Source organism: Ancylomarina sp. YFZ004 (assembly GCF_054254355.1).
Genome location: NZ_JBTCHQ010000012.1, coordinates 57,672 through 150,806 on the forward strand (window position 1 = coordinate 57,672; position 93,135 = coordinate 150,806).

Genomic DNA, 93,135 nt, shown 5'->3' on the forward strand with positions numbered 1-93,135 from the left:
AAGAAAAGTTCTAATGTCGGATTTAATGCTGCTTCATCTATATCGAAATCTGGTGTATGATGTTCTAAATTCTTACCATGTATTGAAGCACCTACACCTATAAAACTAGCCTTTCCTCCTCTAGCCTGTACGTCTTTCATAAGGGAAGTAAAATCCTCACTCCCTCTGTTTTGCTTATCTGATAATATCACATCCGTAAAGTCATTTATATTATTTGCTTCGTCTCTTATCTGTATTGCAAGAGAATTATCACCACAAGCTGCAGAAGCTTCCCCAACTTTTTTAATCTCAAATGAGCAGCCCTGTTTGTGAGCTGAAGCTTTCACAATGCCCTCTAGCTTATCAAGCAACTCCTTCTCCCCTGTTTGACTATCTGCTCTTAGCTCAATTTCCAATTTAGCCCTATCAGCTATAATATTACGAGCTGTTCCTCCTTCAATACGTCCGACATTCACTCGTCTCAATCCTTCTCCAATAAATTGAATCTCATTTAAAGCAACAATTGTATTGGAGGCAGCCAGAATCGCATTATTCCCTTTTTCAGGACAAATACCTGCATGTGCAGCTTTTCCATAAAAGGTCACATCCAATTTATCGGTAGCCACAGTTCCATTTTGCGAACAAACCACTTTACCCAAAGGCATATTACTCCACAAATGGGCTGCCAATAGGTAGTCAACATCCTTTAAAAAGCCAGATTTCACAATTGATGCTGCGCCTCGTACACCTTCTTCTGCTGGCTGAAATAAAAGGATATAGTTTCCCTTGAGCTGACTAGCATACTTAGCTAAATAATGGGCCAAGCCTAGACCAATAGCCATATGTGTATCATGCCCACAAGCATGCATAACACCCCTTGATTCTGACGCAAAACCTGCTTGATTGGGAAAATGATTTTTCGCATTAGATTCTAATATCGGTAAGGCATCCATATCAACACGAATAGCAACACAAGGCCCATCCCCACATTTAAAAATACCAGCAACAGCCGTCGCATTATTGGCAAATTTCCGCATTTTTTCGGAACCAAATATCTTCTCTGCCTTTTCAAAGGCAAGTTGACTATCTTGCTCAGAAGGCAGCCCCATTAGATTATCAACAGACATGACTTCAGCACCTCTTTTCACTTCGAAACCTAAATCTAATAACTCATCAGCAATAAATGCTGCAGTACAATATTCTAGCCAGCCTAATTCAGGATTTGCATGAAAACATCTTCGGTATGCTATGATTTTTTGCTCTATAGAATGATTCATTTCCTTATATATATGGAGGTATTACCTTATTGAAACTAAATACAAAGTAAAATAATCTATCAGAATTATAGGTCCAATTTTTCTTTTAATAAATAAAGCTGCATCCCTAAGACTACAGCTTTTATTAAATCATTTTGTATTTCTTTCTATTCCTTTCGGATAAACTTATTCTACTGAAATATTGTAAACACCCTTAAGCAGCACCTTACCCAAATCGTTTTCGTCTAAAATTTCGGTATAGCCCTTTGATATGGAGCCAATCTTCACTTTTTCCTTACGAAAATAGTAGTTATTCTTTTCGCTATTATCAACAACTAAGACAAAGTATTCATTGCCCGATTTGCTAATAGCATTACTAGGCAAAGCCCTGGCATCTTTCTCATTGGTCGTAATCTTAGCTTGAATATAGGAGCCATGAATCAATTTAGATTTGGTGCTTTTTTCGATTGAAGCCAAACAAAGGATGCTTTTCGAATCCATATCTACTCCCTTACCTATAGAAATCAGTTTAGCTTGATGGCTCATTTCGGTACCGCCTATGCTTTTAAAATGGATAGTCTGTCCAAGCTGCAATTGATTCACATCTCTTTCGAATATGGCTATTTCAAGCTGAAGCTGATTGATATCAACTTGTTCGATCAATTGCTGGTTCTGTTCAATAAATTGCCCAAGCATCAGATCCTGTTTGACTATATAACCACTGATAGGTGCTTTAAGGGGTAAACTAGCGTATAAATCTCCACCTCTAATCTTAGAGATATCCAATTTTAGAATATCGAGTTTTAAGTTTAGAGTTTGCAAGTTTGCAAGCATAAGCTTAAAATCACTCTCTATTTTTAAGAAATCTTTCTCAGCCATAATCTTCTCTTTAAATAAAGAAAAGGCTCTGTCGTAATTAACCTTTAACAATTTCAACTTGACTTCAGTTTCAATAAAATCCTGCTGAATATCTAACAGCTCATTGGTATTGATCTCACAAAGAATTTGTCCCTTCTTCACATAGTCACCCGATTTGAAATTAATCGATTTGATTATTCCCGATATGGGTGTACTAATTTTGGCAGATCCCTCAGGTGCAGCTTTGACAAAACCATTACAATCAATTTCATCTTCAAAACAATGCATGCTGATTGTTCCAATTTCCATCTTATCGGAATTGAATTGCTCTTGACTTATGGTAATAAGATTAGAAGCTTCCTGCCCAATATCATCTTGCTTAGTCGTTTTATTCTGACAAGCCAAAAGAAATAAAACAAGAAGGATATGTATAGTAATCTGATTCGCTTTCATAATAATTCTGACTTATATATTTGAATAATTAGATTCCAAGCTCAAGTGATATATGCTTATATCTTTATTGTCCTTATATGTTATTTGCTGGCTATTATTGGCTTTAAATTGTTGCTTATCTGAAAAGGCAGCCACAGAGAGAAGAATTAATACGAGCCCCGTTATAAGCGTATTCTTTCTTATCAATCGGAAAGGACGCCACTTAAAACCACTTACATTGTAAAATAACTCAAAAAGTAAGGGTAAAGCAATCATGGTGAGCATGGTTGACGTAATTAATCCTCCAATAACTACGGTAGCTAGTGGACGCTGTACCTCAGCGCCTGCTCCCGTTGAAATAGCCATTGGCAAAAAGCCCATAGCAGCTGCAGCAGCTGTTAGCATTACAGGACGCAGCCTATCCTTAGTTCCTTGCAAGATGAGATCTCTCATATTCATTCCTCCCTTTTCTTGCAAATCCTTTAAATGCTCAATCAAGACAATACCATTGAGCACTGCAATACCAAACAATGCAATAAAGCCAATACCAGCCGATACACTAAATGGCATCCCCCTCATCCAAAGAAAAAGTACGCCTCCAACCGTTGACAATGGCACTGCCGTAAAAATCATGATAGCATCCTTTAGGGATTTAAAGGCAAAGTGCAAAAAGATGAAGATGAGTAGTAAGGCCAAAGGGACGGCAAACATAAGGCGTCGACTTGCATTCTGTAGGTTTTCGAACTGGCCACCATAAATAATATAATTCCCTGGCTTAAGGGAGATATGTCCATTTATCTTATCCTGAATGTCTTCAACGACCGATTCCAGGTCTCTGTTACGAACATTAACACTCACCACCACACGACGATGGGTATTTTCACGTGATATTTTTGCTGGTCCCTCCGAGAATCTAATATCAGCAAGTTGCAACATAGGGATTTGACTCCCATTAGGCAAAGGAATCATGAGATTTTGGATGTTATCGATATCCATTCGGTATTGTTTCTGCAGACGAACCACCAAATCGAAACGTTTTTCACCTTCGAACACACTGCCTGAACTCTCACCCCCAAAGGCCATAGATAAATAGGTGTTCAAAGTTTCCATATTCAAACCATACTGAGCTACTTTGTTTCTGTGATAGCGGACACTCATTTGAGGCAAACCCTCAGTCTTTTCAAGAATTATATCAGCAGCACCAGGCACATCCTCAATTAACTTCTTTATCTCTGTAGCCTTTTCATTCAAATAAGCTAGATCTTCCCCAAACACCTTGATGGCAATATCAGCACGAACACCCGTTATCAGTTCGTTGAAACGCATCTCAATAGGCTGGGTAAATTCATATTCAATTCCAGGAATCACTGAAAGAGCATCCTTAAACATATCAGCTAATTCTTCCTTGTTATTAGCCGACGTCCAGTCGCCACGTGCTTTCATTTTAATTATCATATCAATCTCTTCCATCGACATAGGATCGGTGGGAACTTCAGCAGCACCTATGCGACAAACGATTTGCTCGATCTCAGGAAACTCATCCAACAAGATTTTTTCCATCTGAGTTGTTATTTCAACTGTTTTGGAAAGAGACGTTCCTGTTTTTAGAACAGGCTGAATCACAAAATCACCTTCATCGAGAGTCGGAACGAATTCGCCCCCCATTCGAGTGAACAAAAATCCCGTCATCACAAATCCAAGAAGAGCAGCACCCAAAACCAGCTTTTTATGCCCGCAAGCCCATTTCATTACAGGCATGTATGATCGGTAAGAAAAATCCATTATTTTTTGTGAAATACTATTCGTATTTTGCTTTGCAGGTTTCAGAAATAAGGAAGCAGCTACTGGAAGCCAAGTCAAACCCAATATCATAGCGCCGATGATGGCAAAACTAAAGGATAAGGCCATGGGTTGAAACATTTTGCCCTCAACCCCACGAAGTGAAAGAATGGGTATGAAAACGATAAGGATAATGACCTGTCCAAATATAGCTGAATTCATCATTTTTGAAGCACCTGAGAAGGTCACTTTATCAATTAATAGTTGTCTTTCTTCAGGCTTTGTTTGATCGAGAACTGCCTGCTGTGTGTTAATCCGGATGGCAATATATTCTACAATAATAACAGCGCCATCAATGATAATACCAAAGTCGAGAGCCCCCAAACTCATTAAATTCGCGTCGATTCCGAAGACATACATCAGCGAAAGGGTAAAGAGAAGCGCCAATGGTATCATAGAGGCAATCACCAATGCTGAGCGTACATTTCCCAATAAGAGAATCACAATCAGTAAAACAATGAGGCAACCCAAAACCAAATTCTCTACAATGGTAAAGGTCGTTTTTCCTATGAGTTCAGAACGTTCTAAAATAGGATTGATAAAAACACCTTCGGGTAAGCTTTCTTGAACTTCAGCAACTCGCTCTTTCACTTCTTTGATAACCACTTTAGAATTGGCATCTTTCAACATCATAATTTGTCCCAGCACTTTTTCACCCTGTCCATTGGCCGTGATGGCACCAAAACGATTGGCATACCCAAAATGAACCTTAGCCACATCCTTTATCAAAATAGGAATGCCTGCATTGTTTTTAACAACAATTTCTTCTATATCGCTTATGGATTTCACTTGTCCGTCCCCACGAATGAAATAGCTCTGATTGGTTTTTTCAATATAAGCTCCACCCGAAATACTATTATTGGATTTAAGAGCATTGAAAACGGCCATGAGCGTTAAATCCATATTTCTAAGACGAATTGGATCGATAGCCACCTCATATTGTTTCAGAAAACCACCCCAACTGTTAACTTCCACAACTCCCGGAATACCCGACAACTGACGTCTAACAATCCAATCTTGTACAGTTCTTAGATCCATGGCCGTGTAACGATCTTCATAGCCGGGCTTCACATCTAATATGTACTGATATATTTCGCCTAGGCCTGTTGTAATAGGACCCATCTCTGGCGTTCCAAATCCTTCGGGAATATTAGCAGAGGCTGTTTTAATCTTTTCAGCAATCAACTGCCGCGGCAGATAGGTTCCTATCTCATCATTAAAAACAATGGTAACTACCGATAAGCCAAACTTGGATATGGAACGAATTTCTTCAACACCAGGTAGATTTGCCATTTCTAACTCAACAGGAGCTGTAATGAATTGCTCGATTTCCTGAGTAGATAGATTTCCCGACGTCGTTATGACTTGAACTTGGTTGTTGGTAATATCGGGGACGGCACCAATAGGAATATTTAGAATGGCATAGACACCAAACAAGGCAATAGAAAGTGTGAAGAGAATTACAATTAGCTTATTTTTAATGCTAAAATCGATGATTTTTTCTAACATGAGTTTGAAGACTTAAGACCTGTAAATCGTAACGCATTGTTTTGACTCTTGTTTGAAAAAGCTATTCACAGACAGATAATTCATTCCCCACAACACATCTCACATTAGATCTATCAAATAGACATTCAATCAAACTGACCACTTCTTTCTAGTGTAATCCATAAAAGCTCTCTCTAAAGCCAACCTAAAGGAGACTTACACTGAAAACTAGAAAGTTGACTCTCGAATTTATACAATTCAAAAATGTTAAGCTAATTTATATGGATTTATTTAATATAAAAAAGGTGTAGGCTTTCGCCCACACCTTCAAAAAATCAGTTGCTAAACAACTAATTAAATTCTCTTATCAGCTTAGTTTTCTATTAAGTGATTAAAATATTTTGAGATTAAAGTCATCAATTTATCTCTAAAAATTGGTTTTGTAATATAGTCGTTACAACCAGATTCTATTGATTTATCTCTATCACCCATAAGACTATAGGCAGTTTGAGCTATAATAATAACATCTTTATTCATTCTACGTATTTGTCGAGTAGCCTCATACCCATCTATCTCTGGCATCTTTATATCCATCAAAATCAAATCAACATCCTGATTTTCACTATAAAGACTAACAGCTTCCTTCCCATTTTTTGCTAAAATGATTTGACTACTTATTGGTTCTAAAAGTAATTCAATAAAACTCATAGAGATTTTATCATCTTCGACAATTAACACCTTTAATTTCATCTCTTATTCCTTTAATTCGTAGTTTATGATCTCAGATCCATCTTTTTCCTCTATTTCAATATCACAAGGTAAGGTAAAATAAAATTTAGATCCAATATTAAGTTTACTTTTTAACCAAATTTCTCCACCTAACATATTTACATAGGCTTTTGAAATTGATAATCCGAGACCTGCTCCTTCGAAAGCTCTCTTATCACCCATATCAGCTTGGATAAAACGATCGAATATTACTTCTTGTCTTTCTTCTTTAATTCCAATACCATTATCCTTCACCTGAAATTCGATATAATCACCTCTTTTCTCAACATTAATTTCAATACGTCCCTTCTGACTAAACTTGATTGCATTTTTCACTAAGTTTTTAAGTATCGAATAGAGCTTCTCTTTATCAGTTCGTATAATAGAATCTGTTTCAGGCAATAAGTTTACTATATGGAGGTGAATATTTTTATTATTTGCTTCTTCTTGAAAGTCACTAAATACACATCCTACTTGTTCGTTTATATTAGTATTGGAAATCAACAACTCCATCTGCCCCGACTCTACTTTTGATATATCTATCAGATCATCCATAATATTCAGCATACGTCCCCCACTTTTCTCTATCAGTTCGATATACATACTATAATCAATCTCATCAAAACCAGGCTGCTTTAGAAGATCCGCAAAACCTAGTATTCCGTTCATTGGCGTTCGGATTTCATGACTCATATTAGCCAGAAAAGCAGATTTCAAACGATCACTCTCTTCAGCCTTTTCTTTAGCAATTAACAACTCCCTTTCAGCATGCTTCCTTATAGTAATATCCTCATTAGTAATAACCACATTAATAACCTTTCCATCATCATCCTTCAATGGATACATTCTCGACGATAACCAACGTGTTTCGAGCAATCCTGAATTAGGGTTTTTAATTTCTATTTCAAATTCGGGAACTCTTACAGTTTGTCCCTGAAAAGCTTTCTGAACATATTGCAGATTATTCGATTTCCTAACAGCCTCACCATCTTTAATATTGAATTTATTTAGGGTTTCGCTTGAAGGCACTCCCCAAAAATTATTGTGAGCTTTATTAACGTATCTTTGAATACCATCCTCAGAATAAATCTCAATAACATATGGAGATTCTTGCATCAATAATGATAATCGTTTTTCACTTTTTCTTAACTTCTCTTCGGCCCTCTCTCTTTTCTCGATCTCATTGGATTGAATCAATGTTTTACCCAAATGATGTGTTACATTCTGGAGTTCTTTAAGAAAAAAATAATCAAAGGCTTTCTTTCTGCCTAATATAAACAAGCCATAACCATTTAGGCATAAGCCATAATAATAAAAGTTATTATATATAAACTGAGGGCACTTCTGTCTACTATCGAGATCTAAAGAGGAAAAATAACTTTTAACGGCATCCCATTCTTCAGATTTTCCTGCAACAAAAGGCATTACCATTAATTCCTTGAGCTTTTCATCTTCTTGTTTTTTTAAAACTCCTGCAAAAAAACAATTCAATTTCCTTAAATACAAAGGCATGCTCTTTTTAAGAATTAGATGTTCATTCTTCTCAAGATTAATACTAAAAACGAGTTCTAATAAAATCTCTGCTTGTAAACATTTTTCTACCATACCCCTAAAACTATAGTTTTGTTAAAAATCTCCAAAAATGAATCTCCGTCATTGGCTATTTCTCCTATGGTAAGAAGTCCCGACACTTGTTTGTTTTTTGCAACAACCTCCAACTCTTTCGTATAGGACTCTTTCATAAATAGAACCCTGGAAATGCAATCAATACAAAAAAGAGAATCCTGATCCATATTCTCATCTAATTTAGCTAAAGCAAGATCTTTAGCTTTTGCTGCTCCTTCTATTAAAGATTCAATATCACCATGTAATATCCTAACGTATTCACCCTCTTGAATCGCATCTACAAAATGAAGTCCTTGTGAACATGATTTGAATGGATCTCTTACGACCATTTCAGCATCCAATTTCTCAATACCCATAGGATATGATTTTGCAAGTTCAGAAAAATTCCCTGAGGTCAGACTCATTCCTGAATGTTCTTCGACAATTTCTTTATAAACATCTAAAGCTGGACGCCAATTGATTGATGTCACTATATTCCCCTGCGTTTCAGTAACTTTCAACACATCCGAAAACGAATGCCAACCGTGAGCGAATCCTAAGCTCATGGGTTTATTTCCCCAGCCGATAACTGCTGAATTAGAATGTATCCCTCGATTATTAATAACACAAGGTATACTCTCGAAACTTAAAGAACCTGCTCCTCCTCCTATATAGCTGGTGTTCATTCCAAAAAAATTGAACAAAGCTTCCATAAAAGTCTCTTTATTTTGACTTAAAGCATCAATAAATACAAATAGTGAACCCAAGGGGTTCATTGAATTACACTGTATTTCTTCTAATTGATCCAATAAATCATCAGAATTACTCGATAAATTGAACGTTTGTGTATGTAATTCAAAAGAAAGAGGTAATAATATAACACCTGTTTTTTTCACCTGACCATTAAATATCAACTCAGGAAAGATTCCTCCTATTAGCGGTTTTTTAATCTTTCTAAGTAATGGAGATAATCGTTCATCATTAAATTGTTTTTCATCAGCCATCAGAAACAAAATTGATTTTGTTTCGTCTTCAATATTTAGTTGAGTGAGATGTTTTTCAAGAGAATTAATATCCTCAGCTTGAATGTAAAATGATCTCATATGCTTATGATATTTTAAATTGCTATTATATTGATCACAATAAATTATAATAAAACTAACAATAAATATTGATAAATGATGGATTTTAAATGACAAAAGCATCAAATTTAACGGATTAAAACATAATTAAGCTTTTTCTGAATTAAAAAAAAAGAGGTTTAATTGACTAAACAATAAAAAATAACCCACACAGATTATTGCATGATATATTGAGTTAAATGGCTTGATTAAACCTTATGCTCCATTTGGAGTCTTAGTAAAGTGATTTATAAATAACCAAACCCATTCAATATGAAAACGAAAATTCTTCTAATCTCTGGCATAATTCTATTCATGACTTCAAGCCTGTTTGCTCAAGGGTTTCAGGGCAGAGCCTACTACCAGAGTAAAACTACCGTTAATGTCGACCTTTCCGGAAGAAACATTCCTGAAGAACGGAAAAAGATGATTATGGAACGTATGAAAAAGGCCAATGAAAAAACCTTCATATTGAACTTCAATCAACTTGAATCAATATATAAAGAAGACGTGAAACTCGAACAACCAAGTACTGGCACTGGTAGAGGTCGCGGAATGCGATTCGGGATGATGGGTGGCAGTAGTGAAAACTACTATAAAAATGTAAAAAAAAGTACATATGCAGTTAAGAATGATCTCTTTGGAAAAATTTTTCTTGTAAGGGATAGTCTTCCCAAGTTGAATTGGCAAATGGGAAGTGAATCTAAAAAGATAGGAAAGTACACGGTGTTTAAAGCGACAGCTACTAAAGCCATTAAAAGACCGAATATGTCCGCTCTCTTTAATCGAAATTCTGAAAATAAGGGGCAAGAATATATTGAAAAAGAGATACAGGTTGTGGCATGGTATTCTCCTGAAATTCCAGTTAATCAAGGTCCTGCAGCCTATTGGGGTTTACCAGGTTTAATTCTTGAGGTGAGTGACGATATCACAACGATTCTTTGCTCAGAAATTATCATGAATCCCAAAGAAAAGCTTGAAATAAAAGCACCCACGAAGGGAAAGGTCGTTAATCAGGACAAATACGATAAAATAGCCAAAACCAAAATGCTGGAAATGCGTGAGAACTTCAAAGGTATGCGCGGACGTAGAGGTCAAGGTGGTAGACACTAAACTTTATTTTAATTGACGCAATCAAGTAAATACTCCATTCTCTTAACTCATTATATCATGAAGAAATTTATTTCCTCTACCCTACTCTTGTGTGCTGCTTTCACAGCATTTTCACAGAACATCAACCTAAGTGGTACCGTAAAGGACAGCATTGGAACAGGGCTTGAAATGGCCAATATTATAGCTTTAAATGCACAAACAAAGGCCTTGGAGTCCTATTGTGTAACTAACCATAAAGGCTACTACAAGCTGAGTCTGAAAGCCAATACAACTTATAATATTAAAGTGAGCTTTTTGGGCTGTACACCTGGTGAATTGACAATCTCAACAACAGAAACCAATCTTAGCAAAGATGTTACGTTAGTGGAAGAAAACAGTTTGCTTTCCGAAGTTGACGTCACTTATAAGATGCCAGTATCAGTTAGAGGCGATACCATTGTTTACGATACGGATTCTTTTACAACCGGAACCGAGAAAAAATTAAAGGATGTTCTGGTTGCTCTTCCTGGAGTTGAACTCAACGACGACGGGCAGATAGAGGTAGAAGGTAAGAAAGTGCAGAAGATCATGGTTGAAGGCAAAGATTTCTTTGATGGTGACACAAAGATTGCGACTGAAAATATTCCTGCCGATGCCATTGACAAGGTAGAAGTCCTGCGCAACTACAACGAAGTTAGTCAGATGAAAGGCTTGACAAACGACAATGATAATATTGCTATGAATATCAGGCTAAAAAAAGGCAAAAAGAATTTTTGGTTTGGAGAGCTCACTGCTGGAGCTGGTCCTGATGAGAAGTTTCTAGCACATCCTAAGCTCTTTTATTACTCACCTGAATTTAGCCTCAACCTTATTACTGATATGAATAATATTGGTGAGGTGCCTTTTACTCGTAGAGATTATATGAACTTTACGGGTGGCTTTAAAAACTTCAATCGTGGCGGTGGCAGTTCTTTTAGCACAGGTTCCAATAATTTGGGTATCTCAACGGCTCAAAACAATAAAGCGCAAGATATCGACACCAAATTTGCTGCTCTAAACTTCAGCTACTCTCCTAACAAGTCCCTAGATTTAAGTGGTTTCGGCATCTATTCCTACACCGGTACAGAAATGAGAACTGAAAGTTCAACCACATATAAGCTAGACGGTAATCGTTCACAAGTTGAGGAAGCGATCAAAGAAAACGATCAGGATGTTAATTTGGGTCTCATTAAGTTCAGCTCGGTTTATAAGCCCAATGCAAACTTTCAATTCGATTACGATATCATGTTAAAACAATCGGATGACGACGAAGAGGAATCTGTGACTTCTTTGGTGGACAATACCACTGATATTATTTTACAGAACAAAAAGCAGAAGCCTACTTCAGTAAACCAGAATGCGAATATCTATTACACGCTTAATGATAGAAACATCTTAACTTTCGAGGCTCAACACCTCTACCAAGATGAGGATCCATTTTACAATGCAGTCAGAAACGAATTCGCCTTCGTCGGTATCTTTCCTGTTAATCAATCTCAAGGTCTTTACAATCTGAATCAGAAAAAAAATATTCTAACCAATAAAGTGGATGCAAAAATCGATTACTACTATATCACTGGAGATAAAAGCAATATTCAATTGACTTTAGGAACAACTCAAAGTCATCAGAACTTTGATTCAGAAATCTTCCAAATCCTGGATAATAAATCGGAAGTAACTATGGAGGGTGAGTCATTCGATAATGATGTAGATTTCAATATCTCTGATCTGTTTCTTGGTTTCCACTATAAGCTACAAGCTGGTATCTTTACTTTTAATCCGGGTTTAAGTCTTCACCAATACAAGGCTGAAAATAAACAATTAGGAAGTTCTGTGACAGATGAATTGACTTCTGTATTACCTGATATGTATATCAATGTTCAATTGAAGAAATCAGAAAACCTGAGATTCAACTATAAGATTACAAGAGCATTTACCGATGTGAGCAAATTTGCACAATCCTACGTTCTAAACAACTACAATTCGGTATACAGCGGGAATAGAGAACTGGAGAGTTCATTGAATCACAATATCTCTTTGAATTTCTTCTCCTTCAACATGTTCAATTTTACGCATATGTTTGCTAATATCAATTACATGAAGCGAATAGATGCTCTTAAGAGTAATGTCATACCAATGGGGATCAATCAGATTACAAGCACAATTAATTCAAATTTAGAGGATGAATCCTTAAGTGCTAATGCACGTTATCAGCGTACCTTTAAAAACTTCAAACTTTCTACAAGAGCCAACCTTTCCTGGGCAAAAACCAATAATTTGATCAATTCTTTGCCTAGCACATCAGAGTCTTTCTCTCAAAATTATAGTGGATCGGTTTCAACCAACTTTAAGAAGGCTCCCAACTTAGAACTGGGCTATTCTTATTCCATAAGCAATTACGACAGAGGTCAAACATCGACCAGCTATTACACCAAGCGTCCCTATGTCAAGTTAGATGCTGTTATCCTGAAGGAACTGATTCTAACAGCTGATTATGACTTCTATTCATACACCAATAAGGAAAACACCATAGATAACGAGTATAGTTTTCTAGAAGCGAACCTGCTGTATCAGAAAAAGGATAGCAAGTGGGAATTCGGACTAAAAGGTAAAAACCTTTTAGATACCAAATCCTTAAATCAGTCTAACGAAACGGATTATGCCTATGCATCATCGACCTACTATGTGCAGCCTCGCTATTTCTTATTCACTGTAAAGTATAAGCTCTAAACAAGTCAAGCACAATACAAGCAAAAAGCACTTCCCTCAGTAGAGGGAAAGTGCTTTTTTACATTTTATGTTGATCTATTATTTAATTCACTTTCCATGTAAATGTAGCAACTCCACCTAATCCAACTCAAGAATAAAACAACAACTTACTCAATTAACAATCGTCTTGATTTTGGGTATTTCACAGAGTATCTTAATTCTAATTCCTTTTTCTTTGTTGGCTCCAGACTAAATTCCCATTTAATTTCGCCCTTCTCCTTATTGTGCTTGGCGCCACTCATCTTTTGAATTTCAACCTCAATTTCCTCTAGTTGAGAAACAGGAACCTGATCGAGTACGATCATATCAATCGCTTGATTCTTATTATTCTTAATAATCGTTCTCCATGCACGAGCTTCTTCTTTTTTTGAACCAATGAATTGTTTTGTTGTGAAATCTTTTAGCTTCTCACGCTTGATGCTAACATTCTTATCGCTTCCCATTGAGATTTGTAAGGTATCTGATGCGTTTTGAATATCTAAAAGTGTTTTTCCCACAAAAGTCCCTTCGAAAAAGATATTCGCTTCCCCTTCCAACAACTGGTATTTTTCCCAGTCATTAATCTTAGCCATCAAGAAAGCATCCTGATTAATTTTAGGAATACAAAAATACTGATAAGAAGCAGGCAGTTCATAAACAGCCATATCAACCGAATAGTTTTTGTTATCCGATTTCACAGAATAAGGTGTTTTAATCTCAAACTCTACGTTCGTTTGATTTTCCGTAGCCTGAAAAGGGATAGCAAGACTTGAGTTGCTTCGACTTTTAGCGCTTCCTTTTTTCTTTACAGATACACCCGCAACACGACCTTCAAGTGTTCTCATACTTCTCTTAGAAGCTCCATAGGCTGTAACAGCAACTTCATCCATACTAACAAATTCAGATTTTAAAGTCACATTCATCACAGAACGATTTACAGCTAATGTTTGAGCTTTCATACCGATAAAGGAATAATTGAGTTGACTCGAATTGGCAGGAATCGTGATGGAATACTTGCCATTCATATCCGTCGCAGCTCCAATGGTTGAACCAACAACACGAATACTGACGCCAGGGATAGCTAAACCATCATCAGCGGAAACAACTCGTCCACTTACCGAATTGATCGATCTATTGTAAACAGGAGGATGCGAATTATAATCTAAAAAGTAGGTTTTTAGCTCAGGAGCAACACCTGATGTTTTAGGATTGGATGAAGAAAACTTAAGTTTCACATTATTCCAAGCCACCTTGGTATCTTGACGAAGATTTGCTTTATAAATCAACTCGAGTGGTTCGTTTATGTTTTTAGCACGTATATCATAGGATGGAAACCAACCTGCATTCCCAACAAAGTAGGACAGTTCAAATTTTGGGTTCGTTTTAGATTTTGCTTCTACCCTTACAACAATTTCACCATTGGCATAGATCTTTTTACTACTAAGCGTTCTCAATTGGTTCTCAAGCTCTGAGCGTTTTCTTCTTAATTCCGGTTGGGTATTCTCTCTTTCAATCTTCTTCAATTTCAAGGCAGTCAACTTCATACTATAAAAATCAGAGGCCTCTTTCAAGTTGGCCATACTAATCTGATTGTACTTACCACTTATGGCACAGTTTTCTTTCAATAAACTCAACTCTTCGTTGATAATAGACAAGTAGGTTTCTTCCAGTTTCAGCTGCTTATTTAAGACCTTAAGCTTCGATTCTATAGCCTTAATCTCTTTAGGTTTATCAAGCTTATCAATGAAATTTTGCTGATGATTTACTGATAAAACCGTCACATCTCCAATAGCCTTTAACTGCACACTTTTTGCGTCGATAAAAGGTGAAAGGTTTACAAACTTTAAAAGGGTAATGCCAGGCATCAGTTCAACTGATTTTTCACGAGAAAGCTGAGCGCCCTCAATAAATACAGTCGCTGCTTTAACCTCTGTTTTTACTTCTTTCTCGTTCAATTCACTTGCATATGTATGACTAAATAGCAAGCACAAAACAATTAGATTTAATACTTTCATTTTCAATTAGCTTATATTTATAATTAATCTTTTTCTAAACTGAATGCTCATTCACACACCTTATATATCTGTATTTAACACGGTTGTTTGCAATGAATGAGATATCTCTTTTGAAGTGTTGATGATATATTCCTTTTCTCCTTCCATGAGTTCAATGCTCTTATTAGGCAAGATTAAAATCAGTCTATAGACCTCCTTTGTTTCAGTTCTGCGTATTGAAAGAACATTCATGTTTTGAGATTTTCTCACTCTAAGGATCTCAAGATTGCGTATTGACTTTATATCTTCCCACTCGCCTTTCTTTATCATGAATAGGCCAATGTATTTTTTCAATCTTCGAGTATCAGTATCAATTATCAATCCCGATTTTAGAAATAGGAATAGCAATGCAATTGGGAAAAACAAGATCCCTTTCCAATCTAGAACGATCATTCTCCAGATACTAACAACAAATAACATGATGCCTAAGGCAATGAAGTTGAATGGAAGTCTGCCCGTTTTGTAGTTCAATATCATTTTCAAGTCATTTTAAGATTTAACACGATTCTCACAATACTCATTACTATCTCATTATTGCTTGTTGGTTTTAAACTTTCGTAGCTTTAACCGAATACATATGAGGAATCTTATCTCCATATTTTTCAGAAACCCACTTCCCTTTTTCACTTTCAATAAGATTAGGGAAACAGTTATATACTTGATAGGGGAACTCATTAAGAAATTCTATTTTCAAGCCATTGAAAATTAAACTATTTAGAACTTCACTTAAGCTATGGTGCCATTCAATATGCTTTAGATTCTGATTCGAAATTTCAGATTTATCAGTGTAAGACTTTTCAACAACAGTTTCAAGTGCTTTTGATTTGAAATAACTATTCGATATCTCAGACTTATCATTTAGGGTGTATCTGAATGGATGAAATTCCACCATATAGAATATGCCATTGGGTTTCAAGAATCGACTAATAAGCTTGGCCCACTTATCAAGATCATCCAACCAATTAATAGCCCCATAAGAGGTGTAAACAATATCAAAGGTTTCGTTTAAAACATTCTCAATGTCATATACATTTGAACGAAAAAAGCGAACTGGAATTTCCAAATCATGAGATAATTCTCTAGCTTTTTGTATTGATGTATCAGATATATCAACACCAACGACTTCTGCGCCTTCCCTGGCTAATGATAAAGTATCCATCCCAAAGTGACACTGAAGATGAAGAAGTTTCTTCCCTTTTATATCTCCTAATTCTTCCACTTCAATATGATTCAAGGACGTTTTCCCTTTTTTAAAACCTTCAACATCATAAAAACTTGATTCTGTGTGTAAAGTTGTTAATTCGTTCCAACTTTCTCTATTGTGTTCAAAACTATTCATAGGTTATCTTCTATTGTATATAAGGGTCAATCAACGTTTCGAGGACTCCCTATTGTTGTGGGAAAGCTTTATGCGCTCAATACCACCCATTAAATTTAGTAATTCTTACTCCCCATAATTATTCGATTACAAGGCCAACGAAATACAAATCAAAGCCGCCTTTGCCTCCAGTTCTATTCGATGAAAATACCATCATGGTTTGATTTTCAGATACACCTTCATTAATTAAAATAGGTCTGTATTCGTTAAATTCAGTATTAATGTTTGATCCTAAGTTTACAGGTTTACTCCATACACCGTCTTTCAAAAAGCTAGAATACAAATCAAATCCACCAAAACCGCCATCTCTATTCGAAGCAAAAACGATTTTGTTTTCAAAGATAAAAGGGCATTTATCATCAGAGATACTTGACAAAGTATTGTCTTTAATTATTTCGTGGCTTGAATTATCTGATAATATTGATTCAATATCTATTTCTGGATCTGGATCTGGATCTACATGAACAGAATAAAAATCAAAATTGTCGTCATCTCTATTTGAGCAAAAATAAATCTGAGAATTATCAGAATTGAAGCATGGATAAAGATCATCAAATTCTGAATTTAAGAATGTTACTTCTTTGGGCGCTGAGAAATTCGTTTCAGTATGATTTGAAATATAATTTATTTGAAAATCCCCAGTTACATCAGATGCATACAGGAGTGTGAAATAAAGATCATTGAAATCGTATTCTGGAATTAGGTAGGGACCAAACTCATTCCCCGAAGTATTGATTTTATTAATATTATTCTGAATAACATGATATCTATCTGAAATAGAATTCCAATTCCCATATTCGTTTGTTACTGTCAAATTGCCACTACTTTTATCAAAATTAACATTCATGGGTTGATAGATCACATCAAACTCATTTCCATTGCTATTCCTGTTTGTTGAAAAACAGAATGGTATTAGATCACCAAAACTTGGAGCCGTAGAATTATAATCGTCATAAATGGTATTAAAATTCTCAAGATTTACGGGAAGATTAGGAAGGACACCTTGGTGATATTTATACCCAGTAGGATTTTTGTCACAGGAAATTAACAAAACAGAAATCGCGGTAATTAATAGAATTTTATTCATCTCCACTTATGTTTTTTTGATTGTAAGGGATGGTGCGCCGAGTAGGCAAAGGGAATCTTAGCCAACGCCTCTTACAGATTCGTAGATGAGAGGCTGCCATCATTGGGCTCTTGTCGCACATAAATAGAGATACAAGTTAAATAGAAAAATTCAATCTCCAATAATAAAATAGATATAGAAACGGTTTCTTTATTTTCTAAGCCACCCAATTAAGTATTATAAAGTCTAATGCATGACATAGCAGCATGCGTTCTTAATCCCAATATTTAAAATACTTAAGTATTTGTTCAACTTGATTTTCTTAAACTCTTTTTATCAATCTATGTATTATTGGCTAAAGCTCTTATTAGCATAAGCTCATCGTTAGTTTTTATTTTGTCACAGCATACACATCACATGCTTTCCCGGTGGAAAAATTATGGGTTTCAATTTTGATTTTAATACTGCTTATTGATTCAGCAATAGTTTAATTCATAAAAATGTTTTCGATTACAAAACATTCATTTTTCTCACATTTCTTATCAAATTTAATGTGCTCGTCTCCATGATTTCCAATACCACAAGAGTCAATTAAGATAAACTTTGGTTCTAAAGACAAAATATAGTCAAGAATGGGTTCGGATAAAAAAGTATTTGCTTCACCATATTTCTGTGTGCCATATCCATGTTTATTCAATACATCGGTATAAAGAATCAAAGCTTTACCTCTGATATTTGTTTTCCATTCAATTTTTCAGCATTAGGATTTAAACTAGCTTCTCACTCATTTCTTTGCTTGCGCATAACGGCTCGAATAAGGGGTCGTGGGCGATTTCAAAGAGTAATCTTATCTACCGACCAAAGGGAGATCACGAAACGAAGTGAGTAAACCGTTTTCCATATTTTTCTATTCATTTTCACAATCTGCTGAGAAATAGACATTAGGGCTATCGTCCTTTTTCAGGTAAAAATTTTCTGGTGGAAAGGATGACGTCCACACACAAACCTTATACAAGCTTGGTATATTTAGAATCCATAACCATTCTAGATCCGTCTGTTGGGACAAATCTAAACTTCCAAATGAGTTGGAAGAGCACTCAAGCGAATTCAAGAGCAGATTACTTGTCACATCTAAATTTAAAAGTTTAGTATCACTGCAGGATAAAGATGTAAGCTTGATATTTTTTGATAAATCTAAATTTTGCAACGAATTTAAAGAACAATTCAAATCATTAAGCTCTAAGTTTGTCGAAATATCTATTTCTGAAAGATTACAAATCATACAATTCAATTGATTTAAACTTGGATTATTTGATACATCCAAAGACGTTAATTGATTATCACCGCAAATTAAATCTATCAAATCAGGATTGTTTGAGACGTCAAGAGAACTTAATGAGTTTGAAAAACAAGACAATTTCCTTAAACCTAGGTTATTTGAAACATCAATCACACTTATTTCATTATGGTCACAATTTAATTTATATAAAGCTTTATGATTTGTTATATCTATAACCGATAAGCTGTTGTCATAACAAACTAAATGAGTCAATTTAATATTATTTGAAAAATTAAGAGATGATAGTTCATTAGTGCCACAATGTAATATTTCAAGAGAACGACATTTTGATATATCTAAAACCCCCAATAAATTTTGAAAACAATAAATTTCAATCAATAATTTGTTATTTGTGAAATATAAAACCCCAATTTTATTAACCCCACAATTGATTTTTTCTAGAAAAATACAATTGGTGACATCTAGCTTAATTAGTTTATTCTCGCTACAATTGATTTCTTTAAGCATTCCATTATTAGAAAAATTTAACTTTCCTAAATAATTATTCCGACAATTTATTTTTTCTAGAATAGGATTGCTTATTGTACTTAAATTTTGCAAATGATTATCCCTGCAATACAATTCCTCTAATAATTTGTTCCTTGAGATATCCAGAGTGCTTAACTGATTATACTGTACATCTATGATTTTCAAAGCTGTATTTCTCGACAAATCAATATTTGTTAATAAATTATCAGAACAATAAAGTGTGTCTAAATTGATAAACATCTCAATACCGGATAGTTCTGTTATGCTTTTTCCACTAATGTTCAAAGAAGTTACAACTTCTGCTTCAAAAGAACTGATTATATTATCATCATTGGTGTCAATTCCTAGTTCAATTAATGCATTTAGAAATTTATCATCATTAATAGCAACTGTAGGGTCATATTCTGTTTCATCCTGACAGGACCAACACAATATTCCAATTAAAATAAATAGTAATTCTTTAAGTTTCATGCTTATCTAATTTTGAGGTAATATGTTTGCTAACGATTTTGTGAAGGTACGTGGGCTCGAGATAGCTATCGGGATTAAAGAGTTGCCTTCTCTACCGACCAAAGTGAGTAAACCGCCAAGCAAGCTATATTTTAAAATCTTTGCCAGTCCCTAATTATCGGGAAACTCCTTATAAAATAGAGTAAGTGAGTCATTGAATTGAATTGGCTTGCTGGTCCCGACTCGTCGAGATTAATTGAACTAACTCACAAGCGACTAATCACCGCCGATGAAATTTAGCTTTTGTTGGCGGTAGTAATTAATCAGATAATGTTATTGATATTGCAGCATCGAACACTTTATTTTTTCTAATTATCGTTGGAACTGGTTGAATAAATTTTTCCCACTTCCCAGCCCAACACTTCCAAGTATTAGATAGATTACTGTAATTTGCCCCCAATGTTGGACCATAATTAATTTTCTTTATTTTTTTATTTAATTCATCATAAGATATGAATTCGAATTTATTTTCTGGGATTATTAACCATTCAATTCCGACAAAGACACCTTCCTTGGGAACTTTAATGTTATATTTCAATAAATTAATTGTATTAATTTTTCCATTCTTTAAAATCACAATCAATTCTTCTTTCAAAATATCTGAGGAAGGTTGATTTAAGACAGTATCCATTTTAAAAATTCTAATTTTAATTTTGGATTTACCTTTATTTTGCCATGATTTAGTCCCAATTTGAATAGAAGATATTGTATTTATATTTTCATAATCTTCTCTATTGGGGAAATATCTGGCATAGATATTTGGAATGTTATTACAAGCAATTCCACCAAGAATTTTTGATCTTTTAAGTTTATTAATTATTATTTCATCTTCTAATTTTAGTGGGATGACAATAATTTCTGAAATACCATAAACTAAAGGCTCCAGTTTTATTAAATTAAGATTTTCAAAGTCTAAATCTTTCAATGCAATAACAGTGTCTTTATAATTAATACAAGAAATATTCAAAGAATTTGAAATATCAGAGCCTTCTATTAGTAAGGAAAACTCACCATTTTGATATGATGTTGTACCATTTTGTAATTCAATAATTGCGATGTTGGCAAACGAAACAAACTCACCTGTTTGTGAATCTAATAATTTACCTTTAATATTAATTGACTCTCCAAAAGCTGAAGTTGTCAATATTAAACAGAGCAGAATTATTCCGTAAAATTTCATTTATAAAGAGTTTAAATATTTATGTTCGTTAAGGCACACAACGATGATAGTATGCATCGTCTCTGTGAGATACGAACAGGTATGATGTCATCACTTATTGTTATAGCTCCTTTTTCATTCGCTACCATTCTCGCCACTATTCCGTAATATCTTCGATTCGTGTATTATATCCTATTAACTCACTTTATATAATAATCAATTCTGATAATTGTTCCCTTTGATCAGTTTCATTAAGTGAAGATCCGCATTAGGTGTTAAATACGTTTAAATTAATAACAATATCTTAAACAACTAATATTCACAAAAAAGACTTCTAACTTTCTTGTTTAAAAATGATAGTTCTTTGCGCATTCTTCTTATACCTGTCCTTAGGAATAATCTCTCTTTTCGTACTTGGACGATAGCTTGTAATATTTGGGTTTAGAATATATTCGACTTGATACTCAATCATTTTTTCAAAAGGAATAAGAAAATCCTTCGTCTCGCATTCTTCTAAGTCACCTTCCTTAAGTAAATTTAAGACAGTATAGACTGACTCAATAGTACTAAGACAAAGAGGTTCTGGTTGTTGCTTGATAATAAATTTTGATTTTATTTCATTATCAAAACTCACTCTTTTTAGTTTTTGCAAGTTCTTACTTAGTTTAAGCATTTTACGGGCGCAGGGCCATGTACCATCAAGAAGGAAGATGTGTGGATTATTACCCATAACAGAATTTATTTCTGAACTTTTTCTTGTCGATAAGTTGAAATTATCTTTTCCCGGATAAAGTAAAAAAGAACTACTTTTTTCTTGAGTCAGTATTTCATTTACACGATTGTTATTGGTAAAATCGACACCAACTATAATTTCTGAATTTTCAAGTTGAAGCTTAGTCATATGTCCCGTTCCGTTTTTTTCTTTTTTGTACTCCTTCGGGTGCATAAGAATAATAAAACGAGTCTTAGTCTGGAAAGGACTTATGTATTTACAAATACATGTGCTTGAAGGCCTCATGCAATTGTAACATTTGATTCTTGGATTTTTTATTTCTACTTGCAAGGTGAATATCTCTTTATTTTTATAACTCTGACTAACGGTAAAAATTAGCCTTTGATTTTCAGTGATTTATATTTATATCGTTCGCTTCAAAAATCAATATATTTTTCCTTTATAGAGCGAATGTATGCTAACGGTAAATTGTATGAGTAGAGGCAGATTGCGTGGTACTTTCCTGGCAAACCGTGATGAAGTTTGAGCGGGCTACAAACCTTGATATTTAGCACTTCCTCTGCCATTACTTATACAAAATGTTGTACACAGTATTTATCTGTTTTTTAGTATTCTTGTATACAAAATCCTGTTCGATATGTCAGTTTCGAAAGTTAAAAATAATTCTAAATCTTCAATGAAAAATTCTGCCTCGGATAATGGAACTAATTTAAATTTATATGCGTAATGTAAATCTTCTATCATTAATCCGTTATTGGAGTATTTTATACTGAAATTCTGATTGATTTCTGAAATGCCTTTTTCAGCTAATTGAAAAGTCCCTGTATATTTCAATAATTGTTCTTTAGTCAAGTTAATTGGCTTAATAGTGTTTCCTTGGCTCTCAAATTTAGTTAAAGTTTTATTTTTGGAAGAATTTGACACCATTGCATCAAGAATCATTTTAATCAACGTTTTTCTATTTTTTTCAACAAAATAATGTCCAAAATAGCTATCAGCTCTAAGTATAATAATAATGTTTTCATCAGGGAATATCCCTAAATATTGTTCTCCCCAACCAAGGGCAAAATAGCGTTTTGATTCATTAGTTCTTTGCTGTAACCACCATAAATATCCATATCCAGTTGCTCCATTTCCCATATTGTCAGCAACTGTATAGGGGGTTAAACTTTGCTGTATCCAACTTGAATCTATAATCTGTTTCCCATCCCAATTCCCCATCTGGAGAAATAACTGTCCAAATTTTGCCAAATCACGGGACGACATTTTCAGTGGATAGCCAGGATGGATTGATACATCACTATATTCATAAGTGCCATCAAAAATTCTATAATCTTCCATTCCTAATGGAATGGCTATATCTGAATTAAAATCCTTGAAAATATCACTGTTTGTTTCTAAATTGTATATGGTTCCAAGAACATTAAAGTCCCAATTATTATAATATTGATATTCACCAGGATTAAGACTACCTCTTTTAGGACTACCTCCAACATCGGGCTGTAATGCAGCATTCAAATAAATCCCTGAACGAGTAGCTAATAAATGTTTTATTTTAGCACTCTTTTCCATATCTGTAAGTTCAACTTTCTCCTTTATACCAAGCTCACCAATAGTTTTGTTAATATCAATTACCCCTTTTTTTATTTGTATGCCATAAAGTGCATTTAATAAAGTTTTACGAACCGAATGAAGCTTATATCTTCGTTCAATATCTCCCCAAGCTTCAACTATGTGCCCGTCTTTTATCAGAAGCATAGCAACCGCATTTGTTGAGTCAAAATAATTCTTTGTTATTTTCAATTTCTCACTCGAAAATCCAGCCTCTTCAGGTAAACTATATTTCATCCATTGTTTTTGTGTATTTTGAGAGAACAACTGCAGATTGCTAAATAATACGATTAGGATAACATATATTATTATTTTCATTTTTTAATCTCTTTAATTCATTAAGTCTAATGACGAATAGAAATTTTAAGTGTTTACTTAATTCTGTGATGGTGTATCTTCCTGTCCGCCATTCACAGATAAATTCAATTTTCTGTTCCATAGTTGTTCGTTCTTTCCAAGGCATAGCAATTTGTTTTTTATTCCAAATTACAACCTAAAAAATGTAAACCATGTCCCTTTACCATACCTAATTGGTGGCAACGGGCTTGCTAAGTTGCGTGGGCGATTTAAAAGAACTGACCTTTCAAGTCGCACGAAAGCAAGCCGCATAGATTTGTTTATATTTTTAAGCAAACCAATTTTAATTGGCTTGCTGGTGTTTAGTAATTGTACTAAACCTTCAAACGACTCATCAGCGCCCATGAAATTTAGCTTTTGTTAGGTGCTGGCTTTATTATTTCTTCATCTCTCAGTTTTATAAACTCTATAAATCATGGACTTTCAGGCCATAGTGATTTAGTCATTAATTGAAGTAATTATAATCAAATTTGTTCACGGTGGACATTATAAATTCATTAGTAATTCAACATCCAATTTCCAACCATTCTCCGTTTTTGAAATTTTCGCAATATCGATATTATCAGGACTAACTTTGAAAAAATTTAAATACAGACTGTGCCCTATTTCGATTGAATTATCTAATTTGTCATGCCTATAAACTCTTGCAATGAAATAATCTGAAGCAGTTTTTATTTTATTAATTTCATTATCTGACATATAGATGAACTTATAAAAGCTTCCCAAGGAACTTTTAACATCTATAAAACATTCTCGTAATGTTTTGTTCTGTAGATTGTCAATGTATAAACGAAAATCAAATGGTAAATAACTTTCCTCTGATTTATTAGTCCAATCTACATTTATATGTTTGAAAGTTCGTAATAATTTAAAAATGAATATTTCTCCATAACGACCAAGTTCATAATCTTCAAATTCATTTACTCTTGTTGAATGGGTGCTGTTATTTAGTTTTAATGATGACGAAGTCAATTTATTTAGACATTCACTATAATAGCTGTAACGATTATCTATTTCCTTTTGGTCTATTTCGTTTTGTATTATTATTTCCTCTGCACGCTTACGCTTATTTTTTTCGGCAATAATCCGGTCCTTTTCATATTGAATTGATCTTGCTTTTTGCTCCTCGGTTTCTTTATTTTTTAAAAAAACAAAAAAAGCATCAACGGTTGGTAAAACAGGATTCTTAAGAATTAATACTGCATCCCACTTCGGAGAATATGTTTCTATAAAACTAAATGACCAAGGTAAAGCAGGGTTTTTTGATAATCGTGACCAACACCACCTATCTTTATATCTCTCTATAAGCTCTTCACTCCACGGAATTTTTTCATTTAATGATAATATTTGCCAATTCCACTTTCGTTCATATTTTAAAATTAAATCTGAAGTCCAAGGTAAATAGGTATTGGATGATAATTTTGACCAATCTAATTTGTCTTGATATTTCTCGAAAGCTAAACTAAACCAAGGAATACTTGGATTGGAAGACAAAACTGACCAATCCCACTCCTTGGAATAAACTGCAATATTAACTAGTGAAATACTAGCTGTACCAGATAAATAAGAAAAAAAATGTTCCCTACTCATGCTATTATCTTGGTTTATTCTGATAAGAATACTCTCTAAAACATTATAGCTCCATGATAAACGATATAGCATGGACTCATTACTTCCTCTTCCAGTAAAGTTGTCGCAACTTGCAATACTTGATGTGATTTCTGTGTAATATTTAGTAACAAAATGTTCAGTCACTTCAAATATTTCATTTGAAGTGAAAAATGATGTTAGTTTATTTGTAATCAGGTAATCTCTAAAAAAATCATCTCTTAACCTATAGTCAATCTCTATTGTAAAATCCTTTGAATTTGATCTCAATTTGTATTCATTTAAAAAGCATGCATATGAGTTAGTATCTAAAAACGATAATTTTCTTTTATCTTTTACACTAGATTTATACTTATTAATTAAATCCCATTTGATTCGTTGAGACAGGGAAGTATTCTTATAACCACGACTATCATCATTAGCATAAAAGATAGTTGAACCTAGCAATTCAAAACCTCCCGAAAAAGCTAGGTAAAAGTTCTGATTTAAACGAAAAGATCTTGTCAAACATGATCGGATTTCATGTTCAAACTCACCCATTAATATTTGAAGTTTTTTTGCACTAAAATCAAATCTTGCAATAAAAAAATGAGAAGTAATATATTTCAATAATCTATCACCAATTGCCTGAGAATTAAGATGAATCTTTCTTATAAGTAGTCGTAGTTCTTCATTGGATATTTCCTTATTGTGGAAACAAGTCTTAAAATTATTTACATCTATGAATTGCGAAAGATAATTAGAAATTTCTACATCCTTTAATACCTCATATTTAATATCTTTCACATTATAGGGTGCAATGTCCTTAAAATATTGCAATTCTTTACCGTACAGAATTAACGCTTCCTCCCAAAGGGATTTTGATGATATTTTCCTCCAGTACTTATCAGCTTCTTGTTGTTTTTCCTTTTCTTTGTTATGTAAGCTATGTGCAAGTTTGTATACATTTTCAAAACTGTAATCAGAAAGATTAACAGCATTAGTAGAATCACGTTTTCTCGAAATAGATTTACTAATTGGATAATTCGGATATCTTTTCTGTACAATGGTGCTGATATATTCACGTATGATTGAACTGATAATATCGGAGCCAGAATTAAATTCGCTATAAATAATATTTCTAGTATTACTGGTTGGAAATTTAATAGGGCGAGATCTAAAAACCAATTGAATATTTTCATTTTCGGAATCACCAAATCTCTCAATCAAGTATTTCCAATCCCAATCTGGAATATACTCAAGTAGCATCTTTGCATATTTTGTTTTCATTTTTTGCATATTAATTCAACAATAGGAACAATTAAATCAATATTTTTTTTTGTTGCTTCGTTGATAAACCTATTGTCTCCATTTATTTCATTTGTACAGTTGCAGTTTGCTTGCACCTAACGGTCTTGCTAAGTTGCGTGGGCGATTAAAAGAGTTATCCTTTCAAACCGCCAAGTAAGCAAGCCGATTAAATTTACCTATTTATATTTTTAACAAGACAAATTGAATTGGCTTGCTGGTGTTTATTAATTGAACCAAACTTCCTAACTGCATTTCGCCGCCCATGAAATTTAGCTTTTGTTAGGTGCTGGCATTGTTATTCTTAAAGTTCACGTTTGATATTGTCAATTAAAAAACTGGTTAAAAATTTAAAATCCTCATATCTTGAACTTATTGGAGAAAGCTGTTCTCCTATTTTTTTTTGAAAAGCTTCTTTTGCCTTTATCGGGTCAGTTATATTTATTTTTTTAAATGGCTTCATTATTTTTATTTGTAAATCAAGAATATCTTTAAAATTGTTATCCCTTAATGTAAGGTAAGGCAGCCAATAAATTAATGTATCTATGTCAAGTATTATCAAATCTTTAATATAATTTGGGTTATAGTTCTCTTTAAGGCGTTCTTTAATACTTTCTTTATACCAAGTATTCATTCTATAATTTAACCCTGGTGTTTCAAATATTCTATCATTCAGTAACAGTATTGGATATACTTTGAAATTCTTTTTTGAATTTACATATTGGTCATAATTGAACTTGTTCAACAGTATTTGTTCAATTGAAGTAATTAGTTGCCCAATACCAATTGGATTTTCATTTACTTCCAGAAATTTTAACTTTAGAGTTTTTTCTATTAATGATATATTGCCAGAGCTTTTGACATTTTTGGCAATTAATACATCCTTATTTTCAAATAGAAATATTGTATTACCATGTCTTATGTAATAATCAGGCTCATGTTTATTACCCTTATTTTGCTCTTTCTTTTTAAAATGCTTTTTGTGAAAAAGTTTGTCAAGCAATTTTACAACAAGAAATTTCTCTGTAAATTCTGTATTGTAGAATTCAAAAAAAGATCTGTCTTTTGCAGGCAGATTTAGGTGTTCGTGAAATGCTGATTTTAAAATAAACTTAGTGCTTTTAACAAATTTATCTACGGCAAAAAAGAAATCTATTATTGCATATGTAGATTTATCAATTTTATAAATTGGATAATTTTTCAAATTGGTGAAATCTTCATCTTCAGCAACTTCATAAGAAACCAATGATTCAACGAATGGTTTAGCGTCATCTTCCATTAGAAATCTGAAGCCGTTTTCCATTTTAATCTCTAATAGTTTTACAAAAAAAAGTTTTACCTGCCTTACGAGTTTTTTTGAATTATCTTGATTAAAATACTTACATAATTCATCACCCAGAAACTTGTATTTTTTAGACCCTTCAAGAAATTCAATTAAGTATTCAAAACGGATTATTGTTGCATGAACCAGTTTTACAAATTCTAAATTATTATCATTTCTAAATCCTAAATCCGAAGCAGGGAAACTAGAAGCTATAATAATATCTACCATAAGTTCAAAACTATCATCTCGTTCTTCTACAATTTGAGATGTATTCAAATCATGATTGATTATCAAAAATGCCTTTAGCATGTTAATTTCATCAATATCTATATCTTCTGGATTAGTATTATTTTCTATTAGTTCAACTCTATTGGATAAAACTATTTCGGCAAGCTTTAAACTACCCAGCCTAGTTACAATACCAGGCTTTTCTGTAATTTTACTCATTCGTAAATAAGTATTTACTCTACGAACTATGTCTTGCCGAATTTCAAGATTAGAATTGAAATTATCAAAATTTGGTTGTGGAATTGTATTACTAAAACCTATTACATTTAGTAAAGTATTTGATGAAATTTTATTTAAGTATACTTTTATATCTAGAGGTTCTTCTTCTGGAAATACACTTTTAAATTCTAACCTCGGTATAGGGTTCATAAAAATTATTGCTTTATAATTTGGTTGCTTGCACCTAACGTATGGATAACATCCATATTGATATTATTTCTCTTATATCTTTCAAAGAGGTGTTGTTACCACTCTAATATACTGTGCTAAGAACACCTTTAGTTTTAAGAAGCTTAAAATTAAGAATTATTCAAACTAAACAGTATATAGACGACAAGTAAAACTATAATTTCATGTAAAATAGAATTGCTCTTCATAATAAATGCTCTTTTGTAAAAAAAACAGGGAAACAAAATAAGCCCCACAGCAATTAAGATGTGGGGTTTATTAGTGTTCATTGTCTCGTTCTAGAATAAACTCGTCTTATTTTGCATCTTTCAGGTTAACCAAACCTAATTTTTTTACCAATTTTCCAATCGTTAATCCTTGTACAATAATGGAAAATAGGGTTACCGAATACATTAGGAAAACAAATAAATCACCAAAGTGCTCAGGTGGTATTGATAAAGCCAATGCGATACCCAAAGCCCCTCTCAAGCCACCCCATGTTAGCATGAGGATAGTTTTTCGGTTGACTTTTTTATTGGAATGTTTAATCAACTGAAAAGGGATAAGTACCGAAATATACCTTGAGATTAAAACAACAGCTATTGTAATAATTGCAAAAGGAATATGAACGACATTGGGGTTTATTAGTGTTATAAAGAATCCTAAAAGCACAAAGAGTACACCGTTTAAAATTTCATCCAAAACATCCCAGAATGTGACCAATTGCATCAGGTTATTCTTCGAATATTCTTTACTGTGTATCTTTTTACCCAGATACAAACCAGCTGCTACCATTGCCAGGGCCGGAGAAACATGAATATTCTCGGCTAGAGCATAACCACCCGATGCCATAACAATGGTCAGCATAACATGTGCCTTGGCATTAGCCTCAGTCCTTTTAAGAATTTGGAAACCTAAAAAGCCTATTAACAAACCAAAGCAAATACCGCCAAGTGCTTCTCTAAAGAATAGAAAAATGACTTCGTCGACATGAATATTCTCATAACCTCGATTGATAATCTGTAAGATGACAACGAATAGAACCATACCTACCCCATCGTTGAAAAGAGATTCGCCTTCGATATTCATCTGTAAGTCTTTCCTAACACTGTAGCTTTTTAATATACTGAGAACAGCTATAGGGTCGGTTGGTGATATTAAGGCCCCAAATAAAAGGGAATAAATATAAGGGATGTCTAATGATAAAAGGTGAGCAGCATAATAAGTAAGGGTTCCCACCAAAAAAGTGGATATTAATGTACCGAATATGGCAAAAACAAAAACCGCCTTTCTTTGCTTCTGCAATTCCTCAATATTAATATGCATGGCTCCTGCAAAGAGCAGAAAACTAAGAATAATCTCCAACAAAAATTCTCTAAAATGAATGTCTCTTTCGAAAGTCGGAATAAACTGGTAAACAGATGGGGCAAATTCTTTTAATATGAGGATAAACACAGACATTATGAGTGCTAAAACCATCATCCCAATGGTAGGGTTTAATTTCAGGTATTTTGTATTTACAAGACTAAAAAGAGCAGCAAAAGCCAGAACGATTACAAAAGAATCAAACATTTAATTTTTATTATTAGTTATGTGTCAGAAGCCAAGACTTGGGTTCAGATAATAAATGCAAACTATCATTCAGCTTTAGAGAAAGCTAATAGGGTATTAGATGGTTTTCCTAGGATATGAAAGCCTTATTGATTACAAAAAACATTAGGAGAATGGGACCCTCCTAGTCTTGTAAAAGGCTATCAAATATGATCTAAGACATTTGTAAATTAAACCAGCTTATTGCAGATTTAAAGTGGTGTTTAAATCAAGCCTAGCCTTACAAATTAAATTTAGATCTCTTAATCGGCCGCGAATTTATGAAAAACAAGATACCAAACAAAAAAAATGGCTCTTAGTTTATCAACAGGGGTAAAATAAGTTGATATGCAAAAATAATCCCAACTAAATATGATTAGTTGGGATTATTACTGTTAAATGATGTATTCATTACAAAGCGGTCATTGATTTTTCATTTTATCAATTCTGCTAAAAAGGTACGAACCGCACTTACAGATTCAACTTTATATTTAGCTGCTGTGTGTTTTAAGCCAACCTTAATGGTGTGGGCAGATTCAGGTAATTCTTTAAACATGTATTCATCGGTCCAATCATCACCCACTGCAAAAATAAAATCGAAGTCCTTATTTTTAAGGAATTGTAAAGCTGCAATCCCTTTGTTTATACCACCCGTCTTCACCTCTATCACTTTATTACCTTCCAATATTTCCAGGTTATGATTGGCTATCATAGTTGTTAATTCATCCTTCAACTCATTGGCTCTTAAATCAGCTTGTTCGGGCTCGGCTTTTCTAAAATGCCAAACCAGAGAGTAATTCTTTTCTTCTATAAAGGTACCTGGTGTTCTATCAACAAAAGTTTCGAGTATGGGTTGAATGCTCGATTTCCATGTATCCGTAGCATTGGAAAGCATTTTCCATTCTTTATCTATCTTTTTGCTCCAAACTCCATGTTCAACAATCAAATTTATTTTGTGTCCTTTTAACCAAGTTTCAAGACTAGCCCTATCGCGCCCACTTATAATAGTAATGACATTGCGAGGATCTTCTTCCAGTTTATATAGGAGTTGATGTAATTCCTCATTAGGTTTGGCATCATTCGGGTTCTTCTTAAAACCTGTAAGTGTGCCATCATAGTCCAAAAAGATAGCTCGCATCTTTGAATTTTGATAATCAGATCGGATCTTATCCATTATAATGACATTAACTCGCTTAGCATGCATCGAAGATTGAATTTTTTCTACTTTCGATAGTGATTTCACAAATTCACTGGACCATTTAAAAACATCATAACGCTTAATCCGATCTTGAAGAAAAATCATACGTTCTCGCTGCTCATCCAGTGGCATAGTCAAGGCTTGATTTATACTATCAGCAATTTCTTTGATATTATTTGGATTGATGATCAAGGCCTCTCCCATTTCTAAAGACACACCAGCCATTTCACTGAGGATTATAACCCCAGTGCGATTGGTTCTGGATGCCACATATTCCTTAGCAACCAAATTCATTCCATCGCGAACGGGCGTAACTAAACAAACATCGCAAGAACTGTACAACTCAATTAAATTCTCAAAAGGCATTGATCTGTAGAAATACCATACGGGTGTGTAATTAATATTCCCAAATTGCCCATTGACGGTTCCAACTAATTCATCAACTTCACTTTTGAGATTAATATAATGCTCTACCGTTCCTCGAGAAGGTACTGCAAGCATAATTAGTGTAACTTTCCCAACAAACTCAGGATACTCTTCTAAAAACTTAGCAAAGGCTCTTAATCGATTGGGTATTCCTTTCGAATAGTCCAAGCGATCTATAGAAAGAATTAGTTTTCGATCTGGAGAAAGCAAAAAGTACTTTTCTAATTCACGATGTAAATCAGATTTCTCTTGAAGTGGTTTTTGAAAGATTTCTGTCGCTGCATTCTTAAATTTGTCGTAATCAATCCCCATAGGGAAAGCATCAACTATAATAATTCGATCTTCTATTTGAATCTGATTAAAAGAAATCTCATAACCCATTAATCGACGAACAGAACTAAAAAAGTGACGTTGATAATCGTAAGTATGAAAACCAATTAAGTCTGCCCCTAGTATGCCTTGAATCAATTCTTTTCGCCAGGGCAGAATTCGAAATACCTCGAATGATGGAAAAGGTATATGAAGAAAAAAACCAACAGTCACACCAGGTTTCTTCGATTTGATCATTTCAGGCACCAACAACAATTGGTAATCATGTATCCAAATGGTATCGCCTTCCTCCAAGGTTTCAAGTGCCTTATCTGCAAATTTCTGATTCACACTCACAAATGCTTCCCAGAGCTCAGGATCATAATCGATATATTGTGCAAAATAGTGGAATAAAGGCCAAATCGTGCGGTTACTAAAACCATCGTAATACAAATCGATCTCCTTTTTCGAAAGGTGAACCGCAACACAATCTTCTTTTTGTAACGCCTTGTCTATCCTATCAGACAGTTTTTGATCTATGTCATCACTAGGTAAACCCGGCCAGCCTATCCACTTACCATTATATTCTTTATAAACCGATCGCATACCCGTAGCGAGACCTCCTACACTGGGTATGAGTTCTATTTGATCATCTTTTACGTTGATACTAACTGGAAGCCTGTTGGAAACAATGTGTATTCTATTCATAAAATCGAGTATGATATTCTATTAATAAATTATTCTAAAGTCATGGAAATTAGCTACATTATGACTTATATCTTGCTTATTCACTAAATTACTCTTTTTCTATGAAAGATTTAAATTACGGAGTCATTGGAAATTGTAGATCTGCAGCACTTATTTCAGAAAGGGGCTCTATCGATTGGCTGTGTTTGCCGAAGTTCGATTCATCATCAGCGTTTGCAAAGCTTCTTGATAGTGAAAAAGGGGGTAGTTTTGAAGTTCAACCAGAAAAGTTTATTCGCAGCATTCAATATTATCAAAAGAATACCAATATACTACATACATGTTTTATATGTGAAGATGGAATTTTTGAGCTTGTGGATTTTATGCCTCGCTATATTACTGAAAACAACAACTGCTTTGCGCCACCTGATATTATTAGGTATTTTAAACATGTCAAAGGAAGACCTACTTTTCGTATTATTTACAATCCAAAGTTGGATTATGCTCGGAATGACACTAAAAATAAGTTAGCTAAATTTGAATTCATAAAATCCTATACAACATCTAAAACCTATGATTCACTTTATTTATATACTAGTTTCGATTGTGAATCGATTTTAAATCAAGACATTATTTGTCTCTACAGGCATGAATTTTGCCTTCTAACCTACAATAAAAAATTACTAAAGCAGACTTACGATAGAATTGACCTGATCATGCAAAGAACCATAACGTATTGGTTGAATTGGTCAGAAAAAACAAAAGTTCACTCAAAGTATAGTGAAGAAATGGGGAGATCAGCTTTGGTTTTAAAATTGTTAAGCTATCAAAAATCAGGGGCCGTTTTAGCAGCATTAACGACATCCTTACCAGAAACCATTGGTGAGGTTCGTAACTGGGATTATCGTTTCTGTTGGATACGAGATGGCTCCATGGTTGTGAAAATATTAACTCAGCTGGGACATCATAATATTGCCAAAGGTTATTTGAATTTTATCATGGATATTATTCCGGAAAAAAAAGAAAAAATACAAATCATGTACGGCATAAACGGGGAGAAAATTCTTCCGGAATTTGAATTAGATCATCTGGCTGGCTACGAGGGTTCCAAACCTGTACGTGTTGGTAATGCTGCTTATAAACAAAAGCAGAACGATATTTATGGCATCCTTCTAGATCTAATTCATCAGCAATTCGAATTGTTTGAAAATTCGTTAGAACATACTGAAGACCTTTACACTATTGTAAGAAGTATTGTAAAGGTTGTGGAAGAGAATTGGCGTAAACCTGATAGAGGAATCTGGGAGATTCGAGGAAAGAGCCTTCATTTCACCTTCAGTAAAGTGATGTGTTGGGTAGCTTTCGATCGAGCCGTAAAAATTTCTAAACTTCTGAAAAGTGACTACTATGTGAAAAAGTGGGTCCCTTATCGAGATGCTGTAAAAAAAGATATCATGAAAAATGCTTGGAACGAGGAGAAGCAAGCTTTTACTCAGCATTATGGTTCTGACGATTTAGACGCTTCCGTTTTATTAATGGAAAACTATGGCTTTATTAAGGCTAATGATGAAAAATATATTTCTACCGTCCTTACCATTCAGAAAGAATTGGAGCACGATGGCTTAATGTTTCGCTATAAGAATAAGGATGATTTTGGAACGCCTAAGTCTGCCTTTACCATTTGTTCTTTCTGGCTTATAAATAGCTTGTATAAAATCGGGCGAAAAAAGGAAGCACAAGATAAATTTGACATCCTTTTGAGTTATTCCAATCATGTTGGTTTATTTTCTGAAGATATTGATTTTGAAACAAAGCGTATGTTAGGAAACTTCCCTCAAGCCTATTCACACTTAGCTATAATCGAGACAGCTAACAATTTATCTTCTGATGACGATTCTGAATCAGAAGATCTGATTGATCACCTAAATCGTCGCTAGCTAAACCCTATTTATCCACTTCCCGTTATATGCTTTAGATACCTATCTCATGCCAGTTGCAAGATTTCCTAAACTTGTAATAAGTTCTTTTATATCATCATTTACGTTGATACTAACTGGGAGCCTGTTGGAAACAATGTGTATTCTATTCATAAAATTGAGTGTGATATTCTATTAATAAATTATTCGAAAGTCATGGAAATTAGCTATTTTAAGACTTGTATTGTGCTTATTCACTTAATTAGTCTTTTTCTATGAAAAATTTAAATTACGGAGTCATCGGAAATTGTAGATCCGCAGCACTTATTTCAGAAAAAGGCTCTATAGATTGGCTTTGTTTGCCACAGTTCGACTCCTCTTCAGCTTTTGCAAAATTGTTGGATGAAAATAATGGGGGAAGCTTCGAAATACTGCCTGAAAAACTGATCGCAATCAAACAGACTTATTGGAGAAGCACCAATATATTAATCACCCGTTTCGAATGTGAGGATGGCATTTTTGAGCTTGTAGATTTTATGCCGCGTTATATTACCGAAGACAAGGGCTATTATGCCCCGCCTGATGTCATTCGTTATTTAAAACTGATAGAAGGACAGCCCCGTTTTCGCATAATATATGATCCCAAATTGGACTATGCTCGAAACCGAACCAAGAAAAAGATATCCCATCATAATTTCATAAAGGCCTACACATCCGAGGGAGAATACGACTCCTTGTATTTGTACACCAGCTTCGACAGCAATGCCGTTCTGAATCAGGAAATCTTGTGTTTAGAGAAACATGAATTCTTCCTGGTAAGCTATAATCAAAAACTGATGAGGCAAACCATTGACAGGATCTATCTGATTTTGCAAAGAACCAAAACCTATTGGCTAAACTGGTCAGAACGGACAAATACCTTTCCTGCTTATAAGGAAGAAATGACGCGCTCAGCCCTGGTATTGAAACTGCTGAACTATGATAAGAGTGGTGCCGTATTGGCCGCTGTAACCACTTCCCTGCCCGAAACGGTAGGCGAAGTGCGCAACTGGGATTATCGATTCTGCTGGATTCGTGATGGCTCTATGGTCGTGAAAATGCTTACCCAGTTGGGGCATCGTGTAGACGCCCAGCGCTATCTTAATTTCGTGATGGATATCATACCCCTTAAAAGGGAAAAGATGCAAATCATGTACGGCATAAACGGGGAAAAGACCCTTCAGGAATTTGAACTGGATCATCTGGCGGGCTACGAGGGTTCCAAACCTGTACGTGTGGGTAATGCTGCCTATAAACAAAAGCAGAACGATATTTATGGTATCCTCCTGGACTTGATTCACCAGCAATTTGCCCTTTTCGAGAATGCACTGGGTCGTACTGAAGAATTGTGCACTATTGTGCGTAGCATTATTAAGGTGGTAGAAGAAAATTGGCGGGAGCCAGATCGGGGAATCTGGGAAATCAGGGGGGAAAGCCTTCATTTCACTTTTAGTAAAGTGATGTGTTGGGTGGCCTTTGATCGGGCTGTGAAAATTGCAGTCCTCTTAAAAGCCGATTACTATGCGAATAAATGGATCCCTTTACGTGATGCGGTTAAAGAAGATATCATGAAGCATGCCTGGAATGAAAAGAGACAGGCCTTCACTCAGCACTACGGTTCCGATGATTTGGATGCTTCCGTCTTGTTGATGGAAAGCTATGGCTTCATTGAAGCAAATGACGAGAAATATAAATCAACAGTTCTCACCATTCAGAGGGAATTGGAACACGATGGTTTAATGTATCGCTATAAGAATAAGGATGATTTCGGAACCCCTAAATCGGCTTTTACAATTTGCTCATTTTGGATGATTAACAGTTTATATAAAATTGGAAAAAGGAAGGAAGCCAAAGAGAAATTTGACATCCTTATGAGTTATTCCAACCATTTGGGTTTGTTTGCTGAGGATATCGATTTTGCATCGAAACGCATGTTGGGCAATTTCCCACAAGCCTATTCCCACTTGGCTATTATCGAAACGGCATTCAATTTCTCCTGTGAAGACTCTGATGAGGGCTCGTGTTTGCTGACTCAAATAGACAGTTAGAAACGTACAGAAATTCTAATATTTATAAATCCCAATTCATAAACTGAGTTGGGATTTCATCATTAAAACTACTATTCATAAAATTATTATATCTTTAGTCAGCTACAGAAAATCAATAAGATTAAAGAAAGCCTTATAAGATTGATATTTTTATAAAACTCTAATCTTACAAATCATCAACAAGCTAATTTACAGTTCGTCACCATAAAAATACAATTCTAAGCTATACACAGCCAAATTCTCTTATCTATGAAAACGAATTCTTTTTTTAATGTTCTATTGTTTCTTTCTCTCTCCATTTTATTAAGCAATTGTAGTAAAGAGGATTCTAATGAGGCTCCACAATTGGTAATTACGAGTCCTGCAGATGGCACTGAGATCATTATTGGGCCACTGGTTACTATTAAAACAGAGGCGATAGATAATGATGGAAGTATCAGAGAGGTTCAGTTTTTCATCAATAATCATGAGACAGCTCTTGTAAGATCTCCTCCTTTTGAAATGATTTTAGACACCAAGAATCTAAGCGAAGGCTTGCATGTTTTAAAAGTCGTCGCAAAGGATAATCAGAATAAATCAACCACTGTTGAATCACAAATTGAACTAAGCCTAAACTTCACGCCTGGGCATGATTTCTTCGATGCCCGAGACGGTAATATATACAAAACAGTTATAATTGGAGAACAATGCTGGATGTCACAAAATCTAAAGTTTAAAACTGATGAAGGAAGTTGGTATTACGAAAACAATGAAATTATTGGAGAAACATACGGTTGCTTATATTCTATGGAAACGGCTTTAAAAGTTAGTCCTGAGGGATGGCATTTACCAACTGATAATGAATGGAAAATTCTTGAAGGAACCGTAGATAGTGAATACAAGGTAAATGATGAAGAATGGAATAAAGATAATTATAGAGGTTCTGATATTGGCTTGAACTTAAAATCCAAGGATAAATGGATTGAAAAGGGAAATGGTATTGATAAATTCGGGTTTAACGCCATTCCTAGTGGCTATAAATACAATCAAACATCCTTCGATAATTTTGGTTTTTCGGCCTTTTATTGGACTTCTAGTTTTATTCCTACTGGTAATTATTTAATAACGAGAGAAATTTTCTCCCCATTGAATACTTGTCATCGTACTTTTGAAAGAACTTATGCATTAGCTATTCGTTGTGTTCAAGATTAGTTCCAATCCATCGGTCTCATATTAACTTATATCAAATTTTTACAAAATGGCCACCCCATATTCCTGAGGTGGCCGATTTTTACTTTCCTGATTTGTTCTTTTAAAAATACACGTGTAAGTCAACTTAAACTATTAACTTAAAAATAATACATTTGTACTTTCGGTAACCTGTGACTTATCTACGGGTCCTTTAGAATAATTATCCAGCATGCATTTACCCATCACAAATCAAGATTCTTTTATCAGGGAATTTAAGTTCCAGACCTCACGAAGTAGTGGTCCTGGGGGCCAGCATGTGAACAAGGTGAGTTCCCGAGTTGAATTGCGCTTTAACCTCTGGGAATCTCAATTGCTCACTTATGAGGATAAGGATTTAATCTACAGAAAGCTCTCTACACGTATCAGTCAAGAGGGAATACTAAGCATTGTCGTTCAGGCAGATCGCTCTCAGCTGAAGAATAAACAATCGGCCGTGGAGAAATTCTTCGATTTGCTAACACAAGCTTTTACGCCAGTGAAAAAACGAAGACCAACAAAACCAGGCCGTGGCGCTCGTGAAAGAAGACTCAAGGCTAAACGAATAGGTTCAGAAAAGAAAACACGTCGACGCTCTTCGAGTTGGGATGACTAAAATTATTAAATAATTAGACATTTATATTGTTTTCTTCAATGGGAATGGGGTCTCTTTAAATGGCTCGGTTTTTATCGATAAAAAAAGTAGGGTATTTTATAACTTGGATGTTTTATAACAAACAAGTCTTTATAAATAAATCATCCCCCTATGAAAAAACAATTAAACATCTTACTAATTTGCTTCATCCTTTTCTCAATTACTCTACCCTCCTGCTCAAAAAGTGATAGTAATGATGGACAAGCTGTGAGCACAAATGGAAGTATCAGTATCACAGCCAATAAGACATCAATACTTGCTGATGGCAAGGATAAAATCACTTTTACGGTTATAGACAACAATTCAAAGGACATTACTTCTGAATCGAAAATTTATGTCAATGGTGAAGCCATTTCCAACAACACATATTCCAGTACAACAAAAGGTGAACACACAGTAAAAGCAGTTAACCTGGATAGAGAAGCTAGCATAAAAATAATGGTTCGTCATTATATTGCCAGATTATATATCTCAAGCAATAGGACTTCCGTATTCTCATCCGGATCTGAAGAATTCCAATTCAAAGTTTTAGACACGAAGTTGAATAATGTGACTTCCAATGCTAAATTCTATGTTGATGATCAACTGATCAATGGTCATACATTTAGTTCATCCACAAACGGAAAACACAAAGTAAGAGCCGAGTATTCAGAAATTAAAAGTGCCAATTTACTTATTGGTGTAAATATGTCGCCCCGAAATGTATTGGTAGAAGATTATACTGCAACCTGGTGTGGCTATTGTCCTGAGTCAATGTATCACTTGGAAGAACTGAAGAGTATAACCACAGCAAATATGGTGATAACAGCTATTCATGGTAGTGATGAATTCACCTTTTCAAAACTCGAAAGTTTATTATCTACCTACAATGTTGAAGGTTATCCCACAAAGATTTTAAACAGAAAACCTTCACTCAGTATATCAACCAATAGCCTAACAGCTTTGGTTGAAGAATCATGCCCTTTAGGTCTTAAGTCTACAATTAAAGTAGATGGAAACAATGCGAACATAGATATTCAGGTAGAGAGCTATCAAACTTCCACGGATATTAAACTTGTTGTGGCTTTATGCGATAACAATCAATTAGCTGATCAGTCTAACTACTCCAATAATGATACTAACTCAGCTTTTTATCAGGCGGGTGAAAAGATGAAAAATTTTCAGCACAATTATATTCTTCGTAAAACATTGACCGATTTGTATGGCGATGCTATTCCCAACGAGAAATTGACTCAAGGATCAAGCTACAGCTTATCCTTTACCACAGATGTTTCAAATTACAATAAAGCACATTTATCTGCCATTGCTTTTCTAGTAAAAGATGGTGTAGTTATTAATGCTCTTTCTGTTGATAACTTGTAAGCATTTAATCTCTTAGTTAAAACCATCAAAACTAAAAACAATGACAAAATACAGTCTATTATTCATACTATCCCTGTTTTCTTTTTTGACACATGCCCAACTTTCAGGAAATCAATTAAAGGACATGCATGGCAAAATGATTCAGTCCGAGAGCTTGTTTGCGGATAGCGAAGAACCTGTGGTTTTATGCTTTTGGGCAACCTGGTGTCGCCCTTGTCTGCAAGAACTCGAAGCCATTAATGAAGCCATGGATGACTGGCAAGAGGAAGTGACATTTAAAATGATCGCCATATCGATTGACAACACCCGATCTAGTTCTAAAGTCCCTGCAATGGTAAAAGCCCAAGATTGGCAATTTGATGTCTACATCGATGAAAACTCTGATCTTAAACGTTCTCTTAATGTGTCGAGTGTTCCATTCTGCTGTATCATTAAAAAGGGTGAAATCGTTTGGAAACATAGTGGTTATCAACCCGGAAGTGAAGAACTAATTATAGAGAAACTGACAGAATTATCAAAAAAATAAGCTTGACGAGAATATGAATAAACGTAAAATACTTTTGGGGCTTTTTTTACTGAGCCTTTTCCATCTGGGAAACGCTCAAGATAAAAAAGGGAAGCTAAGTGGTAGTTTCGAAACCATCAACCAAATCTACAAGAAAGACAGTAAAACTAAAGCAATAGTGCCCGATGATAAGTTTGGGTCCAACTCTTATCTCAAACTCGATTATCATATTGGTAAACTAACTATGGGATTGCAGTACAAAGCCTATTTACCACGACTAGTGGGTTACGATATCCGAAACAAGGAGCAGAAAATAGCTGGACGATATCTAAAATATCAGGATGAGACATTAGAAATCACCGTTGGTAACTTTTACGAACAGTTTGGTAGTGGGCTTATTTTTAGAAGCTACGAAAATCGCGAATTGGGTATTAACAACGCCATTGAGGGTGTGGGTGTGAGATTCAAGCCTACTGACTACCTCAACTTAAAGGCCATATATGGCAAGCAACGTGAATTCTTCGAAGTTTCAGATGGTATACTGAGAGGTCTTGATGCTACGTTTGATATTGCACAATATTTTGGTTTAGACGGCAGTCACCTTAATGTAGGCGGAAGCTGGCTAAGTAAATACGAAACTTATACAGGCGCTCAGGAAGATTTCCCAAGCCAGGTAAATGCCTATTCAGCTCGACTGGATTTCGGAATAAAAAACTGGAGTTTGAATGCTGAATTCGTTCAGAAAAAGGATGACAGGAAAATTGAAACTCCAGATAGAGATATCACAGGTCATGCACTGCTCGTCAATTCATCCTTTGCCAAGTCTGGTCTGGGAATGAATTTTACCTTCAGAGCTTTAAAAGATATGAGTTTCTATAACGAAAGATCGGCTAGTGGCTTAAATCTATTAGTCAATTATTTACCAGCCATAACCAAGCAGCATAAATACAGTTTATTGAATATTTACAGTTACATCACTCAAGCCAATGGTGAAATGGGTGGACAGTTCGACCTTTATAAAAAATTCAAAAAGGGAAGCCTATTGGGAGGGAAATATGGAACCAAACTGGAAGTAAACATGTCTGCTTACAACAATTTAGAACTTAAAAACCTTGAAACAAAAGAGACCGATTTTCTGAAGCTGGGAGACAGTAAACTGTATCGAGATTTCAATATCAATCTATCAAAAAAATTCTCGAAAAGATTAAAAACCAAACTGGCTTATGCTCATATCGATTACAATAAAGGCCAGTTGCAAGGCGGTGACTCTCCTATTGTAAAATCAGATTTTCTAGCCAGTGAAATTGAGTTTAAACTTAAACCCAAACATGTCCTTAGAGCTGAGCTGCAGCACCTGTGGACCAAACAAGATAAAAAGAATTGGATGGCAGGCTTACTAGAATATTCAATTGCTCCGGGCTTTTCTATGTTTGTTTCCGATCAATACAACTACGGAGACAAAGACAAGATCCATTATTATTCAGGTGGATTTGGATGGGCTAAAGATTCAAAGAATTTGCAAATAGCCTATGGTAGAAACCGAGAAGGCTTGAACTGTTCGGGCGGTGTTTGCCGATTTGTACCTGCCTATACAGGTCTAAACATTAGCTTTTCAACTAGCTTCTAAAACTATAAGTTTATTAAAATGAATGACTTATTTATCTAAATCACAATTTAACTAACAGGTCATTTTGAAGGGCATCTCAGACTTATGAGATGCCCATTTTTATTTGATATCATTACTCACAGTTTGCTGGTATAATTTCTCCAACTTTATTAACTACTCCATTATTTTATTTAACAAGACTCATTCTCTAAATTTGTTCGTATTGTCATTGCGAGCCCAAGGAATGAAGGCGAAACAATCTCAGGATAAATGCACCGTGGTTAATGAAGAAAAGCTCTTATATTGAGAGATTGCTTCTCTCGCTTAGGCTCAATCGCTACCGAGCTTGCGAGATCACCGAAGGTCATGACACAGTTTGTCGCTTCGCTCCTTCGTAATGACTGCAAATGTTCTGTCTCTCCTTCACACAGACAAATTATTCTACCCTTTACCACAAAAATGTCCCAGAGCTTGCTATTTCGGATAAAAACATCTTATTTTGCGAAAGCTTATTTTTATCGATTCCAGATAATAAGAATCCTAATCATACAGCCCATATTTTTAAGAAAAGCAAGCAAGAAACAAAATAAATGAATTCGCATAAAGTAATTAGCATCAGAAACCTGACTCCATCGACCTATATCATTCGTATGGAAAAGAAGGATTTCACCTTTAAAACAGGACAATATATCACACTGGGGTTTGCTGGCAGTATCGACCGTAGAGAATATTCAATATACAGTGCAGAACAAGACGATTATCTTGAAGTTCTAATCAAGGAAGTTGAAGATGGTTTGCTTTCAAAAAAATTGAAAAAATGCAAACCTGGTGAAGAACTGGATATTGATGGCGCTTTTGGTCATTTTTCTCTAAAAGTGGATGAGATAAAAAATAAGAAATTCATGTTTATCAGTACAGGTACTGGTATTTCACCTATCCATAGTTTTATACACACACATCCTGAGATGGACTACACCCTTTTGCATGGTATTCGTCATAAAGACGAAGCTTACGAAAGTGAGTCGTACGATCCAAATCGATACATTTTATGTACCTCAGGTGAAAACACAGGCGATTTTAGTGGTCGCGTAACTGAATATCTTCTGAAAAATCCGGTATCACCTGATACAATCTGTTATCTTTGCGGCAATTGTCACATGATTTACGAAGCTTATGATATTCTTGAGAAGCAAGGTATCAAGCTGGGTCCTATTCATACCGAAGTTTATTTTTAATAAGCCGTTTGAGAAATTCTAGTCTAGCTTAGTTTTGACTATTACTTTCGGAATAAGGATTAGTAAATCGACATGGTGCTTCTTTATTGAATCATCATTTTAGCTAATTATCACATTATCAGACCGACATGAAATATCATCTAATATCACTGGGTTGTCAAATGAATGCTTCTGATGGGGAGCGCGTTAGAACCGTGATTGAACAAATGGGTTATACCTGGACTGAAGACGAAAAAGAAGCCAACTTAATTGGTATTCTTGCCTGTTCAGTTCGTCAGAATGCAATTGATAAGATTTATTCTAAAATTCATAAATGGAATAAGTGGAAGAATCATTCTAACCTAATCACATTCGTTTCGGGCTGTGTACTGCCTTCAGATCATGAGAAATTCTTAAAGCTTTTCGACATTATCTTTCAAATGAAAGATTTACCGAATCTGCCTGAGATGATTCATCAATATGGTATCACAACACCCAACGGTATTCAAAATGGATTTGATGCTCAAAACGATAATATTTCTGAGTTCTGGAATGTAAAACCCGATTACACATCAGATTTTGAAGCTTTTGTGCCTATCCAAAATGGTTGCGATAAGTTCTGCTCTTTTTGTGCCGTTCCCTATACTAGAGGTCGCGAGGTTTCTCGTCCATCATCTGAAATTATTTCAGAAGTTCGTTCATTAGCTGAAAGAGGTTATAAATCTATCACCTTATTGGGGCAAAACGTTAACTCTTACGGTTTAGATAAGCCAGATACAGAGATCATGTTCCCAGAATTACTTCGTCAGGTTGGCGAAGTAGGAAACGAGATTGCTACTGAATTTTGGGTTTACTTTACCTCGCCTCACCCGCGAGATATGTCGGATGAAGTGATTGAAGTCATCGCACAATACAAATGTTTGGCCAAGCAAATTCACTTGCCTCTTCAGTCGGGTGACGATAAGCTTTTGATTGCCATGAATCGTAAGCATGGCTTAGAAAAGTATCGTGAATCTGTTTCAACTATTAGACGATTAATTCCTGAAGCAACCCTGTTTACTGATATTATTGTTGGTTTTACAGGTGAGAGCGATGAGCAATTTGATGCCACTCGTGCCGCTATGAAGGAATTCGACTTTAATATGGCTTATATCGCCAAATATTCGCCTCGTCCAGGTGCATTGAGTCATCGCTGGTTCGATTCAGTACCATTGGAGGTTAAGAAAGATCGCCATCAAATTCTAACTCAGGATTTAAAATTGACCTCAAAAAGCTATAACGATAGCATGATTGATAAAACCTTTAGAGTTTTGGTAAGAGCAGCTGCAAAACACGATGGCTATCTGGCTGGTTTGACTGAAGGAAAAATCAATGTTCGATTCTTGTCTGAAAACACAGATTTAATCGGACAAATTGTAGACGTCAAAATTAAATCGTCTATAGCTTTCTCTGTAGAAGGAGATCTTTTAGATTAAAAAATTAAATACAAAGGCGTTATACTTGCTATACGCTTACATTTATAGAATACAATGAAAACAATTGCCTTTAAAACTTTAGGATGTCGTCTGAATCAGTACGAAACAGATGCTTTAGCTTCTAAATTCCAGAATAACACCTATAAATTGGTCGATTTTGATGAAGAAGCTGATGTTTATGTGATTAATTCTTGTACTGTGACGCATCAAAGCGATCACAAATCAAGAAATTTCATCAATCAAGTCACTAAGCGACACAAGGATTCTGTTTTGGTTGTAACAGGTTGTATGGCTGATAATGCCAAAGAAGAATTAGAGAGTAGAGACGAGATCAACTATGTTCTCGAAAACGATAATAAGTCAGCTTTATTCTCTTTGGTTGAAGCCCACTTTAATGGTGAGATGAAGCACCCAAATCAATTAGATAAGGATCGTTTTGCTTATGGTTCTACCGAAAAAGGTTTTCATACGCGCAGTATGATCAAAATTCAAGATGGTTGCGATAACTTCTGTACATTCTGTATTATTCCATCGGTTCGTGGCCGTGCTAAGAGTCGTCCATACCAAGCCATTATCAATAATATAAAATCTGTTATTGAAGAAGGTGCCAAAGAAGTGATTATCACAGGCGTAAATATCGGTCGTTATGAATACGAAGATTATAAATTCGATGACTTGATTGAAGCCATTCTAAATTTAGAGGGTGATTTCAGATTAAGAATTTCATCGCTTGAACCTGATGGTTTTGGAGATAAGTTTTTAGGCTTATTATCGCACCCTAAAATGACGCCTCACCTCCACCTTTGCCTACAATCGGGTTCTGATGAAGTTCTTTTAAGAATGCGTCGTATGTACACAATTAAAACCTTTAAGAATACAGTTGAAAAAGTGAGGGCGATTCGACCTGATTTTAATTTCACTACTGATATTATTATCGGTTTTCCGGGCGAAAGCGAGACTGACTTTACTGATAGCTGTGATATGATTCAAGATATGGAATTCGGTCATGTACATACCTTTAAATACTCGATACGCAAAGGGACTCGTGCTGAAAGAATGGAGAATCAGATTCCTGAGAAGCTTAAAACTAAACGCAGCGCGGTATTAAGAGATATTGCAGAGGAAAGCAAACTTAAATACAGAAGTCAATTCATTGGTCAAACGCAACGTGTTCTGGTTGAAACTATCAATGGGAATACGGCTAAAGGATATGGCGAGCATTATATCCCCGTTGAATTTGAAGCTGAAAACTTAAAGAAAAACACATTCTACGATGTTACAATCAAAGATGTTATTACCGATAAAGATATCTTATTGATTGGAGAATTGATTTAATAGGATGCTACTACGCAAACTGAGTAAGTTAAAAATTCAAGGGTTAGACTTCTAGTCTGGCCCTTTCCTCAAATATAGTCAAGAACTTATCGAGTATTGTACTTCCCAATTTCTGATGGGTATCGTCCATTTTCTTGTTGTTTTTAAGGCACTCTTACGTTCTTCTCTTTGTTTCTCAGTTGGCTTATTAGCTTGTCAATATTTTTCATTAGAGTTTCGTCAGTTTTTATAAAACTGACGTATTTCAAGATGTTCCTTTTCCTTGAAGCTGTCAAATTATTGAAGTCTACCAAAAGATTGTTATCAACTAGCTGCTCTCTGACTAATTTAGGCAGAGGATAATCCTTTAATTTCTTATTATAATCTTGTACTATTTCAAAATTGGCCAATTCGCCTAATGCTGTATTGCCACCTTTCATCATTATTTTATTAACGAAAAGCCTATGTGTTGAATTTTTCACTGGCATTAATGTTTTGGCAAAATCAAAGCCATTTATCTTTCCTTTAATATTACTACGCCCTCTTTCTACAAGAAGGCTATTGGTTATTTCGAATGGTACATCGACACACCAGTTAATTCCTATTAGATAAATCTTAGCTGAGAATATATATTTTTGATTAGGCTTCATTTTTAATCTACTGTGTTCAGCTTGTGTTTTTGTTTATTCTGTTGCTTGTTCAAGCTGCATTGTTTTATTCATATCACAAGCTCTACTCGTCAGTCTATCAAGCAAATAAAATATTATTACAAAAATTAATTCAATATTTGTTCTCTAATAACATTCAAATTCACTCATTTTGAGTACAGTGCACGCTTGGACAATAACACAGGAAAGCTTTTCCCTTGGCTTCTTTTGTCAATGATTAGCCGCTACAGGTAAGTGAATTTATAATATTTCATTAAATTGGGGCCAGTTTTTAATAAAAAAAAAAGCATTATCACATGATTGATTTATCAGCAATAAACAAGCAGTTGAGTAGAGAGGAACTTATAGCAGAGCTTGTGAGACTATTTACTCCTTATGCAAAAAACCTTTTGTCTTCGGGCGGCGATTTTTCTTATATGAACATGTATGCCGATAATTTTAGTGATCAGTTGCAAAACCTAAGTCAATTTAACGAATATGATATCTACACCATTTTAAATGAAGCCTGCGATATTAGCTGGAGAAATTCTGTGAGGGGGTAAAATAATTAAGAATGATGAATTATTAATTACGAATTTAGTTATCAAGGAACAAGGATCAATTTTCATCTATGGATCATTCTGTCAAATGAATTCTCCATTAAGAGATACTGATATGAATATGAAACTCATGCACAAAAAAATCTTCATAAGTAGTTACTCACGAGGATTACAAACGTCCCAAAAGATTATTTAGCAGCGTGAAAAACAACGGAATCGATAGCAACTAGTTCATCATCTTTTAGAACTTTAATTAGCACACAGATCTCTTCTGTACTACTTGCGTTCATTCTAGATTCTGAAAGCTCTATAATCGTTCCTTTTAAAACTAATATTTTACCTTTCTGTAGCGTCTTTTTATTTTTTATACGGCTACGACTATGCATTTCTAATTCGTAATTTAGAAATACATTTTTTTGGCTCGTATTTTCAATCTTCGCTCGTACTAAAAGTGAACTCAGCTCACCTTCTATCTCTATCCATGCATTTATCTTATCTTGCATAGGAGCTGTTGCTCCACCAAAAACGCTGATAAATTGGAACAATATGAGTAGTCTGAAAATCATTAACAATAGTTAAGTAAGACAAAGTTATAAAATTAAAAAAGATTGACATAAAAATTGCTACATATGCAATGTATATATCAACAATTCAAATCAATTAGTAAATATATAGTTTAATTGACAAAAGAAGATTATTTATCAGAAGATAAAAATAATCGCTAAGAAATAAAGCTAGAATAATCCGCATTCAAGAAACGGCGCAATTCATCTGTACTAATTCTTACCTTAATCTTCCCCCCCATGATATAGGAGATATTTCCTGTTTCTTCAGAAACAATAATCACATGAGCATCGGTCACCTGACTAATCCCAATGGCTGCTCTATGTCGTAAACCTAGACTACCTGGAATATTAGGATTATCAGAAACAGGAAGAATACATCTTGCTGCAAGTATACGGTTGTTATCTAAAATTACAGCTCCATCGTGTAAAGGTGAGTTCTTAAAGAAAATCGATTCTAAAAGGCTTGATGAGATGCGCGCTTTGAGGATTTGTCCTGTATCTGCAAAACTGAACAAGTCGGTACGTTTCGTAATAACAATAAGAGCTCCCGTTTTTGATTTAGACATACTCTCACAAGATTCGATAATAGCTTTGAGCTCCTTATCTTTAATAGACTTTTCATCTGCAGAAAGCCATTTTTCAAAGGAAAATTTTTGGCTAAAATTATAACGAGATCCTAAATGAAGTAAGAATTTACGCATCTCTTGTTGAAACACAATAATCAAAGCAATAACTCCAACACCAATAAACTGACCAAGAATACTACTTAGTAGTTCCATATTCAGAGCCTTTACAAACAACCATATCAAATAGAATAGGAAAAGACCAACAAAGATATTAATGGCAACAGTTCCCCTTATCAGCATGTATATTTGATAAAGTAAAAATGCAACCAAGAGTATATCTAGAACATCAAAGAAGCTTAGTGATATAAAAGCTAGGGTCATATATAAAGTATTAGGCCAATTTTGGCTTGAGAGTAATAAATGTGCACTAGTAATAATGCCTTCTTAACAAAAGTAAAGATTTATAATAGATATTCACTTACTAGAAAAGCTCAATTATTGAATCTGCATTTTATTATAGAGTTTCACACATTCTACAGCCTCTTTCACATCATGAACACGAAGGATGTGCGCACCACCCATCAAAGCTGCCATATTTAATGCAGTTGTGCCATTTAAGCTATCCTTAGCATCACCACCCAGCAATTTATAGATCATCGATTTCCGAGAGATACCAATCAGTAACGGCAGTTCTAATGATTTAAAATCCTTCAACTGAGCCATAATTTCATAATTATGCTCCAGGGTTTTACCAAATCCAAAACCGGGATCAATAATGATATCCTTTGCTCCAAGATTATTTAATCGACTCACCCTTTCCTTAAAGAACTGAATTAAGTCTACCATTAAATCGTCATAAACCGCATGTGTTTGCATGGTTTGTGGAGTCCCTTTTATATGCATCATGATATAGGGAACCTTTAAATCAGCAACCGTTTCAAACATTTTATCATCCATGGTTCCTCCTGATATGTCATTCACTATGCAAGCCCCAAACTCACCAACGACTCTTCTAACCAGTTCCGAACGGAAAGTATCAATAGATAATATCGCATCGGGTAATTCCTTACGAATACATGACAAAGCGGGTTGCATTCTTCTCCACTCCTCTTCAACATCAATATCTTCGGCTCCCGGACGAGTTGAATAAGCACCCAAATCAATCATATCGGCACCTTCATCACTAATTTGCTTGGCACGTTTAAGAATTGAATCTGTATCGATATATTGTCCACCATCAAAAAATGAATCTGGTGTTAAATTCAAAATCCCCATAACCAAAGGTTTATCAAAAGATATTGAATTCTTACCACACATAATTGATTCGATCTTCTGATTTGAAGAATTTGTTTTATATTTTTGCATGTGATGAATATTTTCGTTCTAAAAACTGAACAAAAATAGATGAAAATTGTCAAAGCTCTCGACTTGGATTGAGATAAGGCTATTTTTATTATTCATTGAATAATCGATATACTGATTTATTACATTTTAAGCTTCACATTAGGATGACTACAATAGAACAAATTCAGAAACCAAACATGACGACTAACGAACAATACGATAGCATAATCAAGATTTGTACAGATATCTACACCAAGAAAATGAAAGATTACGGTACAGCCTGGCGTATATTACGTCCAACCTCTCTTACAGATCAGATTTATATTAAAGCGCAGCGTATTCGTAGTATAGAGGAAAAAGGCATGAGTAAAATTGAGGACGATATTCGTTCTGAGTTTATTGGTATTGTGAACTATTCTATCATGGGAATCATTCAATTGGAGTTGGGAACTTCTGAAAAGGCATTGGCTGAAGATAAAGCTCTCGCTTTATATAGCAAATACTTTAAGGAAGCGAAAGAGTTGATGGAGAAGAAAAACCATGACTACGACGAAGCCTGGAGAAGTATGAGAGTTTCATCTTATACCGACCTTATCTTGATGAAAATTAATCGCACCAAACAAATTGAAGATAATCTTGGGAAAACAATTATTTCAGAAGGTATCGATGCCAACTACTTCGATATGATTAACTATTCTGTATTTGGATTAATCAAATTAGAATTCGGAGAATAAATAAAGCAAAGCATTTTACCCACTACCCGTATTAATTCTTAGCATGAAGCATTTAAGAACCATAAGCCGCTTTTTAGTCGGATTCCTCTTTATCTTTTCAGGATTTGTTAAAGCAATTGATCCAATGGGATCAACTTTTAAATTCAAAGATTACTTTTTGGCTTTTGGGATGGATTCATTGGCAGGATTAGCATTTTCTATGGCTATTGTCCTTGCTGCACTAGAATTTTGTGTGGGAATGCTTATCCTATTTAATGTGCATAAAAAGAGTACTTCATGGTTAGCCTTGCTTTTCATGTTGTTCTTTACCCCTCTTACTCTGATATTGGCTTTAACCAATCCTGTGACTGATTGTGGTTGCTTTGGAGATGCATTGATATTAACCAATTGGGAAACATTCGGGAAAAATATCATCATTTTAGCCTTTACCCTAGTCGTATATTTTACTCGAAATCTTGAAAAAGATAAAAGTTCTAAAAAAACACACAATTTAATGCTGGCCTTTTCGCTGGCTATTGCATTGGGAAGTTCTTTTTATTCATACCGCCATTTACCTTTCATCGATTTTAGACCCTATCACATTGGTGCTAACATTCAAGATGGTATGATGATACCAGATGGTGCCGCTGCTGACGAATATACGTCTATTTTTAAATACGAAAAAGACGGGCTTATTAAAGAATTTGATGAAAGTAATTACCCTTGGCAAGATACAACATGGGTTTATGTTGATGTAGAACAAATCAAGATTAAAGAGGGCTATAAAGCGCCTATTCACGATTTCTCTATTTCCAACGAAATGATCGGTGATATTACAGATCAGGTTTTAAATGATGCTTCATACACCTTCTTATTGGTAAGTCGCCATTTGAATGAAATAGATCTTGATAGCCAAAAACAAATCAATGAATTGGCATCATGGGCAAACAATCAAGCCTTTAATTTTATATGCTTAACAGCCTCTCCTGATGAAGAAATAAGAGCTTTCAAAGAAAAGCATAGTTCTACATATGAATTCTATGCTACTGATGAAATTCAGCTCAAAACCATGATCCGTTCTAATCCAGGACTCATACTTTTACAAAATGGAACGATTTTAAACAAATGGCATTGGAGAGATATACCAAAAACGACAGAAATAAAGGCTAATTTAGCAGCCTATTCGATAACACAACATCAGACACTAACTAATAGATTAGTTATTTTAAGTATTACAACAACTTTATTGCTTTTAATCGGATGCTTCCTTATGCTTAAATTCCGATTTAGAGCTGTAAAAAATAGATGACAGTTATGAGAAAAAAAATTGTTGCAGGAAACTGGAAAATGAACAACAACCTTCAAGAAGGTATCGAGTTAGCAAAAGAAATTAATGGTTTGGTAGAATCTACCGATATCAAAGATGTTCAGGTTATTATTGGTGCTCCTTTCGTTCACCTTACAGAGCTTAACAAAGCCATTACCAGCAATAAAATTCGTATTTCGGCTCAGAACTGTGCCGATGAGAAAAGCGGTGCTTACACAGGTGAGATTTCAGCTTCAATGATTGATTCTACAGGTACTCAGTGCGTAATTCTAGGTCACTCAGAGCGTAGAAGTTATTATGGTGAGACTAGCGAGACATTGGTTAAGAAAACTGATCTTTGTCTTGAAAATAAATTGACTCCTATCTTTTGTATTGGTGAAGTTTTAGAAGAACGCCAAAGCGAAAAGCATTTTGATGTTGTTAAATCTCAAATTGCTGAAGGTTTATTTCACCTTTCTGCAGAAGATTTCGGAAAAGTTATTTTGGCTTACGAACCAGTTTGGGCAATTGGAACAGGTGTAACTGCATCGACTGATCAAGCACAAGAAATGCACGCATTTATTCGTAAGACTCTTGTTGAGAAATATGGTAAGCAAGTTGCAGAAGATTGTTCTATTCTTTACGGTGGAAGCTGTAAACCATCTAATGCAAAAGAACTTTTCAGTAGCGAAGATGTAGACGGTGGTCTTATCGGTGGTGCTTCTCTAGTTGCAGAAGACTTCATGGGTATTATTACTGCTTTTTAAGCTAGTAATCGAAAAAATAAAAAAGTCGAGAAACTTCATGTTTCTCGACTTTTTTATGTCATTTAATGAATATTGGAATAGATTACTCTTTCAAACTTTTGATACACTCAATAGCTTTTCCGGCATCATCGGCATCTACAATAAGTTCTGCAACATCAGGAGATACATCTATAAAACCAGCATGAATCCCGGTCTGAAAATCATCCTTAACAAAGGAAAGAATATCCATTTCCTCCAATCTTTCTTTATAATAATTAACCTCAATTAAAGATCCCTTATATACGCAAACACTATTTTGTCCTTCAGTCATAATATATCAGTTTTATAGGGTGAGACAACTGTTCCTATTAAAGATAAAATTTATTTACTTAATATCAAATAGCTATAGGCGATTAGATTAAAACCAAATCTTATTTGACTAATTATAAAAGATATCTCATGATGGGTCTTTTATCTGACGAGTCGGCAACCTTAACAAACCCTACCGCTTCGTAAGCTTTCTCGATACCTGGCCATGCAAAAGTGTCAGGATATTTACTGAAATCTGAGTTGCATTGGTGCGATTCAAGCACTTTAGCTCCCTTAGCCCTACAATAAGCTATGAGGTGCTTTAATAAAGCTCGTTTAACCCCTCTTCTTCTCCAATCTCTACGAATAAACAAGCAAGATACGATCCATGTCTGCTCATCAATTATTTGCGTTTCATGAGATTTTGGTAATCTGATAAAATCCTTTCGATTTCCCAAAGAACACCAACCTACAGGTTCATCATCATTATAAGCTATAATACCTGGGATCTTTCCTGATTCAACCAGTGCTTTCATTGCTAAACGATTGCCTTCTCCTCTTCCTACCTCAAATTCATCGCCCTGCAATCGACACTGCATACACCAACATCCTTCACAAGCACCTTTTTCACCAAAAAGATATTCAAAGTCACCAAAATTAGAGGAATTCAAAAGCTGAAAACTGAGATTATTATCTTGATTAGCTTTCTCCATAATTCTTCTTTTTGTTTTCAAGATACAAAAAAAAGGGAAGCGTTTTCTTAAGAATGATTCAATTTAGGGCGTATCCTTTGACGATAAATTTGACTCTTGGAATATTTATCTTGAAACTTCGATCTTAGTGTAAGTCTCTCCTCTTCTGGCAATGTAATTATCTCTTTACATTCATCGGTGCAACAGCCATCATATTGTGCCTTACAAGCCTCACATTGAATGAATAGTAAATGGCAATCGTCATTGGCACAATTGGTATGCGTGTCGCAGGCTACACCACATTGATGACATTTACTAATTACCTGTCCATCTATACTTTCTCCCAATCGTTCATCAAAAACAAAGTTCTTACCCATGAACTTAGATTTAACACCCAATTGCTTGATCTGACGGGCATATTCAATAATACCTCCATGCAACTGGTTCACATCATTAAAACCATGATGCTTCAAATAAGCACTGGCTTTTTCACAGCGTACACCACCAGTGCAATAGAGCAATACTTTATTATCCTTTTTGTCAGAGAAATCATCAACAACCATTTGAATTTCTTCTCGGAAGGTATCCACATCGGGACAAATAGCATTCTCAAAACGCCCCACTTCACTTTCGTAATGGTTTCGCATATCAATAACAACTGTATTCGGTTCATCTAGAGAATTGTGAAATTCCATAGGTGTAAGATGTTTCCCTACATTAGTCACATCGTAAGTTCCATCATCTAAACCATCTGCTACAATCTTGGGGCGTAATTTAATGATCAGCTTAAAGAAAGACTTCCCATCATCCTCAACGGCCCATTTAATAGGCATATCTTTTAAACCCTCAATATTATTCAAACTTGAAAGAAAAGCTTCTAAATTATGCTCTGGCACACTCATTTGAGCATTTATACCTTCTCTGGCAATATAAATTCTTCCCAAACAACCGATCTTATCCCACTCCAAGAATAATTCATCTCTGAATGTCTGAGGATCTTCAATAATGACATATCGATAAAAGGAAAGTGTTGTTCTCTTAAAGCTTTCAGTATGAAGCTTCTTCATGGCTTCTTCCTTATTTAATTTATTATGGAGATGCATCTTATTTTTATTTAGAATAATTAAAGATGCAAAAATAAGAGATTTGAAACCTATTGCAAGGATTCTTGCAATATATTAAGACATAAAGGTATTCTATTGAAATTATTTGCAAAAAAATAGCCTCCCATTTCTGGAAGGCTATCGGTATTATTTATCGAGTTTAGCTTACAAAGCAGCTAAGTCATTGATAATTTTATTTAAAGTTGCTGATGGACGCATTGCCTCATTAGCTAACTTTTCATCAGCCAAGAAGTAACCACCAATATTCATTGGCTTTCCTTGTACTGAGATTAATTCTTCAGTAATCTTAGTTTCGTTGGCAGCTAATTCTTTAGCAACCTTAGCAAAACGAGCCTGCAATTCAACATTTTCAGTTTGTGCTGCAAGAGCTTCAGCCCAATACATTGCCAAATAGAAGTGAGAACCACGGTTATCCAACTCATTCACTTTACGTGATGGAGATCTTTTCTCAGCTAAGAATTTAGTTACACCTAAATCAAGAGTTGTAGCAAATAATTTAGCTTCCTTATTGTCAGCATATATTGCTAAATGCTCTAAAGAAACACCTAAAGCAAGAAATTCACCAAGTGAGTCCCAACGTAAGTGATTTTCTTTTTCGAATTGCTGAACGTGCTTAGGAGCTGATCCACCTGCACCAGTTTCGAATAATCCACCACCATTCATCAATGGAACGATAGATAACATCTTAGAAGAAGTACCCAACTCAATAATTGGGAAAAGGTCAGTTAGGTAGTCACGTAGTACGTTACCAGAAACTGAAATTGTATCTTCACCCTTACGCATTCTTTCCAATGAGAAAGCAATCGCTTCAACTGGATGTAGAATACGAATATCTAATCCTTTTGTATCGTGATCAGCAAGGTAAACTTTCACCTTAGCAATAATTTGAGCATCGTGAGCTCTGTTCTCATCTAACCAGAAAATAGCTGGAGTTTGAGTTGCCTTAGCTCTGTTTACTGCTAATTTAACCCAGTCTTGAATAGGTGCATCCTTAGCCTGACACATTCTGAAGATATCTCCAGTTTCAACAGCCTGTTCCATTACATTAGTACCATCAAACTCAACAACGCGAATAACACCTTCGCCTGGAGCCATGAAAGTCTTGTCATGAGAACCATACTCTTCAGCTTTCTGAGCCATCAAACCAACGTTTGATACAGAACCTATAGTTGCAACATCGTAAGCACCATTTTTCTTACAGTCATCGAAACAAACCTGGAACATTGTAGCGTAACAACGGTCTGGAATCAATGCTTTAGTATCTTGTAATTCGCCTGCTGTATTCCACATTTTACCACCATCACGAACAACTACTGGCATTGAAGCATCAATAATTACGTTATTTGGTAAATGTAGGTTAGTGATTCCATTGTCAGAATCAACCATCGCCATGTCAGGACGAGACTTGTAAACTTCCATGATATCAGCTTCGATTTCAGATCTCTTAGCTTCAGGAAGATTTTGGATTTTATTATAAAGATCGCCTAAACCATTATTGAAGTTAACACCTAACTCCTTGATCGTATCAGCATGCTTCTCGATAGCTTCAGCATAGAAAACCTCAACTGCATGCTTAAACATAACAGGATCAGAAATTTTCATCATAGTCGCTTTAAGGTGAAGAGACCACAATAAACCTTCTTCTTTTGCTGATGTAATTTCTTTTGCATAGAATGCACGAAGAGCTTTTACATTCATTACAGACGTATCAATAACTTCGCCTTCTAATAAATCTTGCTTCTCTTTCAATACGGTAACAGTACCTGCGCCATCAACATACTCGATTCTTACATCAGTAGCCTTTGCCATAACGACAGACTTCTCAGTTGCGTAAAAATCACCTTCAGTCATATGAGCAACGTGAGATTTAGAATCTGCAGACCATTTACCCATACGGTGAGGGTTGTTCTGAGCATACTTCTTAATAGAAGCAGCTGCACGACGGTCAGAGTTACCTTCACGTAAAACTGGATTTACAGCTGAACCTAAAACTTTAGCAAAACGAGTTTGTAATGCTTTGTCTTCTTCAGTAGTAGCTACCTCTGGGTAGTTAGGTAATTTGTAACCTTTAGCTTGTAATTCTGCGATAGCAGCTTTAAGCTGAGGAATTGATGCACTAATATTTGGCAACTTAATAATGTTAGCCTCTGGAGTTTTTGCTAAATCACCTAGTTCTGATAGGTAATCAGAGATCTTTTGATCTTCAGTCAAATTCTCTGGGAAATTAGCGATAATTCTCCCAGCAAGAGAAATATCCTTGGTCTCAACTTCGATACCTGATGCCACAACGAATGCCTTAATAATAGGCAATAATGAATAAGTTGCTAGGGCCGGTGCTTCATCAATTTTAGTGTAGATGATTTTTGATGTTGTTGCCATGTTAGTGGGTGTTTTTTGTAATTTTTAGTTAAAAAATAAACTTGATTGTGTGTTTTTCTTGTGAATTAAACAGCGTCTAATTCGAGGGTAAACATATAGATTTTTTTTATTTCAGAATATAAAAGTCCTTTTTTTTTAACGATTTTTTTCTCTAATAATAACACCCAAGAAATCAGTATGATAAACACAAATAAGCATCTTCAAGCATGCATTATTTTGTCTAAATAAGGCCCGTTAGATCTAAATTATTCGAAGTCGAGGGAAAATTTCTGCTTTAGCTGCTCTAAAAGTGGATTTTTCTCACACAAATATTTAAATCTGTCGGTGTCGGTATACAGTCTTTTTTTCAATTCAATTTGACTTATTTCAATTATGAAATCGATGGTCGAATTTTGTAATTCTCTTTTTAAATAATTGACCATTTCGTTTTTAACAAAACTAAGATCATCAGCTTGAATTTGATTACTCACCTTAACAACTAGTTGTCCGTCTTTTCTCATTTCAGCCCCACAATTAGCTACTGCTAAGCGAATACGATCACTCTTTCCTCGAATAACAGTATATTCTTTAAGCTTTTCAACGACTGACTCAGTAGTATAGGGCTGATTTTGAGTTCCCGTATACTTTACCGCAGCTTCCTTTGATTTGATTTCTTGTGTAGGTGTTGATGCAGATCTATTCACAATTCCACGACTCATGGCCGCTTTAATAGATATTGATGCTGGACTTGATGATGGAGAAACTCGTTGTTGAGTCTGTACTGAAGGGCTTGGGCTTGGTTTCTGAACTTCCTGTTTAGGATGAACAGGAGCTTTGTCTTTAGCTCCTGCAACTTTGGGAGCTGAGGTTCTCCCCTCAACTCGTATCTTTAATAGTCGTCGGAAATTTTTCTTCAGACTAACTCCTTTTTTTTTTGATTCAACTATCTGGGATAATTGAATTAGGGTAAGTTCGATAAGTAAGCGCTGATTTTGACTGCTCTTATAATGTATGTCGCATTCGTTAAGAATGCCTAAAGCATCGTATAAGAAATCAATTTCACACTTTTTTGCTTGCTCGGTGTACTTTTCCTTAACACTATCGCTGACTTCAAGTAATTGCAAGGTTGCAACATCTTTTCCAACAAGTATATCTCTTATATGAGAACTTAAACCAGCAACAAAATGATGCCCGTCGAAGCCTTTCTCAACAATTTCATTAAATAGAATTAGAACATCAGTTACTTTCCCAACTAGAAAAGCATCCACCATTTTAAAATAGTAATCGTAATCCAAAACATTCAAGTTCTGAATCACATTCTCGAAAGTAATATCCTTTCCTGAGAAACTCACAATCTGATCGAAGATAGATAAGGCATCACGCATAGCACCGTCTGCCTTTTGTGCAATCACATTTAAAGCTTCTTCGTCGATATTAATTTTCTCAGCATTGGCAATATGCTTCAAATGACTAACTGCATCCCCTACTTTAATTCGACTAAAATCGAATATCTGGCAACGTGACAGAATAGTAGGAATAATTTTATGCTTCTCAGTTGTCGCTAATACGAAAATAGCATGAGCAGGCGGCTCTTCAAGGGTCTTAAGAAAAGCATTAAAAGCCTGCTGAGATAACATATGAACCTCATCGATTATATAAACGCTGTATTTTCCAATTTGTGGAGGAATACGCACCTGATCAATCAGAGTACGAATATCATCAACAGAATTATTAGACGCAGCATCCAGTTCGTGTATATTATAGGAACGATTCTCGTTAAAAGCCACACACGACTCACAAGAATTACATGCCTCGAAATCGGATCCTACATTAGAGCAGTTGATAGTTTTAGCAAAAATTCTCGCACATGATGTTTTACCAACCCCTCGAGGACCACAAAACAAGTAGGCATGAGCCAGATGAGCGTTTTTAATGGCATTTTTAAGGGTTATAGTAATAGACTGCTGACCAACGACTGTTTGAAAGCTTGAGGGACGATATTTTCGTGCTGAAACGATAAAATTCTCCATACTGAGGTATAAACGAAACGATTAGTTCTTATTCTTACTTTTTCAAGGAATTCAAAGATAATCAATCATCCTAAAAAAGCGATTATTTCGAAGAAAATTGTTTTCAACAATCCAAGACTGCTTAGTCTAATTTGAATATCTGATAATGGCAATACTTATTAATATTCATTCTTTTATGTTCGTTTATTACTTTAGTCCTATTGACTAAAATAAATATTCATTTATAATACGAACCCTGTAAACAATCAAAGTCTAATTTATTCTAACTCAAAACTTCTAGTCCCCATTATGAAACATTTTATGATTAAGTTTTATTTCACTGTCATATTTATAAGTTTATTTATCACACAAGTACAAGCCGAAAAAGCCCCCATTAAATTTGGGAAAGTATCCCTGGAAGAAATGGAACTTAACACTTACCTACCTGACACAACGGCTTCTGCCGTTATTCTTTGTGATTATGGGGTTACTGATATGCCTTTTTCTACAGTAGAAGGACATTTCGTTCAAACTTTCAAGAGAACCATTCGAATAAAAATACTAAAAAAAGAAGGTCTTGACTGGGCAAATTTTGAAATTCCACTTTCAAAACAAGCTGACAATTTAGGCAGCGTTAAAGGCAGGACTTATAATCTTGAAGATGGAAAAATTGTAAAAACAAAAATGAAATCGGATGGGAAATTTTTAGAATCAGTTTCTAAATATTCACAAACATGTAAGCTGACTTTGCCTAACGTAAAAGTAGGTTCTGTTATTGAATATTCTTATATCATAACATCGAAAAATATTTTCAACATTAGAAAATGGAATTTTCAGAAAAGTATTCCTGTTAAATGGAGTGAATACCGAGTAAACTTTCCTGAATATTTTAACTATAAAAAAACAACGAAGGGATATCTTCGTTTTGTAACGAATAAAAATGAATATTCTACTGCGAGCCTACCTAGTAAGAAGACTTATTCTGTACAAAGATTCACTTGGGCAGTATCTGAAGCTCCAGCTTTTAAGTCGGAACCATATATGACGACTTCTAGCAACTTTCTGTCTTCAATTGAATTTGAAATAGGAAGCACGAATGTTAATGGTGTATATAAAAATTACACCAGTACTTGGGAGAAAATAAATACTGATTTATTAAAGAATGAATCATTTGGATTACAATTAAAAGGTGGCGGTTATCTAAAGGATATTGTTACAAAAATTAATTCTGAAGCCAAATCTGAAGAAGACAAGATGAATATGGCATTCGATGCCATAAAAAAACACATGAAATGGAACGACTACAATGGAAAGTATGTGAGTTCAACGTTGCGAAAAGCTTTTAATGAAAAGAAGGGAAATGTAGCTGATATCAATCTGATGCTTGTTCTACTTCTAAAGAAATTAGGATTAAATTCGGATCCCGTTATTCTAAGTACTCGTAATCATGGCATCATTTTTCTTGGTCAGCCCAACATATCAATTTTTAATTATGTGGTGGCAAAAATTAAACTGAATAATAAAGATTATCTTTTGGATGCTACAGAACCTCTATGTCCTAATAATATACTTCCTTTTAGATGTATTAATGGTCAAGGAAGAATAATTGCCGAAAATGGTAGCGACTGGATTAATTTAAATTGTAAAATGCCATATAAGCATATTACTTCGAGCAAACTAACACTCAATGACGATGGAGAATTAATTGGTCAAATCTCTGATTCATATCAAGGTTATGCTGCTTTACGCACTAGGAAATATTTTGAATCCAAAACCATAGATGAATTAAAAATATCTTTAGAAGAAAATAATCATGGATTGAGCCTTGAAGAGTTTGAGATTATCAATCAAGATGATATTGAGAAAACTTTACAAACCAAATCTATCGTTGAAATTACTGACAAGGTTGAAGATGCTGGCGATTTAATTTACTTGAATCCGATGTTATATGAGCGAACAAAAAAGAACCCTTTTACTCTTGAAGAACGCAAATATCCAGTTGATTATGGTCATTCATATGATGAGATCTATAGCATTGAGATAAGTTTACCTGAAGGATGTAGTCTAGAATCGACACCTGAGAACATACGTATAGCTCTTCCAAACAAGGCTGGCTCTTACACTTACTCTATTCAATCATTAAGTGGTAAAATCATCCTAATGAGCCGACTAAAAATTACTAAACCTATGTTTGCCTTTGATGAATACCCTAACCTCAAGGAATTTTACAAACTGATTGTTGCTAAGCAGGCAGAAATGATTGTCATCAAAAGAAACTCATAAACATTTTGACTGGGATGCATCATTCCAGTCTCTTTTTATTAATGTTTTCCAATCAATATTAGAATTCTTAGATATGAATAAACACCTTAATCTATTAGTAACATGTCTTATTATCTTCAATCTTAACGCTTGGGCTAGAAAAGATGAAATAAAATACCCTGTATCAAGCATTAGCGAAGAATTAAAGAAAGATGCTCACACAGTGGTCCGACTTAATGAAACCATATTTTCTGTTGAATCAATTAAGAAAGCCACAATCAAAAATCATATGGTTATTACCATTCTTGATAAGAATGGTGAATATGCATCTAAAAAAACAGTTGGGTATGACAAGCTACTTCAGCTTAAAAGCTTTAAAATTCATATTTACGATGCAGAAGGTAAACTCATAAAAAAAGCTAAAAATTCAGACATTAAAGATTACTCTGCTACTTCAGGAGGAACTTTGTTTGATGACAATAGAGTGAAGTATTACGAAGCACTACAAAACGATTACCCTTTCACCATTGAATATGAATATGAGAGAGAGTTTAATGGCATTTTAAATTACCCCGAATGGCGAGCTATAAATGCTTATAACAGATCAGTTGAGCAAGCTGAATTCACAATCAATATTCCACAGAATTTAAAACTGAGAACAAAGACTTATCATTTCGAAGGTGAATTTCATAAATCTTCTGCTGATAGCACTGATATTTACGTCTGGGGCGTTAACAACATAAAAGCATTCAAATCTGAGCCCTTTTCACCTGACTTTAATGAAATAGTACCTCGAGTTGTTCCTGCTCCTCTTATGTTTGAAATGGAAGGATATAAAGGGAGTCAAGAAACTTGGGCTGATTTTGGAAAATGGGATAATCAACTCATCAAGGATAGAGATAATCTACCCCTTGAAACCATTGAGAAGGTTAAGGAACTTACTGCAAATTGTAAGTCTGTTAATGAAAAAATAGAAATCTTATATCAGTATATGCAATCGAAAACCCGATATGTAGGTATCCAATTGGGTATTGGTGGTTGGCAGCCTTTTCCTGCTGAGACAGTTGATAAGCTGGGTTATGGTGACTGTAAGGCTCTAAGTAATTATATGAAAGCACTTCTAAAAGCCGTTAATATTCCTTCTAATTACACAAGCATACGTGCAGGATCGGGAAAACATTATTTCGATAAGGATTTTGTAAAAAGCCAATTCAACCATATCATCCTGATGGTTCCTATGCCACAAGATACAGTTTGGCTAGAATGCACTTCACAAACGAAACCTTGTGGTTTTCTTGGCAGTTTTACCAATGATAGAGATGCACTTGTACATACCGAAGAAGGCGGTAAATTGATTCATACACCAGTTTATAAAGTTGATCAGAATACTCAAATTACATCTGCTAATGTCATTATTGATATAAATGGTAATGCCAAAGCTAGTGTAATAACAAATTACAAAGGTCTTCAATACGAAAATCTGGAAGGAATTTATGAGGATGGACCTGAAGAACAAAAGAAAGCTTTATATAAAAGTATTAAGCTTTCTGATTTCACTATCGAAAAACTAAAGTTGGAGCAAAATAAAAAACGTTTACCTGAATCCAAGCTAGAACTTGACCTAGGCATTAAGAAATATCTTTCGAAAACTGGAGAACGTTTATTTATGCCAATCAACTTGATGAATAGGAAAACCTATATCCCTAAAAAATTGAAGGAACGCAAAAATCCAATCGTATTGAACTATCCTTATTGTGATATTGACAGCATACAATATACCTTACCTGAAAACATGACGATAGAAAACCTTCCAAAGACTGTTAATTTAGAGACCGAATTTGGTAAATATAGTAATCAAATAATGGTTAACGAAAACAAGATAACTTATATCCGAAACTACGAAATGTATAAGGGGCAATTTCCAGCTGAAAAATACGAGGCCATCAGGAAGTTCTACAAGTCTATTGTTAGAGCCGATAAAGCAAAGCTTATTCTGAAGCTAAAGGCTACAGGTATTTGAATAAGCAAAATTGAAGAATAAATAAAGCGAGTTCATATTATAATATGAACTCGCTTTTTAGTTTGAACACAATTGTATTTCTATCTAAATCGAATTTTTAATTCATAGGTCAAGTTGCTCTAGAATTAATTTTCTCGTTTAAGTCCGCGATATGCCCCACAACAACCTGCTTAATATCTCCATAGACCTCCTTATTGACATTTGCCATTACGTTTAAATAAGGCAATAGATCATTGTTAATAATCTCCCGAATTATTTTTTGTTGTGTCTTAGGAGCTATAAATTCCATTTGTTCATCGCTGATTTGCTTCATCTTTCGATACGTTTCAGCCAATTCGTTTGCCGATAATTTCACCAAATCAAGACAATCCAATACGCCAACCAATGAACCTAATAAGGGTTTAAACTCATCAGAATCCAATTCTTTTATCAAAGAATTAAAAGATGATATCTGAGATTCATAACTTTGAATATATAGTTTTGGATCATTTGCAGCAAATACATTCCAAACCTTTCTCGCATTGGCCGCAACATTCTTATCTCTCATGTATAAATTGGCTTCTACAAATTGCTCTAAACATATAAAATCTCTATCAAAAATTGCATCCTTTCCCGCCATCTCTTCGGTGAATTCACTACTACCTATCTGGCCAGTAATCTTAATTAACACCTCATTCTCCTCTTCTATTCTTTGGCTTAATATTGTAATAAATGTATCAGAAGACCAATCTTTCCTTTTTATTTCTAAAAGTATATTCTGTGCGATATTTTGAACTTCCTTAGCCTTACATTTTATTACAATTTGTTCTTCCATCTTAGTCTATTTTATTTTTATTGAGGACTCAATATAGACATAATGTACATTCCTTCTGCATTAGAATAATGAAAATTAATCGAATTCTAACATTCCATATTTGAAACAATTAAATTTCAACAAATTAAGCTTCATTCGTTTTTTCATATAACTTAATCTTTATACGAAGAAAATATATACTGTCCAGGATAGGGTTAAAAGTCCAACAGCTAAGCTTATTCTTTTTAATCTTAATTTGGAATTTATTTTTAACTCCCTAATTTCTCTTCTAAGAATGCTTGCTTCACCGAGCCTTATCAAGCTCTGCTTTAAGCTCATATGAAACCCATCATCTTTTACCACATAGTCGACAATTTGCATTGTAAACATATCAACTGCTAGCTGAATATTTCCCTGAGCACTTAACATGATTACTGGAAGCTTACTATAAATACCATTGATTCGTTGAGCAACATCAGCCCCGGTTTTTAACCCTTCGTAATTCTCGTTTATAGCAAAATCACAATATCTCATGTTTCAGCCTGATCAATATTAACTGAATATCTCGAATGAACTAATATTTTCACAGCTTCCACATAAACCCACAATAGCGTCCTTCTCCACTAACTTCTTTTTACTATCTTTGCGTCGTTGGCTGGTTTTATATTTCTTCTTATCGGGGTGTGAGTTATTTTATAATCTCGATCCAATGGCATTCCCGGCTGGAAGGAAATATGAGGCAGTGGATAGATACCTGAAATTTAAACGGATATTAGCTTAGGCTGGTATTCGTTTTTTTGTTTTAAGAACCCGACTTCTCATGTGAGGCTCTCAATATGGAAGTCTGATTATTCCAATCTTCTATTCGCACCATGACATTTACTGGTACTCATGGTCATCAAGGATAAATATGCTGTTTTAAATCTAACAGTCACTACTAAATATCACAATTAAGCAATCGATATAACAGAATTTCTTACATTTGCCGATAACATTAAATACTTCAAACAATCATGCAATCATTAAGAGAACTCTACAAAATAGGTTACGGTCCATCAAGTAGCCATACCATAGCTCCGGGGCGAGCTGCAAAAATGTTTAAAACAAAGCATCCAGACATCAAAAGCTTTCGTGTCACCTTATATGGTAGTCTTGCTGCTACGGGAGTTGGTCACGGTACCGATAAAGTAATCGAAACAGTAATTAAGCCTCTCGATATCGAAATTATTTGGAAACCAGAGGTTGAATTACCTATTCACCCCAACGGTTTACTTTTCGAGGCAATGGAAGGTGATAATGCTATTGACTCTTGGGAAGTTTATTCTGTTGGTGGAGGAGATTTAAAAGATAACACGGGCTTATTGAATGATGCGAGCCAGGTGTATGATCTAACCACTATGGATGACATTTTAGCATGGTGCTTGGAAGAAGGTCGCTCATTTTGGGAATATGTTGAGTTTTGCGAAGGCAAAGAGATCTGGGATTTCCTTGCTGATGTGTGGGAAGTAATGAAAGATTCTATAGCCAGAGGCCTTGAAGAAGAAGGTGTTTTGCCCGGGACTTTGCGTATAGCTCGTAAAGCTAGCTCCTATTATATCCGTTCGAAAACAACCATAGGTTCTACAGGAAATATTGGTCTTTTATTCGCAGCTGCTCTCGCTGTAGCTGAAGAGAATGCTGCCTGTGGAAAGGTCGTAACTGCACCTACTTGTGGCGCATCTGGCGTAGTACCTGCTGTTCTTTATTTCTTAAAAGAAGATCAAGAATTTAGTGATAAACGTATTATTCGTGGATTAGCTACTGCTGGACTTATTGGTAATATCGTAAAGACAAATGGCTCTATTTCTGGTGCTGAAGTAGGTTGTCAAGGTGAGCTTGGAACAGCTTGTGCTATGGCCGCTGGTGCGGCAGCACAAATTATGGGTGGCACGCCTAAACAAGTCGAATATGCAGCTGAAATGGGGTTTGAACACAACTTAGGTTTAACCTGTGATCCTGTTGAAGGCTATGTGCAGATTCCTTGCATAGAGCGTAATGCTTTCATCTCTCAAAAAGCGAGAGAATGTGCTGTCTACTCACTATTCTCTGACGGTTCACACAAAATCTCCTTCGATCAGGTTGTAGCAACCATGATGCAAACCGGTAAAGATTTACAATCGAAATACCGTGAAACAAGTCTGGGTGGTTTGGCACGAATTGTACGTCCAGTCATCAAAAAAGGATAAATATATTGTAAAAACAATGGGCATTGAAAACCAACTTTCAATGCCCATTAATTTAAGACCATATCATCTTTTAACATTTTAGATTGCCATAGAACTCTAAAAAACACTACATTGCGTACCGTGTTGCAAAATTAACTCATCCTTTTAGTTTATTTTAATACAATAATACCAATAGAGGCGTATGAATTCGAAGAGATTGATTGGCTATATTTTAATGATTTTGGCAGGTATAACTTTCTTACTATACTTGACCTTTCCTTTTTTAAATTTACCTACCGAAAACAAATTGCTAATAATAGCAGGCACTTACCTAATCAATAAGGTATTCTTTTATTCTGCCTTATATTTTCTAGGCAAACAAATTATTGTAAAAGTTGCATCTTATTTACCCACTTGGGCTGAGAAATTTATCTTTCGTGTGCTCAAGGTTCAAAAAGTAGTCTCAAACCAATAATTCCCTATTTTGATAATCGTTTCTTATTTGCTTTTGAAGGATGACTATATTTAGGCTTTCCTTTTATAAAGCTCAAATAAAAGGCATTCCACATAATGAAAAGAATCAGAGCCATAATCGTATACCATTGGCTCAGAAAACCCGACACCGAATAAATAATAGCCGCTGAAGGTTTATCATGTGGATAAATCAATTCTAGCTTCATACCGATAGGATAATCCGCATTTTCAGGACCTTGAATTTCATAGGTCTTATTGCCTACCTTATAACTAATTTGCGGATAAGTTTCGTAGAATAATTTCTGCCTAAACTCCTTTATATCAACTACTGTACCCTGACAACGCTCCCCATTGCTAATCAAACCCCAATTGCCATAAACAGGTGCTAATAAAATTAAAAGGTTAATGAATAAATAACGAAGCTGTTTCATTTGAAAAAGTGTTAATTAGTATAAATGCTTAAAAAAGAGCTCACATCATCAGATGCAAGCTCTAAATTTATCTTATAATCTATCTACTAAAATCTTTTCAGCGTCTTCAATTTTCACATCTGGTAACATACCGATTGATGGAAGTTGTCTGTCAATAAATCTCTTAATGATTGTATCAATTGTATCTTGACCAACATTGTGCTGACTCAAACGTGTTTTAATACCAATTCGGTTAAAGAAATCTTCCGTTTTTACGATAGCCATGGCTTTTCTTTCTTCCTCGCTACCTTCAGTTATATTCCAAACTCTCTCAGCATATTGCAATAACTTCACACTACGCTTATCCTTAAGATGAGTCATTAAACCTGGAAGTACAATCGCTAATGTCACAGCATGGTCAATACCATGGAAAGCAGTCAATTCATGACCAATCATATGCGTTGCCCAATCACTTTGAACTCCTGCACCAATCAGACCATTTAAAGCCATAGTAGCCGCCCACATCATGTTGGCATATTCATCGTAATTTGGTGTTTCAGAATCGTAAGCTTTCGTTCCTTCTTCGATTAATGTCATCAATAATCCTTCAGAGAAACGATCTTGCACAGGTGAATTCACCGGATAAGTTAAATATTGCTCCATTACATGTACAAAGGCATCAGCAACACCATTGGCAATCTGTCTTTTAGGTAAAGAATAAGTTGCTTCTGGATCTAAAACTGAAAACTTAGGAAATAATAAAGGTGAGCCAAAAGGAAGCTTCTCTTTTGTTGCAGCCTTAGTAACCACACCACCACTATTCATTTCAGAACCTGTAGCAGCCAATGTTAAAACAGCTCCTAAATCAATAGCCGTTTCTACCTTAGCACGCTTAGCCAAAATATCCCAAGCGTCTTCTCCTTTATAACATGAAGCTGCAGCAATAAATTTTGTTCCATCAAGAACAGAACCGCCACCAACAGCCAATAAGAAATCAATTTTCTCAGCTTTTACCACTTCAACAGCCTTCATCAAGGTTTCAAAATGTGGATTTGCCTCAATACCACCAAACTCCTGAACCTTAAAACCATCAAGAGCAGCTATAACCTGATCGTAAACACCATTCTTCTTGATAGAACCACCACCAAAAGTGATTAAAATATTAGCACCTGCAGGAATGTGCTTCTTCAGTTCTGCAATTTTTCCTTTTCCAAAAAGGATATTTACGGGGTTATAAAAATCAAAATTATTCATAATCTATATATTATTATTTTTATCGAACAGCTCATTTATATTTGAGCCATCAAGTTAAGTTTAATTTCAATTAATAAAAAACATTATGCAGGACTTAAACATTATTTAACAGCTTTTGGATTCTTTCTCCAGCACTGTCATAAGTATTTGTAATAACAATCATCAGTGTCCACACATGCAATAATATCAAGCTCTTTTGACTGGAGCAAAATTATTTATTAATATTGCAAGATCAAAATACTTTATTTGAATGATCATCATCAGAAATACTTATGGATATCCGATTATTAAACTTCTTTGTTGCTGTTTACGAACAGAAAAATTTATCAAGAGCAGCTGAAAAATGTTTTGTTTCTCAACCCAATGTTTCCAATGGTATTAAACAATTGGAAGAAAAACTTGGAAAAGAACTCTTCACCAGACATAAACGAGGCGTTTTAATCAAGGAAGAAGCACATTATCTGTATCCCATTGCCAAAAGAATTATTGGTGAACTAAATGGCCTACCCGATCTTTTCAAAGAAGAAGCCTACAAACAAAAAGTGAGCATGGGTATAGCACTTGGCTTACCACAAGAACTTAAGATGGAATTCTTTAAAAAAGCCAATCAAGCTTTTAGTCCTATAGAATGGGATATCCGATCGATGAGTAGAGATTGTGAAATAAACCTGCTGGTGAGAGAATGGAAATATGAGGAGGATTTATTCTTACCGCTGTGGCAGGAAGATTATGTCCTGTGCATTCCTGATGGTCATCCACTTCTAGAAAAAGAGCTAGTTGATTTAAACGACTTGAGTGGTGAACCCTTTATACATTGTCCACCTTGCGAGGCACATCAACAATGTTTGGGCATACTTAATAATACAGGCGACAAATGGAATACCGTAGCGAATTGTGCCTCAAAAACCGAAGTTTTAACTCTCCTGATGGCTGGTATTGGTATCACATTCTTACCTGAATATCTGGTTAAGCCCTGGTCTGGATTTGAAACCCGTCCTTATAGTGGACCTCGATATTATCGAGAAATTGGTTTATCCTATCCACAAGATAGTATGAAGAATCCTGCCATAGAGAACATCATTAAGCTATTTTCAAAGTAAAATGAAGATCAAAAAATACTGTCTATAAACATTGCATTTATCATGAAAAAGCAATTGTAAAAAAACTATATTGGCATTCTAAATTTAAATAGAACACAACCAAGGCTAGAAATAGCAATAAAACTAATAACAAACCTTTTAACGAAACATGAAAAAAACATTTTTAACAGCCCTTTTAAGTTTAAGCATTGCTCTGCAATTCACTTATGCTCAAGGCGCTTTAGAACAGAAAAATGATCCTTTTTTTGGGGAAAGTTGTACCAGTATAATGGTAGGTAAAAAAGCAACCACAGACGGATCTGTTATCACTAGTCATACTTGTGACGGACGTTACCGAACTTGGTTGACTTTTGAAAAAGCACAAACATTTGACAAAAAAGCGACTCATAAAGTTTATAAAGGCACTTTAAAAACTGAAACAGCTTGGGATCAAAGAAAAATGAAGCTTGTAGGTGAAATTGATCAAGTAGAATCAACTTTTGCTTATTTAAATACAGCTTACCCTTGTCTTAACGAGAAACAACTTGCTATTGGTGAAACAACTTTTGTTGGCCCAGAAGAGCTCCTAAATGAGAATGGAATGTTTCTAATTGAAGAGCTAGAAAGAATTGCATTACAACGTTGTACAACTGCTCGCGATGCGATTAAACTAATTGGTAAACTTATCAAGGAGCACGGATACGGCGACTGGGGTGAGTGTATCACTATTGCTGATAAAAAAGAAGTTTGGCAATTAGAGATCCTTGGTGAAGGTCCTGATAAAATTGGTGGTGTTTGGGCTGCTCAACGTATTCCTGATGGTCATATTGGTGTTTCAGCTAACATCTCTCGTATTGGAAAACTTGATCTTAAGAACTCTGATTATTTCATGGCATCGGACAATGTATTTAAAGCTGCTAAAGACCTAGAACGTTGGGATGGCAAAAAGGAATTCAAATTTTGGGAAGTATATGGTGGTGTTGATAAGCCATTTAAAATTCGCGAATTCTTTATCCTTAACCACTTCGCTCCTTCTTTGAAGCTTGATTTTGAGGCTGACGAACTCCCTTTCTCTGTAAAACCTGACAATAAAATCTCTGTAAGAGATGTTATGGCTATGTACAGAGAAACTTATGAAGGTACGACTTATGACATGACTCAGAACCTTAAGGTGATCAAGAAAAAATACAATGGCGATAAGGAAGTTATCGGTCAGGATACAGTCATTGCGACTAATGCTAACCCATGGCCAACTGGTAATTGTCGTAATCTATCCAACTTTCTTCAAAAAGAGACTATTGAGTATCAACGTACTGTTGCTGTTGCATGGTGTTCTTATTCATTCGTTACTCAATTGAGAGATTGGTTACCTGATGAAATTGGTGGTGTAGCTTGGTTCTCATTCGACAACCCAGGTCAAAGCCCACGTATTCCAATTTATGCTGGAACGACTGAATTACCTGAATCTTTCAACTATTGTGGACAAAAGCGTTTTCGTGCTGATGCAACGATTTGGGCTTACCGTAAAGCAAATAAGCTAGCAACACTTGCTTGGCAGGACACTCGTGAAGAAATGATGGCTGATGTCGCTCATTTCGAGAATAAAGGTTTTGAAGACGGTGCTGTTCTTGAAAGTAAAATTGCGAAACTGATTAAGGACGGAAAGAAAGATGAAGCTCGTAAGCTTTTAAACCAATACACAAGAGATTTCACTGGAGCAACTATACTTCGTTGGAAAGAATTGGAAAACAAATATTGGGCTAAGTTTGGTTTAGGTTTCTAAACCCGACTTTACACGATACAAAAACGCCCGCTCCTAATTGGAGCGGGCGTTTCTATTATAGAAATTTCTTGAATAAATTAAGAGCTTATACAACCGTATCGTATCGAGAAATCTTACTCACACCTTTTATCAGCTTTAATTTAGCAATCAAATTATTCAGGTGATCAATATTTGATATCACAACAGTCAACTTACCTTCAAAGGCTCCTGCATTAGACTCAACCTGTATCGAACGCATCTTTACACGTAAATCCTTAGTAATAACCTCCGAAATATTATTAACCATGCCCATCTCATCTTCTCCCATAATATGAAGAACAGCTTGATAAGAAGCACTTCCTTTAGACGTCCAATTTGATTTAACGACACGGTAAGGATAACGTGTCAACATTTCATTTGCATTAGGACATGAAACACGATGAATACGAATCCCCTTTCCTATTGAAATAAAACCAAAAATATCATCCCCGAAAATTGGATTACAACACTTCGACAAACTATAATCCACATTGGCAATATTCTCATCTACAATCAGAACATCTTCTCCGCCTCTAGCCTGGGGCTTTATAGCGACTTTCTTAGACTCAACAGGAGCTTTTTCATCCGCCTTCTGCGCCGTTAGAACCTCTTTAATCTCCGAAAGATCATGGGTCTCAATAGCGATATTATAATACAAATCGGCAGCCAATTTGTATTTATAATGACTCAGTAGCTTACGAATACTCTCATCACAGAATTCAATCTTCCAATTCTTCATTCTGCGCATCAGCATCTCTTTACCAAGATCAGCTTCTTTTACAGTCTCCTCATTAACCGTTTGGCGAATCTTATTCTTAGCCTTAGTGGTTACAACAAAATTCAACCAATCAGACTTTGGCTTTTGATTATTAGAGGTCGTAATAGATACCCTATCTCCATTTTTCAAAACCTGTCGTATAGAAACGTTACGCTGATTAACGGTACCTCCAATACATTTATCTCCTAAGTCGGAATGTATAGAATAAGCAAAATCCAATAAGGTTGAACCTGACTTTAGTTGCTTTAAATCTCCCTTGGGTGTAAAGACATAGATTTCCTTACTGTATAAATCAGCCTTAAAGTCATCAATTAAGTCAACACTACTATCTTGTCTGCTTTCAAGTATTTCTCTCACATCCTGAAGCCAATTATCAAGACCACCATCACCCTTATCACCCTTATATCTCCAGTGTGCAGCAAAACCATTCTCAGCAATTAAGTTCATTCGCTCACTTCGAATTTGAACCTCTACCCATCTGTTTTGCAAGCCCATTACAGTCGTGTGTAGAGACTCATAACCATTGGTTTTTGGAATGGTAATCCAGTCACGCATACGACCCGGATTGGGTCTATACAAATCGGAAACAGCAGAATATACCTGCCAACATTCCGATTTCTCAAGTTTCTCGGGAGCTTTAATAATAATTCGGATGGCAAAAATATCATAAACCTCCTCGAACTCAACTTGTTGCTTTTTCATTTTATGAAGAATGGAAGCAATAGACTTGGTTCTGGCCTTTATTTCATATTTAATTCCCACATTATCTAACTCAGCACGAATTGGAGCCACAAAATCTTTAATGTAAATTTCACGTTCCTCTTCCGAATCTTTAAGTTTTTTCTCCAACTCAAAGTAAAGCTCTGTCTCGAGGTAACGTAAGCTTAAATCCTCCATTGATGATTTAACCTGATACATACCTAAACGGTGAGCAAGCGGTATATATAAAAAGTTAATTTCCTTAGCTAAAGAAATTTGCAACTCGTTACTTTTATTCTCTGCATTACGCAACTGAAACAATCGATCTGCCAAAATAATCAGCACAACTCGTACATCATCGGCAAAACTCAGTAAGAGTTTTCTAAAATTCTCAGTATGTAATGTTTGATTCTGCTCATAAATCTCAGTAACCTTAACCAATCCCTCAATTATTTGAGTGACTTTAGGTCCAAAAAGTGATTTAACTTCGGAAACACTAATGTGATTTTTCTGTACAATATCGTAAAGCATAGAACAAATAACAGAAGTTCGTCCCAAGCCTAGCTCAGTCACTACAATTTCTGCGATTTCAAGCGTTCTATATATGGCTGGGTCACCATTGGTTCTTCTCTCTCCATCATGATCTAAAAGACTCAAATCAAATGCCTTCCTGACTAATTTAATATCCTCCTGAGAGATAATATTCTTACATGATTTAAGGAGATTTTTATATCGATATAGTATTTGTCTTCTTTCTTCTATTTGCTGTGTAATAGCCACCATAGTTATCGTTTTACTATTTAGAACTCAAATCTGAAGCTTTTATTTCATCAATCCCTACTTAGCTTCTTCAAAATTCAATTCCAATATTAGATTGGCATAAAAGAGCAATCAAAACAGCTCTTTTTATAATCCCACTAAAAGTATAAAAGCTAAGTATCAATGGCAAATAGATTCTGTTTTTTTAACGTATGATATGCAGTAATGAATTTTACCTAAGATTGAAGTCGTCTCATAGTGAAATAATGCGATGATTTATTAAATTTGTTTGCCCCGATATTAAGGTTCATTTTATCGCACATGACAAGAAAAAACAAACGCATCCTATTCACTCGTTCATTAAATGCAGATCAAATTGAATTTGGTTTGAAAATGAATTGTATCATTGATCATCATGCTTTTATACGTATCGATTTATGCTCGCCTACTACTGATGAGCTCGAAACAATCAATTCAGGTGAATATCCTAATTGGATTTTCACCAGTCAGAATGCGGTCAGAAGTTTGCAAGCGAACCAGGAACAAATTCAAATTGACAAACTAGAAAAATGCTTTGCAGTCGGTCAGAAAACAGCTGATCAGCTATCTGAAATGGGCATTTCATCTTTTCTACCTAAACGACATAACTCCGAATCTCTTTCTGAATTACTGAAAGATCATGCAAATGAATCGTTCTTGTACTTTACGGGAAACCTTCGACAAAAAACCTTGATTCATTTTTTCGAAGAGCATGAAAGTCCTTATAAGGAGATTAAGGTTTATGATACCCACTTAATTCAACCAGAAATCAATCTGGAAGATTACGATGCAATCTGTTTTTGCAGCCCAAGTGCAGTTCATAGCTTTTTCAAAAACTATCAACTAAAAAATAACCAGCCCTGTTTTGCCATTGGTAATACAACGGCGGTCGCTTTGGTCGACTATGCTGATATTGTGATGCTAGCTGATCAAACCAACGTTTTTTCATTAATACAATCTTGTAACGAATATCTAAACTCATAAAACACTAATAATATGCACCAATACAAAAGAAGTTCAGAGCTCTTCAATCAAGCTCAAAAATATATTCCTGGGGGCGTAAATTCTCCAGTTAGAGCTTATAAATCAGTGGGAGGAACACCTGTTTTTATCAAAAAGGCAAAAGGTAGTATCCTTACTGATGAAGATGATAATGAGTATATCGATTATATCTCATCGTGGGGACCAATGATTCTTGGTCACGCTCACCCTCCTGTAATTAAAGCGATTAAAGATAAAGTTGAGTATTCAACTTCATTTGGAGCGCCAACACAATTGGAAACTGAGATTGCTAAGCTTATTGTTGATATGGTTCCAAATATCGATAAGGTAAGAATGGTAAATTCAGGAACTGAGGCTTGTATGTCGGCTATTCGTGTGGCTCGTGGCTATACAGGCAAAAACAAGTTTATCAAATTCGAAGGTTGTTACCATGGTCACTCTGATTCATTCCTGATTAAAGCAGGTTCTGGTGCCAGTACTTTCGGCGAGCCTAATTCACCAGGTGTTACTCCAGGAACTGCTAACGATACACTGACAGCTAAGTACAACGATATTGAAAATGTAAAGCAAGTTGTTGCTGATAATAAAGGTGAAATTTCTGCTATTATTATTGAAGCCATTGCTGGTAATATGGGTTGTGTCCTACCTAAAAAAGGTTTCCTTGAAGAATTACGTCAGATTTGCGATGAAGAAGGTATTCTTTTAATTTTTGATGAGGTGATGTCTGGTTTCCGTTTGGGTAAAGGTGGTGCTCAGGAATACTTCGGTATTAAAGCTGACTTAGTAACATTCGGTAAGGTTATCGGTGGCGGTATGCCTGTTGGTGCTTACGCAGGACCTGATGAGATTATGAAAGTGGTTTCTCCTGTTGGTCCTGTTTATCAAGCTGGAACGCTTTCTGGTAATCCTATTGCCATGATTGCTGGTTACACCCTATTGACTGAATTGAATGAAAAACCAGAGCATTTTACAGAACTAGCTGAGAAGTGTGAATACCTTCATAAAGGCTTAGATAAGGTCTTAGCTGAATCAGGTTTCGATTATAGAATCAATCGTTGTGGATCGATGATCTCCGTATTCTTTACTGATGTTGATGTGGTTGACTTCGATACTGCTGCAACAGCAAACAATGAACTATTTCCTAAATTCTTCCATGAGATGTTGAAGCGCGGTATTTACTTGCCACCATCATCATTCGAGAGTTATTTCTTATCAAACTCCTTAACTTATGAGATGCTTGATAAAACCATTCAGGCAGCTAAAGAATCATTGGAAGCGATGAAAGCTTAAGTATTTAAATAAGCAATAAATATAGTCCCAATCTCAGCTACTGAGATTGGGATTTTTATTACGATTCATATTTAAATATTATTAGACGCTGATTAAATATGATTCCTCAAGTGCATAATTAAATCTTGTACATAAATTATATTCTATCATCATAATCTGCGTCCATAATATTGTTTTAGTCATACCCTGACACTTACAGCTTGTTTATAGTCAGAGCATGACAAGGAAAAAATCAGATTATTGAGTCTCTTAAATTAACTCTTCTACAATTTTTGTAAATTTACCTTTCTCAAAATTCAAACACCTAACACAATATCCAAACATGCACATCTCTAAAGAGAATCTACTCGACACACATAACAGAATCAAACCATACATTCACAATACACCTGTTTTAAGTTCTGGTTTAATTAATGAAATTGCAGGCGCTCAGCTTTATTTTAAGTGTGAGAACTTTCAGAAGATGGGAGCCTTTAAAATGCGAGGTGCTTTAAATGCAGTCCTTCAATTGAGCGATGAGCAGAAGAAAAATGGTGTTGCAACACATTCGTCGGGAAATTTCGCACAAGCCTTAGCTCTATCGGCAAAATTACTAGGCATAAAGGCCTATATCGTGATGCCTGAGAATGCACCAGAGGTTAAGAAAAAAGCTGTGAAAGGTTATGGTGGACAAGTAATAGAATGTGAGGCGAATTTGGAAGCAAGAGAAACGACTTTAAATAAAGTTGTAGCAGAAACGGGTGCAACTTTTCTCCACCCCTACAACGATTATCAGGTTATAGAAGGACAAGGAACTGCCGCAATGGAGTTGATTGAAGAACATGATGATTTGGATTATATTATCACACCTGTTGGTGGTGGTGGTTTGCTTGCTGGTACTGCACTCGCAGCTTATCATTTTTCTCCTAAAACCAAAGTCATCGCTGGTGAACCTTTAGGTGCCGATGATGCTTGGCAATCACTTGAAAAAGGTGAACTGATACCTCAAACGAATCCTCAGACTATTGCTGATGGACTACTCACCTCATTGGGAGACAAAACCTTCCCCATTATTCGCGACTATGTTGAAAAAATCGTTCGTGTAGAGGAAGATGAGATTGTTTCAGCCATGCGCCTAATATGGGAACGCATGAAGTTGATTGTAGAACCTTCAAGTGCTGTGGCTTTGGCTGCCATATTAAAAGAGAAGGAAAAATATCAAGGTAAGAAGATTGGTATTATTCTCTCTGGAGGGAATGTGGATTTAGGGAATTTGCCTTTTTAGATTAATTTAAAATTGTTTTAAAATGAAAAAATATATTAGCAACACTATAGTTGTTATAATGTTATCGACAATAATTTTAGTTTACGTACATAATTCATTATATCTGAAAATATTTTTGTTGCTACTCTTTCTAGCTATGATTTGGTCAAGTTTCAAAAATTTAAAAGATTATCGAAAAAACATTACCAAAATAAGAATTGAATTTAGTTTAAAAGGGATAGTAAAAAAAAATAAGCTAATAAATATTGGAATTTTTATATTGGTATTACTAATTATTGTTCTTCTTATTATTGGACTTAAAAATAACTTAAGAAGCCTAGATACATTTGATTTATTCCTTTTATCTCTTTTTGGTATATGGAGTTATAATGACACATCATCAGTTAAGGAAATTAGAAGCTACAAATTTACAGATGATTATATAATTGAGCCTGGTTTAGAATTAAAATTAATTCAATGGACTGACATTGTTAAGTTTGAAAAAAATGAGAAGCGGAATAAATTTATTTTTATTTTAAAAAATAATAAACAAATAAATTTTAAAATAGATCAGTTAGAAGATGTATCAAATATAGATATATATGGTTTTATAGATAAAAACGCTGTACTACAATAAATGCAGGTCATTGGGATAGTGCTAATTTGGGAATGGGTAATTAAATAAAGAAACAAGAGGTTGCATTAATACAACACGCATTTAGAATTGATAAATGGCATATCCTTTTATGATAAAATTAGTACAAAATTGAATAGGATACATTCGTGAATTCGTGCTTAATCTATTTAAATAATATAGCAGTGCTCCGCACCTTATTATAAAATAAAAAAAAATGGTTTCTACAGATATTGGGGTACGCTGTACCCAATAGCATTTTCGTTTAAAATGGTGCAGCGCACCCAAAACATTTGTAAAACTCAATACGAGAAACATAACTAGGTGCAGCGCACCGTAATATTAGCAAATTAACGACTAATAGAATCAGGATAATATATTGACTTCGAAGCAAGACCATTAGCAAATATGAAAAAAGACGCCATAGAACCAAGCGAAACCCATAATGTACCCACTCTATCTGCCCCTATTCGACTTCAAGAATATGGTGTTGGTATTTTCAGTGCTGCTTTAACCAAATCAGCCTTAAAAAAAGCTTTAAAGAAAAAACAAATAACTGTTAATGACCAAATTGCCACGACGGCTACTTTTATAAAAGGTGGTGAATGCATTAACTTATACATCCCGGAAGAGGTCAGTCCTAAGAAAAAACTAATTTTCCCCCTTGAGGTCTTATTTGAGGACGAATATTTGGCAATAATTCATAAACCTGCTGGTATTTTGGTGAGCGGCAATAGTTTTAAAACCATTGCCAATGCCTTGCCTCAAAACATCAAAAAAAGTCAACTTCCTGATGCTTGTAAACCACAGCCAGTTCACCGATTGGATTATGCAACCACAGGTGTTTTATTGGTTGGGAAAACGAGCAGTAGCATTCGGGCTCTCAATAAATTATTTGAAAACAAAGAGGTAGATAAAAGCTACTATGCCATTACGATTGGTGAAATGGATAAGGAAGGAAAAATTACTTCAGAAATCAATAACAAGAAGTCACAATCGAATTATAAAGTAAGCGAATCTGTTACATCAGAAAGATTCGGCAAACTCAACTTGGTGCAATTAGAGCCTGAAACTGGAAGAAGACATCAGTTACGTATACACCTGTCGAGTATAGGAAATCCGATATTGGGAGATAAGGAATATGGTATTGAAAATTTAATTTTAAACGGTAAGGGCTTGTTTTTGCATGCCTATTCTTTAAAATTCACACATCCATTTACAAATGAAGAGATCCATCTAAAGGATGAACTGCCTCAAAGGTTTAAAAAGATATTTATTTAAATATAAAGCACTCCATTCACTCTTGCAGCTTTAGTTTTCGATAATTTATTGAAGCTCCCCTATCTTAAATTTGGTATATTTAAAATAAAAGCTCAATATGTATCCATACCACAACAAAATAAAGCAGCGAATAAAGAATAATGAATTGAAAGGCTATGAGTATGTCGATAAATACAAATTAATAAGCCCGTGTTTGCTACTGCACTTTATTACAGAACCCAAAATAAGACCGATTAGGGAACATCGCTTTAAAGAGTACGAAGAGATCATTAATAAGCTTGCAAAATAATAAACTGATATATGGATTTCGAAGCAATTCTATCAACGTTCCCAGGCAAAGAAGCTGCTGTTCTCATTGCTAAAGGAATAGCCATCGAACCTAATTTGATGCCTAAACTTTGGAAATTTGCTACTGGTTCACATGAAAAATCATGGCGAGCCACTTGGTTGATGGATAAGGTTTACGATGAAGCACCTGAACTCGTTCGCCCCTACATTCCACAAATGATTCAACTCATTCCAAACTTGGAATGCCAAAGTAAACAAAGACAATTCCTCAAACTAATTAGTGCAGAACCTCTTCCTAAAACCATATCGGGCGATTTTATAAATTCTTGTTTCGATTTGCTTATTTCTAATGCAACTCCTGTGGCGGTGAGAGTTTATGCCATGCAAATTCTATTCAATTTCTCACAACAAGAACCTGATATTAAGAATGAATTAGCACTTGTTATTGAAGAATCCATGAGTGATGGATCAGCTGGTTTCAAATCTAGAGGCAAGAGAATACTTAAGAAACTACAATCTTAATCCATCTAAGTTTAATTTTTCTTACATATTGATATACTATACTTTTTTAATTGCCGTTAATTACAACCAGCATAAGAAAATCATATCATCTTGAAAAATTATTCAAAAAATGGAAGCTAAAACAATCTATAAAAACCGATACGACTACCTTATTTTATTCACCATTTGTATCTCATTACTTAGCTGTTCTTCAAGTGATGATGATCTTAGTCAAGATTTAATTGAGATATCGCATAATGGTCCTGTAGCGGGGAATCCAGATGGAGATTCTTCCATCCCTACCGAAGCTGGTCTTGAAGATGTATCAGAACCAGATCAAATAATTGGCGATGGAACTCCTGAAAGTTGCACTGCTCAAGCTTTTATTGATGCCGTCGCAAAAGGTGGTAAAATCGTTTTTGACTGTGGTTCTGAACCAATTACCATCAAATTAAATAAACCAGCCAAGATTTTCAATAATACAAGCGAAGAAGTTATTATCGACGGTGGCGGCTTAGTTACTTTAAGTGGCGAAGGCAAAACAAGAATTCTTTACATGAACACTTGTGATAAAAACCAAAACTGGACAACTTCTCACTGTCAAAATCAGGATCATCCAAGACTTACCATCCAGAACCTCACATTCATTAATGGCAACTCAAAATCGGAAAGCGAATTTGATGGTGGTGGCGCCATTTGGCTTAGAGGTGGACGATTCAAAATGGTGAACTGTCGATTTTTCAATAATGTATGTGCTGATTTAGGTCCTGATGTTGGAGGCGGTGCGGTTCGTGTATTTAGTCAGTATGAGAATAAACCTGTTTATGTGGTAAACTGTACATTTGGTGGCGAAGAAGGATACGGAAATGAAGGATCAAATGGAGGTGCAATAAGCAGTATTGGTGTTTCCTGGACAATAATAAACAGTTTATTTTCCCATAATAAAGCGATTGGAAATGGTGGTAATCCATCTCAATCTGGAACTCCTGGCGGTGGAAGCGGCGGAGCAATTTATAATGATGGAAATACGATGACTTTAACAATTAAAGGCTCTCGAATCGATCAGAACGAAGTTGTTCAACACGGATCTTCAATATTTTTCGTAACAAATGACCATTCAGGAAATATCAAAATTGATAACTCGGTGATTCAAGACAATATTGGCGGTTCCTGGTATCCTGTTTATCCATCGATATCGATGCACAGTGACACTCAAACAGATGTGACAAACTCGATCATTGAATAAAATATTTCTAGTGCAATTCTCACTCAAAATTGGGAACCTAGGGCAGACTCATTTAGGATTCAACAGCTTTTAATGCTAGGGGCAAGAGGATACTTAAAAAACTTAATGCTTAATCAAGATAGTTTGCAACTGCAGCTTTAAGCTCATAAAAAGTTATGGGTTTTGATATGAGTTTTAAATCAGTTGATACCAAAAACATGACTGGAGTTGAAGTAATATTGTAGGCTTCAGCAAATTCCCCTTTCAATCCGGCTTTATCACAAGCATTAACCCAAGTATAAGCACGATCTTCAACAAAATGCTCCCAAGACCTGATATTATTGTCTATAGAAATAGCGACAACTTCTAATCCCTTTTCATGATAGGTGTGGTACAAATCCTGAATTTTATCCAAGAGATCAACAGAACCATCACAATGAGCAGACCAAGCAATCAATAAAGTAAGATCACTATTCACTTTTGAAAGTGATTCTATATTGATACTCATACTGTTTGGAAGAATAAAATCTGGAGCTTTAGCGCCAACAGAAAAATTCTTATCATTTTCCATTCTTGTTCTCATACTCTTATTTGCCAAAACATATTCACATGAATTAGCCAGCTTGTATGTTTTAACAATGGTAGCATATAAGTTTGGAAAACTGTCTTCAGGATAAGTTTGCATTAAATAGTTGACCAAACATTCCTGGGCATATTTATTCACTTCTGAAAGCCAGAAGATTTGTTGGATCATTAGATCGATCTCTTTCGAAACATTACGTTTTAGCAGTGTTTGAATCTCCTTGGTTTCAAAAAACCGTTCAAGTTTATTGTAAAAATCTGGTGTACCGACCAAAAGAGTATCTGTAAAATCAAAATATTGGAAATACTGATCAACGAAGAAACGGCTCTTATTTTTCTGATTCAAATCAGGCATAAGATCAGCATAGCTTAAAGCTAATTTCAAAGACCAGTCATCAGCTCTTTTCGACCACAAATCCTTTGCTAAATCTTTATATTCCCTCTGCGTCTCTTTATACGTCTTAACAAGATCCTTGGTATCAAGAGCACTAGCTTCTGCTTTTTGATAATCTCCAGCTAATCGACTGGCTTCCTGCTTGTAATATTGAAATTCAGAAATATAATATTGCAACTGATTGTTCTTATTTCCTGATTCAAAAATCAGCTCTGTTTCTTCAAAATTACCTTTTATCTCAAAAGACAATTGAGACTTCTCCATTCTAAAATCGACAAGGTGTCCATTTTTATCAGATAAACGATAAACTCCAGGTTCACCTTCCCAATTAAAAAGCAATAAGCCAAAAGCTTTCACTCGGGAACTATCAATTGTAACAATCCCAACATCATCTCCTTTAAGCAAATAGAATTGCTCTGAAATATGATCGTTAGCTTTAACTGACAAGCTCATTTGCTCTTGCGAAAGACTTGAAAAACTTATAAATAGGAAAACAATAAGTATATATCTCATAAAATGAATGTGGTAATAAATGTGATTAGCTTACGATTTAAATTAAGAAGGCTGATTAATTTAGTTATCAAACTGCTTTGCTTTCTCCCAAATCACATCCATTTCTTCTAAACTCATTTCCTTTAAATTTCGGCCTACACCCATGGTTTGGCTTTCCAAATAATTAAAACGCTTAGTGAATTTTTGATTCGTTCTTTCCAGTGCATTCTCTGGGTTTACACCATATAAACGTGCCGTATTAATCAATGAAAAGAATAAATCGCCAAATTCCTGCTCCATTTTATCCTGATTACCTGCTTTAATTTCAACTTCAAGCTCCGAAATCTCTTCCTTAACCTTATCCCACACTTGTTCTTTCTCTTCCCAATCGAAACCAACACCTCTTACCTTATCCTGAATACGGTTCGCTTTTACCATAGCAGGTAATGACAGAGGAACACCTTCTAGAACAGTGCCTTTTCCATTCTTCTCCTTAAGTTTTAATTGCTCCCAGTTTTCTTCTACTTCTCGAGCATCAGCCACCTTAACATCAGCAAAAATATGAGGATGACGGTAAATTAATTTCTCACTAATACCTTTACAAACATCAGCAATATCGAAATCATTGGTTTCAGAACCTATTTTTGCATAAAAAACAATATGAAGTAGCAAGTCGCCTAGCTCCTTCTTTATCTCCTCTTTATCATTCTTTAATATGGCATCAGCCAACTCGTAAGTCTCCTCGATTGTTAAGGTACGCAGACTTTCAAGGGTTTGTTTTTTATCCCATGGACATTTTAAACGCAATTCGTCCATTATATTTAGTAGCTCTTCAAAAGCTTTCAAATTCTCATTCATTCTTCAAAATTTAATAAGAGTATTTACTCTAATAATTATCGTTCCAAGCTCCACGCCTCAGGCTTTGCAGCAAACCATTGTTTAACCTGCTTCCAATTTCCTCTAAAAAAAGCTGAATCTCTATATTTATTCAAAGCATTTTCTGACTGCCAATGGCTATGCGAGAAAAATAGGTTTTTAATATTGACATCCTGCAAAATTTCTAAAAAAGAGCAACCTTCAAAAGCGACAATCTCTTCTTTCTCTCCTGCTGTCAATATCTTAAAATCAGCAATATGCTGATCTTGAATTTCTAATTTAACAAATCTAACGATCATGAAATTTAACTCTTATATCTGAATTTGTATCTATTTCCAATAATTTAGACAACTCACCTTTATTCATAGCTATTTCAAGCATACCAGCTGAATTGAATATAGCAAGAATATCACCTTCAGGCACATCATTATAATGCTGGCTAATTTTTGTGATTAAATGTTGATTGCTTTGAACCAGGATTTCAAAATCTCGTCCCTCTAAACTCGAATAAAAACGATCCTTTGAAATATTTATAATGGCATTGCTATAGGAGTCGATATAAATCACTTTACCCGTCAAAGTATCTTTCTGAATCAAGGCTCTAATAGGTACCATATTATAAAGATTATCGGCCTTTTCACCCAATTTTTTTAAAGGTCTATTATTGAAGATATGAGCAGCTGCTGGAGCAAAAACTGCCAATTCTGGAAAGTTCAAAAATTGAACATCTGACATATCCCCTTTAATTCGAATAATCTCATCGGGCTTCTCTCTAAACATTAAATTAAACATACCATTATCAGTTCCAATAAAATAATGTCCTTTATGCTTCACAAGCACATGTGGATGTTCAGCTCCTACTTCAGAATTTACCGTGATGATATGAATACTACCTTCAGGATAATAATGATAAGCGTTTTTTACAATAAAAGCAGCCTGGGAAATATTATATGACTCAATATTTTGACTCAAATCTATAATTTGGGCACCTTCACAAAGAGAAAGCAATCTTCCCTTTAAAGCTCCCAAATAGTAATCACGACCATTCCAGTCGCTGCATATTGTTATAATACCCATGAGTTAAATATTTTGATTAGTGTTTGGTTTTCATTCCATGATTAACCAGAGTCTATCAATCAATAATTTAGAGGAAATCTGGAAATGCAAATTGATAAAAACTGATTCAATCGAAAAAAATCACTAATTTGTAAGCTCAAAAGTAATAAATTATTGAACAAAATTTATGATTGAACGACACATATCTATAGGCTCAATTGACCCTCTCGACTTTTATGGTGTGAACAATAGTAAATTTAATATTATAAAAGAACTGTTCCCTAAATTACATATTGTTGCGCGAGGCAGTGAACTTATCGTAAAAGGAGAGAAAAAAACACTGAATTTATTTGAAACTAAAATCAATCTTATCCTTCTTCATTACAGTCAATACAACACACTCACAGGTGCTAATCTCAAACGACTTGTTTTAGAAGACGCCAAAGAAATTAAAGATCCTTCAGATCCTAAAAACATTATCCTTTACGGTACCAATGGAAAACTCATTCGTTCACGCAACAACAACCAAAGAGAACTTGTTGAGAAAGCTGAAAAAAATGACATGACATTTGTAATCGGACCTGCGGGAACTGGTAAAACATATATTGCAGTCGCTTTAGCGGTTAAAGCCCTTCGAAATAACGAAGTCAAACGAATCATTTTGAGTCGCCCAGCTGTGGAAGCAGGTGAGAATTTAGGTTTCCTACCAGGTGATTTTAAAGAGAAAGTTGATCCCTACTTACAACCTATTTATGATGCGCTTCTGGACATGATTCCTGCTCGAAAGCTTTCTAAGCAAATTGAGGAAGACGTCATTCAGATCGCACCACTTGCCTACATGCGTGGGCGAACGCTTAATGATGCTTTTGTCATACTAGATGAAGCACAGAACACCACAAATAAACAGCTTAAAATGTTCCTGACACGTATGGGAACAAGTGCTAAGTTTATCATTACTGGTGATATTACTCAAATTGATCTTCTCGAAAAACAACAGTCAGGATTAGTACAAGCGTTCCGAATTTTAAAAGGAATTGAGGGAATTGAAACAGTCGAATTCGACACTTCTGATATTGTTCGCCACCCTCTTGTGAAAAAAATTGTAAGTGCTTACGAAATTGATGAAGAAAAGGAAGAGTAAAAGTGGAAAAAAGAGGAATAAATCTTTTAAATTTGCATGCGGAACATCTGATGTTCCTATTTAATTAAAGAATTACCATTTTATAAATTATAAATCTATCTGTAAAGATGAACGAAGCAATTGTAAAAACAGATTTTAACTTTCCGAATCAAAAAAATTTATACGTAGGTAAAGTACGTGACGTTTATAATATCAACGACGAATTCCTAGCCATGGTCGTTTCTGATAGAATTTCAGCATTCGATGTGGTTCTTCCAGAAGGAATTCCTTTCAAGGGACAAGTATTAAACCAGATTGCTGCCAAATTTTTGGATGCAACTGCTGATATCGTTCCAAACTGGAAACTTGCAACTCCAGATCCAATGGTAACTGTTGGTCACCTAGCAGATCCTTTCATGGTTGAAATGGTGATTCGTGGCTATTTAACCGGACATGCCTGGAGAGAATACAAAGCAGGGAAGCGTACACTTTGTGGTATGCCAATGCCTGATGGAATGGTTGAAAACCAAAAATTCGAAAAACCAATCATCACCCCTACTACAAAAGCACTAGAAGGACACGATGAAGATATCTCAAGAGAAGAAATTCTTGCACAAGGAATAGTAAGCCAGGAAGACTACGAAAAATTGGAAGCCTATACCCTTGCCCTTTTCCAAAGAGGAACAGAGATTGCTGCTGAGAAGAACTTAATCCTAGTTGACACTAAATATGAGTTTGGTAAAAAAGATGAACAAATCTATTTAATTGATGAAATTCATACACCAGATTCATCTCGTTATTTTTATGCTGAAGGCTATCAAGAAAGAATCGACAATAATGAAGCTCAAAAACAACTTTCCAAGGAATTTGTTCGTGAGTGGTTGATGGAAAATGGTTTCCAAGGTAAAGATGGACAATCAATTCCTGAAATGAACGAGGATCGTATTAAGCTAATTTCTGAAAGATACATCGAACTTTATGAGCAAATCATTGGCGAAAAATTTGTAAAAGCTGATTCGAGTAATATCAATTCAAGAATTGAAAATGGTATTGCAACTTGTCTAAAGACCATGTAATTCATTTCATTAAAAACATGAGAAAGGCTATCCCTTATATTTAAAGGGATAGCCTTTCTCATGTTCCATCAATTTTCATATTTACATATTTTACACTTTTTATGTAAAAAATATTAATTCGAAATTAGGTTTTAAAAATAACAAGCTTATATTTGTATTGATCAATGTTTAAAACCGTTTAACTAACCAAATCGACTATTTGTATAATTAATCTATACATTCGTCAAGAATATTAATTTATGAAACGCCTTGCCCCCCTATTAATCCTATTACTTTTAGGCTCAACAATCTGTGCAAATAATTCAAATAGCTCAACAAACAAATTTGGAGTTATAAATGGCACTATTAAAGACATAAATTCTAATGAAGCAATTGAGTATGCGACTGTTTCAGTTTTCACCAATGATAAATCGAAACTCGTAGATGGAACCATCACCAACAAGGATGGTTTTTTTGAGATCAAAAAATTAAAGCCTGGTAATTATTATATTGAAGTATCATTCATTGGTTACGAGAAAAAGATGGTACCCAATATTGCTATTCGAAACTATCAGAAAGAAACCAAACTTGATATCATCAAGCTGAATCATTCAACAAAGGCTCTTCATGAAGTTGTTGTTAGTTCCGATAATCATGCTATAGATTATCAAATCGACAAAAAAGTAATTTCTGTTGGAAGTCAACTTTCCGCAGCAGGCGGTACAGCTATCGATGTTTTAGAGACAGTTCCTTCGGTAAGTGTAGATGTGAATGGAAATGTAAACCTTAGAGGAAGTTCTAATTTCAAAGTACTTATCGATGGACGTCCGTCAATACGAGATGCTCAAGACATCTTAAGCCAAATACCAACCAGTCAAATTGAAAATATTGAAATAATAACCAATCCATCCGCAAAATACGAAGCTGAAGGAGAAGCAGGCATCATCAATATTATTAGCAAAAAGTTCAATCTCAAGGGATCAAGTGGTTTTCTAAACATTACGCCTGGTAGTCATGATAATTTAGCTGGAAGTGGAACATATAATCTAAAAAAGCAAAAAAGTAGTTTTTATATAGGGACTAGCTACAATAAAAGTAATAGAGAAGGAAAACGTAACAACTACCAAACCTTATTTACACAACCCAATACTTTTATCAATTCAATAGGTGAATTGGAATTTAAAAAGGAAAAATACGCCCTTTCTTCCGCTTTTGATTACGAAATTGATTCCTTAAATTCATTTTCTATAACAGCTAAAATTGGTCATAACACTCTTGATAAACGAGATAACTTAATCTTTGATACTTTTCAGGCTAACAGTAGCCATGAATTTGAAGAAAGTATAGAACAAACAGATAATACTACGGATTATCACGAAACAACCTTCAATTATATTAGGAAATTTAATCAGAAAGGACATCAACTAAACACCTTTATTGATTACTCTGGTAGAGATTGGGAAAAAACAGGCTTAAATAATAGTAAAACTATTGACGAAGAAAATTCTTATTTCTCATTTTTAAGTGAAGATGCTAGTGGCATTACAATTTCATCGGATTATACGCTTCCATTAGTGGGAAAAAGCAAATTCAAAGCGGGCTATAAATTCCTTTCTCATGAATACAATGTCGAACGAAATTTTAAAGAAAACAATATAATTAACCCAAGTTATTCTCAAAAATCGGACTATAAGAAAAATATGCATAGTGTATATACCACTTATTCTGGTAATACAAACAAACTATCATATCAAGTTGGTTTAAGAGCTGAACACACCGATAGAGAGAACAAGTATACAGGAAATACTTACAAAGTTAATCGTTGGGATTTGTTTCCAAGCGTTCACACTCAATTGAGTATTGGTAAGGTAAGTAAGCTATCGGCAAACTATTCTCGACGAATTAATCGTCCTTCTAGTACGCTTTTAGAAGCTTTCGAGATTTGGAATGACAGCCACAACCGAACACTAGGTAACCCAGACTTGAAACCTGAATTAATTAATTCATTTGAATTAAACTATAGCACTAAGCTTGGGAAACATACTCTTTCTTTTGATTCCTACTACAGGTCAAAAAAAGACAAAACAGAAAGAATAAAAACGATTTCGGATGATAGCCCCAATGTTATCATCACAACATACGAGAATGTTGGTGAAGATCATACAATTGGTTTAGAGGCATATGCTAATTTAGCTATATTGAAATGGTGGAGAAATCAACTTCTTGTCAACCTATCTCACTATAAGATTGATGGTGAATATGAGGATAATTCAAATATGGGTGAAAAACACACCTTCTCAACTTCGAGCAATAACTATACTTTAAGAAGTATTTCACGTTTCACTTTAGGTAAGTTAACTCAATTTAGCCTTGATTTGACATATAAATCTAAATCAAAATGGGCACAAGGAAAAAATGCCAGTACATTTTCAGCTACAACAACTCTAAAACACAGCTTCTTCAAAAGGAGATTATCAGCAAATTTAATTGTTCGTGATGTTTTCAATACCAGCAAATTAAATAAGACTTACTACAATGAAAATTTTAATATCACCAATAAATACGATCAAAAAGCTCCTACTTTCAAACTAAGCTTGAGCTACAAGATTAATAACTATAAATCTACTAGAAGACGTAAAAGTTCAAGTCTTTAGAAAACACAAGCTCACAATATAGAATCTGTGAATTATCGATACATTTCGATTTATTCACAGATTTTTTTTGTTTATCACTTTCATACTTTTATGAGATAAAATTTAAATTTCACAGCTTAAATATCTATTTTTTAAAAAAATCTTATTTGCTTTGTAGTAAGCACAATTCAAACTGACGCATATTCTTTGCTTACAACTTAATAATCAACATCATCCATGGCATTCCTTCAAGACGACAAATTATTTTCAGGTAAATGGTTCTATAATTACGCTTTACTTGTAGCAGGGGCTTTTGTACTTGCTTTAGGCTTTATTTTCTTTATCACACCACACTTTATAGTCCCTGGAGGAGCTTACGGTATTGGAATCATTGTCAATAAACTATCCGTAGGACTATTTCCTCACGGTCCCTTCGATCTCTTAGATGCTTCAGAATACTCCAGCTTCTTTTCCAAGATTGGCTATTACTTTATGGAATATCAAAACAATATGTTTCATCAGTACCAAGGCGGTATTCCTGTTGGGCTTACCGGACTTGTTATTAATACCATATTGGTATTAGTCGGTATTAAAATATTAGGCCCTCGTTTTGGCTTCAAAACCTTTTTCGGCTTTTTCCTTAGCTCAATCTTCATCGATCTAGCGACAAAATGGTGGGGACTAGTCCCTTTAGTAGATGATATACTCCTATCCTGCGTGTTTGGTGGTATTCTTATTGGCTTCGGATTTGGTTTAATATTAAAAGCCAAAGCAACCACCACCGGCACTGATACAGTAGGTATGATTCTATCGAAGTATACTGGTTTACCTTTAGGACAAATGATTATTTATGTCGACCTGTTGATTATACTAAGTAGTTTGTATGTGGATATGGACTGGCAGATTCCACTTTATTCACTTATCGTACTTTATATTTCTGGCCGTGTTATCGATATTACCATTCAGGGCTCAACATTTGAGAAAGCTCTATTTATTATCTCCGATAAAACGGATGAAATCCGAGATAAGGTTGTTATCGATATGAAACGAAGTGGCACTTACCTCAAGGGACAAGGTATGTATGATGGAGAAGATAAGAACATGATTTTTATTGTTGTCAACCGACGAGAGCTCTCGATTCTAAGAGATTTTATTGAGCATATCGACCCTAATGCTTTCATTACTGTGATGGAAACAAACGAGATATTAGGTAAAGGTTTTAAATCTTTATCTGGTAAAGTAGAATAAAGAATTTGTTTCAAATTCATTGAAACAAAAAAGACCTTCACAAACGTGAAGGTCTTTTTTGTTGAATGCAAATTCAGATTATGCCATGTTATGGTAAACATGTAATACATCGTCATTATCTTCTAATTTATCAAGAAGCTTTTCAACATCAGCAATCTCTTCTTCAGTAAGCTCTTTAGTATCCATTGGAATACGCTCAAAACCTGAACTAAGAGGTATAATATCATTACCCTCTAAATACGCCTGTACTCTACCGAAATCTTCGAATGAGGCATACAACATGATACCATCCTCTTCAGCAAAAACGTCTTCAACACCAAGATCGATAACTTCTAACTCTAGTTCTTCAAGATCCTGACCTGTGTTCTCTATTTTAAAGTGACACTTGTGCTCAAACATAAACTCAACACTACCTGCAGTTCCCAGGCTACCTTTAGTCTTAGTAAAGTAAGAACGAACATCTGCTACGGTACGCATGTGATTATCAGTAGCAGTTTCTACCAATACAGCAATACCATGAGGTGCATATCCTTCGTATATAAGTTCTTTGAAGTCTTTTTGATCTTTCGATGTAGCTTTCTTAATAGCGCGCTCAACATTTTCCTTAGGCATGTTAGCTGCTCTTGCATTCTGAATTACTGCACGAAGACGCGAATTAGATGTAGGATCAGTTCCGCCCTCTTTAATAGCGATTACGATTTCCTTTCCTATTCGGGTAAAGGTTTTAGCCATTTTATCCCAACGCTTAAACTTGCGTGCCTTTCTAAATTCAAATGCTCTTCCCATGATTTATGATTATGATTTTGGGCAAATGTAACACATGCCTTTTACTCTTTAAAATTTTTCGCTAATTAAATCGTAGATCTAACAACATTCATTATCGTTTAGGCCTATTCAAATGAATAAAACATCAATAATGCACTTATTCTAATCCCGAATTTGGTTCTTTGGCCATATGATTATAGGTTAACTTTTCTAATAAGCTAGGAAACCATTTTTTCAACCAAACCGTAAATTTCCCCTCAACAAAGGTTAATATTAACTCACGCTTACGTTTTACTATTGCTTTTGCAATATGAGCTGCACAAACTTCAGCCGTCATCATCTTAGCTTCATCTCTTGGTGTTTCGCCCTGTGAGCTTCCATCAGCTGTTAAAGCTACACTTCTAACGTTAGAAGCTGTGAAGCCAGGAGCCGCTACTAAAACATGCACACCAGTCTTTAAATTCTCTACTCTTAATGTATCAAGGAAACCTCGAATAGCATATTTTGAAGCTGAGTAACCAGTACGTCCAGGTAAACCAACATAACCTGCAATAGAAATTACGCCAACAACTGATCCTTTCGATTTCGTGATATAAGGCATCGCATACTTTGTACAATATACGGTTCCCCAAAAATTAACATCCATCAAATTCTTAAGAACTGATAAGTCACAATCTTTAAACATGGCACGCATTGAAATTCCAGCGTTGTTTATTAAGACATCTATACGTCCAAATTTCGCCACAGCCTCTGAAATCAGATTCTGACAATCACTTTCTATACTGACATCCGTTTTTACACATAGAACTTCAGCACCCTGCTCTGTTAACTTTTTTTCAATTTCTTTTAACTTTTCAATATTTCGAGCTGCTAACACCAATTTCGATCCACGAGATGCGAAATCGAAAGCCAAGGCCTTCCCTATTCCAGATGATGCTCCAGTAACAAGAACAATTTTATCGATCATATGCTTATTATTTCTTTATTTTTGTTGAAGTGATAAAAGATGATTCAATACAGAAATAGGTAAATTTCTATTTATAAGTTTTCATTCATCTTCTTTACAGAAGCACAAATTTAATTTTTTTTCAGTTTTATTGTACAATCTCGACTAAATTATAAGTTGAAGCTTGAAAATTTGAAATTTTGCTCATTTAATGTAAAAATGAGTAAAATGGACGATTTAACAGTCCATTTCCCACAAGATAATATTGGCAGCTTATTCTCTAACAAAGCTTTAGATAAAGATAAAAAGGTTTTAACTTGCAGGAGTCAAAATCAAATTTCATACTCCTTTTTTAATCTTATCATAAAGGCAAAATCAGTCACACAATAAAATGTGTTTTTTTTTATATTTTTTCTCTTTCTGATATCATTTTACGAACCAGTGCAATAAGGGTGCTTACAGCGCTCCAACATTAAAAAAACTGGGCATTACAAGCATTTATAGTTTGCGTATTTAATTTAAAGAATCTATATTTGCAACGCTTTAAAAAACAAAGCTTATTACTGATTCCTTAGCTCAGCTGGTAGAGCACATCACTTTTAATGATGGGGTCCTGGGTTCGAACCC

At 34.9% G+C, this 93,135-nt stretch carries 69 protein-coding genes and 1 pseudogene (1 of these 70 cut by a window edge); 32 read left to right on the forward strand and 38 right to left on the reverse strand.

Annotation, left to right across the window (positions count from 1 at the left end; all coding sequences use genetic code 11):
* The 6 genes from ACXR6G_RS16755 to ACXR6G_RS16780 form a co-directional block, all read right to left on the reverse strand.
* Positions 1-1,256, reverse strand: partial view of an amidohydrolase gene (locus tag ACXR6G_RS16755; protein ID WP_458362599.1) — the 5' portion only. It extends 28 nt beyond the left edge of the window; the window shows 1,256 of its 1,284 coding nt (coding positions 1-1,256); its start codon is at positions 1,254-1,256; its stop codon lies off the left edge, out of view.
* A gap of 165 nt (positions 1,257-1,421) precedes the next feature.
* Positions 1,422-2,546, reverse strand: a complete 1,125-nt coding sequence (locus ACXR6G_RS16760; protein WP_458362600.1) for an efflux RND transporter periplasmic adaptor subunit — start codon at positions 2,544-2,546, stop codon at positions 1,422-1,424.
* Positions 2,547-2,558: 12 nt separating this feature from the next.
* Positions 2,559-5,873 carry an efflux RND transporter permease subunit gene (locus ACXR6G_RS16765; RefSeq protein ID WP_458362601.1) on the reverse strand — a complete coding sequence of 1,105 codons (3,315 nt, stop codon included), beginning with the start codon at positions 5,871-5,873 and terminating at the stop codon, positions 2,559-2,561.
* 351 nt (positions 5,874-6,224) lie between these two features.
* Positions 6,225-6,602: a response regulator gene (locus tag ACXR6G_RS16770; RefSeq protein ID WP_458362602.1), complete on the reverse strand. Its 378-nt coding sequence runs from the start codon at positions 6,600-6,602 to the stop codon at positions 6,225-6,227.
* Positions 6,603-6,605: 3 nt separating this feature from the next.
* A complete protein-coding gene (locus tag ACXR6G_RS16775) occupies positions 6,606-8,225 on the reverse strand; it encodes a PAS domain-containing sensor histidine kinase (protein ID WP_458362603.1) in 1,620 nt (539 codons plus the stop codon).
* Positions 8,219-9,328 (reverse strand): FIST signal transduction protein, encoded by a 1,110-nt coding sequence (locus ACXR6G_RS16780; RefSeq protein WP_458362604.1) that lies wholly within the window; start codon positions 9,326-9,328, stop codon positions 8,219-8,221. Before ACXR6G_RS16780 ends, ACXR6G_RS16775 begins: the two co-directional genes overlap by 7 nt.
* 291 nt (positions 9,329-9,619) lie before the next feature.
* On the opposite strand from ACXR6G_RS16780, the gene ACXR6G_RS16785 reads away from it, so the two are divergent.
* Both ACXR6G_RS16785 and ACXR6G_RS16790 read left to right on the forward strand, forming a co-directional pair.
* On the forward strand, positions 9,620-10,459 hold the full coding sequence (locus ACXR6G_RS16785) for a GLPGLI family protein (RefSeq protein ID WP_458362605.1): 840 nt from the start codon (positions 9,620-9,622) through the stop codon (positions 10,457-10,459).
* A 57-nt stretch (positions 10,460-10,516) separates the two neighbouring features.
* Positions 10,517-13,207: a carboxypeptidase-like regulatory domain-containing protein gene (locus ACXR6G_RS16790; protein WP_458362606.1), complete on the forward strand. Its 2,691-nt coding sequence runs from the start codon at positions 10,517-10,519 to the stop codon at positions 13,205-13,207.
* Positions 13,208-13,353: 146 nt separating this feature from the next.
* Here ACXR6G_RS16790 and ACXR6G_RS16795 read toward each other — a convergent pair whose 3' ends face one another.
* The 12 genes from ACXR6G_RS16795 to ACXR6G_RS16850 form a co-directional block, all read right to left on the reverse strand.
* Complete coding sequence (locus tag ACXR6G_RS16795) at positions 13,354-15,240, reverse strand: mucoidy inhibitor MuiA family protein (RefSeq protein WP_458362607.1); 1,887 nt, start codon at positions 15,238-15,240, stop codon at positions 13,354-13,356.
* A gap of 60 nt (positions 15,241-15,300) precedes the next feature.
* Positions 15,301-15,756, reverse strand: a complete 456-nt coding sequence (locus tag ACXR6G_RS16800) for a hypothetical protein (protein ID WP_458362608.1) — start codon at positions 15,754-15,756, stop codon at positions 15,301-15,303.
* Positions 15,757-15,826: 70 nt separating this feature from the next.
* A complete protein-coding gene (locus tag ACXR6G_RS16805) occupies positions 15,827-16,618 on the reverse strand; it encodes a class I SAM-dependent methyltransferase (RefSeq protein ID WP_458362609.1) in 792 nt (263 codons plus the stop codon).
* A gap of 118 nt (positions 16,619-16,736) precedes the next feature.
* Positions 16,737-17,744, reverse strand: a complete 1,008-nt coding sequence (locus ACXR6G_RS16810) for a TolB family protein (RefSeq protein WP_458362610.1) — start codon at positions 17,742-17,744, stop codon at positions 16,737-16,739.
* Positions 17,745-18,630: 886 nt separating this feature from the next.
* The gene (locus ACXR6G_RS16815) at positions 18,631-20,022 is read right to left on the reverse strand and encodes a hypothetical protein (RefSeq protein WP_458362611.1); all 1,392 of its coding nucleotides are present in this window, start codon (positions 20,020-20,022) and stop codon (positions 18,631-18,633) included.
* A gap of 298 nt (positions 20,023-20,320) precedes the next feature.
* Positions 20,321-21,241, reverse strand: a complete 921-nt coding sequence (locus ACXR6G_RS16820) for a carboxypeptidase-like regulatory domain-containing protein (protein WP_458362612.1) — start codon at positions 21,239-21,241, stop codon at positions 20,321-20,323.
* Positions 21,242-21,554: 313 nt separating this feature from the next.
* A complete protein-coding gene (locus ACXR6G_RS16825) occupies positions 21,555-22,283 on the reverse strand; it encodes a tRNA-uridine aminocarboxypropyltransferase (protein ID WP_458362613.1) in 729 nt (242 codons plus the stop codon).
* A 264-nt stretch (positions 22,284-22,547) separates the two neighbouring features.
* Positions 22,548-23,882 (reverse strand): serine hydrolase, encoded by a 1,335-nt coding sequence (locus ACXR6G_RS16830; RefSeq protein ID WP_458362614.1) that lies wholly within the window; start codon positions 23,880-23,882, stop codon positions 22,548-22,550.
* 525 nt (positions 23,883-24,407) lie between these two features.
* Positions 24,408-26,798: a protein NO VEIN domain-containing protein gene (locus ACXR6G_RS16835; RefSeq protein ID WP_458362615.1), complete on the reverse strand. Its 2,391-nt coding sequence runs from the start codon at positions 26,796-26,798 to the stop codon at positions 24,408-24,410.
* A 322-nt stretch (positions 26,799-27,120) separates the two neighbouring features.
* The gene (locus ACXR6G_RS16840; RefSeq protein WP_458362616.1) at positions 27,121-28,797 is read right to left on the reverse strand and encodes a hypothetical protein; all 1,677 of its coding nucleotides are present in this window, start codon (positions 28,795-28,797) and stop codon (positions 27,121-27,123) included.
* Positions 28,798-29,130: 333 nt separating this feature from the next.
* Entirely contained in the window at positions 29,131-30,387 is a 1,257-nt protein-coding gene (locus ACXR6G_RS16845) for a cation:proton antiporter (RefSeq protein ID WP_458362617.1), read from the reverse strand.
* A gap of 451 nt (positions 30,388-30,838) precedes the next feature.
* Positions 30,839-33,046 (reverse strand): bifunctional alpha,alpha-trehalose-phosphate synthase (UDP-forming)/trehalose-phosphatase, encoded by a 2,208-nt coding sequence (locus ACXR6G_RS16850; RefSeq protein WP_458362618.1) that lies wholly within the window; start codon positions 33,044-33,046, stop codon positions 30,839-30,841.
* A 101-nt stretch (positions 33,047-33,147) separates the two neighbouring features.
* Here ACXR6G_RS16850 and ACXR6G_RS16855 point away from each other — a divergent pair, with 101 nt between their 5' ends.
* The 10 genes and pseudogenes from ACXR6G_RS16855 to mtaB all read left to right on the forward strand — a co-directional run bounded on the left by ACXR6G_RS16855 (position 33,148) and on the right by mtaB (position 46,386).
* On the forward strand, positions 33,148-34,962 hold the full coding sequence (locus ACXR6G_RS16855; protein ID WP_458362619.1) for a glycoside hydrolase family 15 protein: 1,815 nt from the start codon (positions 33,148-33,150) through the stop codon (positions 34,960-34,962).
* A gap of 254 nt (positions 34,963-35,216) precedes the next feature.
* The gene (locus tag ACXR6G_RS16860; protein ID WP_458362620.1) at positions 35,217-37,028 is read left to right on the forward strand and encodes a glycoside hydrolase family 15 protein; all 1,812 of its coding nucleotides are present in this window, start codon (positions 35,217-35,219) and stop codon (positions 37,026-37,028) included.
* 249 nt (positions 37,029-37,277) lie between these two features.
* Positions 37,278-38,219 carry an FISUMP domain-containing protein gene (locus ACXR6G_RS16865; protein ID WP_458362621.1) on the forward strand — a complete coding sequence of 314 codons (942 nt, stop codon included), beginning with the start codon at positions 37,278-37,280 and terminating at the stop codon, positions 38,217-38,219.
* A 226-nt stretch (positions 38,220-38,445) separates the two neighbouring features.
* A pseudogene (arfB, locus tag ACXR6G_RS16870) lies at positions 38,446-38,850 on the forward strand (alternative ribosome rescue aminoacyl-tRNA hydrolase ArfB); the annotation flags it as partial.
* Positions 38,851-39,000: 150 nt separating this feature from the next.
* Positions 39,001-40,251 carry an Omp28-related outer membrane protein gene (locus ACXR6G_RS16875; protein ID WP_458362622.1) on the forward strand — a complete coding sequence of 417 codons (1,251 nt, stop codon included), beginning with the start codon at positions 39,001-39,003 and terminating at the stop codon, positions 40,249-40,251.
* Between the two features lie 40 nt (positions 40,252-40,291).
* Positions 40,292-40,777: a TlpA family protein disulfide reductase gene (locus ACXR6G_RS16880; RefSeq protein WP_458362623.1), complete on the forward strand. Its 486-nt coding sequence runs from the start codon at positions 40,292-40,294 to the stop codon at positions 40,775-40,777.
* A 13-nt stretch (positions 40,778-40,790) separates the two neighbouring features.
* Positions 40,791-42,383, forward strand: coding sequence for a DUF6029 family protein (locus ACXR6G_RS16885; RefSeq protein WP_458362624.1), 1,593 nt, complete (start codon positions 40,791-40,793; stop codon positions 42,381-42,383).
* Between the two features lie 569 nt (positions 42,384-42,952).
* Entirely contained in the window at positions 42,953-43,597 is a 645-nt protein-coding gene (locus ACXR6G_RS16890) for a ferredoxin--NADP reductase (RefSeq protein ID WP_458362625.1), read from the forward strand.
* Positions 43,598-43,725: 128 nt separating this feature from the next.
* Positions 43,726-45,051, forward strand: a complete 1,326-nt coding sequence (miaB, locus tag ACXR6G_RS16895) for a tRNA (N6-isopentenyl adenosine(37)-C2)-methylthiotransferase MiaB (RefSeq protein ID WP_458362626.1) — start codon at positions 43,726-43,728, stop codon at positions 45,049-45,051.
* A gap of 54 nt (positions 45,052-45,105) precedes the next feature.
* A complete protein-coding gene (gene mtaB / locus ACXR6G_RS16900; protein WP_458362627.1) occupies positions 45,106-46,386 on the forward strand; it encodes a tRNA (N(6)-L-threonylcarbamoyladenosine(37)-C(2))-methylthiotransferase MtaB in 1,281 nt (426 codons plus the stop codon).
* A 143-nt stretch (positions 46,387-46,529) separates the two neighbouring features.
* Here mtaB and ACXR6G_RS16905 read toward each other — a convergent pair whose 3' ends face one another.
* Positions 46,530-47,015, reverse strand: a complete 486-nt coding sequence (locus ACXR6G_RS16905; RefSeq protein WP_458362628.1) for a DUF1905 domain-containing protein — start codon at positions 47,013-47,015, stop codon at positions 46,530-46,532.
* A 314-nt stretch (positions 47,016-47,329) separates the two neighbouring features.
* Here ACXR6G_RS16905 and ACXR6G_RS16910 point away from each other — a divergent pair, with 314 nt between their 5' ends.
* Complete coding sequence (locus ACXR6G_RS16910; RefSeq protein ID WP_458362629.1) at positions 47,330-47,575, forward strand: hypothetical protein; 246 nt, start codon at positions 47,330-47,332, stop codon at positions 47,573-47,575.
* A 185-nt stretch (positions 47,576-47,760) separates the two neighbouring features.
* On the opposite strand, the gene ACXR6G_RS16915 is transcribed toward ACXR6G_RS16910, so the two are convergent.
* The 3 genes from ACXR6G_RS16915 to folP form a co-directional block, all read right to left on the reverse strand.
* Complete coding sequence (locus tag ACXR6G_RS16915) at positions 47,761-48,138, reverse strand: hypothetical protein (RefSeq protein ID WP_458362630.1); 378 nt, start codon at positions 48,136-48,138, stop codon at positions 47,761-47,763.
* A 155-nt stretch (positions 48,139-48,293) separates the two neighbouring features.
* Positions 48,294-49,085 (reverse strand): diadenylate cyclase CdaA, encoded by a 792-nt coding sequence (gene cdaA / locus ACXR6G_RS16920; RefSeq protein WP_458362631.1) that lies wholly within the window; start codon positions 49,083-49,085, stop codon positions 48,294-48,296.
* A 114-nt stretch (positions 49,086-49,199) separates the two neighbouring features.
* Positions 49,200-50,069, reverse strand: a complete 870-nt coding sequence (gene folP, locus ACXR6G_RS16925) for a dihydropteroate synthase (RefSeq protein ID WP_458362632.1) — start codon at positions 50,067-50,069, stop codon at positions 49,200-49,202.
* 143 nt (positions 50,070-50,212) lie between these two features.
* On the opposite strand from folP, the gene ACXR6G_RS16930 reads away from it, so the two are divergent.
* Genes ACXR6G_RS16930 through tpiA form a run of 3 tightly spaced genes read left to right on the forward strand, consistent with a single transcriptional unit; the run spans position 50,213 to position 52,834 of the window.
* Positions 50,213-50,782, forward strand: coding sequence for a DUF1599 domain-containing protein (locus ACXR6G_RS16930; RefSeq protein ID WP_458362633.1), 570 nt, complete (start codon positions 50,213-50,215; stop codon positions 50,780-50,782).
* 43 nt (positions 50,783-50,825) lie between these two features.
* Positions 50,826-52,070: a BT_3928 family protein gene (locus ACXR6G_RS16935; protein WP_458362634.1), complete on the forward strand. Its 1,245-nt coding sequence runs from the start codon at positions 50,826-50,828 to the stop codon at positions 52,068-52,070.
* Between the two features lie 5 nt (positions 52,071-52,075).
* A complete protein-coding gene (gene tpiA / locus ACXR6G_RS16940; protein WP_458362635.1) occupies positions 52,076-52,834 on the forward strand; it encodes a triose-phosphate isomerase in 759 nt (252 codons plus the stop codon).
* 82 nt (positions 52,835-52,916) lie between these two features.
* On the opposite strand, the gene ACXR6G_RS16945 is transcribed toward tpiA, so the two are convergent.
* The 5 genes from ACXR6G_RS16945 to ACXR6G_RS16965 all read right to left on the reverse strand — a co-directional run bounded on the left by ACXR6G_RS16945 (position 52,917) and on the right by ACXR6G_RS16965 (position 59,326).
* Complete coding sequence (locus ACXR6G_RS16945) at positions 52,917-53,144, reverse strand: putative signal transducing protein (RefSeq protein ID WP_458362636.1); 228 nt, start codon at positions 53,142-53,144, stop codon at positions 52,917-52,919.
* A gap of 112 nt (positions 53,145-53,256) precedes the next feature.
* Positions 53,257-53,835: an N-acetyltransferase family protein gene (locus tag ACXR6G_RS16950; protein WP_458362637.1), complete on the reverse strand. Its 579-nt coding sequence runs from the start codon at positions 53,833-53,835 to the stop codon at positions 53,257-53,259.
* Between the two features lie 47 nt (positions 53,836-53,882).
* Positions 53,883-54,917, reverse strand: a complete 1,035-nt coding sequence (trhO, locus tag ACXR6G_RS16955) for an oxygen-dependent tRNA uridine(34) hydroxylase TrhO (protein ID WP_458362638.1) — start codon at positions 54,915-54,917, stop codon at positions 53,883-53,885.
* A 165-nt stretch (positions 54,918-55,082) separates the two neighbouring features.
* Positions 55,083-57,317, reverse strand: coding sequence for an NADP-dependent isocitrate dehydrogenase (locus tag ACXR6G_RS16960; protein ID WP_458362639.1), 2,235 nt, complete (start codon positions 57,315-57,317; stop codon positions 55,083-55,085).
* A gap of 245 nt (positions 57,318-57,562) precedes the next feature.
* Positions 57,563-59,326, reverse strand: coding sequence for a DNA polymerase III subunit gamma/tau (locus ACXR6G_RS16965; protein WP_458362640.1), 1,764 nt, complete (start codon positions 59,324-59,326; stop codon positions 57,563-57,565).
* Positions 59,327-59,614: 288 nt separating this feature from the next.
* Between ACXR6G_RS16965 and ACXR6G_RS16970 the strand changes: the two genes are divergently transcribed.
* Entirely contained in the window at positions 59,615-61,588 is a 1,974-nt protein-coding gene (locus tag ACXR6G_RS16970; RefSeq protein ID WP_458362641.1) for a DUF3857 domain-containing protein, read from the forward strand.
* A gap of 73 nt (positions 61,589-61,661) precedes the next feature.
* Positions 61,662-63,587, forward strand: a complete 1,926-nt coding sequence (locus tag ACXR6G_RS16975; RefSeq protein WP_458362642.1) for a DUF3857 domain-containing protein — start codon at positions 61,662-61,664, stop codon at positions 63,585-63,587.
* Between the two features lie 109 nt (positions 63,588-63,696).
* On the opposite strand, the gene ACXR6G_RS16980 is transcribed toward ACXR6G_RS16975, so the two are convergent.
* Positions 63,697-64,401 (reverse strand): hypothetical protein, encoded by a 705-nt coding sequence (locus ACXR6G_RS16980; RefSeq protein ID WP_458362643.1) that lies wholly within the window; start codon positions 64,399-64,401, stop codon positions 63,697-63,699.
* Between the two features lie 159 nt (positions 64,402-64,560).
* Positions 64,561-64,914 (reverse strand): hypothetical protein, encoded by a 354-nt coding sequence (locus ACXR6G_RS16985; protein WP_458362644.1) that lies wholly within the window; start codon positions 64,912-64,914, stop codon positions 64,561-64,563.
* A gap of 479 nt (positions 64,915-65,393) precedes the next feature.
* Here ACXR6G_RS16985 and ACXR6G_RS16990 point away from each other — a divergent pair, with 479 nt between their 5' ends.
* Positions 65,394-66,605, forward strand: coding sequence for an L-serine ammonia-lyase, iron-sulfur-dependent, subunit alpha (locus ACXR6G_RS16990; RefSeq protein WP_458362645.1), 1,212 nt, complete (start codon positions 65,394-65,396; stop codon positions 66,603-66,605).
* A gap of 458 nt (positions 66,606-67,063) precedes the next feature.
* On the opposite strand, the gene ACXR6G_RS16995 is transcribed toward ACXR6G_RS16990, so the two are convergent.
* The gene (locus tag ACXR6G_RS16995) at positions 67,064-67,489 is read right to left on the reverse strand and encodes a hypothetical protein (protein WP_458362646.1); all 426 of its coding nucleotides are present in this window, start codon (positions 67,487-67,489) and stop codon (positions 67,064-67,066) included.
* A 72-nt stretch (positions 67,490-67,561) separates the two neighbouring features.
* The gene (locus tag ACXR6G_RS17000; RefSeq protein ID WP_458362647.1) at positions 67,562-68,722 is read right to left on the reverse strand and encodes an iron-containing alcohol dehydrogenase; all 1,161 of its coding nucleotides are present in this window, start codon (positions 68,720-68,722) and stop codon (positions 67,562-67,564) included.
* 272 nt (positions 68,723-68,994) lie between these two features.
* On the opposite strand from ACXR6G_RS17000, the gene ACXR6G_RS17005 reads away from it, so the two are divergent.
* Positions 68,995-69,822 (forward strand): LysR family transcriptional regulator, encoded by an 828-nt coding sequence (locus ACXR6G_RS17005; RefSeq protein WP_458362648.1) that lies wholly within the window; start codon positions 68,995-68,997, stop codon positions 69,820-69,822.
* 148 nt (positions 69,823-69,970) lie between these two features.
* Positions 69,971-71,584 (forward strand): dipeptidase, encoded by a 1,614-nt coding sequence (locus ACXR6G_RS17010; protein WP_458362649.1) that lies wholly within the window; start codon positions 69,971-69,973, stop codon positions 71,582-71,584.
* Between the two features lie 85 nt (positions 71,585-71,669).
* Here the strand turns inward: ACXR6G_RS17010 and ACXR6G_RS17015 are convergent, their stop codons facing one another.
* Positions 71,670-73,862 carry a RelA/SpoT family protein gene (locus tag ACXR6G_RS17015; RefSeq protein ID WP_458362650.1) on the reverse strand — a complete coding sequence of 731 codons (2,193 nt, stop codon included), beginning with the start codon at positions 73,860-73,862 and terminating at the stop codon, positions 71,670-71,672.
* Between the two features lie 297 nt (positions 73,863-74,159).
* Here ACXR6G_RS17015 and ACXR6G_RS17020 point away from each other — a divergent pair, with 297 nt between their 5' ends.
* From ACXR6G_RS17020 to ACXR6G_RS17050, 7 genes are all read left to right on the forward strand, one after another.
* Positions 74,160-74,861 carry a uroporphyrinogen-III synthase gene (locus ACXR6G_RS17020; protein ID WP_458362651.1) on the forward strand — a complete coding sequence of 234 codons (702 nt, stop codon included), beginning with the start codon at positions 74,160-74,162 and terminating at the stop codon, positions 74,859-74,861.
* A 12-nt stretch (positions 74,862-74,873) separates the two neighbouring features.
* Complete coding sequence (hemL, locus tag ACXR6G_RS17025; protein WP_458362652.1) at positions 74,874-76,169, forward strand: glutamate-1-semialdehyde 2,1-aminomutase; 1,296 nt, start codon at positions 74,874-74,876, stop codon at positions 76,167-76,169.
* Positions 76,170-76,491: 322 nt separating this feature from the next.
* Entirely contained in the window at positions 76,492-77,433 is a 942-nt protein-coding gene (locus ACXR6G_RS17030; RefSeq protein ID WP_458362653.1) for a pyridoxal-phosphate dependent enzyme, read from the forward strand.
* Positions 77,434-77,455: 22 nt separating this feature from the next.
* A complete protein-coding gene (locus tag ACXR6G_RS17035; protein ID WP_458362654.1) occupies positions 77,456-78,049 on the forward strand; it encodes a hypothetical protein in 594 nt (197 codons plus the stop codon).
* A gap of 405 nt (positions 78,050-78,454) precedes the next feature.
* On the forward strand, positions 78,455-79,327 hold the full coding sequence (locus ACXR6G_RS17040; protein WP_458362655.1) for an RluA family pseudouridine synthase: 873 nt from the start codon (positions 78,455-78,457) through the stop codon (positions 79,325-79,327).
* A gap of 300 nt (positions 79,328-79,627) precedes the next feature.
* Positions 79,628-80,137: a hypothetical protein gene (locus tag ACXR6G_RS17045; protein WP_458362656.1), complete on the forward strand. Its 510-nt coding sequence runs from the start codon at positions 79,628-79,630 to the stop codon at positions 80,135-80,137.
* A gap of 109 nt (positions 80,138-80,246) precedes the next feature.
* On the forward strand, positions 80,247-81,362 hold the full coding sequence (locus ACXR6G_RS17050) for a hypothetical protein (RefSeq protein ID WP_458362657.1): 1,116 nt from the start codon (positions 80,247-80,249) through the stop codon (positions 81,360-81,362).
* 109 nt (positions 81,363-81,471) lie between these two features.
* Here ACXR6G_RS17050 and ACXR6G_RS17055 read toward each other — a convergent pair whose 3' ends face one another.
* From ACXR6G_RS17055 to ACXR6G_RS17070, 4 genes are read right to left on the reverse strand one after another with little or no spacing between them, the layout of a single operon-like run.
* Complete coding sequence (locus ACXR6G_RS17055) at positions 81,472-82,830, reverse strand: peroxiredoxin family protein (RefSeq protein WP_458362658.1); 1,359 nt, start codon at positions 82,828-82,830, stop codon at positions 81,472-81,474.
* A 60-nt stretch (positions 82,831-82,890) separates the two neighbouring features.
* Positions 82,891-83,667, reverse strand: coding sequence for a nucleoside triphosphate pyrophosphohydrolase (gene mazG / locus ACXR6G_RS17060; protein ID WP_458362659.1), 777 nt, complete (start codon positions 83,665-83,667; stop codon positions 82,891-82,893).
* 35 nt (positions 83,668-83,702) lie between these two features.
* Positions 83,703-83,984, reverse strand: coding sequence for a putative quinol monooxygenase (locus ACXR6G_RS17065; protein WP_458362660.1), 282 nt, complete (start codon positions 83,982-83,984; stop codon positions 83,703-83,705).
* Positions 83,974-84,762 (reverse strand): SAM hydrolase/SAM-dependent halogenase family protein, encoded by a 789-nt coding sequence (locus tag ACXR6G_RS17070; protein ID WP_458362661.1) that lies wholly within the window; start codon positions 84,760-84,762, stop codon positions 83,974-83,976. Before ACXR6G_RS17070 ends, ACXR6G_RS17065 begins: the two co-directional genes overlap by 11 nt.
* 166 nt (positions 84,763-84,928) lie before the next feature.
* Here ACXR6G_RS17070 and ACXR6G_RS17075 point away from each other — a divergent pair, with 166 nt between their 5' ends.
* From ACXR6G_RS17075 to ACXR6G_RS17090, 4 genes are all read left to right on the forward strand, one after another.
* On the forward strand, positions 84,929-85,882 hold the full coding sequence (locus ACXR6G_RS17075) for a PhoH family protein (protein WP_458362662.1): 954 nt from the start codon (positions 84,929-84,931) through the stop codon (positions 85,880-85,882).
* Positions 85,883-85,989: 107 nt separating this feature from the next.
* The gene (locus tag ACXR6G_RS17080; protein WP_458362663.1) at positions 85,990-86,937 is read left to right on the forward strand and encodes a phosphoribosylaminoimidazolesuccinocarboxamide synthase; all 948 of its coding nucleotides are present in this window, start codon (positions 85,990-85,992) and stop codon (positions 86,935-86,937) included.
* A gap of 239 nt (positions 86,938-87,176) precedes the next feature.
* Entirely contained in the window at positions 87,177-89,570 is a 2,394-nt protein-coding gene (locus tag ACXR6G_RS17085) for an outer membrane beta-barrel protein (RefSeq protein WP_458362664.1), read from the forward strand.
* A gap of 216 nt (positions 89,571-89,786) precedes the next feature.
* Positions 89,787-90,797: a YitT family protein gene (locus ACXR6G_RS17090; RefSeq protein ID WP_458362665.1), complete on the forward strand. Its 1,011-nt coding sequence runs from the start codon at positions 89,787-89,789 to the stop codon at positions 90,795-90,797.
* Between the two features lie 78 nt (positions 90,798-90,875).
* On the opposite strand, the gene ACXR6G_RS17095 is transcribed toward ACXR6G_RS17090, so the two are convergent.
* Both ACXR6G_RS17095 and ACXR6G_RS17100 read right to left on the reverse strand, forming a co-directional pair.
* Entirely contained in the window at positions 90,876-91,583 is a 708-nt protein-coding gene (locus ACXR6G_RS17095; RefSeq protein WP_458362666.1) for a YebC/PmpR family DNA-binding transcriptional regulator, read from the reverse strand.
* Positions 91,584-91,719: 136 nt separating this feature from the next.
* Entirely contained in the window at positions 91,720-92,529 is an 810-nt protein-coding gene (locus ACXR6G_RS17100; protein ID WP_458362667.1) for an SDR family oxidoreductase, read from the reverse strand.
* Between the last annotated feature and the right edge of the window lie 606 nt (positions 92,530-93,135).

What these genes read in the sequence shown, in the direction of transcription:
- ACXR6G_RS16760 (WP_458362600.1), bottom strand. Translation starts at nt 2,546, where the DNA reads ATGAAAGCGAATCAGATTACTATACATATCCTTCTTGTTTTATTTCTT.
- ACXR6G_RS16765 (WP_458362601.1), bottom strand. Translation starts at nt 5,873, where the DNA reads ATGTTAGAAAAAATCATCGATTTTAGCATTAAAAATAAGCTAATTGTA.
- ACXR6G_RS16770 (WP_458362602.1), bottom strand. Translation starts at nt 6,602, where the DNA reads ATGAAATTAAAGGTGTTAATTGTCGAAGATGATAAAATCTCTATGAGT.
- ACXR6G_RS16775 (WP_458362603.1), bottom strand. Translation starts at nt 8,225, where the DNA reads ATGGTAGAAAAATGTTTACAAGCAGAGATTTTATTAGAACTCGTTTTT.
- ACXR6G_RS16780 (WP_458362604.1), bottom strand. Translation starts at nt 9,328, where the DNA reads ATGAGATCATTTTACATTCAAGCTGAGGATATTAATTCTCTTGAAAAA.
- ACXR6G_RS16785 (WP_458362605.1), top strand. Translation starts at nt 9,620, where the DNA reads ATGAAAACGAAAATTCTTCTAATCTCTGGCATAATTCTATTCATGACT.
- ACXR6G_RS16790 (WP_458362606.1), top strand. Translation starts at nt 10,517, where the DNA reads ATGAAGAAATTTATTTCCTCTACCCTACTCTTGTGTGCTGCTTTCACA.
- ACXR6G_RS16795 (WP_458362607.1), bottom strand. Translation starts at nt 15,240, where the DNA reads ATGAAAGTATTAAATCTAATTGTTTTGTGCTTGCTATTTAGTCATACA.
- ACXR6G_RS16800 (WP_458362608.1), bottom strand. Translation starts at nt 15,756, where the DNA reads ATGATATTGAACTACAAAACGGGCAGACTTCCATTCAACTTCATTGCC.
- ACXR6G_RS16805 (WP_458362609.1), bottom strand. Translation starts at nt 16,618, where the DNA reads ATGAATAGTTTTGAACACAATAGAGAAAGTTGGAACGAATTAACAACT.
- ACXR6G_RS16810 (WP_458362610.1), bottom strand. Translation starts at nt 17,744, where the DNA reads ATGAATAAAATTCTATTAATTACCGCGATTTCTGTTTTGTTAATTTCC.
- ACXR6G_RS16815 (WP_458362611.1), bottom strand. Translation starts at nt 20,022, where the DNA reads ATGAAACTTAAAGAATTACTATTTATTTTAATTGGAATATTGTGTTGG.
- ACXR6G_RS16820 (WP_458362612.1), bottom strand. Translation starts at nt 21,241, where the DNA reads ATGAAATTTTACGGAATAATTCTGCTCTGTTTAATATTGACAACTTCA.
- ACXR6G_RS16830 (WP_458362614.1), bottom strand. Translation starts at nt 23,882, where the DNA reads ATGAAAATAATAATATATGTTATCCTAATCGTATTATTTAGCAATCTG.
- ACXR6G_RS16835 (WP_458362615.1), bottom strand. Translation starts at nt 26,798, where the DNA reads ATGAAAACAAAATATGCAAAGATGCTACTTGAGTATATTCCAGATTGG.
- ACXR6G_RS16840 (WP_458362616.1), bottom strand. Translation starts at nt 28,797, where the DNA reads ATGAACCCTATACCGAGGTTAGAATTTAAAAGTGTATTTCCAGAAGAA.
- ACXR6G_RS16845 (WP_458362617.1), bottom strand. Translation starts at nt 30,387, where the DNA reads ATGTTTGATTCTTTTGTAATCGTTCTGGCTTTTGCTGCTCTTTTTAGT.
- ACXR6G_RS16850 (WP_458362618.1), bottom strand. Translation starts at nt 33,046, where the DNA reads ATGAATAGAATACACATTGTTTCCAACAGGCTTCCAGTTAGTATCAAC.
- ACXR6G_RS16855 (WP_458362619.1), top strand. Translation starts at nt 33,148, where the DNA reads ATGAAAGATTTAAATTACGGAGTCATTGGAAATTGTAGATCTGCAGCA.
- ACXR6G_RS16860 (WP_458362620.1), top strand. Translation starts at nt 35,217, where the DNA reads ATGAAAAATTTAAATTACGGAGTCATCGGAAATTGTAGATCCGCAGCA.
- ACXR6G_RS16865 (WP_458362621.1), top strand. Translation starts at nt 37,278, where the DNA reads ATGAAAACGAATTCTTTTTTTAATGTTCTATTGTTTCTTTCTCTCTCC.
- ACXR6G_RS16875 (WP_458362622.1), top strand. Translation starts at nt 39,001, where the DNA reads ATGAAAAAACAATTAAACATCTTACTAATTTGCTTCATCCTTTTCTCA.
- ACXR6G_RS16880 (WP_458362623.1), top strand. Translation starts at nt 40,292, where the DNA reads ATGACAAAATACAGTCTATTATTCATACTATCCCTGTTTTCTTTTTTG.
- ACXR6G_RS16885 (WP_458362624.1), top strand. Translation starts at nt 40,791, where the DNA reads ATGAATAAACGTAAAATACTTTTGGGGCTTTTTTTACTGAGCCTTTTC.
- ACXR6G_RS16890 (WP_458362625.1), top strand. Translation starts at nt 42,953, where the DNA reads ATGAATTCGCATAAAGTAATTAGCATCAGAAACCTGACTCCATCGACC.
- miaB (WP_458362626.1), top strand. Translation starts at nt 43,726, where the DNA reads ATGAAATATCATCTAATATCACTGGGTTGTCAAATGAATGCTTCTGAT.
- mtaB (WP_458362627.1), top strand. Translation starts at nt 45,106, where the DNA reads ATGAAAACAATTGCCTTTAAAACTTTAGGATGTCGTCTGAATCAGTAC.
- ACXR6G_RS16905 (WP_458362628.1), bottom strand. Translation starts at nt 47,015, where the DNA reads ATGAAGCCTAATCAAAAATATATATTCTCAGCTAAGATTTATCTAATA.
- ACXR6G_RS16910 (WP_458362629.1), top strand. Translation starts at nt 47,330, where the DNA reads ATGATTGATTTATCAGCAATAAACAAGCAGTTGAGTAGAGAGGAACTT.
- ACXR6G_RS16915 (WP_458362630.1), bottom strand. Translation starts at nt 48,138, where the DNA reads ATGATTTTCAGACTACTCATATTGTTCCAATTTATCAGCGTTTTTGGT.
- cdaA (WP_458362631.1), bottom strand. Translation starts at nt 49,085, where the DNA reads ATGACCCTAGCTTTTATATCACTAAGCTTCTTTGATGTTCTAGATATA.
- folP (WP_458362632.1), bottom strand. Translation starts at nt 50,069, where the DNA reads ATGCAAAAATATAAAACAAATTCTTCAAATCAGAAGATCGAATCAATT.
- ACXR6G_RS16930 (WP_458362633.1), top strand. Translation starts at nt 50,213, where the DNA reads ATGACTACAATAGAACAAATTCAGAAACCAAACATGACGACTAACGAA.
- ACXR6G_RS16935 (WP_458362634.1), top strand. Translation starts at nt 50,826, where the DNA reads ATGAAGCATTTAAGAACCATAAGCCGCTTTTTAGTCGGATTCCTCTTT.
- tpiA (WP_458362635.1), top strand. Translation starts at nt 52,076, where the DNA reads ATGAGAAAAAAAATTGTTGCAGGAAACTGGAAAATGAACAACAACCTT.
- ACXR6G_RS16945 (WP_458362636.1), bottom strand. Translation starts at nt 53,144, where the DNA reads ATGACTGAAGGACAAAATAGTGTTTGCGTATATAAGGGATCTTTAATT.
- ACXR6G_RS16950 (WP_458362637.1), bottom strand. Translation starts at nt 53,835, where the DNA reads ATGGAGAAAGCTAATCAAGATAATAATCTCAGTTTTCAGCTTTTGAAT.
- trhO (WP_458362638.1), bottom strand. Translation starts at nt 54,917, where the DNA reads ATGCATCTCCATAATAAATTAAATAAGGAAGAAGCCATGAAGAAGCTT.
- ACXR6G_RS16960 (WP_458362639.1), bottom strand. Translation starts at nt 57,317, where the DNA reads ATGGCAACAACATCAAAAATCATCTACACTAAAATTGATGAAGCACCG.
- ACXR6G_RS16965 (WP_458362640.1), bottom strand. Translation starts at nt 59,326, where the DNA reads ATGGAGAATTTTATCGTTTCAGCACGAAAATATCGTCCCTCAAGCTTT.
- ACXR6G_RS16970 (WP_458362641.1), top strand. Translation starts at nt 59,615, where the DNA reads ATGAAACATTTTATGATTAAGTTTTATTTCACTGTCATATTTATAAGT.
- ACXR6G_RS16975 (WP_458362642.1), top strand. Translation starts at nt 61,662, where the DNA reads ATGAATAAACACCTTAATCTATTAGTAACATGTCTTATTATCTTCAAT.
- ACXR6G_RS16980 (WP_458362643.1), bottom strand. Translation starts at nt 64,401, where the DNA reads ATGGAAGAACAAATTGTAATAAAATGTAAGGCTAAGGAAGTTCAAAAT.
- ACXR6G_RS16985 (WP_458362644.1), bottom strand. Translation starts at nt 64,914, where the DNA reads ATGAGATATTGTGATTTTGCTATAAACGAGAATTACGAAGGGTTAAAA.
- ACXR6G_RS16990 (WP_458362645.1), top strand. Translation starts at nt 65,394, where the DNA reads ATGCAATCATTAAGAGAACTCTACAAAATAGGTTACGGTCCATCAAGT.
- ACXR6G_RS16995 (WP_458362646.1), bottom strand. Translation starts at nt 67,489, where the DNA reads ATGAAACAGCTTCGTTATTTATTCATTAACCTTTTAATTTTATTAGCA.
- ACXR6G_RS17000 (WP_458362647.1), bottom strand. Translation starts at nt 68,722, where the DNA reads ATGAATAATTTTGATTTTTATAACCCCGTAAATATCCTTTTTGGAAAA.
- ACXR6G_RS17005 (WP_458362648.1), top strand. Translation starts at nt 68,995, where the DNA reads ATGGATATCCGATTATTAAACTTCTTTGTTGCTGTTTACGAACAGAAA.
- ACXR6G_RS17010 (WP_458362649.1), top strand. Translation starts at nt 69,971, where the DNA reads ATGAAAAAAACATTTTTAACAGCCCTTTTAAGTTTAAGCATTGCTCTG.
- ACXR6G_RS17015 (WP_458362650.1), bottom strand. Translation starts at nt 73,862, where the DNA reads ATGGTGGCTATTACACAGCAAATAGAAGAAAGAAGACAAATACTATAT.
- ACXR6G_RS17020 (WP_458362651.1), top strand. Translation starts at nt 74,160, where the DNA reads ATGACAAGAAAAAACAAACGCATCCTATTCACTCGTTCATTAAATGCA.
- hemL (WP_458362652.1), top strand. Translation starts at nt 74,874, where the DNA reads ATGCACCAATACAAAAGAAGTTCAGAGCTCTTCAATCAAGCTCAAAAA.
- ACXR6G_RS17030 (WP_458362653.1), top strand. Translation starts at nt 76,492, where the DNA reads ATGCACATCTCTAAAGAGAATCTACTCGACACACATAACAGAATCAAA.
- ACXR6G_RS17035 (WP_458362654.1), top strand. Translation starts at nt 77,456, where the DNA reads ATGAAAAAATATATTAGCAACACTATAGTTGTTATAATGTTATCGACA.
- ACXR6G_RS17040 (WP_458362655.1), top strand. Translation starts at nt 78,455, where the DNA reads ATGAAAAAAGACGCCATAGAACCAAGCGAAACCCATAATGTACCCACT.
- ACXR6G_RS17045 (WP_458362656.1), top strand. Translation starts at nt 79,628, where the DNA reads ATGGATTTCGAAGCAATTCTATCAACGTTCCCAGGCAAAGAAGCTGCT.
- ACXR6G_RS17050 (WP_458362657.1), top strand. Translation starts at nt 80,247, where the DNA reads ATGGAAGCTAAAACAATCTATAAAAACCGATACGACTACCTTATTTTA.
- ACXR6G_RS17055 (WP_458362658.1), bottom strand. Translation starts at nt 82,830, where the DNA reads ATGAGATATATACTTATTGTTTTCCTATTTATAAGTTTTTCAAGTCTT.
- mazG (WP_458362659.1), bottom strand. Translation starts at nt 83,667, where the DNA reads ATGAATGAGAATTTGAAAGCTTTTGAAGAGCTACTAAATATAATGGAC.
- ACXR6G_RS17065 (WP_458362660.1), bottom strand. Translation starts at nt 83,984, where the DNA reads ATGATCGTTAGATTTGTTAAATTAGAAATTCAAGATCAGCATATTGCT.
- ACXR6G_RS17070 (WP_458362661.1), bottom strand. Translation starts at nt 84,762, where the DNA reads ATGGGTATTATAACAATATGCAGCGACTGGAATGGTCGTGATTACTAT.
- ACXR6G_RS17075 (WP_458362662.1), top strand. Translation starts at nt 84,929, where the DNA reads ATGATTGAACGACACATATCTATAGGCTCAATTGACCCTCTCGACTTT.
- ACXR6G_RS17080 (WP_458362663.1), top strand. Translation starts at nt 85,990, where the DNA reads ATGAACGAAGCAATTGTAAAAACAGATTTTAACTTTCCGAATCAAAAA.
- ACXR6G_RS17085 (WP_458362664.1), top strand. Translation starts at nt 87,177, where the DNA reads ATGAAACGCCTTGCCCCCCTATTAATCCTATTACTTTTAGGCTCAACA.
- ACXR6G_RS17090 (WP_458362665.1), top strand. Translation starts at nt 89,787, where the DNA reads ATGGCATTCCTTCAAGACGACAAATTATTTTCAGGTAAATGGTTCTAT.
- ACXR6G_RS17095 (WP_458362666.1), bottom strand. Translation starts at nt 91,583, where the DNA reads ATGGGAAGAGCATTTGAATTTAGAAAGGCACGCAAGTTTAAGCGTTGG.
- ACXR6G_RS17100 (WP_458362667.1), bottom strand. Translation starts at nt 92,529, where the DNA reads ATGATCGATAAAATTGTTCTTGTTACTGGAGCATCATCTGGAATAGGG.